Origin of the sequence: Bifidobacterium angulatum DSM 20098 = JCM 7096 (assembly GCF_001025155.1) — a bacterium.
GTDB lineage: Bacteria > Actinomycetota > Actinomycetes > Actinomycetales > Bifidobacteriaceae > Bifidobacterium > Bifidobacterium angulatum.
The window spans coordinates 807,400-922,742 of the sequence record NZ_AP012322.1 but is presented as its reverse complement, the minus strand read 5'-3'; the positions used below and the strand labels follow the sequence as shown (position 1 = coordinate 922,742).

At 58.5% G+C, this 115,343-nt stretch carries 87 protein-coding genes (2 of these 87 only partly in view); 25 read left to right on the top strand and 62 right to left on the bottom strand.

Translation table 11 applies throughout. From position 1 onward, the window contains the following. On the top strand, positions 1-605 hold the 3' portion of the coding sequence (locus tag BBAG_RS03675) for a LysR family transcriptional regulator (RefSeq protein WP_003826233.1). Its footprint begins 319 nt before the window's first position; the window shows 605 of its 924 coding nt (coding positions 320-924); the start codon falls outside the window, past its left edge; it ends in the stop codon at positions 603-605. Between the two features lie 105 nt (positions 606-710). On the opposite strand, the gene pyrE is transcribed toward BBAG_RS03675, so the two are convergent. The 15 genes from pyrE to BBAG_RS03600 form a co-directional block, all read right to left on the bottom strand. After that, the gene (gene pyrE / locus BBAG_RS03670; RefSeq protein WP_033508174.1) at positions 711-1,406 is read right to left on the bottom strand and encodes an orotate phosphoribosyltransferase; all 696 of its coding nucleotides are present in this window, start codon (positions 1,404-1,406) and stop codon (positions 711-713) included. A 106-nt stretch (positions 1,407-1,512) separates the two neighbouring features. Next, positions 1,513-2,466: a dihydroorotate dehydrogenase gene (locus BBAG_RS03665; RefSeq protein ID WP_033508176.1), complete on the bottom strand. Its 954-nt coding sequence runs from the start codon at positions 2,464-2,466 to the stop codon at positions 1,513-1,515. A gap of 2 nt (positions 2,467-2,468) precedes the next feature. Then, positions 2,469-3,293: a dihydroorotate dehydrogenase electron transfer subunit gene (locus tag BBAG_RS03660; protein WP_003826228.1), complete on the bottom strand. Its 825-nt coding sequence runs from the start codon at positions 3,291-3,293 to the stop codon at positions 2,469-2,471. 16 nt (positions 3,294-3,309) lie between these two features. After that, a complete protein-coding gene (gene pyrF / locus BBAG_RS03655; protein ID WP_003826225.1) occupies positions 3,310-4,257 on the bottom strand; it encodes an orotidine-5'-phosphate decarboxylase in 948 nt (315 codons plus the stop codon). A 24-nt stretch (positions 4,258-4,281) separates the two neighbouring features. Next, the gene (locus tag BBAG_RS03650; protein WP_003826223.1) at positions 4,282-5,706 is read right to left on the bottom strand and encodes a dihydroorotase; all 1,425 of its coding nucleotides are present in this window, start codon (positions 5,704-5,706) and stop codon (positions 4,282-4,284) included. Between the two features lie 3 nt (positions 5,707-5,709). Further along, positions 5,710-6,129, bottom strand: a complete 420-nt coding sequence (locus BBAG_RS03645) for an aspartate carbamoyltransferase regulatory subunit (protein ID WP_003826220.1) — start codon at positions 6,127-6,129, stop codon at positions 5,710-5,712. Then, the gene (gene pyrB / locus BBAG_RS03640) at positions 6,129-7,091 is read right to left on the bottom strand and encodes an aspartate carbamoyltransferase (RefSeq protein ID WP_193352299.1); all 963 of its coding nucleotides are present in this window, start codon (positions 7,089-7,091) and stop codon (positions 6,129-6,131) included. Before pyrB ends, BBAG_RS03645 begins: the two co-directional genes overlap by 1 nt. Before the next feature lie 177 nt (positions 7,092-7,268). Continuing rightward, complete coding sequence (locus BBAG_RS03635) at positions 7,269-10,373, bottom strand: bifunctional [glutamine synthetase] adenylyltransferase/[glutamine synthetase]-adenylyl-L-tyrosine phosphorylase (RefSeq protein ID WP_003826217.1); 3,105 nt, start codon at positions 10,371-10,373, stop codon at positions 7,269-7,271. 49 nt (positions 10,374-10,422) lie between these two features. Beyond that, on the bottom strand, positions 10,423-11,268 hold the full coding sequence (metF, locus tag BBAG_RS03630; RefSeq protein ID WP_003826215.1) for a methylenetetrahydrofolate reductase [NAD(P)H]: 846 nt from the start codon (positions 11,266-11,268) through the stop codon (positions 10,423-10,425). 184 nt (positions 11,269-11,452) lie between these two features. After that, on the bottom strand, positions 11,453-13,759 hold the full coding sequence (metE, locus tag BBAG_RS03625; protein WP_003826212.1) for a 5-methyltetrahydropteroyltriglutamate--homocysteine S-methyltransferase: 2,307 nt from the start codon (positions 13,757-13,759) through the stop codon (positions 11,453-11,455). Positions 13,760-13,894: 135 nt separating this feature from the next. Beyond that, on the bottom strand, positions 13,895-14,452 hold the full coding sequence (locus tag BBAG_RS03620) for a SixA phosphatase family protein (RefSeq protein WP_003826211.1): 558 nt from the start codon (positions 14,450-14,452) through the stop codon (positions 13,895-13,897). Between the two features lie 70 nt (positions 14,453-14,522). Further along, positions 14,523-15,557, bottom strand: a complete 1,035-nt coding sequence (locus tag BBAG_RS03615; protein WP_003826210.1) for a tRNA (adenine-N1)-methyltransferase — start codon at positions 15,555-15,557, stop codon at positions 14,523-14,525. Positions 15,558-15,560: 3 nt separating this feature from the next. Then, entirely contained in the window at positions 15,561-16,370 is an 810-nt protein-coding gene (locus BBAG_RS03610) for a transporter substrate-binding domain-containing protein (protein WP_050754773.1), read from the bottom strand. Between the two features lie 85 nt (positions 16,371-16,455). Further along, positions 16,456-17,406 (bottom strand): magnesium transporter CorA family protein, encoded by a 951-nt coding sequence (locus BBAG_RS03605; protein WP_003826207.1) that lies wholly within the window; start codon positions 17,404-17,406, stop codon positions 16,456-16,458. A gap of 168 nt (positions 17,407-17,574) precedes the next feature. Beyond that, positions 17,575-18,753, bottom strand: coding sequence for an Mbeg1-like protein (locus BBAG_RS03600; RefSeq protein WP_047750090.1), 1,179 nt, complete (start codon positions 18,751-18,753; stop codon positions 17,575-17,577). A 72-nt stretch (positions 18,754-18,825) separates the two neighbouring features. On the opposite strand from BBAG_RS03600, the gene BBAG_RS03595 reads away from it, so the two are divergent. After that, the gene (locus tag BBAG_RS03595) at positions 18,826-20,028 is read left to right on the top strand and encodes a class I SAM-dependent methyltransferase (protein ID WP_003826201.1); all 1,203 of its coding nucleotides are present in this window, start codon (positions 18,826-18,828) and stop codon (positions 20,026-20,028) included. Between the two features lie 95 nt (positions 20,029-20,123). Here BBAG_RS03595 and BBAG_RS03590 read toward each other — a convergent pair whose 3' ends face one another. Beyond that, positions 20,124-20,528: a pyridoxamine 5'-phosphate oxidase family protein gene (locus BBAG_RS03590; protein ID WP_003826198.1), complete on the bottom strand. Its 405-nt coding sequence runs from the start codon at positions 20,526-20,528 to the stop codon at positions 20,124-20,126. Positions 20,529-20,804: 276 nt separating this feature from the next. Between BBAG_RS03590 and BBAG_RS03585 the strand changes: the two genes are divergently transcribed. Then, the gene (locus BBAG_RS03585) at positions 20,805-21,842 is read left to right on the top strand and encodes a hypothetical protein (RefSeq protein WP_003826196.1); all 1,038 of its coding nucleotides are present in this window, start codon (positions 20,805-20,807) and stop codon (positions 21,840-21,842) included. An 86-nt stretch (positions 21,843-21,928) separates the two neighbouring features. Here the strand turns inward: BBAG_RS03585 and BBAG_RS03580 are convergent, their stop codons facing one another. From BBAG_RS03580 to BBAG_RS03555, 6 genes are all read right to left on the bottom strand, one after another. After that, positions 21,929-23,251 carry a chloride channel protein gene (locus tag BBAG_RS03580; protein WP_003826195.1) on the bottom strand — a complete coding sequence of 441 codons (1,323 nt, stop codon included), beginning with the start codon at positions 23,249-23,251 and terminating at the stop codon, positions 21,929-21,931. Positions 23,252-23,467: 216 nt separating this feature from the next. Next, entirely contained in the window at positions 23,468-25,741 is a 2,274-nt protein-coding gene (locus BBAG_RS03575) for an alpha-galactosidase (RefSeq protein ID WP_003826194.1), read from the bottom strand. A 193-nt stretch (positions 25,742-25,934) separates the two neighbouring features. Then, the gene (locus BBAG_RS03570) at positions 25,935-27,614 is read right to left on the bottom strand and encodes a peptide ABC transporter substrate-binding protein (RefSeq protein ID WP_003826191.1); all 1,680 of its coding nucleotides are present in this window, start codon (positions 27,612-27,614) and stop codon (positions 25,935-25,937) included. 218 nt (positions 27,615-27,832) lie between these two features. After that, positions 27,833-28,381, bottom strand: a complete 549-nt coding sequence (locus BBAG_RS03565) for an HD domain-containing protein (RefSeq protein WP_003826188.1) — start codon at positions 28,379-28,381, stop codon at positions 27,833-27,835. A gap of 11 nt (positions 28,382-28,392) precedes the next feature. Beyond that, on the bottom strand, positions 28,393-29,847 hold the full coding sequence (locus BBAG_RS03560) for a C1 family peptidase (protein WP_003826187.1): 1,455 nt from the start codon (positions 29,845-29,847) through the stop codon (positions 28,393-28,395). After that, positions 29,840-30,595, bottom strand: coding sequence for a MazG nucleotide pyrophosphohydrolase domain-containing protein (locus BBAG_RS03555; protein WP_003826186.1), 756 nt, complete (start codon positions 30,593-30,595; stop codon positions 29,840-29,842). The genes BBAG_RS03560 and BBAG_RS03555 overlap by 8 nt, the downstream gene beginning before the upstream one ends. A 196-nt stretch (positions 30,596-30,791) precedes the next feature. Between BBAG_RS03555 and BBAG_RS03550 the strand changes: the two genes are divergently transcribed. The 7 genes from BBAG_RS03550 to BBAG_RS03520 all read left to right on the top strand — a co-directional run bounded on the left by BBAG_RS03550 (position 30,792) and on the right by BBAG_RS03520 (position 38,770). Further along, positions 30,792-31,700: a GmrSD restriction endonuclease domain-containing protein gene (locus tag BBAG_RS03550; protein WP_231855909.1), complete on the top strand. Its 909-nt coding sequence runs from the start codon at positions 30,792-30,794 to the stop codon at positions 31,698-31,700. A 189-nt stretch (positions 31,701-31,889) separates the two neighbouring features. Next, positions 31,890-32,648 (top strand): potassium channel family protein, encoded by a 759-nt coding sequence (locus tag BBAG_RS03545; RefSeq protein ID WP_047750086.1) that lies wholly within the window; start codon positions 31,890-31,892, stop codon positions 32,646-32,648. Between the two features lie 4 nt (positions 32,649-32,652). After that, positions 32,653-33,132, top strand: a complete 480-nt coding sequence (locus tag BBAG_RS03540; RefSeq protein ID WP_003826183.1) for a D-aminoacyl-tRNA deacylase — start codon at positions 32,653-32,655, stop codon at positions 33,130-33,132. A 336-nt stretch (positions 33,133-33,468) separates the two neighbouring features. After that, positions 33,469-35,535, top strand: a complete 2,067-nt coding sequence (locus BBAG_RS03535) for a UvrD-helicase domain-containing protein (RefSeq protein WP_152595273.1) — start codon at positions 33,469-33,471, stop codon at positions 35,533-35,535. A gap of 94 nt (positions 35,536-35,629) precedes the next feature. After that, the gene (locus BBAG_RS08720) at positions 35,630-37,534 is read left to right on the top strand and encodes a sigma factor-like helix-turn-helix DNA-binding protein (protein ID WP_033508179.1); all 1,905 of its coding nucleotides are present in this window, start codon (positions 35,630-35,632) and stop codon (positions 37,532-37,534) included. A gap of 130 nt (positions 37,535-37,664) precedes the next feature. Then, the gene (locus BBAG_RS03525) at positions 37,665-38,132 is read left to right on the top strand and encodes a macro domain-containing protein (protein WP_033508181.1); all 468 of its coding nucleotides are present in this window, start codon (positions 37,665-37,667) and stop codon (positions 38,130-38,132) included. 350 nt (positions 38,133-38,482) lie between these two features. After that, the gene (locus BBAG_RS03520; protein WP_003826176.1) at positions 38,483-38,770 is read left to right on the top strand and encodes a VOC family protein; all 288 of its coding nucleotides are present in this window, start codon (positions 38,483-38,485) and stop codon (positions 38,768-38,770) included. A gap of 262 nt (positions 38,771-39,032) precedes the next feature. Here the strand turns inward: BBAG_RS03520 and BBAG_RS03515 are convergent, their stop codons facing one another. Beyond that, positions 39,033-39,230: a hypothetical protein gene (locus BBAG_RS03515; RefSeq protein WP_033508183.1), complete on the bottom strand. Its 198-nt coding sequence runs from the start codon at positions 39,228-39,230 to the stop codon at positions 39,033-39,035. Between the two features lie 219 nt (positions 39,231-39,449). Here BBAG_RS03515 and BBAG_RS03510 point away from each other — a divergent pair, with 219 nt between their 5' ends. Beyond that, entirely contained in the window at positions 39,450-40,439 is a 990-nt protein-coding gene (locus BBAG_RS03510) for a restriction endonuclease (RefSeq protein WP_231855896.1), read from the top strand. A gap of 172 nt (positions 40,440-40,611) precedes the next feature. Here the strand turns inward: BBAG_RS03510 and BBAG_RS03505 are convergent, their stop codons facing one another. From BBAG_RS03505 to BBAG_RS03455, 11 genes are all read right to left on the bottom strand, one after another. Next, positions 40,612-41,769 carry a hypothetical protein gene (locus BBAG_RS03505; RefSeq protein WP_152595274.1) on the bottom strand — a complete coding sequence of 386 codons (1,158 nt, stop codon included), beginning with the start codon at positions 41,767-41,769 and terminating at the stop codon, positions 40,612-40,614. Between the two features lie 14 nt (positions 41,770-41,783). Next, on the bottom strand, positions 41,784-43,991 hold the full coding sequence (gene brxL / locus BBAG_RS03500; RefSeq protein ID WP_003826167.1) for a BREX system Lon protease-like protein BrxL: 2,208 nt from the start codon (positions 43,989-43,991) through the stop codon (positions 41,784-41,786). 42 nt (positions 43,992-44,033) lie between these two features. Continuing rightward, positions 44,034-46,679 (bottom strand): BREX-1 system phosphatase PglZ type A, encoded by a 2,646-nt coding sequence (gene pglZ, locus BBAG_RS03495; protein WP_003826165.1) that lies wholly within the window; start codon positions 46,677-46,679, stop codon positions 44,034-44,036. Further along, complete coding sequence (locus BBAG_RS03490) at positions 46,672-48,204, bottom strand: ATP-binding protein (RefSeq protein WP_003826163.1); 1,533 nt, start codon at positions 48,202-48,204, stop codon at positions 46,672-46,674. The genes pglZ and BBAG_RS03490 overlap by 8 nt, the downstream gene beginning before the upstream one ends. 72 nt (positions 48,205-48,276) lie before the next feature. Beyond that, complete coding sequence (gene pglX, locus BBAG_RS08455; RefSeq protein WP_231855908.1) at positions 48,277-50,016, bottom strand: BREX-1 system adenine-specific DNA-methyltransferase PglX; 1,740 nt, start codon at positions 50,014-50,016, stop codon at positions 48,277-48,279. Beyond that, entirely contained in the window at positions 50,009-52,108 is a 2,100-nt protein-coding gene (locus tag BBAG_RS03480) for an ATP-binding protein (RefSeq protein ID WP_033508187.1), read from the bottom strand. Before BBAG_RS03480 ends, pglX (BBAG_RS08455) begins: the two co-directional genes overlap by 8 nt. Continuing rightward, on the bottom strand, positions 52,105-53,514 hold the full coding sequence (locus BBAG_RS03475) for an SIR2 family protein (protein ID WP_003826157.1): 1,410 nt from the start codon (positions 53,512-53,514) through the stop codon (positions 52,105-52,107). The genes BBAG_RS03480 and BBAG_RS03475 overlap by 4 nt, the downstream gene beginning before the upstream one ends. Beyond that, positions 53,507-55,390 carry a BREX-1 system adenine-specific DNA-methyltransferase PglX gene (pglX, locus tag BBAG_RS03470; protein ID WP_003826155.1) on the bottom strand — a complete coding sequence of 628 codons (1,884 nt, stop codon included), beginning with the start codon at positions 55,388-55,390 and terminating at the stop codon, positions 53,507-53,509. The genes BBAG_RS03475 and pglX (BBAG_RS03470) overlap by 8 nt, the downstream gene beginning before the upstream one ends. Further along, positions 55,387-59,043, bottom strand: coding sequence for a BREX system P-loop protein BrxC (brxC, locus tag BBAG_RS03465; protein ID WP_003826153.1), 3,657 nt, complete (start codon positions 59,041-59,043; stop codon positions 55,387-55,389). The genes pglX (BBAG_RS03470) and brxC overlap by 4 nt, the downstream gene beginning before the upstream one ends. A 91-nt stretch (positions 59,044-59,134) precedes the next feature. Beyond that, the gene (locus tag BBAG_RS03460; protein ID WP_026646063.1) at positions 59,135-59,842 is read right to left on the bottom strand and encodes a DUF1788 domain-containing protein; all 708 of its coding nucleotides are present in this window, start codon (positions 59,840-59,842) and stop codon (positions 59,135-59,137) included. 18 nt (positions 59,843-59,860) lie between these two features. Continuing rightward, entirely contained in the window at positions 59,861-60,556 is a 696-nt protein-coding gene (locus BBAG_RS03455) for a DUF1819 family protein (protein WP_003826149.1), read from the bottom strand. Positions 60,557-60,772: 216 nt separating this feature from the next. Here BBAG_RS03455 and BBAG_RS08560 point away from each other — a divergent pair, with 216 nt between their 5' ends. From BBAG_RS08560 to BBAG_RS03445, 3 genes are all read left to right on the top strand, one after another. After that, a complete protein-coding gene (locus tag BBAG_RS08560; RefSeq protein WP_003826148.1) occupies positions 60,773-60,937 on the top strand; it encodes a hypothetical protein in 165 nt (54 codons plus the stop codon). 141 nt (positions 60,938-61,078) lie between these two features. Further along, entirely contained in the window at positions 61,079-61,525 is a 447-nt protein-coding gene (locus BBAG_RS03450) for a hypothetical protein (RefSeq protein WP_003826145.1), read from the top strand. A gap of 102 nt (positions 61,526-61,627) precedes the next feature. Beyond that, entirely contained in the window at positions 61,628-63,094 is a 1,467-nt protein-coding gene (locus BBAG_RS03445; protein WP_003826143.1) for a hypothetical protein, read from the top strand. A gap of 217 nt (positions 63,095-63,311) precedes the next feature. Here BBAG_RS03445 and BBAG_RS08275 read toward each other — a convergent pair whose 3' ends face one another. The 3 genes from BBAG_RS08275 to BBAG_RS03430 all read right to left on the bottom strand — a co-directional run bounded on the left by BBAG_RS08275 (position 63,312) and on the right by BBAG_RS03430 (position 65,174). Beyond that, positions 63,312-63,704: a HepT-like ribonuclease domain-containing protein gene (locus tag BBAG_RS08275; protein ID WP_003826140.1), complete on the bottom strand. Its 393-nt coding sequence runs from the start codon at positions 63,702-63,704 to the stop codon at positions 63,312-63,314. A gap of 9 nt (positions 63,705-63,713) precedes the next feature. After that, positions 63,714-64,139 carry a nucleotidyltransferase family protein gene (locus BBAG_RS03435; protein ID WP_052941861.1) on the bottom strand — a complete coding sequence of 142 codons (426 nt, stop codon included), beginning with the start codon at positions 64,137-64,139 and terminating at the stop codon, positions 63,714-63,716. Positions 64,140-64,496: 357 nt separating this feature from the next. After that, on the bottom strand, positions 64,497-65,174 hold the full coding sequence (locus tag BBAG_RS03430) for a hypothetical protein (protein WP_003826135.1): 678 nt from the start codon (positions 65,172-65,174) through the stop codon (positions 64,497-64,499). Positions 65,175-65,452: 278 nt separating this feature from the next. On the opposite strand from BBAG_RS03430, the gene BBAG_RS03425 reads away from it, so the two are divergent. Next, positions 65,453-66,187 carry a metallophosphoesterase gene (locus BBAG_RS03425; RefSeq protein ID WP_033508327.1) on the top strand — a complete coding sequence of 245 codons (735 nt, stop codon included), beginning with the start codon at positions 65,453-65,455 and terminating at the stop codon, positions 66,185-66,187. A 227-nt stretch (positions 66,188-66,414) separates the two neighbouring features. Next, positions 66,415-67,161, top strand: a complete 747-nt coding sequence (locus tag BBAG_RS03420; RefSeq protein ID WP_231855895.1) for a YdcF family protein — start codon at positions 66,415-66,417, stop codon at positions 67,159-67,161. Here BBAG_RS03420 and BBAG_RS03415 read toward each other — a convergent pair. From BBAG_RS03415 to BBAG_RS03370, 10 genes are all read right to left on the bottom strand, one after another. Further along, positions 67,158-67,862 carry a GNAT family N-acetyltransferase gene (locus BBAG_RS03415; RefSeq protein WP_003826131.1) on the bottom strand — a complete coding sequence of 235 codons (705 nt, stop codon included), beginning with the start codon at positions 67,860-67,862 and terminating at the stop codon, positions 67,158-67,160. The two genes, BBAG_RS03420 and BBAG_RS03415, sit on opposite strands and share 4 nt — an antisense overlap. Positions 67,863-67,874: 12 nt before the next feature. Continuing rightward, the gene (gene dtd, locus BBAG_RS03410; RefSeq protein WP_003826129.1) at positions 67,875-68,354 is read right to left on the bottom strand and encodes a D-aminoacyl-tRNA deacylase; all 480 of its coding nucleotides are present in this window, start codon (positions 68,352-68,354) and stop codon (positions 67,875-67,877) included. Positions 68,355-68,718: 364 nt separating this feature from the next. Continuing rightward, positions 68,719-70,086, bottom strand: coding sequence for a trigger factor (gene tig / locus BBAG_RS03405; RefSeq protein ID WP_033508191.1), 1,368 nt, complete (start codon positions 70,084-70,086; stop codon positions 68,719-68,721). Positions 70,087-70,140: 54 nt separating this feature from the next. After that, positions 70,141-71,445, bottom strand: a complete 1,305-nt coding sequence (locus tag BBAG_RS03400) for an HRDC domain-containing protein (RefSeq protein WP_161786191.1) — start codon at positions 71,443-71,445, stop codon at positions 70,141-70,143. Beyond that, positions 71,426-72,067 (bottom strand): DUF3000 family protein, encoded by a 642-nt coding sequence (locus BBAG_RS03395; protein ID WP_003826121.1) that lies wholly within the window; start codon positions 72,065-72,067, stop codon positions 71,426-71,428. Before BBAG_RS03395 ends, BBAG_RS03400 begins: the two co-directional genes overlap by 20 nt. A gap of 169 nt (positions 72,068-72,236) precedes the next feature. Further along, positions 72,237-73,118: a pyruvate formate-lyase-activating protein gene (gene pflA / locus BBAG_RS03390; RefSeq protein WP_033508193.1), complete on the bottom strand. Its 882-nt coding sequence runs from the start codon at positions 73,116-73,118 to the stop codon at positions 72,237-72,239. Positions 73,119-73,245: 127 nt separating this feature from the next. Continuing rightward, on the bottom strand, positions 73,246-75,621 hold the full coding sequence (gene pflB / locus BBAG_RS03385) for a formate C-acetyltransferase (RefSeq protein WP_003826118.1): 2,376 nt from the start codon (positions 75,619-75,621) through the stop codon (positions 73,246-73,248). A 258-nt stretch (positions 75,622-75,879) separates the two neighbouring features. After that, the gene (locus BBAG_RS03380) at positions 75,880-76,068 is read right to left on the bottom strand and encodes a hypothetical protein (RefSeq protein ID WP_033508195.1); all 189 of its coding nucleotides are present in this window, start codon (positions 76,066-76,068) and stop codon (positions 75,880-75,882) included. Between the two features lie 14 nt (positions 76,069-76,082). Next, complete coding sequence (locus tag BBAG_RS03375) at positions 76,083-77,780, bottom strand: NAD+ synthase (RefSeq protein ID WP_003826114.1); 1,698 nt, start codon at positions 77,778-77,780, stop codon at positions 76,083-76,085. Between the two features lie 62 nt (positions 77,781-77,842). After that, positions 77,843-78,991, bottom strand: a complete 1,149-nt coding sequence (locus BBAG_RS03370) for a M20 metallopeptidase family protein (RefSeq protein ID WP_003826112.1) — start codon at positions 78,989-78,991, stop codon at positions 77,843-77,845. A 255-nt stretch (positions 78,992-79,246) separates the two neighbouring features. On the opposite strand from BBAG_RS03370, the gene BBAG_RS03365 reads away from it, so the two are divergent. The 4 genes from BBAG_RS03365 (at position 79,247) to BBAG_RS03350 (ending at position 82,737) form a co-directional block, all read left to right on the top strand. Further along, complete coding sequence (locus tag BBAG_RS03365; protein WP_033508197.1) at positions 79,247-80,086, top strand: MetQ/NlpA family ABC transporter substrate-binding protein; 840 nt, start codon at positions 79,247-79,249, stop codon at positions 80,084-80,086. 82 nt (positions 80,087-80,168) lie between these two features. Beyond that, entirely contained in the window at positions 80,169-80,972 is an 804-nt protein-coding gene (locus BBAG_RS03360; RefSeq protein ID WP_003826108.1) for a methionine ABC transporter ATP-binding protein, read from the top strand. Continuing rightward, positions 80,969-81,646: a methionine ABC transporter permease gene (locus tag BBAG_RS03355; protein WP_003826106.1), complete on the top strand. Its 678-nt coding sequence runs from the start codon at positions 80,969-80,971 to the stop codon at positions 81,644-81,646. Before BBAG_RS03360 ends, BBAG_RS03355 begins: the two co-directional genes overlap by 4 nt. Positions 81,647-81,933: 287 nt before the next feature. Further along, on the top strand, positions 81,934-82,737 hold the full coding sequence (locus BBAG_RS03350; protein WP_033508331.1) for a Cof-type HAD-IIB family hydrolase: 804 nt from the start codon (positions 81,934-81,936) through the stop codon (positions 82,735-82,737). A 184-nt stretch (positions 82,738-82,921) separates the two neighbouring features. On the opposite strand, the gene pcp is transcribed toward BBAG_RS03350, so the two are convergent. The 3 genes from pcp to BBAG_RS03335 form a co-directional block, all read right to left on the bottom strand. Next, positions 82,922-83,572, bottom strand: a complete 651-nt coding sequence (gene pcp / locus BBAG_RS03345; protein WP_003826100.1) for a pyroglutamyl-peptidase I — start codon at positions 83,570-83,572, stop codon at positions 82,922-82,924. 78 nt (positions 83,573-83,650) lie between these two features. Further along, positions 83,651-83,944, bottom strand: coding sequence for a 5-oxoproline transporter, DUF979 family subunit (locus tag BBAG_RS03340; RefSeq protein WP_050754771.1), 294 nt, complete (start codon positions 83,942-83,944; stop codon positions 83,651-83,653). 267 nt (positions 83,945-84,211) lie between these two features. Then, a complete protein-coding gene (locus BBAG_RS03335) occupies positions 84,212-85,081 on the bottom strand; it encodes a putative ABC transporter permease (RefSeq protein WP_003826095.1) in 870 nt (289 codons plus the stop codon). A gap of 90 nt (positions 85,082-85,171) precedes the next feature. Here BBAG_RS03335 and BBAG_RS03330 point away from each other — a divergent pair, with 90 nt between their 5' ends. Then, positions 85,172-85,711, top strand: a complete 540-nt coding sequence (locus BBAG_RS03330) for a peptidylprolyl isomerase (protein WP_003826092.1) — start codon at positions 85,172-85,174, stop codon at positions 85,709-85,711. Positions 85,712-85,795: 84 nt separating this feature from the next. Here BBAG_RS03330 and BBAG_RS03325 read toward each other — a convergent pair whose 3' ends face one another. The 3 genes from BBAG_RS03325 to BBAG_RS03315 form a co-directional block, all read right to left on the bottom strand. Then, on the bottom strand, positions 85,796-88,120 hold the full coding sequence (locus BBAG_RS03325; RefSeq protein WP_003826089.1) for a RelA/SpoT family protein: 2,325 nt from the start codon (positions 88,118-88,120) through the stop codon (positions 85,796-85,798). A gap of 99 nt (positions 88,121-88,219) precedes the next feature. After that, positions 88,220-88,705, bottom strand: coding sequence for a dUTP diphosphatase (dut, locus tag BBAG_RS03320; RefSeq protein WP_033508199.1), 486 nt, complete (start codon positions 88,703-88,705; stop codon positions 88,220-88,222). Further along, positions 88,705-88,995 carry a DUF4193 domain-containing protein gene (locus BBAG_RS03315; protein WP_033522956.1) on the bottom strand — a complete coding sequence of 97 codons (291 nt, stop codon included), beginning with the start codon at positions 88,993-88,995 and terminating at the stop codon, positions 88,705-88,707. Before BBAG_RS03315 ends, dut begins: the two co-directional genes overlap by 1 nt. 147 nt (positions 88,996-89,142) lie before the next feature. Between BBAG_RS03315 and sepH the strand changes: the two genes are divergently transcribed. Next, positions 89,143-90,294 carry a septation protein SepH gene (gene sepH, locus BBAG_RS03310; RefSeq protein ID WP_003826079.1) on the top strand — a complete coding sequence of 384 codons (1,152 nt, stop codon included), beginning with the start codon at positions 89,143-89,145 and terminating at the stop codon, positions 90,292-90,294. 105 nt (positions 90,295-90,399) lie between these two features. On the opposite strand, the gene BBAG_RS03305 is transcribed toward sepH, so the two are convergent. From BBAG_RS03305 to BBAG_RS03295, 3 genes are all read right to left on the bottom strand, one after another. Further along, positions 90,400-91,650, bottom strand: a complete 1,251-nt coding sequence (locus tag BBAG_RS03305; protein ID WP_033508201.1) for an alkaline phosphatase family protein — start codon at positions 91,648-91,650, stop codon at positions 90,400-90,402. A 132-nt stretch (positions 91,651-91,782) separates the two neighbouring features. After that, positions 91,783-94,347 (bottom strand): bifunctional lysylphosphatidylglycerol flippase/synthetase MprF, encoded by a 2,565-nt coding sequence (locus BBAG_RS03300; protein ID WP_047750076.1) that lies wholly within the window; start codon positions 94,345-94,347, stop codon positions 91,783-91,785. A 50-nt stretch (positions 94,348-94,397) separates the two neighbouring features. Beyond that, entirely contained in the window at positions 94,398-95,762 is a 1,365-nt protein-coding gene (locus BBAG_RS03295; protein WP_003826073.1) for an alpha/beta hydrolase-fold protein, read from the bottom strand. A gap of 261 nt (positions 95,763-96,023) precedes the next feature. On the opposite strand from BBAG_RS03295, the gene BBAG_RS03290 reads away from it, so the two are divergent. After that, a complete protein-coding gene (locus tag BBAG_RS03290; RefSeq protein ID WP_003826069.1) occupies positions 96,024-98,717 on the top strand; it encodes a DNA gyrase/topoisomerase IV subunit A in 2,694 nt (897 codons plus the stop codon). 87 nt (positions 98,718-98,804) lie between these two features. Here BBAG_RS03290 and BBAG_RS03285 read toward each other — a convergent pair whose 3' ends face one another. The 5 genes from BBAG_RS03285 to BBAG_RS03265 all read right to left on the bottom strand — a co-directional run bounded on the left by BBAG_RS03285 (position 98,805) and on the right by BBAG_RS03265 (position 110,736). Next, positions 98,805-99,776 carry a ribokinase gene (locus BBAG_RS03285; protein WP_047750246.1) on the bottom strand — a complete coding sequence of 324 codons (972 nt, stop codon included), beginning with the start codon at positions 99,774-99,776 and terminating at the stop codon, positions 98,805-98,807. Between the two features lie 218 nt (positions 99,777-99,994). Then, entirely contained in the window at positions 99,995-103,309 is a 3,315-nt protein-coding gene (locus BBAG_RS03280; RefSeq protein ID WP_003826065.1) for an AAA family ATPase, read from the bottom strand. Next, complete coding sequence (locus BBAG_RS03275) at positions 103,306-104,712, bottom strand: metallophosphoesterase family protein (protein WP_050754770.1); 1,407 nt, start codon at positions 104,710-104,712, stop codon at positions 103,306-103,308. The genes BBAG_RS03280 and BBAG_RS03275 overlap by 4 nt, the downstream gene beginning before the upstream one ends. A 49-nt stretch (positions 104,713-104,761) precedes the next feature. Continuing rightward, positions 104,762-109,411: a DEAD/DEAH box helicase gene (locus BBAG_RS03270; protein WP_003826060.1), complete on the bottom strand. Its 4,650-nt coding sequence runs from the start codon at positions 109,409-109,411 to the stop codon at positions 104,762-104,764. Between the two features lie 116 nt (positions 109,412-109,527). Then, entirely contained in the window at positions 109,528-110,736 is a 1,209-nt protein-coding gene (locus tag BBAG_RS03265) for an MFS transporter (protein WP_003826058.1), read from the bottom strand. 406 nt (positions 110,737-111,142) lie between these two features. Between BBAG_RS03265 and BBAG_RS03260 the strand changes: the two genes are divergently transcribed. Both BBAG_RS03260 and BBAG_RS03255 read left to right on the top strand, forming a co-directional pair. Continuing rightward, complete coding sequence (locus BBAG_RS03260) at positions 111,143-111,568, top strand: (deoxy)nucleoside triphosphate pyrophosphohydrolase (protein ID WP_003826053.1); 426 nt, start codon at positions 111,143-111,145, stop codon at positions 111,566-111,568. A 6-nt stretch (positions 111,569-111,574) separates the two neighbouring features. Beyond that, the gene (locus BBAG_RS03255) at positions 111,575-114,742 is read left to right on the top strand and encodes a DEAD/DEAH box helicase (protein WP_003826050.1); all 3,168 of its coding nucleotides are present in this window, start codon (positions 111,575-111,577) and stop codon (positions 114,740-114,742) included. A gap of 23 nt (positions 114,743-114,765) precedes the next feature. Here the strand turns inward: BBAG_RS03255 and BBAG_RS03250 are convergent, their stop codons facing one another. After that, a protein-coding gene (locus tag BBAG_RS03250; RefSeq protein WP_003826048.1) for a DUF3152 domain-containing protein crosses the window boundary here: on the bottom strand, positions 114,766-115,343 show its 3' portion. The gene runs 526 nt beyond the window's last position; only the last 578 of its 1,104 coding nucleotides appear in the window; its start codon lies off the right edge, out of view — the gene reads right to left on this strand; the stop codon is at positions 114,766-114,768.

Here is a 115,343-nt window from a genome sequence, read left to right as displayed (position 1 = left end):
TGGAGATGATCAACTCCATCAAATCGGACGAATACGAGTTCACCATCCGTGAGACCCGCACGCACGACATCATCGATTCCGTCGCCAATATGCGTTCCGACCTGGGTATCATCTACCTGTCGGACTTCAACAAGGACGTGATCGGCAAACTGCTACGCGAGAAGCACCTGGAATTCCACCCGTTGTTCCGCGCGCCACTGCACGTGTTCATCTCGCGCAACAATCCACTCGCCACGAAGAAGCTCATCACCATGAAGGATCTGAAACCGTTCCCCTTCATCCAATACGAGCAGGGCGAGGACGGCAGCTTCTACTTCGCCGAGGAAGCCGTATGGCCGGACTACTCTCCCAAGCAGATCAACGTGACCGACCGTGCCACGATTCTGAACTTCATCATCGGTCTGAACGGCTATACGGTGTGCACCGGCATCGACAACGGCGACCTCAACAACGAGAAGATCGTCACCGTGCCGCTTGATTCCGACGAAACCATGCTGGTCGGCTGGATCACCAACGAACGGGCAAAACTTTCCACCGCAGCGGAGAACTACCTTGAAAAGCTCAAGTCTGTCGTCGCCGATCACGGCTACAAGCTGATCGACTGACAGCCACGCGGGTAATCCGCACGCCAAGCTTCAATTGAGTGGGGCGTCGCATCGGATCCGATGCGACGCCCCACTGTCTTTACCCGCGTGTTTTATGCCATTCGATCAGGCACCATACTGGGCGAGATACGCCTCGGCGGCAGCGGCGATCTGCGGCGTGACATACGGAGCGCCGTCGGCGGTTTCGATATGCTGGCCGGCTTCGAAGATCTCCTTCACATTCGCAATGGCGAACACCGGGAAGCCGAACTCGGCTTCGACGGCCTTGACCGCAGAAGTATCCGAATCCTTGGTCTTCTCCATGCGATCCACACTCAGCACCAGACCCACGACCTCAACATCAGCCTCGGCCTTAAGCTTCGGGATGACCTCACGCACCGCGGTGCCCGCGGTCATCACATCGTCGACGAGCAGCACCTTCATACCATCGGTCAGCTGCGTGCCGACCATCATGCCGCCGTCGCCATGATCCTTCTTCTCCTTGCGATCGAAGGTGTAGCCGATCTCCATGCCATGGCTCGCAGTGAGCGCAATGGCGGTGGAGACGCCCAACGGAATGCCCTTGTAGGCCGGGCCGAACACGGTGTCGATGTCGTTCGGCAGGTTGCCTGCCTCGATCTCGGTGGCGATCTTCTCAGCGTAGAACGCGCCGAGCGTGGCGATCTTCCTGCCGTCGTTGAATGCACCGGCATTGATGAAGTACGGAGACTTACGGCCGGACTTGAGCGTGAACTCGCCGAACTTCAACGCCTTGGATTCCAACAGGAACTGTGTAAAACGAATATCGAGGGATTCAGCCATTGCTTTCCTTTCCCGTTTCTGTATCGAAAACTCAAATATGCCTCGGCATCCGGCGGGAGTCGGCATGCCATATGTATCCGTCTGCCGCCAGATGCCCATCGGACTCTTAGCGCCAGGTCTGCCCGGCGGCGAGCTTGGCAGCAAGCTCCGGACGATCGTCAAGCAGATCGTCAAGCTCGCGCGCCACACGCAGCGGAGCGACCGGATCGAACAGGGCGGCGGCGCCGACCTCGACGGCGTTGGCACCGGCGTACAGGTATTCCAACGCCTTCTCGCCGGTGTCGATGCCGCCGATGCCGATGATCGGCACCTCAGGCAGCGCGGTGCGCACGCGATAAACGGCAGCGATGCCCACAGGCAGCACAGCCGGGCCGGACACGCCGCCGGTACGATTGGCGATGATCGGCTCGCCGGTCTTGATGTTCAGCCTCATGCCCAGCAACGTGTTGATCATGCTCAACGCGTCGGCACCATGTTCGACGGCGGCACGGGCAGGATCGGTGATGTTGGTGACATTCGGGGTGAGCTTGACGATCATCGGCTTGTCAGTCATCGGGCGCAGTTTGTCCATCAGCTTGGACAGAGCGACCGGATCGGTGCCCACGCTCATGCCGCCATGCGTCACATTCGGGCAGCTGACGTTGATCTCCAGCATGTCCGCGTCGCAGTCGGCGAGCTTGGCCACGACCTCGCAGTAATCCTCGTCGCAATGGCCGGCCACATTGGCGATGACGGTCGCACCGATCTTCTTAAGCTTGGGCAGATCATCGACCAGGTAATGGTCGACACCCGGATTCTGCAGACCGACCGCGTTGAGATTGCTGGCAGGGCCTTCAGTGGTACGCGGGCTGGGATTGCCCTCCCACGGCACCGGGGAAACACCCTTGGTACATACCGCGCCGAGCTGGCTGACATCATAGAACCAGCGCACGGCGGCATACTGGAAGGTGCCGGAAGCAGTGCCCACCGGATTCTTCCACGGAACACCGGCCACCTTGGTGGGGTGCTTCCATTCATGGTCCTCATACAGATTGATGTGATTAGTATCGTTTGCGGTCATGATCACTCACCCCATCCCAACTGTTCACGAGAGAAAACCGGGCCATCGGAGCAGACCTTGAGTCTGCCATCCACGGTGTCGATGGTGCACAGCACGCAGGTGCCGTAGCCGCAGCCCATACGCTGCTCCATGCTCAACTGGCAGGCGAGGCCACGCTTGGCGGCCCATGCGGCCACGGCCTTCATCATCGGCAGCGGCCCGCAGGTCAGCAACACGGTATCCATGCCTTCGGCGTGCAGATTGTTGTCGGCTTCGAGCTGATCGAGCAGCGTCACGACATTGCCATGCTCATTGTCGATGCTCAGCAGCGAATCCACGTATGGTGCCACGATCTCGTCCGCGAACTTCTCGTCTCGGTATCCGAACACCGCGGTGGCCTTGGATTCGCCGGCATCATGCAGCTTCTGCGCCGCGCAGATCAGCGGAGGAACACCCAGGCCGCCGGCGACCAGTACGTAATGCGCCTTGTTCTTGATCTGGAATGGTCGCATGCCCAACGGCCCCAGCACGTCGACGTTGTCGCCCACATGCTTGGCTGCCAGGTTCGCGGTGCCCTTGCCGACCACGGCGAAGATGACGCTCACCTCATCGCCGACTACCTCACTTACGCCGAACGGACGCGGCATAAGCATCATTTCGTCGTCGGTGAACAGGTTGACGAACTGCGCCGGTCGCGCATGCTCGGCAATGTATGGATCCTTGAACGCCATACGAACAACACCCGTGGCGAGCTCTTCGATGGCGGTGATGGTAACGGGATGACGTGGCGGGAAATACCCTGCGGCGACGGCCTCATCCACCACTTCATATGTGCGGGTGAACGTCATGTTCTCTCCTCTTCGCTTACAGTACTGCTCTCAGATTATCGCGCATGTCGATCGCCGCGGCCTGCGCGGTCTCACCGACCAGTTCAAGCGCCTCGGAGGCGCTCATCGTCTCGCTGTATTTGCCGCTCTTCCTCCACGCGCCGATAATGCCGCGAGAGGAATTGACGATCGCACCAGAACCGTCCGCGTCGAACATGCCGCGCACATCGGCGGCCGTACCGCCTTGCGCACCATAGCCCGGCACAAGGAAGAAGGTGTGCGGCATGCGTTTACGCAGCGCCTTGCCCTCCTCCGGATGGGTGGCGCCAACCACGGCACCGACACGGGAGTAACCATACTTCCCGATTGTTTCGGCGCCCCAGCTCTCGACCAGGTCCGCCACATGCTCGTAGACCTTCTTGCCGTTGGCAAGATCGAGCATCTGCAATTCGCTGGAGGATGGGTTGGAGGTGCGCACCAGTACGAACAGATCCTTGTCGGTCTGCGCGGCAGCGTCGACGAATGGCGTGATGCCGTCGGTGCCCAGGTATGGGTTGACGGTGACGGCGTCGATATTCCATGGGTCGTGCTCCCCCACGCCGGTGAGCATGCGGGCATAGGCCGCGGCAGTGGATCCAATGTCGCCGCGCTTGACGTCGGCCAGCACATACAGTCCTCGTTCGCGCGCATACTCGCAGGTCATGGCGTACACGTCCACGCCGGCAGGCCCAAGCGCCTCATACATGGCGATCTGTGGTTTGACCGCGGGAACGATGCCGGCGACCGCATCGATGATGGTGCGGTTAAATTCGAAGTAGGCGACGGCCAGCTGAGCGGCCGGCAGTTCATCCTCGTTCTCGACGGATTCGCGAACCTCGTCGGCGAAGGATGCCACCACTTGGGCCGGCACTAGCGCTTCGGTCGGGTCAAGGCCGACGACGCTGGGGTTCTGCGTCGTGTCAATCGCTTCAATAAGGCGATCCATGTTCTTTCCTTTCGCTGGGTCGGCTTACAAACGGCTGAATGCCAAGGATTTGCCGATGATGGTTGCAAGCGGGAGACCGGAGACCCTCCATCCGCCGAATGGCGTGTTGCGGGCAGTGGAGTGGAATCGTTCCGGATCGACCGTCCACGATTTCGCAGTATCAAGCACCACCAGGCCGATTTCCTCGGCATCGCCGATCGTACGCAGATCGAGCACCCGATTGCCTTCGCCGGTACCGTCCTGCTGCGCATCGAGCAATGCGGTGATGTCGGTAGGGGCATGCCCCATCAGCTTCATTGGTTCGGTGCTCATCAGTTCGATCAGACGCTTGTCGGAGATGAAACCACCGTCGACCAGCACCTTGTGGCATACGCCGTACGCGCATTCCAATCCGATGATGCCGTTAGGTGCCTCAAGGAAGCCAAGCCGCTTCTCGTCGAGGGTGTGCGGCGCATGATCGGTGGCCAGCAGATCGACGGTGCCATCGGCGATGGCTTCGATGGTGGCCTTGCGATCCGCTTCGCTGCGCAGTGGAGGGTTCATCTTGGCGAGCGTGCCGTATTTGAGCAGCGCCTCATCGCTCAGGGCAATGTAATGCGGTGCCGTCTCGCAGGTGATGGGCAGTCCTTCGGCCTTGGCCGCGCGAATCGCCTCGAAGGAGATCGCGGTGCTCACATGCTGGAAGTGCACGTGGACGCCGGTTTCGCGCACCTTTTCGATGTCGCGTGCAACGATATTGAGCTCGGTGTCTTCCGGGATGCCGGGCACGCCAAGCTCACGGGACACGGGCCCTTCGTTGACGGCACCGGTATCGTGATGCTCGCAATGCTCGATCAGATACAAGCCTGATTCCTTGGTATTGGCCAGCACCTGGTCGAGAATATCCGGAGTGACTGCCGAACCGTCATCGCTGATGGCGGTGACGGGGTGGGCGAGCTGGCATGCATCCTTGCCCGCAATGTCTTCGCCGGGCATGTAGCGGCGCCACTTGTCCACCTCGGTGGCCTCGTGGCCGGCACGCCCCTTGGAAGCGCATACGCACAGATCATAATTGACCGGCAGCTTGACGCCATGCACGGCTTCGTAATGCTGCAGGTAATCGATCACGCCGGTATAACCGGCCCCCATTACCTCACCGGCACCGGGTGCTTCGGGATCGTCCAACGTCTCGCCGTCCATGGCCGGAACGGTGTTGGGCATGATCAACACGTTCGTGTACCCGCCGGAGGCCGCCGCGGCGCATCCGGAGACCATGGATTCCTTATAGGTCTGGCCCGGATCACGGAAATGCACATGCGGGTCGGCGAATCCCGGCGCAAGGGTCAGCCCGGAGGCATCGACGTCCGCGGCAAGCGGCTTTTCGGTCAGGGCTTCGGGAGAAGCGTCCATAACAAGGTCGATGTGTTCGCCCGTGTCCCAGACGGTGATGTCGTGAAGGGTGATGGCCATGGATCAGAACTTCGCTTCCTCATCACAGTAGTCGCAACGGTATTCCTGACGGTCGGAATGCACCAGGTGGAACATCTGCACGGCGGGCTCAGTGGTGGTCACGCAGCGCGGGTTCACGCACTTGATGATGTTCACCACATGCTCGGGCAGCGTCGGATGCTTCTTCTCGACGATCTTGCCGCCCCGCACAATGCCGACGGTGGCGGTACGGGCCACAAGGCCAAGCACGTCAAGGTCGATGGATTCGGTTTCGTCCTCGATCTTGATGATGTCCTTGGTGCCGTACAGGTGGCTGTCGGTGTTCATGATCAGCGCAAGCTTGGTTTTGGACGGGTCGATCTTCAGGTATTCGAGCACCTTGAGCGCGGTGCCGGCCGGCACGTGATCGATGATGATGCCGTTCTGGATGCTGGTGACTTCCATCAGGCCTGTACCTCCTTGGTTTCCAACGGTTCGTATCCCGGCAGTTCGTCGCCGACCACCGAGCTTTCCAACGCCATGCGCATGAGCATGCCGTTCTTGACCTGCTCGAAATAGGCTGCTCGCGGGTCGTCGTCGACTTCGACGGCGATCTCGTTGACGCGCGGCAGCGGGTGCAGCACGGCCATATCGGGCTTGGCCTTCGTCATCTTGGCCTCGTCGAGAATGTAGGTGTCGCGCAGGCGCAGATAATCATCCTCGTTGAAGAAACGTTCCTTCTGCACACGGGTCATGTACAGCACATCAAGATCGCCGATGACGGAAACAAGGTCCTTGACCTCGGTGTAGGAACAGGACGGCGTCGCGTCGATACGGTCGAGCACGTAGCGCGGGGTCTTGAGCTCGTCGGGGCTGATCAGCACGAAGTTCACGTTGCCGAAGCGGCATAGCGTCTCGATCAGGGAGTGCACGGTGCGCCCGAAGGTCAGATCGCCGCACAGACCGACGGTCAGATTGGTCACACGGCCGAAACGGGACTGCAGGGTGGCCAGATCGGCCAGCGTCTGCGTCGGGTGCATATGGCCGCCGTCGCCGGCGTTGATGACCGGCACGGAGGCGGCGCGGGAAGCCACGAGCGCGGCTCCCTCCTTCGGATGGCGGATGGCGACGACATCCACATAGTTGGAGACTGTTTTCAGGGTGTCGGCGATGGTTTCACCCTTGGTCACGGAGGCAAGCTGCGCCCCAGCGAAGCCGATGACCTTGCCGCCCAGACGGAGCATGGCGGTTTCGAAGCTCAGACGAGTGCGCGTGCTCGGCTCATAAAACAAAGTGGCGAGCACCCTGCCTTCGCAGGTGTGCGCCACTTCCTTACGATGAGAATCAATGTATTGCGCTTTATGAAGCAACTCTCGAATCTGGTTAATGGAAAGATCGTCAAGAGTAATAACGCTTTTACCGACCATCGGCGTTTCGACTGCCGGTTCGAGTTCTGAAGACAACGGCTCACCTTTCATGCAACTTGTGGTTGAAGGTGGCCACTCGAAGTGACCTAGCCAACTATAGGGCGAGCCACTGACCCACGATATTCACCGCGTGTTCACCATACAAGTCAGCTCTTTTCCCAAGTGATCGAAGCGACGTCATTCACGCCCGTAGAACAGCCGTTCCGTCACATCGCGGCTTCTGCGCATCACGGCCAGCAAATCGTTTTCGAAATGCTGCCCACGATTCGCGTCATAGCCAAGGTACACGGCGATGCCGCCCAGCGAATAGATGTCGTCGGGCAGAATATCCGCCTGCGCCGCACGCCCCGACCACAGGTAGTTGCCGTTGCGGGCGGCCGTGCACATGCACCATGCCTTGCGTAGTACGGCGGCGTCGACCGTATCGATGAGGTGAAGCCGTTCCAGCTCATCCAACGCCGGCAACGTGGAATTCACGCGCAGACCCCCATGGGCTGCGGCATGACGCAGCTGCATAAGCTGCACCGTCCATTCGATATCGGACAATCCACCCTTGCCGAGCTTGAGATGGCGTTCACGGCGAACGCCTCGCGGCAGCCGTTCGGCCTCCATACGCGCTTTGAGCTTGCGGATCTCCCCCAGCTCGGTTTCGGTCAGATCGGACTGCGGATAGCGCAGCGGGTCGGCTATGTTATGCAGGAAGTCCTTGGCCAAGCGCTCATCGCCGGCGGCATACCGTGCTCTCAGCAACGCCTGATGCTCCCACGTACTCGCCCAGGACCGGTAGTATTCCTCGCATGATGCGTATGAACGGACCAACGGGCCGTTCTTGCCTTCAGGGCGCAGGTCCATATCCAGTTCGATCTTCGGCTCGATGGTGGTCGGCCCTTGCAGAATCGCACGCATGCTTTCCTGCACCTTACGGGCGAATTCGAATGCGTCGTCATCGGCAACGCCATCCGCAGGACGATAGACGATGATCGCATCGGCATCCGAGCTGAAGTTCACTTCCCCACCGCCGTAGCGACCCATGCCAATCACGCTGATCACCGCAGGCGGCTCGTCAACGCCCCTATCGCTCATGGTATGGCGGATCGACCAGCGAAGAGCCGCATCGATGATCGCGTCATACACATCGGTCATGCCGCGCAGACTGACATCGTCGGCGATGACGCCGCTCATCCACCCCAAACCGATGCGTTCGATCTCATGCCGGCGCATGGCTCGCATGGATGTGGCGAAATCGTTGATGTTCCAAGCATTACGCTCCAGTGATGAGTTGCATTGCACGTCGAGGCTGGCACGACTGCGGCACATCAGCTCGTCATCATCGCCCATCCAGGTAACGGATTCGACCGACTTGTTCAACGCGTCGCCGAGGAAACGCGAATTGGACAGCACGTGGCACAATCGTTGCGCCGCAGACGTGGAGTCGCGCAGAAAGCCCAGATAATCGCTGTCGGAGCCGAAATGCTCTTCGAGCTTACGCCAGTTGAGCAGGCCCATATCCGGGTTCTGCCCCTCGCCAAGCCATTCGAGCACGGCCGGCAGAATGATGCGACTGATCTTCGCCGCGCGGCTGATGCCCGAAGTGAGGGCGGCCACATGGCGCATGGCTGACTGCGGGTCGCCGAATCCAATGGATGAGAAACGCTCCTCCGCGGCCTGTGTGCTCAGCTGCACCTGATCGTCGTCGAGCTGGGCGCTAATCGGCAACATGGGACGATAGTAGATGTCGAGATGCAGGTGACGGACCTCGCGACGGGTCTCGTCATAGCGTTCCACCAGCTCCTCGGGGTGCAGATGGAACGCACGGGCCACACGACGCAGCTCCTGGTTACGGCTCAACTCGTCCACGTTGATGTCACGCTTGCGTTCCAGTCCGCCGATATTGGCCGCCCCCATGTCGGGAAACAGGTGGGTGCGTTTCAACGCCCACATCTGCTGGCGATGCTCCAGCACGCGTTCAAAACGGTAATCGGCGGCAAGCTTCGCCGCCTGCTTGCGCGACACATAACCCCCGTCGGACAATCGGCGCAACGATTCAAGGGTCGATCGTGTGCGCAGGCTCTCATCCGACCTGCCGTGCACCAGCTGCAGCATCTGCACGGTGAACTCCACGTCACGCAGACCGCCCCTGCCCAGCTTGATCTCCCTGTCCTTAAGCGGCGGCGCGATCAGGTTCTCCACACGCTTACGCATCTGCTGACAGTCATAGACGAAGTTATCCCGCTTGGATGCCGACCAGACGAACGGTCTGGTCATATCCATATAAGCCTGCCCGAGAGCCCTGTCGCCGGCCACGGGCCTGGCCTTGAGCAAGGCCTGGAACTCCCAGCTCTCCGCCCACTGCTCGTAATAGCCCTTATGGGATTCGATCGTACGCACCAGCGACCCGTCCTTGCCTTCGGGGCGCAGTCCGCCATCGATCTGCCACAGGGCCGGGGCCGCAACGCCCATGATCACCGACTGGCATACGCGCTGCAGCGTGGTGCCCATCTTGGTGCCGATGCGGATCAGCTCCTGATTTCCGATGGCATCGTCGGCAGGCTCCACGGCATAGATCAGGTCGACGTCGGACACGTAGTTCAGCTCCTGCGCGCCAAGCTTGCCCATGCCGATGATGACGAAGCGCACATGGTCGCTGCCTTCGACCTCATGGCGTGCAATGGCCAATGCCCCTTCCAATGCGCTGTCGGCGAGATCGGAAAGTTCGCGGCTGATGGTGGGTTGGATGATGCAAGGGTCTGGCGCGGTGGCGTCCTGCGCCATGATCGCCGCAAGCTGACGGTAGTAGGTTCCGCGCAACGCCGTGGCGGCATCGGCAAGTTCGAGGCCGGCCACCGGTGCATCCAACTCGTCGGGGTCCGCCCCGATGGCCTGCAGCATGGATGTGCGTCGCTGCGCATGGTTGTACAGATACGTGTTGTCGACGTCGGATGATGCCGCCTGTACGAGATCGGGGTGGAATCGCATGAGCTTGCCCATGGCGTCGGAGACACCGAGCACGGTGATCATGCGTTCGAAGGACTGCCGGTCGGGCATGATGCCGCTCAGCGCCTCGCCGCGACTGGTCGCGGCGTTGACGATGGCGACAAGATTGGTGAGCGCCGTATCGGGGTCGCACGCGTTCGTCAACGAATTGAGCACGGCCTGCAACCGATCCTCCGGTATGCCGTTTGCCTTGAGCTGTTCGAATAGTCGTCGCGAGGCCTCGAGATCCTGCAATCCGGCGCGGATCAGATCCATGGAGGAAGGTTGGAAACGCTCATTCACAGTCATGCCACCAATCTACTCCGCATATCTAACCGGCGGTGACGCCCCGTGCCTTTCAGCTCTGGAACAGTGCGGAGACGTTGTTCCAGATGCGACGGGTGACAGCCGGGTGATTCATCGTATACAGGTGGACGCCGTCCACGCCATGCGCGATCAGATCGGCGACCTGCTGTGACGCGTATGCGATGCCCGCCTCGCGCAATGCTGCAGGCTCATCGCCCCAGCGTTGCAGCATCGCCTCCACCGGTTCGGGCACGCGGGCCTCGCAGGTGGCGCTCATACGGCGCACCGACTTGGCGTTGGTGACGGGCATGATGCCCGCTTCGATGGGAACGTTGATGCCCGCCTCGCGGGCCTTGTCCAGGAAGCGGTAGAAATCGTCGTTGCTGTAGAATAGCTGCGAGATCAGATGCGTGACGCCGGCATCGACCTTGCGCTTCAGGTTGTCGACGTCCTCGTCGATCGTCGCCGCCTGCGGGTGCTTTTCCGGATAGCAGGCGCCGTATATCTTCAGTTGCGGCCTGTTCTCCCGAATATAGGAGACCAGTTCGCTGGCGTATTCGAACACTCCGGCAGGGGTCTGTCCCTCCACGCTATCGCCGCGCAATGCGAGCACGCCGTCCACTTTGGCCACTTCGAACAGGTCAAGAGCCACGTCGGCTGCTTCCTTGTCCAGATACTGGGCCGTCAGATGGGCCACGGCGGGGATGCCGTATTCGCCGCGAATCGTATTCGCGATGCGCGCGGTCGCAGTGCGATCCTTGGATTTGCCGGTGCCGTAGGTAACGGAGATGAATGCCGGAGCCAGCCCCTGCAATCCATCAAGCGTGTCGTAGATGGTGCCGACGGGAGCGTTTCTACGCGGCGGAAACACTTCCAGCGAAAACAGCGGTGCGGTCATTCTTCGTTTCTCCTGTTCACCTTGATATGGCAGAGACTACAGCCTGCTATGCGTGCAGTCGCGCCGCGCATCGGCGACGCATGTCAGTGCATGGTATGGGAATACCGTGGGGCCGCTCCCAGCGTGGGAACGGATGGGAGCAGCCCCACCGATTATGTTCGCCGATGCTGTGCGGTGGCGGCCGTTACTTGGCGAGCTTGGCGCGCACGGTCTTGGCTGCGGCGACGAGGTTCTCGAGGCTCGGCCAGGTCTCGGCGTTGCCGCGGGTCTTCAAACCGCAGTCCGGGTTGATCCACACCTTTTCGACGTCCATCTTCTTCAGAATTTCGTAGATGCGTTCCTCGATCTCCTGCTCGGAGGGGATGCGCGGCGAATGGATGTCGTAGACGCCCGGGCCGGCCTCGGTCTCGAAGTTCGCATCGTGGATGGCGTCGAGCACCACCAGGTCGCCACGGGAGGCTTCGAAGGAGATCACGTCGGCGTCCATGGCGTCGATGTCCTTGATAATGTCGTTGAACTCCGAATAGCACATGTGGGTGTGGATCTGCGTGGTCGGCTTGACCGCGGAATGCACCAGACGGAATGCCGGGATGGCCCAGTCGAGGTACTTCTTGTGCCAGTCGGTCTTCCTCAGGGGCAGCTTCTCGCGCAGGGCGGCCTCGTCGATCTGGATGACCTTGATGCCGGCGGCCTCAAGGTCAAGCACCTCGTCGCGTATGGCCAGGGCGAGCTGCTGGGTCTGCTGCTCGTGGGTGATGTCCTCACGCGGCCAGGACCAGTTGAGAATGGTCACCGGACCGGTGAGCATGCCCTTCATCACATGGCTGGTGCGAGACTGCGCGTAGGCGCTCCACTCCACGGTGATCGGGTTGGCGCGGGACACGTCGCCCCACACGATCGGAGGCTTGACGCAACGCGTGCCGTAGGACTGCACCCAGGCGTTCTTGGTGAACAGGAAGCCGTTGAGGTTCTGGCCGAAGTATTCGACCATGTCGTTGCGTTCGAACTCGCCGTGGACCAGCACGTCAAGGCCGATCTCCTCCTGGTGCTTGATGCAGGCGTCGATCTGGGTCTTCATGAACTCGTCGTACTCGGCCTTGCTGATCTCGCCCTTGCGCAGCTTGGCGCGTTCGGCGCGAATCTCCCTGGTCTGGGGGAAGGATCCGATGGTGGTGGTCGGCAGCAGCGGCAGGCCAAGCGCCTCGCGCTGCTCCTTCTGACGCTCGGCGCGGGCCGGCTGGCGCACGAAATCATCGGCGGTCAGGGCTGCAAGTCGCGCGGCCACGGCCGGATCGGAAGCGACGCGGGTGCCGTCGAACAGCGCCTGGTTGGCCTTGAGCTCGGCGGACGCCTTCTTGGCGTCTTCGTCGGTATCGGCCAGTACGGAGACTTCATGCAGCTCGTCGAGCTTTTCGACGGCGAACGCGAAATGCTTGCGCACATCGTCGGCAAGACCGGTTTCGCCTTCGGTGCTGAACGGCACATGTAGCAGCGAGCTGGCGGTGGATACGGCCACGTTCGGCGTGACCTGCTTCAGCGCATCGATCAGGCCGAGGCTCACGGCGTAGTTGTTGCGCCAGATGTTGCGGCCGTTGATCACGCCGGCGAAGATGGTGGTGTTTTCCGCGACGCCATACTGCTCGACGGCGGCGAGATTCTCCTCGCGGCCTTCGTTAAGGTCGAGGCCGATGCCGTCGAAGCCGAGCAGGTTGACGGTTTCATAGGCGTCGGCGATATGGCCGAAGTAGGTGTTGAGCAGCACCTTGACGGCACCCTTGCGGGCAGGCAGAATCCTGGAGTACAGGGACTTGAACAGGGACAGATCGCCGTCTTCCTTGTCGAGCACCAGATACGGTTCGTCGATCTGGATCCATTCGGCGCCCAGTTGAGCGAACTTGGTGATGACCTCGGCGTACACGGCTGCGACGGCATCGATCAGACCCTGGTCGTATTCAAGCTCCTCGGCCTGCGGATTGCGGGCCAGCTTAAGGAAGGTGTACGGGCCGATGAGCACCGGCTTGGTGGTGATGCCCAGCTCCTTGGCCTCGTTGAACTCGTCGAACGGCTTGGTACCGTTGAGCTTGATCTCAGTGGCCTCATCGATTTCGGGGACCAGGTAGTGGTAGTTGGTGGTGAACCATTTCTTCATCGGCAATGCGGTCACATCGCCCTTGTCGCCCTGGTATCCACGACCCATCGCGAACAGGGTCTCCTCCGGATTGTCGAAGGCGAGACGCTGGTAACGCTGCGGAATCACGTTCAGCAGGATCGCGGTGTCGAGCATCTGATCGTAGTAGCTGAAATCGTTGCTCGCGATCAGGTCGATGCCGGCGGCCTGCTGCAGCTTCCAATGCTTGGCACGCAGCTCCTTGGCAGTGGCCCGCACCTCGTCCAGGCTGGCGTTGCCCTTCCAATACGCTTCGATGATCTTCTTGAGCTCTCGGTTCTGGCCGATACGCGGGAACCCGGATACGGACGTGAGTGCGGACATGAATCCTCCAAATGCCTACTGCGGATACGTCATTGAACCCGTCCACCCTATCAGGATTGACTCAGAACAAGGGTATCAAGACTGCTAGGGTGTCGTTATAGGCATGGCTTATAAGGTCATTGCGCCCGCATTCGTCTATTCAAAGTCGGCGGGCGAGAGCACCGCCAGCAAATCGCCGTCGTGCAACTGCCACTTGTCGAACGGCTTGTTCGAGCCCAGCACCAGCACTCCGGCGGTCTGCACGCCAAGATTCAGCAGGTCGACCCGATCCGCTTGGGATTCCTCGGAGGCAAGCCACTGGCCGCAGATCGATATCGTCGGCTCATGGCCGAGCACCATCATCACGTGCGTCTTGCCCTTGGCGTGGGCGAGCTCGTCGAACACCGACTGCAAGCCGCCGTCGTACAGGCTCTGATGGTAATCCACTTGCGTCTTGTCGCCGAACACTTTCAGCAGCCTGCCGCAGGTCTGCCGGGCACGCAATGCCGCCGAACAGTCGATGATTTCGGGCACAAGCTTCATATCGCGCAACCCCTTGGCCACTTTCTTAGCCTGTTTCAGCCCTTTTGGCGCCAACGGGCGGTCATAGTCGCCGTGCTCTCCCATGGCTTCCGCCTTGGCATGGCGCATGAGCAGCAGCACATGGTCATACTGCTTGGCTTTCTTTGCGGTTTTGCTTATTCGGCTTGCCATCGCGCACCCCTATCGAACGTCATTGTCAGGCCGGCAGCGTTCGGCCGGCCGCCTACACCCATCTTATCGGCTATCGACCGTCAATCTCACCCAATTGGCGGTCAAGGTCGCGCAGTACCTTACGCAGCTTGCGATCGGAGATGTCGCGCAGCTGCAGATCCTCCAGCTGTGCCTCGCGCTCCTGCGGGGTCAGGTCGTCGATGTCGGTGACTGTGTCCTTGGTGGCGCGATCGCGCTTCTTCAACGCCTGGAAGCCCTCCGCCATGGCGCGAGAAACGATCAGGAAGCCGGTGTGCCCGATCATCTGGTGATCCGGCCGGACCGCGAGCCCCTGCGCCTTCCAGCTGCGCTCAAGCGTCTCCTGGATGTCGGGCTCGGTCCATACGCCGGATTCGCGCAACGCTTCGGCAAGTCTGCTCATCTGCGTAGTGGTGGTGACATAACATACGAGCACGCCGCCTGGCGCGATGACACGGTACGCCTGTTCCAGTCGGTTCCACGGGTCAAGCATGTCCAGCATGATGCGGTCGTAGGAATGCTCCTGCAAGGTGGCTGCCACACTGTCGAAATCGCCGACCTGAAGATCCCACCACTGCGGGCGCTCGCCATAGTAGAGCGTGGCGTTCGCTTCGGCTACGCGCGCGAAATCGGCACGCAGCTCGATGGTGGTCAGCGATCCGGTCTCGCCGACGGCGTCCAGCAGATTCACGCTCATGGCTCCGGACCCCGCGCCGGATTCCAGCACACGATGCCCTTTGCGGATATCGCCGAGTTGGATGACCTGCGCGATGTCCTTCGGATACATGATCTGCGCGCCGCGCGGCATGGACAGCACATAATCGGCCAGCCTCGGCCGCATGACCGCATACTGCCATCCTCCGATGGCCCGAGCGGCCTTCCAGGGCTTTGCGGCATCGGTGCGTTCCCGTTTGGCGGTGACGGTGGTGACGACCACGCCTTCGGTCCGCCCGATCACGTCATCATGCACGATCAGACCGTGTTCGGTCTGCGTAACGCCGCCAGGCACCAGCTGTTCGGTGATCTTCTTGCCCTTGCGGTCGCAGAATTGCACCTTCTCCCCCGCTTGCAAAGCTCCACGTCGCATCCCTCACTCCTTCCATCCGGTTTCGGCGCTCATCTGCGCCGCATACTTGTCCAGTGTTCCGTCCGAACGCATATCGGACAGTGCATCCGCCACGTTCTTGGCCAATGTTTTCGACGGTTGCGGCACCGCAATACCATACCGCACGATTCCATATGAGACCTTCGCCGCCGGCACGGCAACGTCGCGGGCCTGCGCTCGCGCCAATCCCGCAAGGACCACGGCATCGCCGGCCACGGCCCGTACCGTGCCTGTCATCAGATCGGTGACGCACTGCGAGTACGATCCCCGCTGATGGATATGTGCCCGAGGCTGTTCGGCTAACAAACGTTCGCTAGCGCCGCTGCCTGCTACCGTGCACACGTTCCAGTCTCGCAGCGCGGCGGTGCCGGTGGCAGCGGAAACGTCCCGCGGTCGCACCAGCACGCTCTGTGGAGTCGTCAGATATGGCCCCGCATACTGCGCGGAATCATCCGACGCGACAATCTGCTTCGTACCGGAATACGATGCGCTGTCGGGCATGGGGACACCGGCCACCACCATATCCACCTCGCCATCGGCAAGACGCTGCAGGCGATTCGCCGGCGACACCTGCTTGAACACGACCTGTTTTTTCGCATATCCCAGTTTCTGCGCAACATAACGGGCCACATCCGCTTCAAGCCCCTCATAGGCGCCCTCATGCCAGAAGCCCAGCCCTTTTTCGTCGGAGGCGACGCCGACGGTAAGCAACGGCCCATTCGGCTGGATGATGGAGGAATCGGCCTGCCCCGCACCGCAGGCAGCCAAACCCGGCAATCCCAACGCCAGAACCATGCATGCCGCCATGGCACGTGTCAAGGCATGATTAACCGATTGCCGTCCGCCAAACCTCTTCGAAGCGCCGATCATCGCCATGGGTCTACCTGAAGTTACGCGAACGGGTCAGGAACCATGTGACCAATGCGGACAGTACGACGGACAGCAGCACGACCAATGCGAATCCCCAGGGCTTGTCGGTGAACGGCATGCCGAGCATACCCTCCTGGAAGTTCATGCCGTACATGGAGAAGATCAGCGTCGGCACGGAAAGCGTGATCGAGATGATGGTGAAAATGCGCATCACATTGTTCATGTTGTTCGACACGATCGACGCGAAGGCGTCGGTCATGTTCGCAAGAACGCCGCTGTAGATGTTGGCCATCTCAATGGCCTGCTTGTTTTCCGTAATGACGTCGTCAAGCAGATCCTCGTCGTCCTGATACTGTTTGATGCGCTGCAGAGTGGTGAGCTTTTCCATCACGATTTCGTTCGATTTGAGCGATGTGGTGAAGTACACCAAGGTCTTGCTCAGTTCCATCAGCATCATGATCTCGCGGTTGTGCATCGAATGGCGCAGCTTGAGTTCGAGCTTGTCGCTCTCGCGGTCGATGATGCGCAGATAACGCAGATACATGGTGGCATTGCGGTACAGGATCTGCAGAATGAACCGCGAGCGCATGAAGGTGTTGAATCCGCGGATCGTGCCTTCCATGAAGGGGTGCAGCACCGGGGTGTCCTGCATGCAGACGGTGACGATGAGGGTTTCGGTGACGATGATCGACAACGGGATGGTTTCATACCAGTCTCGTCCGCCGCGTTCTTCGACGGTGGGGATGTCGACGATGATCATCGTGTAGTCGTCTTCGACGTCCACGCGCGAGCGTTCCTCGTCATCCAGGGGGGCGCGCAGGTCGGCGAGGTCGATGCCGGTTTCGGAGGCGACGGATGCCAGCTCAGCGTCCGTGGGTTCGCTCAGGCATAGCCATGAGCCGCTTTCCGGTTTCTCTACACGCTCCACTTGGCCGTTAATGGTGCTGAACATCCTCAACATCGTTTCTCACCCGCCTCTCCGAATCCTCTGCGGCCGTGCCTATCCTACTTCCTGTGGCCGCCCTTCCTGTAATCGAACCGTGCCAAGTCTAGCCCTATGGGCACGACTTTGGCCGGGCGGTCATGGTACTTGTTCACTTTTCTGTTGCTTTTCGTTCATCGTTGCCGTTCATACCGTCTCGTTTTCCTTCCCGTCTGCCGCCGGCCATTCTTCGAATAGTGATTTTGCCGCCGTGATGGGGAATGCTTTGAGGATGTTGAGGATCAGTGTCTTCGTCGCCTCGTCGGTTTTTCTGGCCGCTTGTGCAATGGTCGGCAGGGCCTCGCCCATATGGTCGGCGAGTTCGGCGAATGACGGGTACCCTGCGGAGGCGATGATGTCGTAGCATTGGTCGACCGCGCAGGCGCGTTCCTGATCGGTGAATTGTTCCATCCATGCGTCCAGGGTGCGGTCGAGCAGGCGTGAGGCGGGGGTGAGTTCGGGTTTGGTGACGAATTCGCCGTTTTCGATGCGCCAGTTCAACCCCATGTGCTGCATGATGCCGGAGACGTTTGTTTCGACGATGGTGTATCGGCTCACGGTGCTCATGAGCATGCCGATGACGGAGGATTCCGGAACGGTTTTCTCCACGCGTGGCTCGATGGCGTGGAAGGCGTGGCTGCGTGTGACCTCGCGCATGAATCCGGGGCCGTCGTGGGAGAATATGCGCGAGATATGGTCGGATTGGGTTTTCATGGCTGTGTACACGGCGAGGTTGCCGCCTTTGGAATGGCCTCCGACTGCGATGCGCACGGGATGCGCGGCGAAGGGGTTCGATGCGCGTTCGTCGACGGATCGGTAGTATTCCACGGCCTGGCTTTGCGATGGGACCGGGCATCGTACGCTCATGTTGAAGTCCTCTTTCCAGCCCACCAGTGAGTTGTCGGTGCCGCGGAACGCCACATACAGCATTGTTCTCGCACTGTCGGCGTCCGGCTGGATGCCGTCGCAGTCCGTAAGGTCGAAAGTGACTGCCGCGAACTGCGTTTCAGTGTGCTCGTCGAATCGTTCCGCGTATTCTCCCACCCGCAGTCCGCGGAATCTGGGGCTTTCGGCTACGGCGACCAGCAGATCGTGCCGGCTGGCATCATATTGGGATCCCGTGCAGAACATTTCCGGGTAGTGTTCGGCCTGAAGCAGTTTCCATATGGGCACGGTGGCTATGCTGCGGGCCGAGCCGAACAATGGCACCGCTGCCGGCATTCTGATATAGGCCAGTTCGGACAGCACCAGCGAATCCACCGCTCCGAACGGCTTGTGGGCGAATGTGCGCATTTCCGTTCGTACGTAATCAACCATGTTTCCCATACCCATACTCTAGTCCCGCGCCTTCGTGCCTGCCGCACCCGATAGGGCGGCGGGTCCTACAATAATGGGGTGATGAATGATGAGACCCGTGCGTTCGTTGCGGCGCACCGTATGGAGAATGTTCGCGATCTGGCGCTGCATGCGAAGCGTGGTGACGCCGTTAATCTGCCTCTGGCGCTCGACCAGATCGCCGGATGGCAGACGGCCCGTACGAAGCTTCCCGACTGGGCGGCATGTGATGGCGTGGTTTACCCTCCGCACCTGTCGATGGAGCAATGCTCCTCGCAGTCCACGGCGCGGTACAAGGCCGGCGTCGCCAAGCGAATCGTCGGTTCCGATGCCGCCGCGAACGGCTTGTTGGTCGATCTGACCGGCGGGTTCGGCGTGGATTTCTCCTATATGGCACGCGTGTTCGGTCATGCGACGTATGTGGAGCGCCAACCTGTTCTGTGTGAGCTCGCCGAGCATAATATGGCCGCATTGGGTGTGGCGCACGCGCGGATCGTGAATGACGAGGCGGAGCATTTCCTTCAGGGAATGGATCAGGCCACACTGGTCTTTCTCGACCCGGCACGGCGTGATGCGCATGGCGCCCGCACCTATGCCATCGCCGATTGCACGCCCGACGTATTGGCGTTGGCGGATGCGCTGCTGGCAAAGGCGCCGCATGTCATGGTCAAGCTCTCCCCCATGCTGGACTGGCATAAGACCGTGGAGGATTTCGCCGGCTTGGTCCACGAGGTGCATATTGTCTGCGCTGGTGACGAATGCAAGGAACTGCTGCTGGTCATCGGCAGGGACCGTTGCACCTCCCCGCACATGTATTGCGTGGATGACGATCGCGTGATCGATTACAAGATCGGTTCAGACGAGAGGACCGGCACGGCAAGTGACGCATATGATCCAGCGGATGCACGGTTCCTGTATGAGCCGAACGCCTCGATCATGAAGGCGGGGTGCTTCGCCCTGATCGAACACAGATTCGGCGTGCACCAGATTGCGCCAAACAGTCACCTGTTCACCAGCATCAAGCCCGTGGCGGGTTTCCCGGGCCGGTCATTCGCCATCGACGCGGTATGCACAATGAACAAACGCGAACTGCGGCATGCGCTCGAAGGCGTAGGCAGGGCGAATATCGCCACCCGTAATTTTCCGATGTCCGTCGCAGCGTTGCGCAACAAACTCAAATTGAAGGACGGCGGCAACGTCTACCTGTTCGCCACCACGTCCTCTTCCGGCACCCATCTGCTGTTCCGCACCAGCAAAACGGCCTAGGCCGTTGCACTCGCTCGACACGCACAGTACGGATAGCAACGTGTGGCCATGCTCGTATACGGTTCGTATGCGGGCATGGCCACACGTCAGAGCTTTCAGTCTTTGCTGATGGTCGTGCCTGCGGTGGCACCCGGAGTCAGATCCTGGATCTCGGTGACTTCAAGCACCGGAATGACGGCCGGCTTCTTCGTTCCCCTGGCTTCGGCCACACGCACCTGCTCCTCGTAAAGCGCGTCGTTATCGTGCAGGGTGACGATGCCACGGAAACGGTACCCCTTGCGTTCCTCCAGATTCGCGAAGGCGATGACCAGCGGCGAACCGTTGCGCAGGTCGCTCATGATCTGCCCGGCGGTGCGTTCGTGATACCCGATGTGGTTGTCATCTATGACGAACGTGGACATTTTCGGCCCCAAATCCACCTGGCCTTGCGGCGAGACGGTGGCGACCCAGCCGAGGTTGTGCTCGATGAATTCCCTCATTTCCGGAGTGATGGTTGCCATGATGCTTCCTTTCGTCGTTGAATCCGCAACTGTGTCAAGCGTATCGTGCTTGGACGTTCGACGCACGGCTCGTCGATGTGACAATGTTCACGTTGCCTCAAATCGTTCGCCGGCACCGTGCTCAGCCTTCGGTAGGAGAACGACAGGCTCTCCTCGTGCTGGGAATGAGATCATCCACGCGTTCTCATTCCACAGTCTCAGGGGGGTTGCAAAGATTGCAAATCCTTCACCATTAGCCCAGTGTCGTTCCAGTGTCTATGGCTATGGTCGGGTACCGTGAAGAAGTTTTTCGAAGGCATATCCATATCCCAGATCATCGCGGGCTCGCTCGCGGCGATCACGTCGTTTTTCCTGGCCGGCAAGATCGGCGTCGCCGGTTCCACCATCGGCGCCGCGGCCAGTTACATCATCTCGACGGTGGCCGGCAAGGTCTACCAGAACGTACTGAAGGCCTCGGGCGAGAAGCTGCAGGCGGCAAGCCCGTTGGGCGGCTCCTCCAGCGAATCGGAAGGCGCTGCGTCCGATCAGTCCAAGCAGGCCGAACAGGCCGAATCCGCTGCCGGCGACCAGACCACCACCACCGCGGATGCCGAAGAGACCACAAGCACTGAAGACACCGCGGACATGAGCTCGCTGGAACAGCCCCGTACCGTTGTCTCCAACGGTGCGCTCTCCCCTGCCGGCAGCGACGGCAAGGTGCAGACCTTCGCGCAGGTTCGTCATCGCAATGTCAAACGCATGGCCATCGTCGTTTCGCTGATCAGCGGTCTGGTCGGCGTGGCGCTCACCGCCGGCGTGGTGCTGCTGTTCACGCAGGGCAAGGGCACCGATACCGTGGTACGTGACATGACCGGCAAATCCTCCGTCGTGGAGACGCCGGACGATGGCGCGGACCAGAACACTCAGGACACCACCACCCCTGGTTCCAACCAGTACGGCACCGACGACCACAAGCCGCGCAACGGTTACGGAACCGACTCCCAGTATGATTCCAAGAATTCCACGGAGCAAAACGGCTCCGGCACGAATTCGAATTCCGGAACCAGCTCGAACAAAGGCACAAACTCCAACTCCGGCAACTCCAACAGCTCCGGCAACTCCACCAATCAGAACGGCAATTCCGGGTCGGGCAACTCCGGCAACTCGGGTTCAGGCAGTTCCAACGGTTCAGGCAGCTCCAACGGTTCGAACGGCTCCGGCAACTCCACGAATTCCGGCGGTACGGGAACCGGCGGCACGGGGTCGAACGGCTCCGGCACCGATTCCAGCAGCGGCACAGGAACCGACTCATCGGGTTCCACCAGTTCCAACTGACCGTCAATCAAGGCCGTCACGTTCACCAATGAGCGTGACGGCCTTTTCCATATATGGGCATGCGCCGTTTCATCGCGGCAAAAAGTCTAATGCTTGCCGCACGGATGCCACGCCGCCAATCTAGGCGACAGCACGGAGCTTACCAAGCCTGCCACGGCCACGGCGCACCCTACGGGAACGAACAGGTTCAACGGCGCATCGGCCAGCTCCATCACCAGGCACATGGCCATCAACGGCGCCTTCTGCGATGCGGCGAGCAGCGCGCACGCGCCGATCAACGCATACACACCCATCGAATGGGTATGAAACACCATCATCCAGCACACGCCCATCGACGCACCCATCGACGCACCCAATGCGATGCCCGGCTGCAATACGCCACCCGACGCACCGGCACGAATGGTAAGCAACGTCACCACCGCCTTGGCCGCGAACGAAAGCAGCAGCAGCGCGACCGCCGACCATTCGGCCACGCTGGAAAAAGCCAATTGGGCCGTAGCGCGCCCATTGCCCATGACCTGCGGTACCCAAATCGCCACCACACCGGTCAGCACGCCGGCCAACGGCAGTGCCCACAGAATCGCCATGCCCGAAGACCGATGACTTTCGGCCCATGACGATCCTCTCCGAAACAGCGAACCGAACAGACCGCACACCAGACCAGCCACCACCGCGAACCCGATCAGATCCGAGGTGAACAGACCGTCCACATGCCCGATGGCATAAAACACATGCGTGCCTTTGACCAGCGACGCCATCCACGAAGCCAACGCCGAACAGCCGAAGGCAAGCGACACGGCCTCCACGCTGATATCGGCCAGCAGAATCTCCGTGGCGAAGAACGTGCCCGCCAACGGCGCGTTGTATACGCCGGCAAGTCCCGCGGCTGCGGTAACGGCCACCAGCGTGCGGGTGTCACGCGGGCCGAGATGAATCCAATATGCGAATCGCTGGCCGAACAACGCACCCAGCTCACGAGGGGCGACCTCACGACCGATCGAAGCGCCGGTGCCGACGATGAAGATCTGCAACAGCACGTGTACGACCGTCTGCCATAACGGCATGCGCTCGCCGTTCACGGCCTTCTTCACGGATGGCACGCGGGCTGTTCGCGTGCGCAGCAGCCACCAGGCGAATGCGGCAATGGACAGACCGACGAACACGGATATCGCCCGTCTCCATGCGGGAACATCGAATGGACCGGGCTGCCCATCGCCTTCGACATACCCCAGGAACGCATGCTCCACCGCATACAGCATCAGGGTGAGCAATCCCGCGGCCACGCCGATAAGCATTCCGATCACCGTTACCGCGATGATAAGCGACGGCAGCCTGCCGAATCTGGGCTCCTGCCGTTTGGCGTCGTCCGCGGCGTTCGCGCCGCATGGTTCCGTCTGCATACCTGCCATGTCTCTCCCATCCGCATGTCGTCGCCGTCTTGCACCGGATTCCCATCGTTCCACTTCACGAGGACGCGTCGGCTGTCTTCATCGCTTGGCTCATCCGCCCACAGCGAACCGCGGGGTATGAAAGCGTACGGCAGAAGAGGGCATGCAAAATCCCTGCCATGATCCATGGGGAGGCGCATGGCAGGGACTTTGCGGAGGCACTGGGCGCGAGAACGATTATTCGGCGGTGAGCACGAACAATCTGGACGAGAAGTCGCTGGCCTTGCCGAGCGGTTCGCTATCGCCCATTTCGCCGTATGAGCCGTCGGAACTGACCATGCCGATACGCATCAGCTCGGCTCCGGTGAATGCTGCGCCGTCGATGGAGGATGCCCCGGTGCAGGAGACCCGGTATTGCGCATTCTCGTCAAGGCCACGCAGATGCAGCCTCATATACCTGCTGTTCGGGGTGAGCAGGATGCGGTAGTCCCCCACGATGGCGGTTTTACGGTCGCGGGAGACCACCATCCATGCGGCCTGCTCGTTGCCATCCGGCGAGACGAGACGGTGGAAGTCGCCTGTATGGATGATCTCGCGGTAGCGTTTGAAGAATTCGATCTGGCTGCGTACCTTGCCGAACTCCTCCTCGCTGAGGGTGTTGAGGTCGAGCTCATAGCCGAAGGTGCCGAACATGGCTACGTTCGCACGGGTCTCGATCGGTGTGATGCGGTTCGCCTGATGGTTGGGCACGACGGATACGTGTGCGCCCATGGCGGACAGTGGGTAGAAGTAGCTGGTGCCATACTGGATTTTGAGGCGTTCGATGGCGTCGGTGTCGTCCGAGCACCAGATCTGCGGCGTGTAGTACAGCATGCCCATGTCGAAGCGGCCGCCGCCCGAGGCGCATCCTTCGATGATGAGATCCGGGAAGCGCTGCAGCAGCCGTTCGAGCAGATCGTAGACGCCCAGAATATAACGATGGTACGCCTCGCCCTGGTGTTCGGCGCCGCGCGTCACATCGTAGCCTTCGGAGACGAACCGGTTCATATCCCATTTGATGTATGCGATGTTCGCCTCGTCGAGCAGTCGGCTCATCTGCCCGTAGATGTTGTCGACCACGTCCTTGTTCGCGAAGTTCAGAAGGAACTCGTTGCGGCCGTGGTTCATATGACGGCCGGGTGTGTGGACCGCCCAGTCCGGGTGCGCACGGTACAGGTCGGAATCCTTGTTCACCATCTCCGGTTCGAACCATAGGCCGAATTTCAGGCCAAGATCGTTGATTCTCTTCGACAGTCCGGCAAGCCCCTGCGGCAGCCTTGCCGGGTTCGGCGTCCAATCGCCAAGACCCGCGGTGTCGTTGTTGCGCGCTCCGAACCAGCCGTCGTCGAGCACGAACAGTTCCACGCCGGCCTGTTTGGCCGTGCGTGCGATGTCGACGAGCTTGTCTTCGTCGAAATCGAAGTAGGTGGCCTCCCAGTTGTTGATCAGGATCGGGCGTTCGCGCCGCTTCCACGCTCCTCGCACGATATTGTCCAGCACCAGGCGGTGGAATGCGCGGCTCATGCCGTCGTAGCCCTCATCCGAATAGGCGATAAGCGCCTCAGGGGTCTGGAAGGTCTCCCCCGGTTCAAGATGCCATGCGAAACCGCGTTCGTTGATGCCGAGCTGCAGGCGTGTGACGTCGTAGGTGTCCACTTCGGCATGCAGGTCGAAGTTGCCGGAGTATTCGAATGCCAGGCCAATGACCTCGCCATGGTCTTCGCTGGCTCCTGGCCTGGCGAATGCCGCGACGGGATTGGCGAAATGCCCGCTGGCGTTGCGCAATGATTCGATCTGCTGCGTGCCGTAATGCAGATGCTGGGTGTGCGGGTGACGTTCCCTGGACCAGGCTCCGGTGAATTCGGTCATGTCGTAGTCGCTGTCGGGCAGGTCGAGGCTCAGGCTCATGGCTCGTTCCACACTCAACGCGTCGGCGCCGTTGTTGCCGATGACGACGCTGCGCGCCACTGCGGGCTTGTCGGCGAACACCGTGTAGTTCAGTGTGACGCTCAGGCCGATGAGTCTGTCGACAAGATCGATGCTTAATGTCGCCGCATCGTCTTCGTTGTCCACGTAGGTGGCCGGCAATCCTTCGAGCTTCGGCTTGCCTTGGCTCACATGGTAGCCGTCGTAGGTCAGGTCGACCATGTCGGATCCGTTGGGTTGGCATACGGCGATGGCCGGCGTGCGGTAGTCGCCGGTGCCGTATTCGGGGTATTCCTGGCGAAGATGCTCAAGCGAATAATGCAGGTCGCCGTCGATGCGGCAGGTCGATGTGGGTCTGTGGGCGAGTTCGATCAGGTAGCCGAAGTCCTCGCGGTCGGGCACGGCTTTGCCGAAGTACAGGCTGAGCAGCGTCCCCTGTTCGTCCGCCTTGATGATGTAACTGATGCGACCGTTGGTCAGATGGAATTGTCGGTTCTGTTCGTTGACGATGATCGCCGCCCCGTGAGCGGTCTGCGTGGCTTGCATGTCTTCTCCTTTGAATGATGCGGCATCTGCTGTGACAACCGTCAATCACATGGTAAACATGCCACCGTCTTTTTTCTAAACGTTTTACTCTTTTTTACCAAACGTCCTATTGCACATACGGCGTACCGCCTCCCCGTCCGATATTCAGATGGGAAAGCGATACGCCGTATGGATTGATCCGACGACCCGCAGATTAGTGCGACTTGGTGATGTTTACATAATCGGGCACGCCCATGTAGTTGAAGTCCGCGTTCACGTGCCTGCCGACGGCAGCCGTGACGTTCTTGTACCACAGCGGAATCACCGGCAGGTCCTTGAGCAGTACCTTCTGCGCCTCCTGGTATGTGGCCACGGCCTTGTCCAGATCGGGCTGCGCAGAGGCCTTGTCGATCAGGGCGTCGAATTCGGCGCTTTTGTAGTCGCCGTTGTTCAGGCCTTTGCCGTCGGCCTGCGAGGAGTCATACCCCTGCACCAGGTAGCCCTCCGGATGCGGGTAGTCGGATTGCAGGCCTGATTTGAATGCGGCCCCCACCTTACGCTCGTTGATGGCGCTGCTCAGCTCCTTGGACGTGGAGAACGGGTATGACTGCGCGTCGATGCCCAGCACGTTCCTGATGGAGTTCACCGTGGCGTCGACCCATTCCTTGTCGGTTGAATCGGCGCCGTAGGCGATGCGGAAGCTACCGCTCCACGGCGAGATGGCATCGGCCCGTTTCCATAGATCGCGCGCCTTGTCCGCGTCGTAGGACAGCACGCCGCTCGTATCGAGCGTTGTACTGTGCCCCTTGATCACGGGCGCAAGAAAATCGGTGGCCGGCGTGACGGTGTTACGGAATATGGCTTTGGCGATGGCGTTGCGGTCGATGGCCTGGCTGATGGCGGCCCGGCGCAGACGCCCCTCCTCACCCTGGAAATGCTCCAGGCTTTGCGGGATGGTGAACGACACGAACGACGGCCCCTGCCTGTTCACCGCCTTGGCGCGGCGCTCCTTGCGATAGCTGCCCAACGCCACCGTGGGGATGCTGTCGAGCACGTCCAGGTTGCCTGCGAGCAGGTCGGAGTAGGCGGCGTTCAGGCTCTGGTAGACGCGGAAGTCGATGCCGTCGTTCTTCGGTTTGCGCGGCCCGTTGTACGAGGGGTCCTTCTCAAGCTCAAGATCCTCGTTCACCGTCCACGACTTCACCTTGTATGGCCCGTTGCCGATCGGCTTCTTGCCGTAGGCCTCCGGGTCCTTGATCGCCTTGGAGCTGATCGGCAGGAACGCAATGTCGCCCACCTTGTAGGGGAATGACGAATCCGGCTGGTTGAGTTCGACCTTCAACGTGCTGTCGTCGACCACATGCAATCCGGACAGCTGGGCGTTCTTGTCGCCGTTCGCGTCCTGCAGCTTGTCGTATCCCTTGATGGTGGCAAGCGTCGAGGCGCCGACCTGCCCGTTGGCGGCGTTCGCTGCGAACGACCACGACTTGGCGTAGGTGGATGCGGTGATCTTCTCGCCGTTGCTGAATTTCAGGTTCGGTTTGAGTGTGATGGTGTATTCGGTGGCGTCGGCGTTGGCGGCGATGCTTTTCGCCTCCACGTATTGCAATTCGCCGGACGTGCTGAAGGTGACCAGTCCGTCGTAGATCAGCGAGGCGATGCGCCAGCCCGCCATGTCGTTCGTATTGCTGGGGATCAGCCCTTTGGTCGGTTCGGTGCTGTTCACGGTGACGATCGAGTTGCGGGAACCGGACGAATCCGCGGCATCGTCGGCGGTGCCGCATCCGGCCACCATGGCCAATGTGCAGCATACCGCCGCGACCGATGCCGCGATGCGACGGGCACGATGCATGATGGCATTGTGGGCGATATCGATGTGAGGCGTGTGCGCCATGACTTGCCGCCTTTCGTTTCCGGACGACCCGGCTGTTCCTGGTAGTGATTATGGATGGTGATTATGACTATTCGATCCCATGGCGTATGCCCATCGCCATTGGCGCGGGCGTTCGTGATGGGCATGCAGGAGTATCGTTGTTTGTACAGAGTAACGGCTTTTGTCTGAAACACGCGGATATCGCTATACGCGAAAGTTTGACGACGCCATCAATTCCATCATGATGCACGGCTAACGCGGCCCTCGACCCCCACAGCAACGGTTTCTCCCGTCCATGCCGCAAGAAGCGCATAGGCCCTGCGGTATTTCGTCACACGTCGGCGGTCGGCCTCGCGTATGACGCGCAGGCGGCCAAGATCCATATTGTCGCGCAGGTCGGCCATCTTGACCTCGCGTGCGGTACGCCCGGCCTGTCTGGTCTGCCGGTCATCGGCATCGCATGCCGCAAGGATGCGGCGGATGTACGCCATGTAGTCTTCGCCGTCGAGCCGTGTATCCAGTTCGACGGCCTGCACCACTGCCGGCGGAAAGCCGAGTTCCAGCAATTCGTCCGCCGTGGTTTCGGTGTCTTCGATCAGGTCATGCAGCCACCCGGCGATTTTCGCCTCGGCCGAAGCGCATCCTGCGGATACCCTGGCCGGATGCCGCCAGTATGGCATGCCGCCCTTGTCCACTTGGCCGGCATGGCGGGAGCGGGCCAATCGCTCGGCCCGTTCCAGCATCGTGCGCGATTCGGCGCCCGCCGCTCCGCCACCCTCAGCAGCCATCGTCAGCACGCCTAACGCGAACGCTTGGTCAGCGGTTCCCAGGGTTCGAGTTCGATCGGCTCGGTAGCGAGCAGCGAGCGCGTGGCCTCGTCAAGGTATTCCTTGCGGATGATGATCTCGGTCACGTAACGGTCGAACCATGCGTCGGATGCGACGTAGTAGCCATCCTCGCCGTTGTCCTTGCCCCAGCTGTTCTCGACCTTCCAACGGTTGGGCTTGCCGTCCTCACCCAGGTTCACGCCGGTCAGGGTCATGGCGTGGTTGCTCGGGCTGTCGCCGTATTCGAGCCCCTGGCCCTTGTCGAAGGTGAACTCGGTGCCGAACAGCTGGTCGACGCGCACGGTGCCGCAGTCGAAGTACCCGGCGCCGCGCAGGGAGAACTGCGTGCAGTCGCAGGCGAACCAGATGGGGTGACCGGCACTGATCTGATCGACGGCCGCCTTCTTGAACACGTTGAGCGGCACGTTCACGAATTCCATATCGCCGGCCTCAGCCACGTTCGCGGTGAACCTGATGCGGTAGCGTTTGCCGTACGGTCGGCTCGCCATCGGCACATTGCACAGCGTGACCAGATCGTTCACGTCGACCGGCACGTATTTTCTGTAGAATTCCATCGGCGTGATGTTATATTCGCGGATCTGCCGGCGCTCGTCCTTGCCGGTTTTCGGCTCGGCGCCCTTGTCCCCCGAATCGCTCTTCGCTCCGTTCGCCGCGTCGGCATCCCGCTTGTCGCTCTTATCACTCTTGTCGTTCTTGTCGTCGTTCGCGCGGGCGAGGAAGTCGAACCGTTCCGGCGGCTCGCCCAACGAGATCGCGCAGATGCGGTACACGGTGGACATGTCGTCGTTCTTGATCGCGCGCAGCTCGTCGAGCGAAGCCCCCGCGGTGTGGCGGGCGCGCAGATCTGCGGCGAATTCGCGCAGCTTGGAGTTCAGATACTGTTTGAATGCGTCGGAATCCTTGGAGTTCGCGGATTCCGGGTATGCGGATTTCGGCACCAGGCCGTACTTGTTCACCAGCGCGGCGAACATCTGCCACCAGCCGCCATCGTCGGCGGGCCCGTAGTTGATCTCCTGGAAGATGCGGCTGTCGGTTGGCTCGTCGAGCGTGGCCAGCACATTCTCCAGGTATGTGTTCGACTTCTCCATCGCATCCCAGAAGAACAGGTAGGTTTCGGAGAATTCGAAATCGTCGAGGTTCCACTGGTGCATCACCTCGTAGCGCAGGGTGTTGAGCGCGGCGAACATCCAGCAGCGCCCGGAGCGGCGCTGGTTCGTGATCGATCCCTGCTTGAGTTCGATCGAGAAGTCCCGGGGCAGCGAGCGCGCTCCTTTGTAATCGGTCGCGGCCGTCAGCACGCCGGATGCGACGGCTGCGTTGGCGGCGACGAGGTTGACTCTGTCGGCGTTGAAATCGTTGGAGTATTGGGCGAGCCGCCGTGGGTCGAGTGCTTTGCCGTCAGTCATTGGGGTGTTCCTTCTCTATGGTTTCGATGGCGTGTTCGATGTCGCGCAGTCGGCATCGCAGGTCGGCTTCGATGTCTACGCCGTTGTGGTGCGCTGCACGGATGGCGGTGATGATGGCGTCCGCGTATTGGTGTTCGCCGGTCGTTTCCGGTTCGAATGCCTGTTCCAGCTGCTCGTGCCGTGCGGATTTGGCTACGCGGGACACGATTTTCGCGGTGCGTGGCAGGGCTCCCTGCGCGTGGGAGATGCCTTCGAGCACGGATGTGCGCTGTTTCTCCTTCTGCTTCATCCGTTCCCATAGTGCGAGCGTGTCCTCGGCGTTTTGCGGGGCGTGGCCGTCTACGTGTTCGTCGTCTGGGGCTGCGAATACGTGCGGGTGTCGGGTGATGAGTTTGTCTACCAGCCGGTTGCAGATTTCGTCGATGTCGAACGGGTCGTTGTCGTCGTGTGCGCAGACCTGCGCCTGGAATATGGATTGCAGCAGTGTGTCGCCGAGTTCCTCGCGCATGTTGGCCCGGTCGTTGGTTTCGACGGCGTCGATGTATTCGTAGGTTTCCTCCAGTAGCGGTTTGAGCAGGGACTTGTTCGTCTGTTCGCCGTCCCAGGGGCATCCGCCAGGCTCATTGAGGATGCGTACGATGGCTTTGACGCGGTCGAGGGCGGATACCGCCTCCACGACCGGCGTAAGCTTCGGGCAGTGTTTGAAGCCTTCCGGTAGTTCGTAATCGTCGTGTGCTGCTTGGGTCATATCTGCCGATTGTGGTCGTATGGGCAGACGCCTTACGGTTTTGGCCGCCCGCCGGGGATGCCGCTACGCCTGCCCGTACTCCTATGATGGCCTGTTGATAGTTTCGACATGGAGAGAAAGTAAGAATCCGATGTTCCGTGAATCGTCACGTTTCCGCCCGTTTGCGGCGGTTGGCGCCATCCTGCTGTCCGTTTGCATGGTTGCCGGTGCGCAGACGGAGTGCGCCGCTGCCGCCGAGGCCACCGACAATACCGGTGCCGGTCAGGCGGCTTCGAGCGTGCTGGGCACCTTGCAGGTGAAGGGCCGTGCGCCGAAGACCGGCTATAAGCGCACACAGTTCGGCCAGGCGTGGGCCGATGTGGACCATAATGGCTGCGATACCCGCAATGATATTCTCAGCCGCGACCTGTCCGGCGTGAAGCACAGGTTCGGCACGCATAGCTGCGTGGTCAAGTCGGGTACGTTGCAGGATCCCTATACCGGCAAGTCGATTACGTTCAAGCGCGGGCAGAAGACCTCCACCGCCGTGCAGATCGATCATGTGGTCGCGTTGAGCGATGCCTGGCAGAAGGGTGCGCAGAAGCTTGCGAAGAGCGTGCGCACCGAGTTGGCGAATGATCCGTATAATCTGCTGGCCGTGCAGGGCAGGGCCAATCAGCAGAAGTCCGACGGTGACGCCGCGACCTGGCTGCCGTCGAATAAAGGCTTCCGTTGCGAATATGTGGCCAGGCAGATCGGCGTGAAGCACAAGTATTCGCTGTGGGTCACCGCGGCGGAGAAGTCCGCGATGGAGCGCGTGCTGGCTTCCTGCCCCGCACAGACCGTTCCTGATTACACAGGCGTGAGGGCCACCAGCGCGCAGCAGTCGCAGCAGAACGATACGCAGACCAGCCAGGAGCAGGCGCAACAGCAGCAGGCCGCCGAGGATGCCGCAGCCGCAGCGGCTCAAGCGCAACAGCAGGCGCAACAGCAAAGCTCCGGTTCCGATGTCTATTACCAGAACTGCACGGCGGCGCGTGAAGCCGGCGCAGCGCCGATCTACCAGGGCCAGCCGGGCTATCGTGCGGCACTTGACCGAGACAAGGACGGCGTCGCCTGCGAGTAGCGGGCATAACCGGCGTCTTGCAGGCCCCGCGCCTTCGAGCCATATGGAATGTTCCCGTCGAATGCTTCCGTATGGCTCGTTATATATCGACGGGATCTTTCCGCACGAGGCCATCCGCACGCCGCATGGACCCGTAACGGCATGGGCGCGTACCGTATGCTGCGGATTACAGCACAGAAAGAAGCATCTATGACACTGAGCAAATGGGAGCGCGTCACCGAATGGCCGATGACGGCATTGGCGCTGGTTTTCGTCTTCGCCTACTCGTGGGAGGTGATCGCGCGAACGCACATACCCTTGTGCGAGAAAACCATCAACGGCATCTGGGTGCTGTTCATCATCGACTATGTGGTCTCCATCTCGCTGGCACGCAACAAGAAAGCCTGGTTCAAGAACAATCTCATCATGCTCATGTCAATCGTGCTGCCGATGTTCCGCCCATTGCGTCTGCTGCGTCTGGTCGCCGTGCTCAACGTGCTCAACCGGACCAGCGGCATGGCGGTACGCGGTCGCATCACCATGTACGCGTGCGGCAGCGCGGTACTGCTCATCTATATCGGTTCACTGGCGATACTCGATGTGGAGCGGCTCGCACCAAACGCCACGATCACTGATTTCGGCAAGGCGCTGTGGTGGTCGTTCGTCACCGTCACCACCGTCGGCTACGGCGACCTCTCCCCCGTGACCTGGCAAGGCAAATGCATTGCGGTCGGCCTGATGATCACCGGCATCGCGCTGATCGGCGTCGTCACGGCCTCGCTGGCCTCGTGGATCGTCGACCGTGTTGACAGCGAGACGACCAAGCGCGCCAAAGAAAGCGACACCGAGATCAAGCAGCTGCAGGACAGTGTCATGCGACTGTCCGAAACCGTCTCGCAGCTGCGCGACGAACTCCATGCGGCACGCCTGCAGACGAATGCCGACGGCACGACGGCCCCAACGAGGTGACGGCATGCGTGTTCTCATGCAACGGGTTCGAGAGGCAGCGGTCTCGGTACTCAACGAACTGAACGGCATCGACCCCACCTTTGAACAGCGGTACATGGGCCCGGGCCTTGTGCTGACCGTCGAAGCCGAGCCGGGCGACGACGAACGGGAGGCGGGCCGTATGGCGCACCGCATCCTTACGATGCGCTGCTTCGACGGGCCGAACGGCCGGCTGTCCGCTTCGATCCAGGATATAGACGGCGAGATCATGTCGATTCCCCAACCCCTGACCGGTGTTGAGCGTCCGGCAACCGGGCGCCCACGGCTGACGAGCCGTGACACGGACGCGGACCATGCGCTCATCATGTGGATCAGGCTGAACGAGGCGCTACGCTCGGGCGGCATTCCGGTATATGAGGGCCGCTATGGGGCGCATATGCAGATCGGCATGGTGGCCGACGGGCCGATGCATCTGACGCTTGCCAGCGACCGACGCGCTCAGTGAGGCGAATCACGGCGCAAGTCACGGCACGAACCACGGCGTGAGCCACGGCTCATGGCGACGCGTGACGCCCCATCCCCCCTGAGGTATGAATCCCAATACCCCCTAATTCGACACAGTTGAGCATAACATCTCAATACGCTCTAGCTGCGGCATCCTTCCGCGACACCATACGGCAGCCGCCGGGATGAGGGACGGCGACCACATGCAACGAGGCACACAAGATCGTACCGGAATCAAGGGGCACCCAGCACCATGCCGCACGCTATGCCGCCGATGCAGATACGCGCAAACCCGCGAAGTATAATTGCCTGCGCACGCAAAACGGAAGGCGCACTCATGGGAATTTGGCAGCTGATACAACAGACCCTGCTTGGCAAAGCCGCAGAACGACCAGTCGCCGCACAATCCCCCGCCCCAGCAGTCCAAACAGGCAAAGCGCCCCAAGCCGGCAAAGCCCGTCCAACGACCCCAGGCCAGCGCTCCCAGAACTCCACCAAGCCGCAGCCACAGCGCTCCGCACAACCCGGCAAGCCAGCCGGCAGGCAAACCCAGACCACGGCACGGCAGTCGCATGGCGGCGATACGCCACTGCCTTCGCTCGATCTTATCGGCCGCCATTACGGAACCACCAAACGAAGCAACTCCCGAAGACTTGAACCTCAGCCGCTCTTGGACGCCGCCACCATCGCGAACGCCAGAAGCACGATCGGCAACGTCGAAAAGAACGAGCTGAGCGACGAACAGATCAGCGCCATCGTGGGCGCGGCACACAACACCCTGGTTCTGGCCGGTGCCGGAACCGGCAAAACCACCACCATCGTGGGGTATATCGCATGGCTGCTGAACACCGGCAAGGCGCAGCCCAATGAGATTCTTGTGCTCTCGTTCACCCGCAAATCCGCCGACGAAATGTCCGCCCGCATTCAGGCGCAGACCGGCGCGGCCATACGCGCCTGCACCTTCCACAGTCTCGGCCTTGAGATCTGCCGGAGCTCCACCATCGCAAACCGGCCGATCATCGACGAGAACGTGGCGAATAAGGCGATCAAAGCCGCCTTCGACCAGCTGCTTACCACGAGCATCCCCTACCGTCTGCTCGCATTCAAGCTGATGCCGAAACATCTCGGCGAGAAGTACGCGGCTGCCGCACGACTTGAGAACTTCCGTCTGCCGGTCAAGGACTACGACTTCAGCCAGTATGCACAGCATCTGGTTGACACGGCCAAAACCATCATCCAGCAGATGCGTTCGAACAACATCAACGTCGACGGCATGCGTGCGCTGAACCGGCGCTACGGCGGCAAGCATACAGGGCGCAACGCGGAGATGCTCGATCTGATCGAACCGCTGTACCGCGCCTACGCCGAATGCTTCCGAGCCAATAACGGCATCGACTTCCCGGGGATGATCGTCGACGCCATCCAATGCGTGAAAACCGGCAAGTACCGTCACGAGTACCGTTATGTGCTGATCGACGAATACCAGGACATGTCGCGGCCGCGGTATGCGCTAATCCGAGCGTTGCGCGAACAGCGGGACTTCTCGCTGTTCTGCGTGGGCGACGATTGGCAGTCGATCTACCGGTTCGCGGGAAGCGACATCGGGCTGATCCTTGATTTCGACAAGCTGTGGGAGCAGTGGGGCGAGACCCGCATGTTCCAGATCACCACCACCAGGCGTTTCCGCACCAGTCTGATCGAAGCCAGCGGCGATTTCGTGATGGCCGATCCCAGCCTGTATGTCAAGCATCTGCACAGCACCAACGAGAAGAAGGACTATTCGCTCAAGGCTCTGGGCGGCAAGACACCGGAGGAACGGTTCACCGTGATCGTGGAGCAGCTGCGCAAGCTGCCGAAAAAGGCGTCCGTGCTGCTGTTGGGGCGATACCGCAGCGATCTCAATCTCATCACCGGGCAGGATCGGGAGGGGCTGTTCCGCTGCGACGGCAATAGCATCACCTTCCTGGAGAAACCGGAAATGACCATCGAATTCATGACCGCGCATAAGTCCAAAGGGCTGCAACGCGACTTCGTGTTCCTGCTATGCTGCTCCGGCGGGCTGAAGGGCTTCCCCAGCACCATTCCCGAGGAGCCGTTGCTGGGGCTGCTGCTGCCCGAGGTGGAACGTTATCCGCACGCGGAGGAGCGCCGCCTGTTCTACGTAGCCATGACCCGCTGCAAGAAAAAGATATTCTTCGTAGTCGATCAAACAAGGCCATCGAGGTTCATCTACGAGTTGCACGACAGGATCTGCCCGAATATCTTCCGTGGCGTCTCGCTGCCCCCGCAATGCCCGATGTGCGGCAGCGCGTTGGCGGAACGTCACACGCGCAACAACCCGAACAGCACGTTCTATGGGTGCACCGGGTACCCATTCTGCACCTATGTGAAGCACACCCGCTAGCGTTGCGCCCTCGGCATCGTTCATTGCGCAGCCACCCCGATGCAAACGTTCGCTATAGCTTGTACTGTGGAGCCACAGAGGAAAAGGGGGACGCTTGGAAAGCACAACGAATCACGGCACACAGCCCAACCCGATGCCGACCGATGCCAGCGACGACATCACACAGACTGGCAACGCACATTCGCCGCGCCACGCATCACCACAGCATGGCGAACGCAAGCAGGCGCGCACGTTCTGCAACGATCTACTGGCCGTCTCGCAATGGATGGCCGAGCACAATAGCGGCGATACGCACCCGTTTCAGTTGCATGCCCCGGAGCACTGCCCACCCAGCGTCGTGCAAGCCATGTCGCAACTGAATACGTTGACATTCCACGACGTGCTCAACTGTGCAGACGGCACGACAGGCACGGCGGGCGACACAGACGCCGCAACCGATGATGCAACCGCAGATAACGAAACAACCGCAAATGACGGCACAGCCGCCGCCAATACCGCCAACGAATTTACACCCATCGAATCCGCGCCGCCTTCGCTCGCCGAATCGCTGACCATGCTGCTGTTCTCGTTCGACGAACGCGAATACGCAATAGCCACCCAGCGCCTAATGGCCGAACAGCCCTCCACACTCGATGAAATCGGTAAGGAATTCAACATCACCCGCGAGCGCGTTCGGCAGATCGAAAAAGCATTGCGCAACGAGATCACCACGCTGTTGGACGGCGAATTCCACCTATCCGAGCGTCTTGCCGCCATGTTCGAAGCCGAGGGGACGATTCTGCGCTATGCCACGGCGGCACGGATCATTCCCGAGCTTGAAAGCACCGTCGAACCCGAAGGATTGGCTATTCTGCCGCTTATCGGCAACCTATGCTCGCCCACGTTCAGCACTTCGGACGGCTGGCTGGCCACACCATCCATCGATGATGCGGTCAAACTGGTGAAGACGGATCTGCCGCAGGCTGCCGACGAGTACGGCGTGGTCGATCTTGCCCCCAGCGCAAGTCATGCGAATGCGGAACAGCGTGAGCGGGAGACCCGGAACTTCACCGATTGGCTCGCCTATTCGGATGTCATGCTGTATAAGAATCACGCGATTCTAGGGCGCACTCAGGGCGATCGCGCTGCCGCGGTGCTGAGCGTTGAGCAGCATCCGCTTACCACGGAGGAGATCGCGGAACGTATCAATGCGGGCAACGCAAGATCATTGGCCAACAGGCTTGCCGTCGATGAGCGCATCATGCGTGTGGACATCGGCACATGGGCGCTGCGCGAATGGGGCTTGGAGGAGTATTCGGGGATTCGTCAGGAGATCCGCGAGCGCATCGAGCGCAATGGCGGTTCGGTGCGGTTGGACGCGTTGGTGGAGGAGCTGAGTTCGCAGTTTTCGATTTCGCCGAACAGTGTGGTGACGTATGCTTCCACGCTGCCGTTCCTCTCCTCTCATGGCGTGGTCACGCTCGCTGACGAGGAGCGTTATGACGTGCCGGATGCAAATCCGTATGATGTGGCGCGCATGTTCCGCATTCCTGGCGGCTGGGCGTTGCGTATTACGGTGAATGCCGAGCATGCGCGTGGCAGCGGCAGCATTCTCCCTCTTGCCATCGCCAATATTCTGCATATGCGGTTCGGCGATACCGTGGAATTGGATTCGCCGCTCGGCGTGCAAAGCGTGTATTGGACGGGCACGAGTGTAGGTCTGGGAACGATTCGCCGGTTTGTGCTCGATGGCATGATCCAGGTTGGCGATGAGGCGTTGCTGGAGTTCATGGATGATGGCTCGTTCACCGTGGAGCTGGTTCGCCCGTTGAACGGCAACGCGCTGCATGATGCGCTGGCATTGGCCGCCTGCCCGCAGACCGCTGACGCGCGGAGGGCATTGGGTTACTTGCAGGATGCGATCGATGCACATGATTGCGTCACGTTCGCCGAGCTCGCCGCGCGGCTTGCCGACCGTGGCGACGCCGATATCGCGGCATTGCTGCGGCGCCTGGCATAACATAATCGGAGCCGCATGAGCGGCGTGCGCTATACGATGGACCGGTTTATGCGCGGACCGCAAGAACACGAGCCGTATGGACACGGGCCGTATGAATCGCACGAAAAGACAACGAGGTAAGGAGAAGGCCATGCCGTTTTCCGTAGTGCATCACGATATCACCGATATGCAGGTGGATGCGATTGCCAACGCCGCGAATACCGATCTGCTGATGGGAAGCGGCGTGTGCGGCGCCATTTTCAGGGCGGCCGGAGCCAGCCGGATGCAGGAGGCATGCGACAGGCTCTCCCCCATCCGAACCGGCGAGGCTGTGATCACACCGGGGTTTGATCTGCCGGCGCGGTATGTGATCCATACCGCGGGGCCGCTCTGGCGTGGCGGAGACCATAATGAGGAGGCGCTGCTTCGTTCCTGCTATCGCAGCTGTCTGGCGATTGCGTCCGTGCACGGCTGCACCAGCATGGCGTTCCCTTTGATTTCGGCGGGCATCTACGGTTACCCGCGGGCCGAGGCGCTTGATGTGGCGGAGGATGAGATCCGCTACTGGCTCAAGGAAAACGATTCGACCATGGACGTGAAGCTTGCGTTATGGCCGTAAGCATGGTGCCTGCCGCGGCATGCACCGCCGTACCAATGTTTCCAGCGGCGCCATTCTCTGCCAGACGGCCAGGGGCTGCCTGCACCGACCCGCCTGCAGCCTGGGATACTCCGCTTGCCGCACCATCCAAGGCAACGGGCGTTGGTTCTACAACCCCACGCTGATCAGCCCATTGCCGAAGCTATCCGCGTTGGATGTGATGGTTTGCATGCATATTCTCCCTTTCTGCGCGGATGTCGGTCACGCATACCGGCAGGAAAGCCCATCATTGACAACGCTGCGCACAGTTGGACCGTGCTCAGGAACCGCTTCACCCCGGCTTTCACTGCTTTCCGCGGCTATTAGCCTTAATGGGCTACGGCAAGGGCCCGACTTTCCCGGGTGTTCAGGCTTTTGTGGCCGAGGATGGTTCCGCCGTGTGGGTGAGCACCGCTGCCGAGGGCGATGCCGTCGCCCCGATTCATGTGGCGTTCCAGGCTGCCGACAATGATGCCGTGAAGGCGTTCTATGAGGCCGGTCTTGCCAATGGCGGCACCGGTAACGGCGAACCCGGCCCGCGCCCGAGCTACGGCCCGACCTATTACGCCGCTTTCGTACACGATCTGGAAGGCAACAACATCGAGGCCATGCTCGTCTGAGTACTGCACGCGATTACGACCGTAGAAGATCCCGTCACACGGAATGCGCTCCCGTATGGCGGGATCTGTCAGATTCCCAGAGAATCGAATATCTCAGCGGCTGTATGAAAACGCGAGTTGCTTTTCGTCAAATATTCATGGACTTCTCGCAAAGTGGAAACCGTATCAGCCGGAACAGCACTCTGTTGAGGAAAATCTAATGAAAATCGAGACTCGCACGTGTCTGAATCGGGACGCCTGTGATTTCTCCTTTAGCCCATGACTACTTGAACAGGTCGAACAGGCTGAACGTAGTCTTCTTGTAGACGGTGTTATACAGCTTGCGCTTGGGGTGCAGCCAGCCCATGCCCTTCTTGCCGTAGCCGGGGATCAACGCACGCTTGACCGCACGAGTGGCGCGGCCCTTCGTACGCGCGGACAGGCTCCTCTTCCAACTGAGTTTCCTCATTCCGTATTTCACGGCGGCCTCTTTTCGGATGACTACCTCACATTGTGCCGCGCCCACAGCAAACCGACAAGTCAGGAACCCATACTTGGCTATGCTCCATCACTCGTCCAGGCACAAGGGGCAAGGATGCGGTGCGGACCACACCCTATCAAAACATGAACATCAGGAGCCTGCAACTGCATCTCAGAACATGCGATACGGTGGAACCAATGGCAGAAAGGCGGTGCGGCTATGAGTACTTGGATGATTCGCGCGGGACACGGTGGGGTGTACGCGGAAGACTGGCTTGACAAGGGGAAGATCGGCATCGGTTGGGATTTTGGAAGCAAGGATATCGCTTCCATGAAACGCGAGCAGATCCGAGCCACATATCTAGCCGAACATCCCAATGAAAGTAAAAACAGAGTGGCTGCCATCGTCGGTCAGGTGTACCGTTTCGCACACGAGATGACACAAGGACAGACCGTCGTCATGTACGATCCGGCGAGTCGTCTTTATCATATTGGCGTCATCACCGGTGATTGCGTTCCCACGCGTGATGAAGACGACCCCGCCTATACCCGTACCGTTCGTTGGGAGACATCCGCATCACGCGATGCGCTCAAGCAATCCTCCAAAAACTCCCTCGGCGGCATCCAGACTATTTTCGCCGTGTCGGACGAGGTCATGAACGACCTCCGATCAGCCACGGGGACTTCGCAGCCGATTCCGGAGGAAGCGGCAGGCGAAGACGCCTCCGACGACAATGAGGACACCCGCGCCGCCACATATGATAATGGCATCGAGCTTATCAAGGACCGCGTGAACCAACTTGACTGGGAGGACATGGAACGCCTCGTGGCAGGACTGCTCAAAGCCATGGGATATTGCGCTCGGATCACGCCGAAAGGGCCGGACGGCGGCCGCGATGTCATAGCATCTCCCGATGCCCTTGGACTGGAATCACCACGTATCGTGGTCGAAGTCAAACACCGCAAGGGTGCCATGGGAGCATCTGCGATCCGTTCCTTCATTGGCGGCCTACGCACGAACGACCACGGACTTTATGTCTCCACCGGAGGTTTCACCAGAGAAGCCCGATACGAGGCGGACCGCTCCAATGTTCCCATGCGTCTGCTCGACCTCGACGGATTCGTCCGCCATTATGTTGATGTGTATGACAAGACCGATGAGGAGACGCGCGACATTCTGCCGCTGACTCGTATTTGGTGGCCTGCGTAGAAAAGGCACAGCCGCCTAATAATACTCATCGTTGCTTATCAAGAAGATGCGACTAGACTCATCGATTTCATTCTTGACTTTCTTATTCATACATAACATCGCACAAAAACTGTGAGTATATGAGTATATGACAGTATTACTTATCAAAGTATCTGCCATCTTCTCAGTACTTCTATTTACTGGACTCTGCTTGGCTTGCTGCTTTTAATAGAGAAGTTATAGCGGACAGATTCTTCTCCGAAAAACCACGACCGGCAATTGCTTCTACAACAGCTGACTCATTTTCGCCAATATCTCCTTTAACGAAGATGCGCTCAGCAATTTCCTTGGTAATTGATTTTTTATCCTCCGTCTCAAGATTTGCTATAAAAGGCTCATACTGACGTAATGTAAGTTCCGTCCTTTTAGCTGATTTTGCTTCTCTCTGATTAAAAGTCCCCCTCCTAAATAAAAAACCAGCAATGGTGAACGACGCGATAGATACCGTCACCCGAAAAACAGAAATGGCTGTTTCTTTATCCTCAACCGCATTGAGAGCAAATCCGACAAGGAAGATTCCCACTACTGAAAAAGCAATGGCAAGAATGTCGTATACGAGTGTTGTAACCGTTTTATTCCTTGCATATTTCCCATATGAATCAGCGATGACCCATCCACTAATACTGCTTGATCTCTTTTGGACTTGCTCAAGTAATATTTCCGCCGAATGATTAATTTCTTTAATATTTTTTAAATAACTTTCAGTGATTTGTTCTATCGATTTCTCAGCATTTTCTTTAGCAGACACAAGAAAATCTTCATATTGTTCACCCATCTCCTTACGCCTTGCATTTGTTGCCTCTTCAATTTCATCGGTTCTTTTTTCCATCACCTCTTTTGTTTCAACAATTTCATTTTTTGTTGATTCCAAGAAGTCATCAAATTCATCTTTTAAAGAATCAATTTTGTCAGCCTGATCGCGAATTTCCTTGATTCTTTTTTCAGCTTCGTCAACATAATGATTGTACGTTGACTGCGCAATATCAACTACTCGTCGTCCATTATGTGCTGGCCAAGAAGAAGCAAGATGCTCAAATGCTTGATTAATATATGATTCAAGACTACTGCTTGAAAGATAATCCCGAATATATCTGAGATCATTATTTAACGTATTTAAAGTAGACTCAGACACATAATAGCAGTTTGTATTTTTTCTTCTCTCGATGTCCTCCAAAAGATACATCAGATAATTCCGCATTCCTGGAGACAAAGAGTTAATATACTCATCTTGTTTAATCTCTGAGACCATATTCCATACTGAACTATTTTCATACGCATTTCTATCTCTCATAGAATCCTCACAGACTATCGTTCAATTCGCCTATACGTGACCTTGCATTCCTTGACGCGGCGGAGCTGCTGATGGCGCAGCAGCGGGTTAAGCCAATCGCCGTCAACGAATTTTTGGAAGATGTCAAGCCCCCGGCCGGGAAGAATCTCCCATCCGGTATCCGAAGTAATGGAACGGTCGTGCAAAGTGTCTCTGAATTCGTAGGTGAGGTTCACGCCCAGCTGTGAGAACGTCGATGCCAATTCGTTCAAACCATTTAACTGCGCTTCCACGAATCCAGGATCATTATGTCCGGTCACCAGATGAACGGCTACATCCTCATCGGATTTTTTGCATCTGAGCAGCATTTCCAAGAACTCGGCCAGATTACGCAGCTGGTACGGCTTACGCACATACGCATCCTCTACAACGATTTTCTTCGCACCAGCCAAATATGGCCCGAACAGTTTGTAATACGTGATTCCACGTTGGTTTTCGACCAATTCCCACTGCTTTCCGTCGGCCTTTGCCGCAAGGCGCTCGACTGGAGTCATCGCAGCTGTTTCTTGCTGCCGCGCTACGGGCAAGGCATTGGCGTTCTCAGAAGCACCAGCTTCTCCCTCGTTACCCTCAATTGCCACGGCATCATCGGCAACAGGCGCTTCCGCCTCGCCCTTATCTTCTGAATTCTCAGCTACACGCCCACGCCAATACAACTGCGGGTAGTCAAGCTCTTCCAAGGTCTGCACGGCGACTACTTCACCGTCGCTCGCACGCTTGTATGTGAACTCGACTTCCTCCATGGTGGAGTCGATGCGGCACAGCTGATCCTTGACACGCTTGCGGCCCTCGATGGCACAACGCAGCAACGGCTCCATCTGTTCAGGAGAAGCATTGCCGCCCGGGTAAATAAGCTTCATCAATCCGGAGAACGTCTTTTTGATACCATCCTTATCTCGCGTGGACAGTGTGGAAGACAGTTCGAAATACTTTTCGAACCGGTCGCTGTAATCGGCATCGCGCAGGTTGTGCAGAATCTCCGCCAGATAGTCGACCACGAATCCGAATCCGCTGGTGAACATCTCGGAACGGATCTGTTCGAACTCCCAACCCGGCAGATAGAAGTGAATACGATCCAGAAATGCCGGATCATGGTATTGCTTCGGCAGTTCCTCGAACAGGTCGGAATTCTTCAGCATGTACGGCACGTTATGCGAGGTGTTGCCTACGAACGCCATGCTCGCCTCGCCTTGGAACGTCTCGACGCCACGGGAGAACGACTTGTTGGCCATGTAGTTCTTCATGATGTCCACCAAGTCCCGGCCGGCCTTCTTGGCCTTGCCTGCGAACTCGTCGAACGCCACCGTATCCCAATAGCCCACAAGCCCCAAGTGTCCGTTGGAATTGTTCACGAACAGTTTGGCCACTGTCACTTCCCCGCCGGATATGAGCATGCCGTGCGGTGAGAATTCCGAGTAGATGTGCGACTTGCCGGTGCCTTTCGGCCCGAGTTCAACCAGATTGTAGTTTCGCTCCACAAACGGCACCATGCGTACCAGATGCAGCAGTTTCGCCCGGTCGGAGAATAGATCGGGATTGAACCCAATGGATTGCATCAGCAGATCGATCCATTCGCTATCGGTGAATTGCGAACGTTGCTGCATGTAGTTTTCGCGATCATCACGCGACATCTGCACAGGCTTGAGCTGTAGCAACTGCCATGGTACTTCGCGCGGGTCGCCGGAATATGCGTAACCGATCTGACACATGCACCAGATGCCCGTCACCAGCAGTTTCGGATAGGCCTTTACAAGGCTTGGATCGACAATGACCTGGCTGATGCCGAGATTGGAGAATGTCGCCTCATACAGGTCGGTCTTCTCGTTAAGGGCCACCTGTACACGGTCGATAATCCTATGGCTCCCTTTCTCGCGGATTTTCGACTGGATAAGATTGGCTTCCTCACGATGCACATAGTTGTTTGCAAGAATGGTACGCACTCGATCCACACCCGACTCGATACTGGCCTGGTCGGTGTTCGTGGCATATGCGCTGAGCAGGAACTCCAGCACATATGAGGGCACCAGCGCATTGCCCTTGACCTTGTTCACCAGATCCTTGCGGACGGTGACTCCGGGGAACAGGTCGGTGGTCTTGACATCCAACGCGCTCAGGGAATTCCCATCCGCGTTGTGTTCAGGACTTTCAATCCAACCGTTCTGGCTCATACCCTGCTCATTCATTGTGTTACCCCTTACGGTCGCTCTCCTCTGTGCTCATCCAATTCAGTCGAAGAATCCGGCATCGTCGGCCACCACGCCCTGTTTGAAGAAGTATCGTGCCTTCTGGTCAAGCATGACCAGCACATTTGACCCATCTGTCTTCTCACGCAGGCGCAGTTCGATATTCGTTCCATTGAATCGTTCCGCGTCACTGGTCAGCATGAGCGTAGCCGTCACATGGCGTTCGCTTTTCTCCTGCCCGAGCAGATCGAAGGCGACCGGTGTCTCATTGGAGATGAGCACATTATTGCCTGCCGTATCGCGCCCCCACAATCCGGCCAATACGGTACGTGCACGGATTTTTCCTCCAACGGGCTCGTTCTGGAAGAATTCCACAGTCAACTGTCTGCTGGAAAGCCTGTCGGTTCGTTGCAGAATAGTGAATTCCACAGCCCTCACATCGTCGGCCGCGGAACGCCCCTTACTGACATGCAGCACAGGAACGACGATTTCCTGCAATGCTGCTCCTCCATGCACATACTTCACACCGGCGCCCTGCATGCGCAAGCGCATGATGGAGTTCGGCACTTGAATGCTTATGCCTTCATTCCGAGGATCGTCCATTCCTATCTGCGCGGCATTGAATGTCACGAACGCACGACCTGGAGCAAGATTGGCCCCGATGGAGAATCGCCGCTTTCTCACCCATACTGCATCACCCTTGGGCTGTTCGCTCAACCATTCTGTACTGTCCAGATCTCGGTCCTGATAGAGGAATCCGTGATCTGCAGTGATGATCATGTTATGAACGTTGCCGCTGGCAAGTTTTTTGACTACTTCGCCCAGTTCCTTGAACGTCTTCTCGCATGCCTCCGCTGTTTCCGATTCCGTTTTCTCCGTATCACCGGTGGCGTCGATATGGTTGTGATACACATATAGCACGTTGCAAGATTTATATAGTTCTTTGATTTCGCTGACTTTCAGCTTTGTCAAATCGTCATATCTAATCGCTTTGCCGCCTACGGCCGAAAGAATGGCGGCGCGCGCTTCGATTCCTTTGGTGCTGCGTCCATCCGCTAGAACATACAAACGGTCTTTGCCATCGAATTCGAGCGAACCGTGCGGCAGCAACGCCGCCATGCCAAGTTGCGTATAGGATGGCAGAACGCTGTATTGCATGTTCAGTTTCGTGCTGAAACGGCTTTCCCTGTCGATGCGTTCGGACAGTTCCTGCGCAACCTCGTAACGTAGCGCATCGGAAATGATCACGGCGATTTTTCTGCCGGACTTCAATACCGGCGCGATTTCACGTTCATAGAAATTGGTTTGTGTGTCCATGTCTATGAACTTCCATTGGCTAAGCGTATCGACTTGTTTTTGCCATGCCTGACCCAAATCCTGCTGATATGCCTCGTAGGCGCTTTGCAGATCATCGTCCACGCTCACCGCATCCGGGTTGGCACGATGCCATGCGAGCACATATTTTCTGTATGCACCATCGGCCTTGTACAGCTTTTCGGCATACAGCTTCATCCCTTGTTCCGGCGAGCTGATGGTGCTAATGAGTCCGCTGCATTCAGTCAACACGGCGCGAAGCCTGCTTGCGGCGGCAATGCACTCGTATTGGTCGGTATATTCTGCATACCAGAGCTTTTGCTTACGCCCGTTGATGATCCGTTGCACCTCGTCATCCGTAATGGATTGCGAGCCCAACCGTTCGAACAGCTTGTTGACGATCATCTCGTCCACGTCGCGGAACAGGTCACGGTCGGCAAGCTCCTCCACACTCATATCGGCGATTCGAGTGGACAGGTGCAGTTCCTCCACGGCATTCTCGGAAAGATTCTGCAACACCGTGCGCATGTCGATGTTTTTATACCAGTCGTCCCAGTCGCGAATAATGTTCGCATAAGCGGAAACGGCGTTCCTGCCATCGGAGAATCCGTTCCATGCCAGCTGGAACAGCCATAGCACGAAGTCTTTCACCGTTGGCTCGTTGCCGGCATCAGTATCCACATCAAAACGATAAATGCGCCGTGTTCCAGTCCAATGGAACATGCTTAATCCCATGCGTTCGATCGCGGTGATACCGGAATCGTCACCCTGCGAATATTGTGTAAGCAGCTCAGCCCAGATGTCTTGCATGCTGTGCCGATCGTCTTTCAGTTGCAGCAACGTGGCGATCATCTTCGCCTGAAAATCGGTGACGTCGTCGTGCACGTTAAGACGTTTTGCGAAGCGCTTGGCGCGTTCTTCGCTGTCGAAGAACTTCGGTACACGCTTCATAACTTCCAACCACTCGTTTCGGGTGTCGGCGGAAGCTCCCGGCAGTGTTTCCGTAAGCGTCACGGCGAGTTTGTCCATGGTGAACGTGGGGCCGTATGCCAGTTCCAAATCCAACAGCCAGTTGTCCTGAACTGCCGGGGCCGGCTCCGTCAGATATACAAGGAATTTTTGATTCGGCTGCTCGTGGAACATGCGGTAGCGCACCGTGAACGGAATGTACCGCCTGTCGTTCTCATCCCCAATTTCCGGAGTGATGAGTTCAACCTCACGCAGTATCTCATCAGTGGTGCGCTCCCCCACCAACGTTTCCACAACATCCGCGTACTGTTTCTTGTCATCACGCCAGAACACGATGCGCCCACGCTCGCCTGGCTGGCTGAAACGTCTGGCGAGCAGTCTTGTTACTTGGCTATTCTCACTCATGCAGTTCCGTCCTTTTCTTCGCTTCAGCGTATCGAGTGGCGCGGGCAGCACCAATTTTCACTGCACTGCCTTCCTCTACCAGACTCTTCAATATTCGTTGAGCCTGCCTTTCCTGCACGCCCAGTATCCGTATGGCGTCAGAGATAGAAATGCTCGCATTCCTACGCAGCGCATCAAGAATACGCTCTTTCTGGGATGGAACCACTGCAATGGCGGCATTCGGAGCAGCACTCGTTTTTGAAGTTGCTCCTTCCACAATCCCGTCATCAGAAAGCGAATCCCGTCGCAATCCCGTCACAATCCCGTCATCAGAAAGCGAATCCCGTCGCAATCCCGTCACAATACCTGTCTCTGAGCCATTGCGATAGATATTGATACGCAGATCCGTATCGCCGCCAAGAAATTCCGGTTCCGGCAATCCGGCATCGCGCATCTCCTGCATCACACGCAGGATGCCGCTCCCCCAGTGCTCGATATAACCCATGTATTCAAAAGCAGAGGCCAATGCCTCATTGCGAATTTTTGAATAGCCCTGCTTCATACGTTCAATGGTCTGTCCCATCGGCAGACGCCCGGGCGAAGTGATCTCCAATCGATTATCGTAAATCGCGATCTGAATGCTTGAATGGTCGATATAGCTGCGATGCACTATCGCGTTGACGATCAGCTCTCGAATGGCATCCGGCGGAATCTCGTACACATCCTGCCGGTACACGCCCTTGAACCGAGCACCCATATGGATGTTACGCAACACATACTGGTAGGACTTTTCGATGAGTTCCTGCGGAGTGCCCGTGAACTCACGCCTGTCCACAAACACGGCTTTAGTGGTTCCCTTGAACACTCCGCATTGTACCACGGACCGGACGGCCGTATTACCAGTCAGAATCGCATAGGCGTTGGTGGGCACCAATTGCCCATCCTGTTCCGCCAGCACACCCCATTGCAGCAACTGTTTCTCCGTAACCGTTTTGACTTTTGCAGGGTCTTCGGCATTATCCTTCGCGGTTTTCGTCAGACTTGCGCACAATGCTTCAACGTCTTCTTCCGCTACGGACAATCCAAGGCATTGCACTTGGTCGAAGCTCCGGCTGCTGCCTTCGATGGTCAGCTCCCGAATTGTGGGCTGATCGGCTTGACGCGTGGTGCCAGCTACGCGAACGAATGTTCCTTGCTCCTGGCCGAGCGACTTGATATGGTACGGACGCTGCAAGCCGGGAGCGATCTCGGCCACAATAACCGTCTTGCCGTTCACATCATGCATGGTGATGTCGGGAATAATCAGTGGCTCGCAGCTATTGACGATGGCGTCCGAAATGGAGTCCATTACCGTGAACACCTTGTCTTCGGCAATGCCAACCACGCGAAGCGTTTGGTCTTCGACGCCGAATACCAAGCATCCGCCTTGTCCATTGGCAAACGCCACCGCGGTTTTGGTGTAGTTGATGCTCCTGGAGGGAGGCGTGAGCTTGTATTCCACATTCTTGGATTCGCCACGCAACAGGGTTTTCAAGTCATACGGCATCGTCGTCTTTCCTCCTTTTCTCCAGAGTACGGCATGCTTCGAACATCTGTTCGAGACATGCCGCTGCGTTTATCACGATTCCAGTGGATGGACGGGCCAAGTCCAGGTGGAGACTTCTTTGCGCTTTCGCTCGATGGAGGGAATGACGCGAAGGGCTTTGCCCATGCGCAGGTAGTTCACCAGCACGCCGTCGTCCAGATCCATTTCCAGGTTGCGGGTAGCTAGTGGGTACAGGGTCTGGTCCTCATAATCCTTGCACTCAAGAACAGCCTTACGGAGTTTGGCGGCCTGCTTCTGGTCCGCGGCACGATCCGAATGTTCCAAGCTATCGGCGATGTCGGAGATTTTGTTGGCATAGTCGCGCAGATAGTTGAGTACCACGTTTGTAGTTTTCGGTGTATACCGGTGCAGGTACACCAGCGCCTTGAAGGTTCCCTTGTTGCTGGTTTGACTAGAGTATTGCCAGTAGATCGGTCGATTCGAATACATCTTCACATGGTCGTTGTAGAAGTCGTTCACGAAATACTTGCGAATGCTTTTACCCAGCACCTGTTCGATGTAGGCGATGTTCGCAGCCAGATTCTCCTTGCCGAACGCCACGGTGAGGAACCTGCGGAACCGTGTCACGATATCATCTTCGAAGCAGTCCGTCTCCGTGACAGGAATGACATTGTCCGCGTCCGGTCCGAATGACGGGTTCGGAATCTGTGCATGGTAGTCATCAAGTGTTTCACCCTGCGAAGCGAGAATCAAACCAGGCTTATCGAGCGAATACCTGCCGAACATGCAGCCCACCGCATACGAAATGAGCTCCTTAACCACATCTTGCGCGAATTTCTCGTTGCGCACTTCCGGAGTATCCTTCGGATATGCGAACGCGACGTTACGCTTCAACGACACGCGTTCCAACGGCACGTCACATGGCGCATCATCACGCACGCCATATGCGTCCGCCACAGCTATGTTGTTATCAATCTCAAGCTGCTGTTGTTCCGAAGCAATCATTGCCCAATACGAGCGAACATTCTTAACAAGCTCTTCTATAACGCCAGATGAAAAGTCTGTCTGTTCCTCATCAAACAATATCGGCTTACTGAAATTCCATGAAATTTCTTGAGTGTTCCAATCATCTTTAGCATTCTGAATCAAATTATCAACTTTTAAAGTCCAATTTCCCGGAAGAAGATTGGCAATCGGCAACTTCGCAACTTGTCCAACTTCAAAATGCAGAGTTGGAGCCATTGCAGCCAACAGCTGACCTGTTACCGAAGCATTGCAAATTGCAATAAGCCTGTCTCTATCCAGTTCATCTTTAGGGAAAAGACAATCACCAACATGGCTGAAAATGAAACCTTCCGGATAATACCGGAATGAAGGAGTCCCAGAAGACACATTGGACCACGATACTGAGGACTGAAAATAGAACTGTGGATTCCTAATAACTGATTTTGGCTTGAAATCATACAATTCTTGACCAGCATTTTCCCAATTAATCACATAATCTTGGTTTCCATACCATTTACGATATTCGCCACCTTTGTTATAGGGAAACCATTTATCGCAAGCCGAAGTTTTTCTGTCCTTTGCGTTATCAGACGTGAGCTTCAATTTGGATTGCGAAACTTCCCACCATTCACGTACGAATCGAGCATTATCTCCCGTTTGAAGACCTACTTTTGGCTCTGCAATTTCCTCGAGTGCTTTGTTCTTAGCAAAAGTATCTAGCATGGGTTTGCTGAGCCAGTAGACAATTGACGAACCAGGGATTTGTGCGAATTCCTGAGCAGAAACATGAAAGATAGCATTAGGCATGGCCACTGTCATCTCCTCCAACAGAACTATTTACTTGCTGCCAATCGTCAGCTACAGCCTTCCAATTCACAGACCTTGATTCTTTACCAGTCCAGACTTCCCAAAAATCGGGATCCGAAGACTTCGGCTGCTGATTTTCAGGCAACTTGTTCATCTCCACAAGCACTGGCAACTCAGAAGCCCAGCCCATCAGTATGGCCTGTCGCGCAGGTAGAACGGGAAGGTCTTTCATAAGTCCATGCATGTTATCGGGAACAAGGCGATGAACTAGTTCCTGATCTTTATCGTTGCTGATACGATGAAGCAGAAAACTGTTGCATTGGGAAAGTACCGTCGGAGATAACTCGCTTGGCCTCTGCGAGGAAAGCACAAGGCCAAGTCCAAATTTTCGCCCTTCACGTGCAATTTTCTCAAAAATTTCAGTACAAAGACGTGAAGCAGATTGATCATCTGAGTCTTGTGAATATCGCTTAATGAACGTATGCGCCTCTTCCATAACCAGTACAGTCGGAAGAACCTTGCCATCATTTAACTTGCGATATCGTTGAAGTGCCTCTAACGTCATTCGGGCAATAACAGCAGTAACAATTTGTATCATCTCTGCCGGAACAAGCGAAAGATCGATTACACAAATTGGACCATTGGCACCTTGATCAGCACCAATATAATTAGCCAACCAGTCATCAAGCGTAATCTGAACATCATCACCAGAAACTGCTTTTAACTTACTATCTGCAAGCAACGTTCGTATTCTCATCAGCATGGTTTCAACATAATCTGAAGTATTCATCATTTCGGATGTAGCCTCGATGCTTCTCAATAGCTGGTCGCCAGTAAAAGGACGAGGAACATCGGCACTTAATGGCAAAACATCTTGATCACTGCCACCAAAAAAATGATGCGCATTTTTTAATAGCAAAAGCAGCTCGTCGATTTCTTGCCTTTTAAAATCTACTGGCGCAAATTTTTGGTTTCTCGCTTGCACAAGACTGTCAATATAATCACGAATACATGACAGCGCCTTTTTCTCCTCTTTAGTAAATGAGTCATCATCGACAAGACTATCCCGCCAATTTTGAATTTTATTCAAAAACCCTTTAATGTGCCCATAGTTGTTATCCCACGGTGTTCCTGTACGTTTTATGATTTGCATACTACTAACCAGCGTACGCAAAAAACTCCTCATGCCCGCACTAGGTGCATAATCTTCTTTTAAAGCACCGTCTCGAACAGACCTTAAAGATTGCACTAGCATCGGCTTTTGAGCACGGCCACTCGCTTTGACAAAAGTAGCCCACTCCTCTGCATTCCAAAACCAGAAAGGAACTTTAAGCTGCTGACGAACCTCATCGCCCTCTACAGCAAAAATTCGAGTCCCACCAATATCATGAAATGTATTGGAATATTCACCATTAGGATCCAAAATGATGAATCGCGCATTTGGAAGGTTACTATCCGAATCTTCCCGCTGTTTTTTTGCTTCCTCAAGAGACCAACGAATCAATCCTGCTACGGAGCAAGATTTGCCACTACCCGTGTTACCCAATACAGCAAGATGACGGCCAAATAGTCTATTGGGATCCACCCTTACCTCGGCATTGGCCGCAAGAGGACTATGCCCAATCAGAACATACCGGTTCTCACCAGATTCAACAATCGCCCGCAATTGCGCTTGCGTAGGAATGAGAACAGAATCTCCCACCGTAGGATATCCCTCAACTCCACGATGAAACTCATAACTGGTTGTAGATTTTGCTATCTCATCACTCAGAGACAGCACACCCATGGGAGTTAAGCTCATCTTACGAAGAGGATAAGGTAAATCGATTAAGCCAAAATCTTTTAGTCCCTGTCTCTTGGGATATTGGGACCGTTCAATGGTAATCCATACGACTTGAGCTACTAAGTAGCCTCCATCACAGGGAATTAGAACATACCCATTGACACGGGGAAATGTTCTTGGTTCACCCGTGTTCAGTGCCACTTGATCAGGTGCTTCGATATCCAGTTGGGCGCGAATCTCATCAGGTGATACAAAATCGATTGTGCCGACTCTCAATGAGTCAGCATATGCCAAGGGCGAAAGACTCATAGCTTATTTTCCCTCCCCTCCGTGACGGCCTTTTTCTCTGATTTATCACTCTGGCTGCTCGAATCATCTGCTCCCCCCATACGTTGCCTCAGAAGTTCAGACATACGGAACGTCGTTTTATCGATAGCCGGTTTAGGCAAATAGTACGTAGACAACGTTGAGAAATCGGCCAAAGCCGGTCCTATCATTAAACTTGTTTGCGCAGACCTGCCCCATTCCTTAAAGGTCTTCATTATTCTCCCTAAGCGGTCATCATAAGAAATAATGACAAGATGCGTTGAGGGAATCGTCAACATATCCTTAATTACTCTATTGATATGATCATCACCAAAACTGTACCCATACGTCACCAAAGTACTATTGGGACGACAAATAGCAGCAGCAAAGTCGCGGAATAAATCGACATAAGGATAACCCGCTGTTTCAATATCTTTAGCAGCGTTCGGATAAACCATCAGCTTGTATGCCGCCGATTCGCTGAAACCCGCCACATCAAAGAATGGTTCAACGCTTTTTGCTCCGAACGGTATTCCAATTCGACGTATACCGTCCACAGTCTGAACCCAATCAACGGATCCGTGAAGTTTAGTATACCGTGCCACACCCTCCAGATAACGAGGCTCTCCACGCATTCCTGGCGGATTATAATGCATGTCCAAGTTCAAACGTGAAGAACGGAAAATCGGAGAAATACTCCCCACGAACCGATCCAACAGATGCATACCTGCAAGTTCTGCACCTATCTCAATTACGCGATCATAGTTCGTGGTAAAAATATTGACACGATCTCTTGTCCCTGTTCTGCTTGCAAAACTCATTAGGAAAGTTACAAGGGCATTAAAGGCTTCTTCGCGCTTATTTTGATCGGCCTCAGCAATTGCCGTTTCTCCGGCAAGCACAGAATTCGCAAAATGCATCAAAACCGTCTTCAACCTATTTTGCAGAGTTGAAGCTTCTTCTCCCCTGTTGAGAATTTCTAATCCACGAATCAATTCATTTGCAACGCGAATCTGATCTTCAATATTGGCACCATCCCTACCTGCCGCCTTAGCACTAGACAATGCAGCAGTATTAATTTCTTTATTAAATTTTGGAAACTTAACAGTATTCATTCCAGCACCGGTTTTACTCGTTGCCATTAGCGATACAGCCGTGCTGAGTCCTGAACCGGCCAGCAAACTAAGATGCTCGGACTGGAATAATGCTGTCAGCCACGGCTCAATACGTTCACGCAATGTCCTTGTGTTGAAGTTAGCAACATTTTGCAACCAGTTTGGCTGGAATGTTCCGTCATAAAGTTCGAACTCAGCACTTTTGTTTGTGTCTTGGTCATTTATTCTCTTAAAACAAACTGGCTCTCTGTCGTCACGGACCTTAAGGATGTTTTCCGGGGTAAAATCACTCATTTTGATTACCACTTTCCTGAAGAGCAGCAGTTCTGAGCATACGCTCTTTCTCTTTCTCGGATTCGCCATTCACGAGTTGAATGAACGTGCCGAGATAATGGGAGACAAACGAATTTAACAATACAAATGCCGTCGTGGATACTACTTCTCCACCAATGCTACCAAATGCTCTTGTTCCAAGATGAGCCATAGTAGTTATAGTGCACTTTTGGAGAATATCCCTTCTTAACGCTTCAAACGAGGAAAGAAACATCCACGATTGCATCGTAATCATGCCTAACATCGCGTTATGCCGCAGGAATTGCCGGTTACGCATGATGAATACGGCGAAGAGGTCAGCCTTACCATCCTCATAATGGTCCTGTACGAACTGTTTGAGCTCGCCGCTCATGTTCTTTGCGCCCATGTATGGCGGGTTCGCCACCACTGCCGCGTATTTGCAGGCAAGATACCTTGTTTGAGCGAAAACCTCCTCCGCATGTTCACGCAGAAGCGGGTCGAACAGCGTGCCAATGTCATCAGCATTTTTCTGCGCTGACGCCGCCAATTCAACAAGCTCCTGCGGCGGCTGAATCAACGAACCATACACGTCCGCCTTCGCATAGGTGTTCCATACCATGGAATCCAGATTCACCTGGTATAGGTCATTCAGCTCGGCGACGTCGTCTTCCTTGAACGTAATCGGCGCAATGCGCTGAATATTCGGCTCCACCTGCTTCTTGAAGAATCTACGGGAACGGGAGCGTGCCTTCATGGTCAGAGCGAAGGCGGCAAGGCTTGCGGCTCGCTCGTCGATTTCCATGCCGTACAGGTTGTGTTTGAGAATCAGGCTGGGAATATCGCTCGGCGCATACCCCTCCTCCTCGTAGATCTCATACAGCAGGTCGAACGCGTAGGTAAGCATGTGGCCGGAACCGCATGCAGGATCGCATACGGTCAGGTCTTCCGGAGTCCGGATTGCGAGAATATCCTCGTTCCCGACGGAATCATTCTCTGAAGGCCAGATGTAATAATCCCAGTTTTTGTGCAGCTGGCTATCCGGATGCGACTGCATCCACAACCTGCCCACGGTGTTCTGCACGAGGTAGCGCACGATCCAATCCGGCGTGAACAGCTGGGTGGCGGCGGGAATCTCATTGGCTCCGGCTTTGTGGTTCTTCTTGAACCCGTCCATCACCTCGTTCTTGCGTTCCGAAATGTAGTACTGGTACAGCCAGCCGATGATCTCCACATTGCCGGACGGATCGTCAACACCGCAATCCTCCGGGGTCATGACCTCCACCGCATTCCTCAACACGGAACCCTCGGCGAGCAGATCGGCTGGCATGAGCAGTTCATCCACTCTGCCGGCCTCCTTGCCGACGTTTTCGAACATGAACGGCAGGTTACGATTCCAGAACCGGCATTCGGATTGCAGCAGCAGACCATACGCGCGGCCCTGCGGATCATCCGCCAGAATGGAACCACTCAGCAATCCTTCAATGCGCTCTTTGGCCTTATCATTCACCCGCAACGAGAACACCCTGCTGTCATACTCGCCTCGTTTCGCCGCTGCAAGCACTTCCGGCAGACCATTCGTGCTGGTCAAACCGACTGGAGAGACCACCGGCGTGCCGGTGAACCCGTGCACATCCATGTAACGGAACGCGATGATGCGGTTGAACCATCGGTACGCATAACGTTCCACCACATGCTTGCGGCCCTGCTCACTTCCACCGGCACGCTCGATCTCACGCTGCAGAAAATCGAACGCACGCGGGTCGTCAACCTGGGCGTCGGAATTCGGCACCAATGCGGCGTCAAGCCGGGCCCTCACCGCGTTCATGAGCTGTCGGCGCGCATCCGTTGCGAAGGCTTGCAGTTTCGACGTGTTCATAGCAGGATCTTCTTTCCATTCTCAATGGCGGCGATAAGCTCACGGCGGTAAGCATCAAGGAAGTCATCCACATCATCCTTGGTTTCCAAGGCGTCCTTGGTATGCGGCCTGCTGATGGTGGCGAACGACACGGCCACGCGCGGGGTTTCCTTTTGTTGCGATTCAGGAATGTTCACATCCATCGGCGTAGTAGATGGAGTCTGCGCCTCATCTGCGAGTGCGGTCTTCGGCCTCGGCGCGGAGGCTGCTAGCGTGTTGATGAGTTGTGGGTAGGTGCGTTCGCTCAGTTCGTGTACGCTTTCGCGCATTTTGTAGATGAACGGTATGCGCTGCATGCGTTCCGCCACTTGGTCCAGTTCTGTCTCGACCTTGGTTTGCGCGGCTTGTGTTGCGTGCTGATATTCGGTGGAATCGTGGATTCTGGTGCGAATATCTTCCACGTCGTTAAGCGCGTTGGCGCGTTCGGTTTGGATGGTTGCGTCTGTTGCCTCACGCAGATCGTCAATGGCAGTCTTGAATTTATTAGTTTTGCGGAAGATGTTCGGGTCGTTTGCCAGCTGTTCCGCGGATTGGTACAGGTTTGCTGCCGTAGTACCAGATACATAGTCGATGTTCGGCTTGTTGTTTTTCAGCCATTCCAATCCGTCTGCAAGAATCCTGGATTGGGAGCCGTTGAGGAAAGCGACAATCGGGTCGATTACGTCTTCTTTAAACTCGAGCAGTTCCTCGGAACCGTTTTCGGTTTCTTGTGCGGTGAAATCGCCAAGCAGCCAGTCCTCACCCATTCCGGAGGCATAGTTGATTTTCTCAATGGCCTTGTCGAGCTGCTGCACAAAGCCGAATCGGGCATTGCGCACGCGCAGCTGGGTCAAACTCTCCGCTTCCCGCTTAAGTCGCGTGGTAACGGCCTCCGCCAGATCAATCGCATTCGATGGCAGGTCCGCGGCGGTGAGCCCAAGGAAATCCCTGGCGAAGTCACGCAGCTGTGAAACTTTTCTCGTGTCGAATACGCGTGGCAGATCCACTCGGATGGAATCCTGCTTCTTCGTTTCCCTAAGCAAACGGGCGGCCTCGCTGCGCTGCACCGGCTTGCCATCCAGCGTCAGCGTGATTCTGTCGGAACCATACAGGTGGCCGATGCATGCGAGCGTGGCGGCGTACGGCCAACCATAGGGAACGCTGCCGTAGGCATCAAGAAGGCTCTTGACGGTGGCGAATATGCCTTTGCCTTTGTCACGACTGACCGCGGCGAACACATCATCGGCGGGAACGTCGAGCTTGTCCTGCACTGCGTTCATGCCGTCAAGCATGCCAGGCTGGTGCTGCGAAGCGTTCATGATGATACGGGCGAGATCCGTTTCCTCATATCGTTGCCCGCCGAGCAGGGAGAAGTTCGTGTAATACCGGCCGATAAGCGTTCCAAGACCTTCCGCCATACGGGCCTGCACCTCGGTGGATTTCACTTCCACGGTTCCGCCGTTATAGTCGAACTCGCCATTGGCTGCGGCTTTGACGATGCGGGTACGCAGCTCCGTGTAAAGCCTTTCATTGGCGACGCTCTTACGGGAGATGATCTGCTGGCGCACTTCTGACTGGCTGTTCTTGTCGGTGCGCATGAGGTATGTGTAGGTTTTCACGTACATGCGCAGATCATCGAACAGTGTTCTGTCGGACATATCCAACAGCAAAGTGATGGTGTCGCGCATACCCATGCCCATGCGAATGGCATCGGCACGGTCCTGCGCATTGGTCGATGTGACCACGTTCAACCAGATGGGCTGTTGCGCGGACTGTTGCACCCCATCGATGCGCAAACCATAGCGGAACTGGGCACGCTGTTCGCCGTATGCCACGGTCATCTTGCCGAGCACGTCACTGACCAGGATCTTCTTCAGCTCATCGATTTCCTTGCTGGAGTCGATGTCCGTGCTTTTGATCTCCTGCTCGATATCCTGCTCTTCGTTGGTCAGGTAATTGTAGGTATCTCCCACACGCTGCACATACGTGTCTTTTTCCAACTCTCCCAGAACATACTTGATGTTCCGTTCCAGTTCCATCACGTCCATGTCGAACTGGTCGGTCAGCAGAATGCGCAGGTTATGCGGTGTGGTGGGGAATCCGTCGACATGCTTGACCAGCAGCAGCACCTTCAGCAGGCGCACGCCCAGCTCCTTTATATCGGAGCCGAGTCTCTTTTCGGCTTGGTTGATGCGGAAGTTCGAGGTTGATTGGATGGCGTCGGCAATACCGTCATATAGTTTGTCGAACGGCATCAGGGCCCCGACCATCTCATTCTGGCTGGACCGCAGCGTGCTGCTGATGGTGGAAAGCATGGACCGTTCACCCACGGACGCATGACGCCCGGAGAACATGTTGTACCGGCTCATTTCCCGCAGCACGTTCTGGAACAGCTCGAACTCATAGTTCACAAACGGATACGATGCGATGAAATCGTCCTTGCTGTATGCCTTGTTATTACTGAATTTCGAAGTCTCACGAGTGAATTCGAACATGGTGCGCAGGTTCGCGTTCTGCTCATCCCACAGCTCGTTCATCACCGACTCATATTCCGGTTTCTTGGTCAGCAAGCGCTTCTGAATGACCTCCACCACGTCGGCGCTGTTAAGCTTCAGCTTGATGGAGAATCTGCCCTGGATCTTCGAAAAGTCATAGCTTTGCTGCTTGGTCCGATCACCGACGATGGTATCCATGTCTTCCTGAGAGGTGACCACTACCCACGCACGCCCGTTGGTCTTAACGGCAAGATCCTCGGCAATAGATTGCAGGGACAGCATGAGCTCCCTGTTCTCACCGATAAACTGGCCAACCTCGTCCACGAGGAACAGGATGCGGCGGTTCGGTTCCTGATGGGACAGCCATGCGTTCACGTCGTCTGCGAAATCGCCGACCGTCATCGTATACGTATCCTCATAGCGCTGGATGATGCTATCCTGCTCCGGCTTGCCCGTCACCGCGGCATAGGCTTCGCAGATCTCATCATCCCATAGCACGGCCTCACCACGGCCTTCGCTCCATGGTTTGCCAGCCACCTGCTCGAACTCTTGTTTGAAATCCTCGAAATAACCATTGCTCGCCAAATCGCGTTCGAATTTCGCAACGTATGGATTCTTGCCGTAGAAACCACGCGCCTCATCGAATACGCGGACAAAAGCGTACAGCAGCATGTCGGAGGCATTGGATTTATCCGCCTTCTGATCGATGTTGAATAGAATCGACGTGGCTGGTATCGTCAAAGCCTTTTCAAGCTGGCCTGCAAGCATCTGGTCATCCTGTGCTTCGGCCTTGCCCATGAAGGCATGAACAATCTGTTCGCGACTCATGGTCGGCTTATTGCCCTTGTCAACGAGTTCAGCCGGGACCTCGCCCAGAATATGCGACAGCATCTTCAACAGGTGCGATTTACCAGAACCGAAGAAACCGGAGATCCATGCACCGTTCTGTTCGTGGTTCGACGGGTCGTTGTATGCGTCAAGGAATTTGGCCAGATTGCGGCAAATCTCCTCCGTAAGCACATACTCGTTGACCTCATCGTCAAGGTTCTTCTCATCATTGGCCTTGATCACACCATTGATATTGCGGTCAATGTCTTTGCTGAACAACTCCTTGAAGCTGATAGCGCTTTCCCCGTTCATCTGCGTTCCCTTCTTCTTTGAACGAATACTTCGCAAGCGTTACTCGCATTCCACCTAAATCGGCAAAACAACCCTTAGGCCGTCATTCCTGTCATTCCTCCAGTCGCACACTCATCTCACGCAGATTTTGCGCACGATAATAATTATCCCCAGGCAAACAGTTGAACAGCGACATGACCGATCCTGAAGTAGCGCTTCTTGTGAACGTACCCGGATAAAACAGCACCAATGGGCGATCATCAATGCGCCCTTGCAACGCGTTAAGCAGTGTATGCGCACGAATATACGGGTAGACCTTGCCGATTCCCGTAATGAATACGATATTGGCTCCGCCCTCGCTCTTGGCCTGCTCGTAATGATCACGAATGGTATCAGGCAACTGAGCCGTATCCGCGCCCAACACGTTATCGAGCAGTCCTAAAAACTTATCCGTATGCGCATCCGACGAGACTTTTCTGTGGCGTTTTGCCTCCCTGTTAAGCACACGATCCAGAATGCCGCGATTACCAAGAATCTCCAGAACAACATCGAATAAATCCAGAGTGAGCACCTGCGGAGCATAATCGCCATCATATTTCGGCGTCATCGTCTGCAGCTGACTCACCAATTGCCTGATATGTTCGGCGACCTCAAGCTCCTGCCTAGGCGGATAGTCATAAATGTAATAAGGCTGCTCACCGGCCAATCCACTATTGGTCCGGAATGAACGGGACTCCATAATCTCGCGCAAATGAGCGAAATCAGCATCAATGTCACGGTGCTCATCGGCAGCTTCAACGCCTGCGATGAAATCGGTCATGCTATCCCCCATTCGTACTCACAAGGATGATTCACGCATCGGGAAAAACCCGAACGAATCTGGTCTCTTCATAAGGATATCCGCCAAAGAGGGACTGGGTAGGAAGGAAACCACCGTGTCGGAATTTTTATCGAACAGATGGGCCTCAACCATGGCCTTGAACAGATTGGACCGGAGTTTCTTCGCCGTTCCCTCGCTTATGGTTTCCAGCTCAGGATGCCATGTAGCTTTGTCCGCAATGAAGCGAGCATAATCCTCGAAATCAAGATGCAGGTTCCCTACAAGATAATGTTTTTTGAGCACTTCACCAGCAAATTCCCCAACGATTGCGTAATAACGGCATATCGCGATCCACATAAGTGCCTCGCGGTCGGATGTGGAGGAATCCGGGCCTGCCAAATATGCAAGCTCCCCAACCGTGAGCGCACTGAGCCGCCTAGCAGTTTCCGCCACAACGCGCCTGTTTGCGGAATCCGTGCGAATCGCAAGAACGTTTTCCTCGATGGCCTGTTGGCGAATCGCGGCAATGGACTTGCCCACCTCGGTTTGGGAAGAACACTCAGCGTCGCCGCCGCCTGCATGATTCAGATGATTCAGATGATTCAGATACATTTCCGCAAGCGCCCGGCCCTGCGAGGCAAGAAGTCCGCCGACAGTGAAGGAAAGCCGGTACCGCTCCCCCTGCGTCGCTTCCGCACCGTACGAGCCCGCCATGCATATTCCTCCCTTTGCTAAGACATCAACGTTAAGACACAAGAATATTTCAGAATATTCCTAGGTCTGGAATAATCACGACATCCAAGTCATGCCTGCAACCCCTCACCGCATCATTTTGAAACCTCTTCCGATATTCACTGTTCAGCATTCTGGCAACAAGTAATATAGGTAGTGCACAAACTTAGAACGAGCTGAAGTCGAAGGAGACACACCATGTTCAGTAAGGTCCGAAAAACAAGAAGTGATTGCACTGTTGATACCTATGAAAAGAAGCATGATCTTCCAACTGGCACCATTCGAAACACAGACGGAAGAAAGGCCCGCAAGGACAAAAAGCTTGCGACACTCCGCAAAGAAACCGGGAAGGATTTCCGCTGAAAATCTGCTTCTGGAGACGAGGCATCCCCCGAAAGACGTCCCAGGTAGAAGACACGCAATGATGTTTTCAGACAACATCTGATCCGCCTTTTCTGAACTACACTGTTCCTAGAAGAGTTTCCGTGTTGAAAGGGGTAACCGATGACGCGCAAAGGTGGGTTTCTGAAGGGGATCGTCACATCGGCGGCGACCTATGCTGTCAAAACGGCGGTCGATATCGCGGTCAACCCGGAGAACATGCAGAAGGTGGCGCAGCTTGTCAGCGAGCAACAGGTAGGCAGCAAACTCAAGCAGGCCGCCACGAACATGCATCTGCCTGCCGCCCTTAGCCCATCAGCAAGAGTCGCCAAGCAACTTGACACCATCGAGGAGACACTGGAGCAATATGCCGACCGATTTCCCGTAAACGCACCAGTCGAACGATGGAAAAGCACCCTGCAAAGCCTTCGTCTTATGGACACCATGAACAGATCCACAACCGGCAGCGAGCATAAGATCCGCTTGGAAAAGCTCCAGGCACAAACCGAGGCCCTGTTCAACGAGATCTTCCAGTCCCTTGACTCGGGCGATGCCCAGATCGAAGACTGACCACTTCCCCACCGCTTGCATACCTGTTCCCCGCCACTCCCAAGCGCATCAACGCACTTACCGGTCGTATACTGCTACCAGGTGGATTTGAAGGGAATAACCATGATCGACGACGATTCCAACGAACTCATCCCATTCGAAGGCGGAGACAGTGATGCCGATGCCAACACCGGGAACAACAATCCAGACGACACGCAAAGCGTCACCATCATCCAAGATGAACAAGGCATCGTCTTCCTCGGCGACGCCGGTACCATAGATCTCTGGCTCAAGGATGAGGGCTTCGATTCCAAAGCATTCACAGCCAAAGCCGTGCAGACCATCTCATCGGCCAGCAAAGGCGCACAGGCAGCCGGCAATGCCATGGCCGAAAGCGGGCGATGGGTAAAACTCACCAAGGAATCGGCTGAGCTGGTCGTCAAATACGGCAAGAACTGTAAGAAGGGACCGTTCCAAGCCGGTGTTGTACGGCAACCGAACGGGCGCATCATCAAACATCTGCAATTCACCCAGCCTGGGCAGCTCAACCCCGCTTTACTCACCGGCATCAGCGGCGTCATGGCACAGATGGCTCTGGAACAGGCCGTCTCCGAAATCACCGATTATCTGAAGGAAATCGATGCGAAGCTCGATGATCTGCTACGCGATCAGAAGGATCAGACCGTCAGCAAGCTCGCCGGGATATCCCACATGATTGACGAAACCATGCTCATCTACCAGCAGGTCGGGTCGATCAGCGAGACCACATGGTCCAAGATGTCAGGCTGCCCGCAAGACATCGCCACCATCCAAGCGTATGCGATCGCCAAAATCAAGGGCCTCACCGAGAAGGTGGAACGCGAGCAGGATCCCAAGCAGGTTCGCCCGCTGACCCAGCAGATTCGTCAGGAGATCCACCAGTGGTTGGGCATGCTCGCATCCGCAGTCAGGATGCAGGATCAGGTCTCCTGCATCGAGCTCGCGCGCGTATGCCAAGAGGAGCCTGAACAGCTCGAAGCATACAAGAAGGGCATCGTGCTTGCCAGGAACAAGCGTCTTGCGGAAATCGAGCAGTCACTCAACGCATTGGGCAGGCAACTGGAAACGAAGGCTGGAATCGTAGGTGGGAAGGTGCTGCTGAACCCATACAGTTCACCTCATGCCATTGCCAACATCGAAAGCATCACCAGCAATCTCAATGCATTCGCCAACACATTGCAACTTGAGCACATTCATCTGCATGTCGAAGACGGTCCCACCTGGATCGAAGCCGCGGGCAAGGCCGTAGACGACACCGGCAAGGCCTTGCAGAATGCCAGGCAGCAGACCGCACACGCCGTCCAAGACGTCGGCAATGCGATAGCGAATGGCGCTCAGAGCACCGGTGCCGCCGTTGCCAAGGGAATGCAGGACGCCGGAAACCAGGCCGCGCACATCGCGCAGGATGCGGGCGACGCCATCGCAAAAGGTGCTCAGGACGCAGGCGCCGGGATAGCCGACGGAGTGCAGCAGCTTGGCAAAGGAATAGCAGACGGATTGAAACAGCTCCCGGAGATCAAACTGCCCAAGTTCGGGTGGGGCAAGAAATAAACCAAGACCCGCGCTATGGTCTGAGGGGGTGCGTTCGGTTTAGGATATATGCTCCCGGCTCACTTTTTAACGTTCTGTATGCCCCCTCAGCCAGCAACCCGTATGCCCAAGCTTCCACGCGAAACATATCCCTGAGAATATCCTCAGACAACTTGTGATTAGCCTCAGATGAGAATAATCTACCCAAAGCTAGCGCGTTATAAGCAGAGCCCTCCTCTCAGATCCGCGGCACATCGAAAGGATTCCTCTTTGTGAGCTGTATCTGCGCCTGTTGTTCCACATATGGTTGTAGAACCGCCAACACCTCCGGTACTTCATGGGTTACGGCATAGTACAGGCGATCAAAATCAAGTCCGTCGTAATCATGGGCGATCCAGTCGCGCATGCCACTCACCCCACACCATGGAACGCCGGATTCCGATTCACGAAATTCTTTCGAGAGCTTCTTGACATGCTCCCCCGCTCTGGCAATCGCCATAGCCACGGCATTCTGCTTTTCGTCATTGTCTGCAAATTCTTCTGCGCTCAATGGCCCGAGGAATCGTTGCGCATCGGTAAGCGCACGAACTATCGCGACAATATGCAAGGCGTCTTTCTCCAGCGCGTTCATGGCATGCCCCTAAACAATACGGAACATCGGCTGGGACGTTATGGAATTGACGAACAGCACTCGCTGTATCTCGGCCAACCGATCCTGCAATTCAGTGGTGATGTATTGCTTTTTCACTAAATCGATCTGACGTCCGAAAGTAGACGCGAGATCGTCGCGCAAATCCCATTCATCGATCATCGAATCGGCCGTGTCATCAAACTGGTAGATGAAATCGATATCCGAATCCGCACGCCCCTCGCCGCGGGCCATGGAACCGAACAGGTACAGTTCATTGACATGATGCCGCAGCGCGATAGGACGAGCAATCTCCGCTATCTGCTGAGGCGTGGTGTCCCGCGAAATCGCGTCAAGCGCATCCTGATAACGCCGGGTAAAAGCCTGTGTCGGATTCCCCTTCACCGCACGAGACAGCACAGGAGCGGTCACGCCCATGGATTCCGCCACGCTTTTCTGTGAGAAACCTAATCGCTTGCGCTTTTCGTTAAGCTCATGTATTGTTCCCATACCGATATATTAGCCTACAAGCTAATTACCGTCTAGAGCGTCAAACAGGGACGAACTTTATCCGTAATAATCCTCATCGCAAGTTATTGGCAAAGACCGGGGCTTCTCGCTCACTTTCGAACCCATCTGATGAACATGCACCTGATTGGCGCCCCCAGATATTCGTTAAAGGATACGACAAAACATACGCGGTGTATCAGCTGTGGAAACATCAGTTTTTTGTTTTTCACGGAACTCCTCTGATTAACCTCCATCAGTACGCATGCCCCGCAATGCTTCATCCCCTCACAGCCCCACATGCGCCGCATGATCGCGGACCGTGCTCTCCTCATCCAAGCTGACAGGCAGGAAGCCACTCGAATCATCAATAAAGTCACAAATCAGCTGCCACTGGCGACGGCTGATACCGATACGCTCGTCCGGTCTCACCATAAGCACCGGTGCCGCAGGTTCCAGCGATTCAATCTGCATCTTCGCCGAGAAACAGCATTCCTCGTCATCAATCCAGACAATCGGCAACGGCTCCTGCTGTCGCCGTTCGAACCGGACACGTGACATAATCTCCGCGAGCTTGCCGGTCCATCTCCGCTCGTTAGTGACCGGGTCGTACCAGACAACAGTCCGTTCAATTCCCGGATCCCAACCAAGCATGGGGTCAAGCACCCTTGAACAATACGGTTGCCATGTGGTCAGCCAGTTCAATTCAACGCTGCCGGAAAGGGCCAGGTCATGCATCATGCCGGCAAGCTCGCGCGACCAGTGCACACGGAAGCGCCCATGCCCCGTACGCACCTGCTCATTGCCCGTCAGGGGAAACGCACGCTCGGAATCGTACAGTTCCTTACGTGGGTCACCTTCCTTCAGCCATTGCGTATGGCCGACCCCTCCCCGCCGAAGCACCTTATCATCGGGGAACGCGTTCAGCACACCGTCGAAATCCGTGTAAATCACCGCTCGAACCATCGCACCTCCCGGTAAGCCCCAATCTGCCTCGTCATGTAATTATTCACTACTATCTACCGGACAAATCAAGCCGGCCCATTTTCGCTAGCTGCTTTATTTGTGGCACTCGAACGCCGAAACCCGAAGTATGAGCGTTGGAATTCCAACGCTCATACTCGCCATAATCGCCAAACAATGCCACAAACAAGCCAACAAGTGTTTTGGGGAGGGCTATTCGCGTAATGTTGCGCTCTATCATTGATAAAGGCATCCAGCAATCGCATACCGTAAGGAATCACATGCGCTATTTCACTTCGGACACGCATTTCGGCCACCCTCTGGTCACCGCACTGCGCGGATTCCTGAACAATGGCAGGCTCCGCGCCGAATACCGTGATGTCTGGCAGGCGCAGGGACGTGCCGCCGCTCACGCGTGGATCAAACAATATGTGCGCGACAATCAGACGTCGTTCAAAGCGATCTGCGACATCGCACGCCATGAGAACACCATCATCGGCAACATCAACGAGCTCGTCGGGCGCGACGACGAGCTCTGGATTCTCGGCGACCTCTCCTACCGCTGCACCGTCGAACACACGCTCGACTGCCTGCGCCGCATCAACTGCCGTCATCTGCATCTAATCATCGGCAACCACGACCGCAACTTCCGTCTCCGGTCCAATGACGCGCTATACGAGAACGTGTTCGAGACCATCGACGACTACCGTGAAATCGACATGGAGCTTCCCGTCCTTGACGGCTCCGGCAAGATAACGGCGGCGACCGCGCATCAAAGCATCGCCATGAGCCACTTTCCCAGACTCTCGGCATTGGCCGAAGAACACGGCAACTGGCCGGAAAACTGGAACAAGTTCGCCGATGTGGCACTGACCACCGAAGGTTGGCTGCTCTATGGTCATACGCACCAGGACGTTCCCGACGGCACCGATCCACTCAGCGTGAATGTGGGGCTTGATGCGTGGGGTTTCAAGCCCGTCAGCGAACAGCAGATCCTTGAATGGTTTGTTGCATAGCCCATTTTCGTTACTTGGCTTGTTTGTGGCACTCGAATGCCGAAACCCGAAGTATGAGCGTTGGAATTCCAACGCTCATACTCGCCGTAATCGTCAAACAGTGCCACAAGCAAGCCAACAAGCGTTTTGGGGGAAGGCTATTTGCGAAGAACCAGAGCCGGTATGCCCGGTCAGTATCGGCCCCCAACCGCATCCCGGTAGAATAAGGCGACATGAAGGGAGCGAATATGGGTAAACGAGTGGCACTGGGGATCTGCATGGTGGCGGCACTGGCGAGCACAGCCTACGGCGTGCATGTGTGGACAGCGCACTCGGGCACGAGTTTTTGGATGATGTGGATTGTCATCGCGTGCGTATTCGTGGCTGCCGGCCTTGCAGTATGGTTCGGCTGGTGGAAGGCACTGCCGAAAGTGGTGCGCCGGGTATGCGCCGTGGTGCTTTGCACGGGTCTTATCTGTTTTGGTGCGGTCGAAGGTTGGGTAATCAGTGGCATGCGCGCCGCTGGTGAACCGGGATTGGATTATGTGATCGTACTTGGCGCGCAGGTGCATAAGACCCGTCCGAGCCTGGTGTTGCAGTATCGGCTTGATAAGGCCATCGACTATCTTGAGTCCAACCCGAACACCATATGCATTGTGTCCGGTGGCAAGGGCGCGAACGAGCCGTTCCCCGAGGCGCAGGGCATGGCCGAATACCTGGAACGGCATGGCATCGCTGCATCGCGCATCATCAGGGAGTCCAAGTCGAAAGACACCAGGCAGAATATCGCCAACAGCCGCAGGCTCATGACGAAGCGCAATGCGAGCATCGGCATCATCACCAGCGATTTCCATGTGGCGCGCGCCATGCAGATCGCACGCGACCAGGGGCTGGCAAACGCACAGGGCATCGCCTCCGGTTCGCCTGGCGACATGCTGGTGAACAATATGCTGCGCGAGTTCTTCGCCGAACTGAAATATCTGGTGAAACGCTAGGATTCGACGATCCTCGTTTCCGCCAGCTCTGTATCATCCACATGCCCCTCGTATAGGAAACAGTTCAGCGTTTCACCGGGCGCGAGGGAAAGCGTTTCAGCAGCCATGCGTTCCAGTCCCTTATGCTCATAAAACCCGTAGTCGCAGGTGGTGTCGGTGAAGAGGAAATATTCGCTGACACCGATCGCCTGGAACCAGTCGAGCATATGGGCGAACAGCCGACCGCCGACACCATGCCCTTTGGCTTCGGGCGAAACGAGGAACAACGCGATTTCAGCCTGGTAGGTTTTGCCCACGGTGCGTGTGAGCGTCCGATCGGCGTGCAGTATGCCCAGCTGTTCGCACAGCCCGTTTCTGCCTGCCCCACTTGCCAGCATGGGCAATGCCAAGCGTGCCTGCCTCAGGCGGTGCCGCAGCACTTGCGCACGCGTCACGTTCATGGGAATGGATCCGAGTATCACGCCAAGCACCCGCCCGTTTTGTTCGGCTACTGCGGCATGCGTGGCTCGCGCCAGGCAGTCGTGCGCGTCGATGGCGGCAAGACGCCATGCCACGCTGTGACGACGTGCACGATCAGCCGGCTCATGGCCGCCAGTATCCCCATCCGTCTGATCCGCATACCATGTTTGGCGAATCAGTTCCACCAATGCGGGGTAGTCGGCTCGTCTGAGCCGGCGAATATGAACCTCATCGGCCTGCATATCCTGCAGTCCTCACTTCATAAGCTCGTCGGTGTCCATCACGATGGTGACGGGCCCGTCGTTGGCGATATCCACGCGCATATGCGCACCAAAACGCCCTTCCTTCACGTCCAGACCTTCGGCACGCAGCGCGTCGTTGAACCGCAGCCACACCTGCTTGGCATGGTCGGGGGCGCCTGCCTTGACGAAGCTTGGACGATTGCCCTTGCGCACGTCGGCGAACAGCGTGAACTGCGAAATGGACAGAATCGAACCGCCGACACTGCCGATAGACAGGTTCATCTTGCCGTTCTCATCCTCGAACACGCGCAGGTTGGCGATCTTATGCACGAGCCACGCAATCTGCTCGTCGCCGTCCGTATCACTCACCCCAACAAGCAGTACATACCCCTGGCCTATGGTTTGCGGCTCGAATGTCAGATCCCGCTTCCCCGTCTCTTCATCAAGCACATCCACCGAACCGTGACTCACCCGCTGCAATACGATTCTCATTCGTTCTCCTTCGCCTAGCCGAACGCTTATATCCTACGCGCCGGGCCTCATACCATTTCGGCGCACCGCGAACCGCAAATCATGGTCGCAGTGCGCTGTGGCATGCCCCATGGTACCCGAACCGATATTGGCAATGGTCTGAATTTCCCGTGTCATTGCAACCTTGCAATCCATAAGATGACATCTTCGTTGACGCTTGCCATCATAGTCCGCAATGTTTGGCATGTTGCGAACGGTTGCGACACGAAACACACGTGGAATACGGCAAAGGGCTGGGACCTCGTATTAAGATCCCAGCCCTTGACGCTAGACAACCGTCAGACCAACAGGCCTACACGGTACACCGGCACAAGCCGTTAACGGCTCACTCGCCGTCCTTGGCGCTCAGCTCGTCGGCCACGGCTGCAGCGGCGGAAGCGGCCTCGACGGACTCCTCTTCCTCTTCTTCAGCGGCGTTGCCCAGGAAGTCGGACAGGTCGACGACTTCGCCGTCGGCGGTGAACTTCACTGCGCGCATACCGGCAAGCAGACCCTTGGAACGGGCGACTTCCTGCACGGCGGAGCCAAGCTGGCCGTTACGCATGATGGCCTGGATGAAGGCGTTCGGATCCATGCCGTACTGCTGGGCGATGGAAGCGAGGAAGTTGAACACGTCGGCCTGAGAGACCTGCACGTCCAGCTTCTCAGCCAGAGCATCGAGCACCATCTGGTCGCGCAGTTCCTTCTCGACGGCTTCCTCGGCCTCGGCCTTCTGCTCCTTGGTGGCCTTCTTCGGATCGGCGGTCACGTTCTTGAGCTGCTGCTCAATCATGTTGGCCTTCACACCCTTCGGCACCGGAATCTCCAGGCCCTCTTCGAGCTTGGCGATGAAGGCGTCGCGAGCCTCAGTGGCCTGGCGACCCTTGGCGTCCTGAGCGGCGGCCTTGCGGATGTCGGCCTTGAGCTCGTCCAGGGTGTCGAACTCGGAGGCTTCCTGAGCGAACTCGTCGTCGAGCTCCGGCAGCTCCTCAGCCTTGACGGAGTTGACCTTGACCTTGATCTGAGCCTTCTGGCCCTCGTGCTCGCCCGCTTCCAAGGTGCCTTCGAAGGTGGTCTCCTCGCCGGCGGACAGGCCGTCAAGAGCCTCATCCAGGCCGTCAAGCATGGTGTTGGAGCCGAGCTCGTAGCTCACGCCTTCCTGGGAGTCGACGGATTCGCCGTCGATCTCGGCGTTCAGGTCGATGTTGGCGAAGTCGCCCTTGGCGGCCGGGCGATCGACGCTCACCAGGGTGCCGAAGCGCTGACGCAGAGCCTCAAGGCGCTTGTCGACGTCCTCGTCCTTGATTTCCGGAGCGGCGATGGCGATCTCCATGCCTTCAGTCTCCGGCAGGTCGAACTCAGGGCGACGCTCGACGGTGGCGGTGAACTTCAGCTTCTTCTCATCCTTGGCGGATTCCGGGATGTCGACGACATCGAACTCCGGCTCGGCCATCGGGCGGATCTTCTTCTCTTCCAGGGCCTTGGAGTACAGCTCCGGAACGGCGCCGTTGACAGCCTCGCCAGCGACGGCACCAAAGCCGAAACGCTGCTCGACGAGCTTGCCGGGAACATGGCCCTTACGGAAACCGGGGATGTTCACTTCCTTGGCGATGTTCTTACGGGCTTCATCCAGATACGGGTCGAACTCTTCCTGGTCGACGGTAACGGTGAGCTTCACCTTGGTGGGTTCGAGGTTACGAACGCTGATCTTCACGCTAAACGCTCCTGCAAAGTCGTGTTTGTTCTTTTTTGCCGTTAGGCACAACTCTCATACTATAGCGTGGCTTAAGGACGCTGCGATAAGCCGCACCTGCCAGTCGCGCGCGCCCTGCCTGGTAAGGAACTCGGCAACGTCACGCCGTTCCGGATTATCCGTCCAGCATAGATTCTTGAGAATCTGCGGTTTGAGAAGCACGTCGGCGGGAGTTGACGTGTCTTCGGCGATCTGGTTCAAGGCGCGTCTGGCCTTTTTCAGGGTCTCCGCGCGTTTCGGGTGGCGCGTGGACCATACGCGCATCGATTTGGGCGCATTCGCTTCGGCACCGTCCTTGTCGGGCGATGACGGCATCACAGGCAGTTCGGATTCCGGCAAGGCGAGCGCCTCCTGAATCTCGTGTTTCCATACGGACGGCTTGATCGCACGTTGAATCGGCGCATACCGTTCGAACATCTTGTCCTGCTCGCTGCCGGTCTGAATACGTACACGCTCGTTCAACGAGCGAATGGCACGGAATTCCCGGGCGTTATGCGGCTTCTTCAACGCCGCCTCGATAATCGCCTGGTCGGATAGCAGCAGCGTCGGCGCGATGTCGTGCTGGCTGGCGAGCTCATCCCTCTTGGTCCAGAGCGCTCGTGCCACGGCAAGCGCCCTGCGGTCGCCTTTGAGCATGGTGATACGCGAGATCCGCAGCCAGGGCACGGGGTGTACATGGCGGGGTTTGCCCGATGTGCCTTCGGCGAGGATATGGCGGAACTCCTCCTCGGCCCATTCCTCCTTGCCGCTGGCCTTCAGATCGGCCCGCATCTTACGCTCCAATTCGATGAGCAGTTCCACATCCAATGCCGCATAGTTGCGCCAGTCACGCGGCAGCGGCCTGTACGACCAGTCGGCTGCAGAATGCTCTTTGGCGAGCGTGATGCCCAGATACCGTTCGGTGACGGCCGCCAGGCCGAAACGGCTCAGCCCGAGCATGCGCGCCGCCATTTCGGTGTCGAACAGGCGTTGCGGTGTCATGCCGATTTGCGCAAAGCCCGGAAGGTCCATCATGGCGTCGTGAATAATCCACGTCGCATCGCCCACCGCACGGTTGAACCTGCCCCAATCGGCTCCGGCGGCAGTCAACGCGATCGGGTCGAACAGGAAGATTCCCACCCCCTCGCGTTTGAACTGCACCAGCCAATCCTCATGCCCATAGCGGAATCCCGAAGCCCGTTCGGCGTCGGCCGCCAAGGACCCAGATGCCGCGGCAAGCTCATCGCATGCGTCGTTGAACCCTTCTACGGTGTCGATCACATCGGGCACTCCCCCGCGTGGTTCGGACTGCAACCGTGGCTCATGCATAATTTCGCTCAACGCGTGATTCTCCTTCACCGCGAACGGTGGATTTTAGAAATTCGGCCCATGTCTCCACACAGGCACCGGGGTCGAATCCGCATGCGGGTGGGATCGCCGGCGTGTAGGAGACACGTATCTCACAGCCTGCAAACGTATCAGCACCCTGCGAACCAAACGCCGTGTTCTGCGTGATGCTCACCGTGCCGCCGACGCTGTCCGGCACCACATCGCCCAGATACTCGCACATATCCTCCCAATACAGGGATGGTGCAAGACCGTCGTTTTCGCTGGATTCGAGGGGCAGCTGCGCAAAGCACACGCATCGCCACCTGCTGTTCCATTCCTCGTAGAACCTTCGGCCGTACAACAGCATGATCCAGCCATTTGCCTGCTGACGGTGACGATGGGAATACGCGTCGCTGGCCTCGATGCCAAGCGCGACGCCGATGCCGTAATCGGCCAGAGTGGAGGGAACGGGGATTTCTCGATAATGGACGCCGGGCACAGTGCGCATGGCGCGGACGGATTCCACAGCGCGCCAGACCTCATCCGGCACGCCTTGTGGGCGAGGCGGCAGATGCGCTTGCGAATCCTGAGCCCGCGGAGCGATCCCCTCAGGAAAAGAGAAAATCTCGGCCATGCTTCTAGGCTACGTGCCGGAACGCCGTTCGGCGCGGATTGACGCGCGGTCGCATTGTTTTTTGTCGTGACGCGACCGGCAAAAGGCGGTAGTTGCACGCCGTTCGCGCCAGCGCCTACCGCTATGCGGCTGGCGGCGCGAACGGCTCCCGGCGAACCGGGCAAAACGATTAGTATACGACGAAGCCGTGCGCCTTGAACTGGTCGGCCACACGCTTGCGCATGGCCTCGTTCGGCCCCTTCTGGTTCTCCAGCGGGTAGTCGATGCGCAGCTCATGCCATTTCGGCCGGCCAAGCTGATGGAACGGCAGCACGTCGATATGCTCCACCGCGTCTCCGAAGCTCTCGCAGATCCTTGCCACGTTCTCGACGTTCTCCTCGCTGGAGGTGAGCCCCGGAACCAGCACGAAACGCACCCAGATCTTCTTGCCGGCCTTGGCCAGACGCTGTCCGAAGTCGATGGTCGGCTGCAGTACGCCGCCTGTCACCTTGTGGTAGGTCTCCTCGTCACCGGATTTGACATCCAGCAGACACAGATCGATATCGTCAAGCATCTCGTCCGTGTAATTCGTGTTCAGAAAGCCGGAGGTATCGAGGCAGGTATGCACGCCCATCTGCTTGGCCGCATGGAATACGCGAGAGACGAATGCCGGCTGCATCATCGACTCGCCGCCGGAGAACGTGATGCCACCGCCGGTCGCCTTGAACAGGTCGGCGTAACGGTCGATCTTCTTGATCATCGCCTCCAAATACACCGGCTTGCCGTCACGCATCTTCCACGTGTCGGGATTCTGGCAGTATTGGCATCGCAGCGGGCAGCCGCTCATGAACACCGTCATGCGTGTGCCCGGACCGTCCACGGACGTGTTGATGTCCCATGAGTGCACGAAGCCGATGTCACCGGTCTTCAACGCATGCAGCCTGTCCCTTCTATCGAGGCCGATCGGCGATTCGAATCCGGAAAGGCCTCCCATCAGGGTTTGGGACGCATATTCCTTCGATTCGCGAAGCATATGACGTGTGGTACTGCGGAATTGCGAGGTTTCGGTCATCGTTGCGCTCCTTGGTCATCCTTGGATGGGTTTGTACGTATCACAAGCAGAGGGGCGGAACTCATCCAGCTCCGCCCCTCGCTATCGCCGCTGAGCGGCGTCATCGGCTATTATGCCAGCCAACGAATCAGTCGACCACTGCACCCTGGTGGAAGGTACGGCTGATCACGTCGAGCTGCTGCTCCTTGGTGAGCTTGACGAAGTTCACCGCGTAGCCGGAGACGCGCACGGTCAGGTGCGGGTACTTCTCCGGATGCTCGACGGCATCCTCAAGCTGCTCCTTGCGCAGCACGTTGATGTTGGCGTGGTACAGGCCATGGCCGTTGCCGGCGTCCAGAATGCCCACGAGGTTGGTGATACGCTCACCCTCGTCGCGACCCAGACCGTCAGGGGTGATGGTGTTGGTCAGCGAGATGCCGTCAAGGGCGTCGTTGTAGTCGATCTTGCCGACCGAGAACATGGACGGCAGCATGCCGTGGGAGTCCATGCCGTTCTCCGGGTTGGCGCCCGGAGCATACGGGGTGCCCTTCTTGTGGCCGGACGGGAAGGCGCCGGTGGCCTTGCCGTATTCCACGTTGGAGGTGATGGTCAGGATGGACTGGGTCGGAACGGCGCCACGGTAGACGGGCAGGCGCTTGACCTGGCCCATCACGGTGGAGACAACCCACTTGGCGATGTCGTCGGCACGATCGTCGTCATTGCCGTAAACCGGGAACTCGCCTTCGGTGCGGTAGCCGACGATCAGATCGTCGTCCGCGCCTTCGACGTATTCGTTCTCGTGGCCCGGAGTGGTCTTGGCGTCCTTGTTGTAGATCGGGTAGACCTTGGCGTACTTGCATGCGGACAGGGAGTCGGCCGCGATGGACAGGCCGGACATGCCGCAGCCGAGGGTGCGGTAGACCTCCTTGTCGTGCAGAGCCATCTCGATGGACTCGTATGCGTACTTATCGTGCATGTAATGGATGATGTTCAGCGCCATCACGTAGGTCTCGGACAGCCATTCGAGAGCCTTCTCGTAGTTGGCCTTGACCTTCTCATAGTCCAGGGTGCCGTCGGCTTCCGGCTTGATCGGATCGATCACGCCCTTGTCGATGACCTGCATGCCGGTCATCTCGTCGCGGCCGCCGTTGATGGCGTACAGCAGCGCCTTGGCGGAGTTCACACGAGCGGCGAAGAACTGCATCTGCTTGCCCACGCGCATCGGGGACACGCAGCAGGCGATGGCGGCATCGTCGCCCCAGTGTCCACGAATCTCCTTATCGGATTCGTACTGGATGGCAGAGGTGTCGATGGAGATCCTGGCGCAGAAGCGCTTGTAGGCTTCCGGCAGCTTCGGATCCCAGAAGATGGTGATGTTCGGTTCCGGGCCGGGTCCAAGATGCTCAAGGGTCAGGGTGTTGAGCAGGCGGAACGAGGTCTTGGTGACCAGGGTACGGCCGTCGTCGCCGAAACCGGCGTCGGACCAGGTCGCCCAGTACGGATCGCCGGAGAAGATGGCGTCGTAGTCCTTGGTACGCAGGAAGCGCACGATGCGCAGCTTCATGACCAGGTTGTCGATAAGCTCCTGAGCGCCTTCCTCAGTGAGCTTGCCGGCCTTCATATCACGCTCGATGTAGATGTCGAAGAAGTCGGAGACACGGCCGAACGACATAGCGGCACCGTCCTGGCTCTTGACGGAGGCGAGGTAGCCCATGTAGGTCCACTGCACGGCCTCCTGGGCGGTCTGCGCCGGGCGGGACAGATCCAGGCCATACTCGTTGCCGAGGTTGATGAGCTGCTTGAGGGCCTTGATCTGCTCGTCATGCTCTTCGCGGAAGCGGATCCAGTGCTCGATCTCCGGCTCGGTGAAGTCGTTGCGGTACGGGACGGAGTCCTTGTCGCGCTGCTTGAACTTGATCAGGGCGTTGACGCCGTACAGGGCCACACGACGGTAGTCACCGATGATACGGCCACGGCCGTAGGCATCCGGCAGGCCGGTGAGGATCTTGTTGTGACGAGCGACCTTGATTTGCTTGGTGTACACGCCGAAGACGCCGTCATTGTGGGTCTTGCGGTACTTGGTGAAGATCTTCTTGATCTGCGGATCGGGCTCCTTGCCCGCCTCGCGGATGGCCTGCTCGACCATACGCCAGCCACCGTTCGGCATCATGGCACGCTTGCAGGGAACGTCGGTCTGCAGGCCGACGATCACATTGTCGACCTCGGGGGAATCGATGTAGCCGGCCGGGAAGGCGTCGATGCCCGCAGGGGTGTGGGTGTCCACATCGTACACACGCTGCTTGCGTTCGACGGCCAGATAGTTGTCGTCCAGATACTTCCACAGATGCTTGGTCTTCTCGGTAGCGTTGGCGAGGAACGATTCGTCGCCTTCGTACGGGGTGTAGTTCTTCTGGATGAAGTCGCGGACATCGATGTCCGACTGCCAGTTGCCACCCGTGAAGCCATCCCACGCCGTTGCGTTCAGTTCTTCCTGGGTAGGTGCAGATGCTTCGACTGTTACCATATCCACTCCTTGGTGTTGCTTAGAGGCGGCACTCCTGTATGCCGCGCCACTCCACTAGTGTAGTGGCTTGCCGAGGATGAACCCCTGAGAAACGAAGTGAGCTATCTCACATTTCGTTTCTTGATGGCAGGGTTGGTCTCTCCCCCAGGCCGCCGCAGCACCCGCGAATAGCAACGTGCGGGAATCCGGTTTCGCCCGGTCCCCGCACGTTACAGGTGATGTTCGATATATGGGATGCCGTTTCCCGCAGTCGGCGTATCAGTCGGCACCGCCGGACCAGTTGCGATCCTGCTCCTCCCAACGACGATTGCGCTCATGCACGATCTTCCACGCGTTCATGGCGTCCTCACGGCTTTCGTAAGGCCCCATGCGCCTGTCGATCGGAGAGAGCGGGCCGAGCTCGGGCTCGCCGGTGACCATGTTGAAATACCACTTCTTGTCACTCATGTGTTGCTCCTGCATTACTCCCTGAACGCGCTGGTGATGGGAAGCCTACGGTCTCGCCCGAAGGCCAACGCGGTCACCTTCGGGCCAAGCGGATATTGGCGGCGCTTCCATTCGGCGCGATCCACCAGTCGCATCACCGTGTCCACGGTCGCCTCGTCGAACCCGTCGGCAAGCAGATCGGCACGCCCATGCGCCTTCTCGATGTACGCGGCAAGCACCTTATCGAGCAACGCGTATTCAGGCAGCGAATCCGAATCCTTCTGCCCGGGGCGCAACTCCGCGGAAGGAGCCTTCTCGATCGAGTTGACAGGGATCATCACGCCGTTCTTCAGGGGAACACCGGCACCGCCCTGTTCATTGCCCACGATCTTCAGACCACCGATGCCCATGCCTTCGGCCGCGGCCCTATTACGCCAGCGGGACAGCTCCCATACACGGGTCTTGAGCAGATCCTTGATCGGCGCATAGCCGCCCACGGCATCGCCGTAGATGGTGGAATAGCCGCACGCCAGCTCGGATTTGTTGCCGGTGGCGACTGCCAGCAGACCTTTCGAGTTGGAATACGCCATGACGATCACGCCGCGGATGCGGGCCTGCAGATTCTCGGCGGCAACCCCATCGAGATGCAGTTGATGCTGATAGGCGGTGAATAGCGGCTCGATGGGCTGGATGTCGTAATGCGCACCAAGGTTCTCCGCCAGATCGGCGGCATCGTCCTTGGAGCCATCAGATGAATACATGCTCGGCATGGAGATGCCATGCACGTTGCCGCCGCCGCAGGCGTCCGCCGCCATGGCCGCCACCAGTGCTGAGTCGATGCCACCGGACAGGCCGAGCGTCACACCGGTGAAATGGTTCTTGGCCATGTAGTCCTTCAGGCCGAGCACGCAAGCGGTGTACACTTCCTCGTCCGGATCGAGCTTGTCCACGATGGTGCTCGCAAGCTGCTTGTCCGCAGCCGTATTGAGGTTGATGTACGACAGATTCTCCATGAACATCGGCGAACGCTCCAGCAGCGTGCCGTCGGCATCGACCACGAAGCTGCCACCGTCGAAGACGAGATCGTCCTGGCCTCCCACCTGGTTGACGTAGATCAGCGGCGCGCCGACCTCGGCCGCACGGCGCTGCGCCAAGGCGAGACGGGTGTCGGTCTTGCCTTCTTCATATGGCGAGCCGTTGATGGTCAGCAGCACGTCGATGCCGCGTTCCGCAAGCTCCGCGACAGGACCGCCGTCCTGCCAGATGTCCTCGCAGATCGCAACGCCGACGTTGACGCCGTCGATGTCGAGCACCACGGACTTGTTGCCCGGGGTGAAGATACGGAACTCGTCGAACACACCGTAGTTCGGCAGGAAATGCTTGTCGTAACCGGCCCACACCACGCCGTCATGCAATACGACGAGACGGTTGAGGGGTTTGCCGTGTTCACGGTCGGTGCCGACGGTGCCGACGACCACAAACAGATCGCCCAACCCGTCCGCCTCGAGCTCGGTGGCGAGCCAATTGGCCTTGTTCCATGCGGCGGTGCGGAATGTAGCGCGCAGGGCAAGATCCTCGATGGGATAGCCGGTGAGCGTCATCTCGGGGAACGCCACCACCCTTGCATGGTTGGAGGCGGCGATGCGTGCGTACTGAAGCACCTTGTCGGCGTTGCCGTCAAGGTCTCCTACGCAGGTGTCAATCTGTGCGAGTGCGAAGCGAATATCAGTCATGCTTGTAAGTCTACGTCTACCTCATCTGATTGGGCGCTGCGATTACGCGATGTGACGAAACTTCAGGCAAGTTCCTCGAGCAGGCGCAGCGCAGCGTTGACATAGAATTCCACGCCGGCCTGCAACGCCTCGTCGAAGCCGACGAACTGCGGGCTGTGCCAGTCATGGTGATCAGGCGTGCCGTTCGAGCCGATGAACGCGAACACCGGGCGGGTCACCTTGGCGAATTCGGAGAAGTCCTCGCCCGCCATGGACGGGTGGATCGGTTGGAGATCGGCATAATCGGGCACATCTGCGGCCACCGCCTTGGCCAAATCCGGGTCGGAGACCATCGGATCCTGGAAGTCGTCCCAGTCGACGTCGGCGGTGATGCCGTAGCCCGCCGCGATGGATTCGACCTGCTGGCGGAACCGACGTTCGGCGAGTTGGCCGTCCTCCTTGTAGAAGTATCGCACCGTGCCCATGAATCCGGCTTCGGCAGGCACCACATTCCACACGTCGCCGCCATGCACCTCGGTGATAGAAAGCACCAGCGGGTGAAACGGGCTGGCGTTGCGGCTCACGATGGTCTGCAAACTCAGAATCATGGAGGCGAGCGCCTCCAGCGGGCCGGTGCCCATATGCGGGTAGCCGGCGTGGGTGCCTTCGGCGTGCAGGCTCACATGGAATTCGACGCATCCGGCCATCATCGGCTCCACGCCGACGGCGATCTGGCCGGGGGCATAGTCGGGGTTGTTGTGGGTGCCGATGATGGCGTCCACGTCGTCGACGGCACCGGATGCGATCACATGGCTCGCGCCGCGCCCGGTTTCCTCGGCGGGCTGGAACAGGATCTTGATCGACCCGGCGATACGGTCGCGATGATCGGCCAGCCAGAACGCCGCGCCGAGCAGGAAGCTCATATGCAGGTCGTGCCCGCAGCCATGCATCACGCCGTCGTTCACGGAGCTGAATTCCAATCCGGTGTTCTCCTGGATGGGCAGGCCGTCGATGTCGGCTCGCAGGGCGATGCGCGGGCCGGGCTTGGTTCCCTCGATCAGGCCGACAAGGCCGGTCTGCAGCGGGGTGTCGAGCACTTCGATGCCGTGGGCGCGCAGCTGGTCGGCAAGATAGGCCGTGGTGGAGGTCTCCTTGAAGCTGCGTTCGGGGTGCTCGTGTAGGTAATGGCGGATCGCGATGAGTTCTGGGGTGATTTCGATATGTTCGCTCATGCCTGAACATTGTAGGCGCGGCAGACGTTGTTCCAGCCGCGTTTCCCCGCATTGGGCCTATACGCATATCGGATAGCCGGCTATGGAGCATGGAGGCTATGCCCATCCATGCTGCGAAACTTGCACAGGTCATAAGTAATTCCGATAAGCCCACGCCGTGTCATCGCAGAGCCTCCGCCTATATTGGAGTCCTGTTGGATCGCGTCTGAGAGAACGCGACATGGTATTTGCATTGGAATGAGAGAGGAACTCAATATGCGCAACAAGAAGATCATCGGCGCCCTGCTCGCCGTCACCGCCATCGCATCGTTCGGCCTGTCGGGCTGCGGCAGCTCCAATGGGGCGGCCTCCAAGGAAAACGACAAGACCATCACCGTGGCCGCCTCCCCCACCCCGCACGCGGAGATCCTGAACAAGGCCGTCAAGCCGCTCGTCGAAAAGGACGGCTACAAGCTGGTAGTCAAGGAGTTCACCGACTACGTGCAGCCGAACACCGCCACCGAGGAGGGCGAGGTCGACGCCAACTACTTCCAGCACAAGCCGTATCTCGACAACTTCAACAAGGAGAAGGGCACCCATCTGGCGTCCGTTGCCGGCATCCACTTCGAACCGTTCGGCCTCTACCCGGGCAAGACCAAGACGCTTGACGCGCTTGCCGACGGCGCTACCGTGGCCGTGCCGAACGATGCCACCAACGAGGCCCGCGCACTGCTGCTGCTGCAGGATGCCGGTCTGATCGAGTTGAAGAACCCGAAGGACATCAACGCCACCACAAAGGACATCACCTCCAATCCGAAGAACCTGAAGTTCAAGGAGCTTGAGGCCGCCGTCGTACCGACCGTCATCAAGGATGTCGACATCGCGGCATTGAACGGCAACTACGCCATCCAGGCGGGCTTCGACCCGACCAAGGACACGCTGGCCACCGAAAAGGCCGGTGGTCTGGCGGCCAAGACCTACCAGAACATCCTGGTGGTCAAGGAAGGCAACGAGAATACCAACAAGACCAAGGAGCTTAAGAAGGCCCTGAAGTCCAGCGAGGTTCGCGACTACATCACCAAGAACTACAAGGGCGCCGTGGTTCCGGTCTTCTGATCCGCATGCCCGGCAATATCTGAATTCAATGCCGCAGGATACCATGTCCTGCGGCATTCCTGTATAACGACAAGGGACACATATGATTCACATCGAGCATCTGCATAAGAGCTATGGCAGCGGTGCCGAAGCGCACGAGGTGCTGCACGACATCAACCTGAGCATCGACTCGGGTGAGGTCTTCGGCATTCTGGGCTCTTCCGGCGCTGGAAAATCCACGCTGGTACGCTGCATCAACCTGCTGGAACGCCCCACTTCCGGCAACGTGCTGATCGACGGCAAGGACATCACCGGAACCACCGGCAAGGCGCTGGCCGAAGTCCGGTCCAACATCGGCATGATCTTCCAGAACTTCAGCCTGTTCCAACAGCGCACCATACTGCGCAACGTCACGTTCCCGCTGGAACTGAACCATACGCCGAAGGCCAAGCGGGAGGAACGCGCCAGGTATCTGCTTGATCTGGTCGGCCTGGGCGATTTCGCCGACCGCTACCCCAGCCAGCTGTCCGGCGGCCAGCAGCAGCGCGTCGCCATCGCCCGCGCATTGGCGAACAATCCTTCCATCATGCTGTGCGACGAGGCTACCAGCGCCCTCGATTCCACCACCACCGCGCAGATTCTCGATCTGTTGCGCCGCATCAACCGCGAGCTTAACGTCACACTGGTCATCATCACGCACTCGCTGTCCGTGGCACGCAATATCTGCGATCGTGTCGCCATGATCGACGGCGGTCGCATCGTGGAAATGGGAGACACCGAACAGCTGTTCGCCAACCCGCAAAGCGATATTCTCAAAACGCTTATCGCGGACGCCGCAATCGAAAACCACCGCCACCATGACGACGCAACCGAAACCACAGCTACAGAAAAGGAGCAGCAGGCATGAATGCCCTTACACAGTTTTTTGCCGAATACAGCGATCTGCTTATCGAAGGCGTGCGCGACACCATCGTCATGACCGCCGTGGCAACGCTGCTCGCATATGTGATCGGCCTGCCGATCGGCGTACTGCTCATCACCTCCGCTAAAAAAGGCATTCGTCCGAACGCTCCGCTGAACACCGTGCTCGGATGGATCGTCAATATCGTCAGGTCGGTGCCGTTCATCATTCTGCTGGTCGCCCTGATCCCGCTCACCCGTCTCATCGTCGGCACCTCGCTTGGCGTGCCCGGCGCAATCGTGCCGTTGGTCATCACCGCCGCGCCATTTGTGGCGCGCGTGGTCGAACAGTCGCTTGCCGAAGTCGACGGAAGCCTGGTCGAAGCCGCGCAGAGCTTCGGCGCCAGCAACACGCAGATCGTGTTCAAGGTGCTGTTGTTCGAAAGCCTGCCTTCGCTGATCCGCGGTGCCGCGTTGACGTTCATCACCCTGTTCGGGTTCTCCGCCATGGCCGGTACGGTCGGCGCGGGCGGCCTGGGCGATATCGCCATCCGTTACGGCTACCAGCGCTACCAGTACGATGTGATGCTTGCCGCGGTGATTCTGTGCGTGGTGCTGGTGCAAATCGCGCAGACCATCGGCGACGTGGTGGCCAACCATATCGACCACCATGAGCGCTGAGCAGCTGCCGAAAGCACATTCGTCGCTCCCTGCAGCATCGCACCTCTTGCAAAGCCGTGTGACGTATACCGAACGTATATTCGGTACGCATCACACGGCTTGATTCGTTCATAGAGCCGGCAGCCGCCCATGCCACACAGAATCGACGCGATTGCTCCCGGCTACGCGCTCGATGTGGACGATTGTACGGTACCCGCGGCCGGAAACGCCATCAGCCCGGTGATGCCGCAGCCGCCCACCCGTACAATGAGGTATGGCATAAGCATTCGATCGTGAAAGGCGAGTTCATGACTTCGACCGACATTAAGGCCGCTTTCTTCGACATCGATGGCACACTGACCAGCTTTACAACACATGTTGTTCCAGAATCGACCATCGAGGCATTGCGTCTGCTGCGCGACGGCGGCGTGAAACTGTTCATCTGCTCGGGGCGAGCGCCGGGCATTATGAATATCGTGCTCGATACCATCCCGGTGAAGTTCGACGGCATCGTCGGGCTTAACGGCCAGTACTGCGCCGACGACAACGGATTCCTCGACAAGCGTCCCCTTGCCGAAGCGGACGTCACCGTCATTCTCGACTGGCTGACCGCACACCCGGACGTGGTCTCGGATTTCTGCGAATCCGATTACGTCTATTTCAACCATTCCAACGAGATTCTGGACGCCACCTGGCGAAGCCTGGGCAAAACCGCGCCCAAGGTCTACTTCGCCGATCCGCACGAACGCACGAAAACGCATGAGACGTTCCAGATCAGCCCATACATCGACGAGAAAACGGAAGCCGAACTCGTTGGCATGTGCCCCAACGTGCGTGGCGTGCGCTGGCACCCAGACTTCGTGGACCTGATTGCGGGCGACGGCGGCAAGGCGAAGGGCATCGAACGATTCCTGGAACATTACGGTTGGGATCGCAGCCAGACGATCTCCTTCGGCGACGGCGGCAACGACGTGGACATGCTGGAATACACGGGTATCGGCGTGGCCATGGGCAACGCGACCGAGGCGCCCAAGAGCGTGGCCGATTATGTGACCGACGATGTGGACCATGATGGCATCATGAACGCGCTCAAGCATTTCGGCATACTCTGACGGCGCTATGGCCCCGATGGCACATGCCACCGGGAGAGCACACGATATACGAAAAAACGGTGTCGGGTCTGCGGGCTTCCCTAATCGCCCAGCAGACCCGGCACCGTTTTTCGATCAACATACGACCACCCTACCCGCCGCAGCATGCACCGCACTTGCAGCGGGGTTCGGCATGGCCTTTCTCCTAATGGGTTTCCCCCATTGCGATCGCCGTAGCCGAATCCTCGTTCTTCACGGCGGCTTCGATCGCATATTCCAACGCCTTGGCCATATCGTGCAACGGCATGCACGGCGTGCCATTGGGTTTGCCAACCACCTGCTGCGGCGCGAACGGCACATGAATGAATCCGCCACGAATGCCGGGAAAACGCCGATCCAACAGGTAGAGCATGTTGTACATCACGCTGTTGCACACGTAGGTGCCGGCCGTATACGACACGAACGCCGGCAGATTGTGGGCACGCACGTTACCGACCATGGCCTTGACGGGAACCGTGGCGAAATAGGCGGTGTCGCCATCCGTACGCAGCGGGGTGCCAAGCGGCTGCTCGCCGTCATTATCGGGAATGCGCGCCTCGGCAAGATTGATGGCCACCTGTTCCACGGTGAGCGTACTGCGGCCACCCGCCTGCCCAACACTGATGACGATGTCGGGATGTTCGCGTTCCAACGCCTGTTCGATGGCGACAGCGCTGCGCGTGAACGCGGTGGAAATCTCCTGTTTGACGATCCTGGCGCCCGCGATCTCGCCGGGCAGCAGCTTCACCGCCTCATACGCCGGATTGACGGTCTCGCCGCCGAAAGGGTCGAATCCTGTTACCAATACCGTTGCCATATTTGTCTCCTTAAAACATTGAGGTGTGGTTGATTGTTTGAGTGTGATTGCCGTCGATGCGCTTGGCTGCCGCGCCGGTCAACTTGCGATGAGCATGTACACGATCTGCACGCTGATCATGACCAGCGCCGGAAGTATCTGATTCTTGATCACGCCCATGCGATCCTTCATCTCAAGCAACGCGACCGGTACGATGTTGAAGTTCGCGGCCATCGGCGTAAGCAACGTACCGCAGTAGCCGCAGGTGAGCGCCAGCACGCCCACGACCGCGGGATTGGCTCCGAAGGCGAGCACGAACGGGGCGCCGATGCCGCCTACCAGGGCGGTGACGATTGCGGCTGCGAAGATGATGAGAATTGCATCAAGCTTCAACGCAAAATCGACAATTACAATTAATATGCCTAATAACACTAGGTAGTCCAATAGCCCGATTCCTTTCTGCGAATATGAGAAAACGATTGCGACTCGACAAAAACAGCCGAGGTGACGATTGGAGCTGAGGGATGCCGCCAACTTTACATGGTTCGCCAACGCCGAACGCCGCAAACCGTCAAAATATCGCTCTACGCGCTATTGCACTCCCCATACGCGGCAAACATCGCAGTCTCTGCCGCCGCATGGCGGCAGCCGATAGAACCGTTAACGTTCCAGCAGCTTGTGGATACGGTCGGTCAACTCACGACGCGCCGACGAACGCAGGGAGGGGAACGCCCGAAGCAGACGAATCTGCTGGCGGCTCAGCGCACGGCGCACATGTTCCCTGGTAAGCCTATCCAACGCCGCGACCTCGCCCTTGCGCCCAACCGCCCGAATATCAAGAATCGTATCGTCGATGCGGTCGCGGGCCTGGTCAAGACGATCCCGCGCGGAACGCTGCGCCTGCACGAGACGCTGTTCCATACGCACATTCGCCTCGGCCATATCGCTATTCGCCTTGTCGATCGCCTCCAAACGACCAGCCTTGACATCCTCGCCAAGCCGCGCGAGCCTATTGTCCATATCGGCCATGCCCATGGTGCTGATCAGCCAATCGACGAAAGCCACAGCCAGTAGGCCCCAAGCCGCAATGTGCAGCCAAGGCTGCGGCATGGCGGCAGTGAGATGCGCGAGCCAGGGTTGCACAACCAGCTTGATCAGCGTGGCTCCAGCACCGAACGCCAGAAAGCCGTTCAGATAGACACGGCCATTGATGTTGAACGGCTTATCGGTGTAATCCCAAAGCCGAATGCGGAACAGACGCTCATATTGCCATGACACCACGTATTCCAAAGTGCAGGCGATAACACCACTGCCCAGAAACAAGGCCACCGGATTGGTCACATCATGCAGCAGCAGAATGACCAGCAGCGCGCCGTTGCCGTAAATCGGGCAGATCGGGCCATTCAACGCCCCTCGATCCACCCACTTGTGTTTCAGCACCAGATTAAGCCCGGTCTCCCATACCCAGCCGATGCACGAGTAGCACATCCACCACAGCACCACCTGTTCCGCAAGATTCAGCAAATCCATGCGCCCATCCTACGCCTACACCTGCGCCTTGCAGCCCGGCACACAGGAATCCAGCCCGCCCGGTCTCAAGCCCATGAGACACTTAGGACCATGACTACCATCATCATGCGCACCTCCGAAGGTGATATCAGAATCAACCTGTTCGACGACAAGGCCCCGAACACCGTGGCCAACTTCCTCGGCCTCGCCACCGGCGAAAAGCAGTGGATCGACCCGATGAGCGGCCAGCCTTCCAACGAGCCGTTCTACAACGGCCTGACCTTCCACCGCATCATCAAGGACTTCATGATTCAGGGCGGTTGCCCGCTGGGCACCGGCACCGGCGGCCCCGGCTACGAGTTCGACGACGAAATCGACCCGAGCCTGAAGTTCGACCACCCGTACCTGCTGGCCATGGCAAACGCCGGCCTGCGTCGCGGCCGCGACGGCCAGATCCACGGCACCAACGGCTCCCAGTTCTTCATCACCACCGTGCCGACCCCGTGGCTCGACGGCCACCACACCATCTTCGGCGAGGTCGCCGATGACGAGTCCAAGGCCGTGGTCGACAAGCTCGAAGCCGTCTCCACCGACCGCATGGACCGCCCGACCGAACCGGTGGGCATCGTCTCCGTCGAAGTGGTGAAGTGATTCGCACCGCCTGATCGAAGGCATATGACCATATGGAAAAGCGACCCTCAATAGGGTCGCTTTTCCATATGCGGCAACATGTCGCTACTTCATCTTGCGTAGCCGCGGCTCGGCGGACTCCTTGGCACCGGTGAGACGGTACACGTCGAACACGCCTTCGATCTTGCGCACGGCGGCGAGCAGCGTGTTCAGATGTTGCGGGTCAGCCATTTCGAAGCTGAACTGGCTGGTGGCTACACGGTCGGAACCGGTGGAGATCGAACCGGAGATGATGTTCACGCCATGATCCGAAAGCACACGGGTCACGTCGGACAGCAGGTTGCGCCTGTCAAGCGCCTCCACCTGGATCTTGACCATGAACACGCCCTGCGTGCTGGTCCATTCGACTTCGACCACGCGTTCCGGCTGGCGATTCTTCAAATCAATCATGTTCTGGCAGTCGGCGCGATGCACGGAAACGCCCTGGTTGCGCGTGATGAATCCGACGATCTTATCCCCCGGCACCGGCATGCAGCAACGGGCGAGCTTGATCCACACGTCGCCCACGCCCTTGACGGACACACCGCTGGAGCCCGTGCGCTTGACGCGGCTTTCGACCGGCTTGAGCGGCAACACCTCCTGCTCGATCTCCTCGTCGACTTCGTCGGCTCCCGCATCCTTGACCAGATGGGAGATGACGTTCTGCGTGGAGATCTGACCGTCGCCGATGGCCGCGAATAGACCATCCGCGTTCGGGAAGTTGAGTTCGTCGGCAACACCGACCAGCGCCTCCGTGGTGAGCAGCGCGTTAATCGGCAGGTTGCGCTTGCGCATGGCGCGTGTCAGCTCGTCGCGCCCCTCCTCGATGGCTTCGGAACGACGTTCCTTGCTGAACCACTGGCGGATCTTGTTACGTGCCTTCGGGCTCTTGGCGAAGCTCAGCCAATCGCGCGACGGGCCGGTGGTGTCGGACTTCGAGGTCAGAATCTCGACCGTGTCGCCGTTCTCAAGCTTGGTGTCGAGCGGCACCAGACGTCCGTTAACGCGGGCACCCATGGTACGGTGGCCCACTTCGGTGTGCACGGCGTACGCGAAATCGACCGGCGTGGCCTGCGCAGGCAGGGAGACAATCTTGCCCTTCGGCGTGAACACATACACTTCGGCCGAACCGAGATCCTCCTTAAGGGAGCCGAGGAACTCGTTGGAATCCGGCGTTTCGCTGGTCCAATCGGCCAGCTGCTGTATCCACTTGAGGTTATCCGCCTCGCTGATGTCCTGGCTTTCGCCGCGTTTGCGGTCGGAGCTGTCCGGGGAGCTCAACGCACGACCCGCCTGGCCGTTCTCCTTGTACTTCCAATGGGCGGCGATGCCGAATTCGGCGCGCCTGTGCATATCCCACGTACGGATCTGAATCTCCACCGGCTTGCCGCCAGGACCCACCACCGTGGTGTGCAGGCTCTGGTACATGTTGAGCTTCGGCATGGCGATGTAATCCTTGAAACGCCCCGGAACCGGGCTCCAACGCGCATGCACGGCACCCAACGCCGCATAGCAGTCCTGGATCGAATCGACGATGATGCGCACGCCCACCAAATCGTAGATGTTGGCGAAATCATGCCCGCGCACGATCATCTTCTGATAGATGGAGAAGTAGTCCTTCGGGCGTCCCGTCACGTACGCCTTGATGTTCTGCTCGTCCAGATCCTCGTTGATCTCGGCGAGGATCTGCTTGAGATACACGTCGCGCTGCCCTGCACGGCGGGCGACCAACACCACGATCTCGTTGTAGATCTTCGGATAGATGGTTTTGAAGCTCAGTTCCTCAAGCTCGGTCTTGATGGCGTTCATGCCGAGACGATTGGCCAGTGGCGCGTACACATCGAGCGTCTCGTGCGCTTTCCTGACCGCGCCGGACGTCTTCACGTAACGCCAAGTGCGTGCGTTGTGCACGCGGTCGGCGAGCTTGACAACAAGCACGCGCACGTCACGACTCATGGCCACGACCATTTTGCGGATGGTTTCGGCCTGTGCGGAATCGCCGTATTCCATCTTGGAAAGCTTGGTCACGCCGTCCACCAAGCCGGTGACGGTGTCGCCGAATTCGGCGCGGCATTCGTCAAGCGTGTAATCGGTGTCTTCGACGGTGTCGTGCAGCAGGCCGGCGGCGACCACGCGCGGCCCCATGCCCAGATCGGCGAGGATCTGCGCGACCGCGAGCGGATGAATGATGTACGGTTCGCCGGATTTGCGCCGTTGCGAGGAGTGTTGGATGACGGCACGCTTATAGGCGCGTTCGAGGATCGTCATATCCTCGCCTGGATGATGCATCATGCATGCCTGCATGATGGGCAGCAACGGGTTTACGGGGTCGGAGCTGACCTCGCAGCCCAGTTTTCTCGCGGAATCGAACTCCATGTCGTCGTCTTCCATACTTGCCTCTCCAACGCTTGCAGTATTACACGCGAACGTCTCCACGTTATCACCGCTTGCCCGCTGACCCGCTTTCGACGCGGCGGGTAAGCCGATGCGTCATGCTTTGATTCCGGTGGACCCGAAGCCTCGTTCCGCACGATCCGACCCCGGCAGCGTTTCAGCCGGAATGAATCTGGCTTCCACGTAGCGCTGGATGACCAGCTGCGCGATACGGTCGCCGATTTCGAAATGCGCGGTGTGCTCCGGATCGAGGTTGATCAGCGGCACCTTGATCTCGCCACGGTACCCGGCATCAATGGTTCCCGGGGCGTTGAGCACCGTGATGCCCTGCTTGACGGCCAGACCGCTGCGGGGATGTACCAGCGCCACGTACCCCGCCGGCAGCGCGATGGCGACGCCGGTGGGTACCAGTCTGCGTTCGAACGGTTTCAGGTCGAATGACTCGGCGGCTCTCAGGTCGGCACCGGCATCCCCGGCATGTGCGTAGTGCAACTGCACCAGTTCCGCCGGTTGACCTCCGTTCACGGCCTTGATGAGAACCTCAGTGTTCTCCGGCTCGTTGTAGGTTTCGTCGAACGACATCAGGCGGCGCATTCCTTGCAGACGGGACCATCCTCGGTGGTGTGGTCCAGCTGGCTGCGATGCTTTACCAGGAAGCATTCGGAGCAGATGAACTCGTCGCCCTGCATCGGGATCACCGTTACGGAGGAGTCCTCGTTGCTCAGATCGGCACCGGGCAGCTCGTAATCCTCGGCAATGGCGTTCTCGTCGTCATCAAGATCGCTCGCGGAGTTCTGCGAGCTCTTGCCCAACGCCTGCAGCGACTCCTCATCCTCGTCCTTATTGCGGGGGAAATCGTAATCCTGAGCCATCACATTTCCTTTCTTCGGTCCAAGCGACACACACTCAGTGTCGGGTCTACTCCCGTAGAGGATACACGAAAAGAAATGCTCGTAAAGTTCGACACGTGGGGCATACTTAAAAGAAGTGCATAAGTTTTAGCGGAAAGTGGTGTGCGCATGGCTGATAATTCGCCTAGGGGCGCCCGTCTGGACCATGTCTCCGACGCAGGTGACCTGGTATTCGTCGCGGGCGGCGAGAAGTTCCTCGTCACGGTGGACGAAAAACTGGAACGAGCCATCCTCGAAGCCAAGCAGATTCGCTTGGAAGCGTTGGGGCAACAGCAGCCCAAGACCCACGACACGCTGCCGATTTCGAAGATCCAGCAGTTGATTCGTGCCGGTTTCACCCCTTCGGAGGTGGCCGAACAATACAACCTCAACGAGGCTTTGGTCCGAAGGTTCTCCTCCTCGGTGCAGACCGAAAAACAGTATGCCATCGAACAGTTCAAACGTGTTCCGGCACCGAAGGAAAGCCGTGCGCACACGGTGGAGGATCTGATCACACTCGCCATCAGCGAGTCGCATATCGAACGCGACACGCTTGCATGGAGCGCGACACGCCGCGGGCATGAACCGTGGCATATCTTCGCCGATTTCATGATCTCCGGCGAACAGCTGCGCGCCGAGTGGACGTGGAACATGCACGACAATTCCGTGGTGAACCTCAACGACATCGCGAAGCGGATCATGGAGGAGCATCGCATCGTCGACCGCTCCCCCAATATCATCTTCGACGAGACGGTTCCGTTGGAGGACATGGCGTCCGCGCATACGGAGGACTCGGATTCCCCCTCGCCGACGATTCCGCTGATCACCGAACGTGTGAACGGCACGCAACGTCTTGCGGTGGACACTGTGGCGCACACCGCGCAAACCGCCGAAGCCATGGCGAACGAGAGCAGCGAATCGAACGACGACGGTGCCGGGAACGCCGTCGAACAGGGCGACTCACCCGAAGGCAACACCGAGAATGACGCAACCGACGACGACACGGGCGCAGCCGACGGCGACAACGGCCAGAACGGTCAGGACAGCCAGAGCGACCAGAGCGGGAACGCGAATGAAGCGCAGACCGGTGACGCATCCGAACAGCACGAAGGCGGCCAGAATGTGCCTGAGACCCGCAGCATCACGTCAGAGCAGGCGATCGCCGCACAGGACACGATGGATACGGATGAAACGCCACGCGTAGCCAAAACAGTACGCGCGAAACGCCGTTCAGGCCGTTCTGCGGTGCCCAGCTGGGATGAGATCCTCTTCGGCGATTGACGATAGGCGGGGAACGCCCCAAGCCCCTGTGCGAACGCTCCGGTGAATTCCTCACCGGAGCGTTCGCATGTTTGCCGGCCCGTCAGTGCCGCCGTAACGGCACGATCAGGCCACGTCCACGATGCAGGGGATATCCATCTCCATCATGGTCTGCGATCCATGCACGCTGGGCAGGCGCGTGGCCTTATCCGCCTGGGTGCGTGAATCGACGATCGTGACCTCGTCGACCGCCTGCACGATCACATCGCCGAGCATCGGTTCCACACGCTCGCTCACCGTGCCGAACAATCCGTCGGTCATCGCCTGGGCCTTGGTACGGACCAGCGCCCTATCCTCCAGGAAATCACGCCACCTTTCTGCCACAGCCTCCGGATCGTCATCCGCATATAGCATCACCGCACGCGGCTCGCCGCCCACGAAACGGACCCCCTGCTGCAATACCGGCTCGCATGCAATGTCGATACGCTTGGACGGATCGGCGTTCACCATGCCATGGTCGGCGGTGATCACGATCAGCGTGCCCTTCGGGGCCTCCCTGGCGAGCAACGCCAGCTGAGCATCGATATGTTCAAACGCGGCGATCCACTTGTCGCTATCCCAGCCGCTGCTGTGGCCGACCTTGTCCGCATCGCGGATGTACAGATACGACAATCCCGGCTTACGTGCGGCTTCGGCGGCCGCCCTGACCCGTTCGCGCGGTGTGACGTTGGCAATGTACTTGCTACCGCGCAACGCGGCCTCGCTCAGCGGCGACCCTTTGAACTTCGCCAGACCCGAACTTGTGACGCGCACGCCTTGCGCGGTCAATGCCTCGAAGATGGTGTCCTGGCGCTGCAGGTCATGCGGGTCGATGATGGGCACAACCGGACCGTTCGTTCTCGGCGCGAGCGGATCCTTGAATTGGATGAGCTGGATGAGCCTATCCCGCGCAGGCGCGAGCTGCGTGTACCCGGCCATGGCCGTCAGCCCCGGGCAGGTGCCCGTGCCGAACGTACCCATGGCCGCCGTGGTTGTGCTGGGCGCGCAAGTGGAGATCGGGCGACGGTTCGCCTCATCCTTCATCAACGAACGCAGATACGGCGCATGCCCGATGCGGTCGGTGAGATTCCAGAAGCCAAGCCCATCCACCAGCACCACGATGGCGGAGCGCACGTCGGGGAACCCCAACGCATACTGCAGGTTCTTCGGGTCATCGTGCACCGCCGTGGGCACGGGATGCCCGATGGCACTGGACAGGGCAGGCAGGATGGAAGACAGGTGCAACGCTCCTCCGCGTTCCCCCTCCTGCGGCAGATGATCACCATACGTCGCTGTGGGCACCAGCCCCAGCAGTTCTTTTCTTTCCGGCATTTCCATGATGTCCCCATCGTAAACCTCACCCCCCAACCGGCAATCCGTTACCGGACCGGCTGAGGGGTGAACAATCGATTCATATCAAGGACTCCGGGCCACTACGTTTCCACGCCCGGCTCCGGAACCCTCATGGCGTCACTTGCGACCGTTGCCGATGGTCTTCATCATACCTACGGCCTGCTTCACGGTGACGGTCGGCACGTAGGCGCGCACCACCGCCAGACCGATCTGCGCAAGCTTCGCCGAATCGCGGTAACACACGTACACGGGTTCCTCGGCGGGCTGGAACTTACGCTTGAAGTTGAACAGCGAACGGAAGCCGTACGCCGGTTCCATAAGGTTGGCGACCAGCTGCAGGCCATGCTGCAGGATGACCATGCCCTCGCTGGTGTTGCCGTTCTCGTCGATGTTGTCGCGCTCCGGGTTCATGCCGGCGAGCGGCGCGGCGGACAGGCTCATGAATTCGACGGCGTTCTGCGGATCGGCTTCGCCTTCATCGTGCAGACGCTGGGCCATGCGGGCGATGAGGAACTCCATGATGCCGTTCGGACTGTCGGTGCGGTGACGCATGAAGTCCAACGTCCAACCGATCAGACGGCCATCGCGCCAGGTCGGCATCCAGCTGGTGACGCCGAGTACGCGGCCGTTCTCGTCGATGGCGTACAGCAGCTTGACGCGCGGATCGCGCAACTCCTCCACACCGCCGAGGGTGAACTTCATTTCGGGCAGCGCCTTGCCGGATGTCCATTCGTCAGAGATGTCCTCGATCTGCTCGCGCACATCGAACGGCGCGTCGGCGAAGCTGGAATACACGTCGGTGATGCCCTCGCGCTTGGCCTTGTTGATGGCCGTGCGGATGTCCTGCCACTTCTTGCCGGTGGTCTTCCAGCTGCGCGGGTCGACGACCATCTCGCCGCCGACCTCGATGGAATGCCAGCCGAGCTTGAGGAGGAAGTCACGCTGTTCGCGGTGCACGCTGTAGAACACGGGGGTGAGCGACTGCATGGCACAGTAGGAGGAGAACTCCTTCAGGTCGTTCTCCCATTCGGCGGGGTCTCCGAACGGGCCGGTATAGGTCAGCGCAATGCCGTTGACGGTACGGTATGCCACGGCGGAACGCTTGGACGGCGACAGCCAGTACTGGTTGCCTTCCCACGTGGCCATGAAGCTCATGGATTCGCCGCCAAGCTCGACCAGACGACCGGTACGTTCGCGGACGGCTTCGTTCTCTTGAGTGGCGTCCTTCATCCAACGCAGCATCACGACGAGCACGACCAGCCAGAACACCAGGCCGACACCCTGGAACACCACGGATGCGAGCAGGGTCTTGGGCCCGAAGCTCAGACCGGAGAAGTGCAGGAAGCCGATGGGCAGGAAGCGGCCCGGCAGTTCGGCAAGCAGACTTTCCATGGTGACCGCTGGCTTGAAGGAGTTCGGGCTGGCCATGCCGTAGATGAGGAACAGCCCGGCGCAAGCGAGGAACGCGATGACCATGGCACACAAACCGTGCGCCAGACGATGCCAGCCGACGGCGATGTTGAATTGGCTCATCGACATGATCATCGCGACGGCGAACAACAACGACGGCAGCGCAGTGACGATGCAGGCGAACATCGCGCCGTGACGAACCAACGCGGAGAAGCCGCCGTCGGAGAACGTCAGCGGGATGAACAGGTAGTAGACCACCGCGACGAACACCTGCAGGATGTCGACGACCACGGTGCCGATCGCCGCGAAGCGACGGCCACGGTACACGCCCCAGGCGAGCACCAGCATCACCGCGGTGGGCAAAAGGGAGCGCAGCACACCTCCGGGCATGAAGACGCGCAGCAGATCGAGCTGAAGGAAGCAGCCCTGTTTGGTGTTATTGGCCAGGCAGTCGGCGAGCATGACATTATCGACGGAATCGGGACTCATGAGCAAGCCGAGCGTGCTCAACGGGCCGGCATGGTTGGGCGAGGTGATCGCGGTAAGCGGCCCCAAGGCCATGATGGCCGAGATCGCGCCGAAGATTCGACGACTTTCCAATACGGGGACGAACTGCCACGGGCGCATGCCGCCGGAGGCTTCGGCTTTGTTCTTGGACGGGAAGGACTTGCGCTTGGGTGCTCCGGCACACACGCGACCGATGATCTGTCCGATCAACGCGGCGGCGAGCACGCAATAGTCACCGGGGTTGCCACCATACAACAGCATCACCAGAATGGCGATGTAACCAAGCAGTCTGATACGACGGCGCATCAGAGTATCGCTGTAGGCGCTGGCCGCCATGAGTGCACCGATGACCAGTACCACCGGGCTGAGCGTGAACTGCTGGCGGGTGATGAATCCGACATCCTGATAGGCCAGGCCGATGCCGTAACACAGGCCGATGCCGACGACCAGACCGCCGAGGGCGCTCACCAGCGCCACCACGACGGTACGCACAACGCCCATACGCGATTCGGCGACGGCCAGCACGAAGATGATCAGCAACGCGCAGCCGAACATTTGCAGCACGCCTCGGGTCAGAATCAGCGAAACCAGCAGCTTGCCGATGTTGAAGTCGGCGATGGTGGTGTTGAGGTAACGCAACGGCAACCTGTGACCGAAACATGCCAGAATGACCCACAGGACGATGTTGATCGCCACGAACACCGCCGTGGTGATGGTGGCGAAATTATGGTTCTTGTTCCATTGCTTGGCATCGCCCCACAGCATGGTCCAAGGTGTTGACGGCCTTGGTTTCTTCACTTCCTTGGTTTCACCGCTCACGGCAGCACCTCCAATGATTCATATTCGTTGATGGCTTTCGTCATTTTGCCCAGTCCGCTCATGTCGGCGAACCAGTCGATGGTCGGCTTGAGCACCGCCTGCACCGCATGCCAGTCATGGGCGCTGTCAGGCACCTTGATTTTGGTGACCGTCATGCCTGCTTGAATGCCGGCCTTCGCGTTTGTTTCCAGATTGGTGAGCGATTGGTGGTCGAGAGCGCCGGATCCGAGGATCATGACCTGATCGCTGGGCGCATGCTCCTTGATGGCGTTTGCCGGGATCTGCGCCTCATAGGCGGCCTTGTTGCCATTGAAATACTCGGAGACCATATGTTCGATGCTGCCGCTGGTCGGTTGCAGTTCGCCACCGACCGCCATGATCAGCGAGTACTGTTCCGCATGGCGCGGCCCCAGCTGCGTGGCGCAGGTTCCACCTTGTGAGAAGCCGCCGATGGCCCACCGCTGGTCGGATACGGGCAGATTCTTCTTCGCCCAGTCGACCACGTCCTTGGTCAGGTAGGTTTCCGCCTTGCCTTGCGACGTGTCGGCACACAGGCTGTTGTTGGAGTTCGACCCGTTCTGGTCCGGGGAGATGACGATCGGTGCCAATCCGTCATGTTTGGAAGCGTATTTGTCAAGCATGCCCTTGATATGGCTGGCTTGGAAGAAACGCCCCGGACTACCCGGCTGCCCAGCCATGAGTTCCATCACCGGCAACTCCGGCGGCTCGGCGCTCAACGCCGCCGGCGGCAGGTAGACCATGGCGTCACGGACCTTGAAACCGGATTTCGCGGCGGGAATGGACGCGTCGTAGATGCGCCCCTCCTTCGGGGTCGTGGGCATCTTGCCCTCGGCGGCAAGCTTCTTCCACTCCTTGACGCTCATCGTGCTCTTACGCAGTTTGGCCGACGACAATCTCGAATACCCCGTATAGCCGAACAGGCTGCCGATGGTTGGGAACTCCTCATAGATCGCGTCCACGTGAATGCAGGTGGCGAACAGCGCCACCACGACAGCCACGGAGGCGAGTGCACGCTTCCAGCGGCGCAGAAACACGATTCCGCAGATCAGCAGCACCATCATCGCACAACCGATCGCCACGGCGCGAATCACCTTGGCTCCCATTTCGACGCCGAACACCACGAACACGTCGGAGCACAACCAGGTCAGCAGGTATCCGATCGCACCGCCGGCCACCGTGGCAATCAACGTGATGATGACCCGTTTACGTTCTCCCTCCTTAATAAGGAACGCAAGAACCGCAATCATCCCTGCTATGGTGAGTATCCAGAACATCCATGGCAACGCACCGCTGACCAGCGAGCATTCCATAACGGGTTTCAGCCAAGGTTGATTGAGCATTGCTTCTCTTTCCTTTCATGATGGCCATATACACCGTAACCAACTACGTACGAAACAACGCCCCGCGGCTTGGCATGAAATCCGCAGCATCATCCCGCGGCATCACGTTTTTCGATTGTATGCCGCATGACAACGGTATCCATCGTTCTGTCGAATGATATCCGGCGTCATCGAACGATATGCGGACGATATACAGGCGGCAAACCGCGGCGGCGGTGAAGACGCTAAAATGGAGCGAGTTTGCAAAATCCAAGGAGTCCCATGGCATCACATCGTAAGGCAGCCGCGCCGGTATACGATCCGCGCACAGTGAAAGAGAACATCGTCGAGACGCCGTTGAACGAGGAGATGAGCAAATCATTCCTCGAATACGCGTACTCCGTGATCTACGCCCGCGCACTCCCCGATGCCCGCGATGGCATGAAGCCCGTACAGCGGCGCATCGTCTACCAGATGGGCCAGATGAACCTGAACCCGGACCGTCCGTACATGAAGTCGGCGCGCGTAGTGGGCGAGGTGATGGGCAAGCTCCACCCGCACGGCGATTCAGCCATCTACGAAGCCATGGTCCGACTGGCACAGCCGTTCGCCATGAGATTGCCGCTCGTGGACGGTCACGGCAATTTCGGCTCGCTGGACGACGGACCGGCGGCATCCCGTTACACCGAAGCCCGACTCGCCCCCGCGGCGCTCGGCATGAACGCCGATATCGACGAGGACACCGTCGACTTCACACCAAACTACGACAACAAGCTCAAAGAACCCACCGTACTTCCAGCCGCCATCCCGAACCTGCTGGTCAACGGCGGCTCCGGCATCGCCGTGGGCATGGCCACGAACCTCGCCACGCATAATCTCGGCGAGGTCGTGAACGCCGCGAAGTATCTGATGGCGCACCCGGACGCCACGCTTGAGGAGCTGATGCGCTACGTGCCCGGCCCGGATTGGCCGACCGGCGGCATGATCATCGGACGCGACGGCATCCGCGAGGCATACGCTTCCGGACGCGGCACGCTTTCCACTCGCGCCACCACGCATATCGAACATGTGACCGCACGCAAACAAGCCATCGTGGTGACCGAACTGCCCTACATGGTGGGCCCGGAAAAGGTGCTTGAACGCATCTCCGAAGGCGTGAAGAATCATAAGCTCGAAGGCATTTCCGGCGCGATCGACCTGAGCGACCGCCATAACGGCACCCGTTTGGTGATCGAGCTGAAAACCGGGTTCGACCCGCACGCCGTGCTCGTGCAGCTACTCAAGCACACCCCGTTGCAGGATAATTTCGCCATGAACAACGTGGCGTTGGTCAATGGGCGCCCGCACACCATGGGGCTTAAGGAGATGCTTCAGGTATGGATCGACCACCGACGTGTAGTGATCAGGCGCCGCAGCGAATTCCGCCGAACGAAGGCACTGGAGCGACTGCATCTGGTCGAGGGGCTGTTGCTGGCGCTGATCGACATCGATGAGGTGATCCAAGTCATCCGCTCCTCCGAAAACGCGGATGCCGCCAAAACACGGTTGATGGCCGTATTCGACCTGGACGACATCCAGGCGCAGTATATTCTCGACCTGCGTCTGCGCAGACTGACCAAGATGAGCCGCATCGAGCTGGAATCCGAACGCGATGATCTGCACAAGCGCATCGAGGAACTCGAGCGCATCCTGGCGTCCGACAAGGCGCTCGACCGGGTCGTGGTCGATGAGATGGACGGGGCCGTGGCCGAATACGGAACGCCGCGCCGCACCGTGCTGCTGGACGCCGACGCCGAAGGCAACCTCACCCCGGTTGTGGCCGAAGGCATGACCGGCGTCTCCGCTTCGGCACTCGAAGCCGTCAAATCCGCCAACACAGTGTCATCCGCCGCTGCGGATGTGGCGGCGGCGAAGAAGGCCGGCGAGCAAAGCATGGCTTTGGAAATCGAAGACAAGCCCTGCACGGTGATGATGAGCGCCACCGGACTGATCGCACGGGCCACGCCGGAAGCACTGAGCATGTTCCGGTCACGTTCCGTTTCCGGTGAACGTGCCACCGACGACCAGATCGTCTCCATCTTCCGCACCACCACACGCGCCACCTATGCGCTGATCACATCGGCCGGACGGCTGGTGCTCGCGCAGGTGGCCGATCTGCCGGTCGTACCCGCTACGAACACACTCAGTCTGAGCAGCGGAGTGAAGGCGGATGAGCTGATCGGGCAGACGGAAAGCACCGACCCGATCCGCGGCGAGCATGTCGTCACCGCAATCGCCATGGAGCCTGTTTCGAAAAAGCATTCCGATGACGCGACGGATAGCGACACGACCGAGCCGCAGGCATTGCCGCCATTGGCCATCGGTACGCGCGCGGGCGTGGTGAAACGCTGGAACCGCGAAGCCCCGACCACCATGGATTCCTGGTCGGTAATCGACCTGAAGGATGGCGATGAGATCGTATTCGCCGCAATCGCCCGCGACGAGGATCGACTGGTGTTCATCTCCACGGATTCCTCACTACTGACCTTCGAGGCGAAGAATGTACGCCCGCAGGGCCGCACGGCCGGAGGCATGGCAGGCATCAAGCTTGCGGAAGGCTGCAAGGTTGCCGCATTCAATGTAGTCGCAGCCGACAAGGTCGCCTGGACCTATGAGGAAGGCGATAACGGACTGACTTCGGCGTCCGGCGCCGTGGTGCTTACCGTGGCCGGCGATTCCGACGCGCTGCCGGGAACCGAAAACGGCGCAGCCAAGGTGACCCCGTTCGAAATGTACCCGACCAAGGGGCGTGCCACCGGCGGTGTACGCTCGCAGCGATTCCTCAAAGGGCAGAACACGCTGATCTTCGCCTGGGTGGGCGATTACCCGGTGCATGCCTCCACCGAGACAAGTTCGCCGGTGGAGCTGCCTGAACCGGACATGCGCCGCGACGGCTCGGGAACCGAGCTGGACTCCCCCATCTCCTTCGCAGGGTAGTCGCACGCCGTCTGCGTGCCTGAACGACAAGCGGGGTCTTCCACCTTCCGATGGGAGACCCCGCTTGTCTGTATGGGAACGAATCGGCTACTTGCCGTCACTGAAGTAGTTGATCACTTCGGTCGCGGAGCCGTACGCGGACTGCGCGCCCAGCTTGGTGGCCGCATATGCGGAGACATAGGAGCCCATCTGCGCGGACTGCAGCAGCGTATAGCCAGCCGCCAATCCGGCGAGCACGGTTCCCATGAAGGAATCAATGCAGCCGGTGGCATCCACGGACTTGACCTGCACCGCAGACACACGATGCCAGTTGCCGTTCTCAATCACAATCGAACCGGAAGCGCCGAGCGTGACCACCACGCGGTCGAAACCGTAATCCTCGAAACGGGACACCGCGTCGAACCAATCGATGGTGGAGACGTCTTCATCCGGCATGCCCAGCAACTGGGCCACCTCATGCTGGCTGACCAGCAGAATATCCACGGCTTCGATAAGCTCATGGGGCAATTCGTCGATGAACGGCGAATCGTTGAGCAGCACCGTGACACCGGCCTCATGGCCGGTCTGCGCCGCCGCGATGACCGTGGCCAAAGGGCTTTCCAGGCACAGGCCCAGCACCTTGGCCTCGGAGATCACATCCTGATGCGACTGCACGTACCCCGCACTGACCTTCGCGTTCGAACCCGGCGAATACACGATGGTGTTCTTGCCTTCCGGATCCACGGTGATGATGGTGGTACCGCTCACACCTTCCTCATGCAGGATTTCGGCGGTGTCGACACCGGCCTCATCCAACTTACGCAGCAGGAAGTTCGCGTTATCGTCTTCGCCCACGGCACCCAACATGCACACCTGTGCGCCGAGACGCGCCGCCGCGGACGCCTGATTGGAGCCCTTGCCGCCAGGCAGGATCTTGAGGCTGCCGCCGCTGACCGTCTCACCCGGTGCCGGCAAGTGCTTCGCCGCAACCGTGTAATCAGCGTTCATGGAGCCGACGACAACGATGGATCCTCGTGCGCCTTCCAGTGAACGTAATCGTTCCCGAATGGCCACGGGCATCTGTTCGCGCTCTTCACTCTCTTCAAGCATGCGCTTCAGCATAGTAGCCTACCCGCCCAAACGCCATTTTTCTCACATCAGAACACACGAAAATCGTGTTGGCATAAGGCTCAAAACACTGCTATCGCAACGGCTCGTCACTTATTTTGATGAATGAACCAACAATCCGTGAGACCATGGCACAGCACGTTTCGAGCCTTACCGACCGACGATATCCGTCAGATCGTCACCGAAAGACGGCTTTCGGCGTTCTCGCTCACGCGTTCCACCGTGATCCGTTCCGCAATCTGCCCTTTCAAGCGCCCCACATGGGAGATGATGCCGATGTCACGACCGCGGGCAATGCCTCGCAGCACATCCATCACATCGTCCAGGAACTCATCGGACAACGTGCCGAACCCCTCATCGATGAACAGCGTATCCATCGAGACCCCGCCGTTCTCGGCTTGGATGACATCGGCAAGCGCCAACGCTAACGCCAACGAGACGAAGAAGGTTTCACCGCCGGACAACGTGCTGGGCTCGGTGGCGATGTCGGTACGCCTGTCGAGCACCTCGATGGGCAGACCCGTTTTGCCTCCGGCCCGCCCTTCATGATCGCCAAGACGCAACTCGTAGATTCCTCCACGGATGTCTTTGAGCAGCTCGTTGGCACGGTCGAGCACGTCGCGGAAACGTTCGGTGACGGCATAGGTGATGAGCGACACCTTGTGCGCCGCAGGCGAATTTCTATCCCCCATGGCAAGCAGGGCCATGGTACGGATCGGCGCATAGGAGACCATGGCCTGCCGCCAGTCGGACGCCATAACGCGCAACTGGCTCGCATAGCGCCGACGTTCGGCGTCAAGCGTTGCCGCGGTGCTCTGCAAGCGCATGGCCTCGTCACGCCGCAGTCTGGACGCTTCCAACGCTTCGGCAGTGCGCTCGATGCTGTATTGGCCGCCGATGGCCTTCCAGGCATGCCGTTGCCGTGTCAGCTCGTCGTCGGCACGTTCCAGTTCGCCCTGCGCCGCGGCATGATTCCGCTTATAGGAGTCGATGCGCTGTTTGAGCTGTTGTATGCTTCGTTCGTCAAGTGCGGCATGGCATGCTGCGTCAAGGTCCGCGAATGCGCTCGATGCGAGCTTTTCCCGTAATGCGCGCGCGATGGTGCCGCGTTGCTGGTTCAGCGTCTCGTTATGCGCCGTAAGTTCGGTGATGCGCGTTTCGATGGCATTGCGTTCCTTGAGCTTCTGCTCGATCTGCTGCGCACGCCGCTCCTGGCGCTGTGCTTCGGCAAGGCGCCGCTCGGCCCGCTCGCGTTCCTGTTCCACGCTTTGCGCTGTAATGCCCTCCGCTCTTTCGGCGGCCTGCTCCAACGCCTGTCGGGCCGCTGCGCATTGCGCCTGCACCGCCACGCAATCCTGCTTGGCCCGGTCCAATTCGTTCTTGAACGCACGACGTTGTTCCCTGCTGCGTTTGAGCTTCCCGTATTCATCACGTAACGGTTCGAGCTTCTGCAATGCGCGCTTCGCTTCGGCGAGCCGATTTTCGGCTTCCAAAACGTCGCATCCACCGCTGGCTTCATGCTCCGCTTCGATGTTCTGCCCGAGTTCGGCTAATGCAATGCGTGCTTCGCCCAGTTCGCCCGCACGTCGTTCCGCCTGCACCTTCAACGCGTCGATGCCGGCTTTGGTGGGAGTCTGTTCGGGCTGCTGCGCGGGATGCGGATGCTCTCTGCTGCCGCACACCGGGCATGGCTCGCCGTCATGCAACTCCTGAACGTACCGGACGGCACCTGCGGCATACAGCTGCCGCTGCGCCCGCTCATACGCCGCAACGGCATCCTCGTGGGAACGTTCCAATGCCTTGACCGTGGCTTCGGCCCTGTCTCGTTCTGGCAGCAGCGTCTCGTGGCGTTGCGCATGCTCCAATAGTTCACGTGCGCGATTGACGGTTTCGGTAAGCTGCCCTTGTGCCCCAAGCCTGGTGGCGATCTCGTCCAGTTGCTGTTCGAGCCGGCTTTCCTCGGGGAATTGGCCGATTGCCCGCTGTGCGTGTTCCAGCTTGCCTTGGCATTGTCGCCAGGCTGTTTCCGCCTTCTGCAACGCATGCTGCGCCTGCTGCATCTGGCCGACCAGTTTGCCATGGGTTTGCGCGATTTCCATCTCACGTTCGGCCGCCTGAGCGACACCGGCGGCCTGCAACGCCTGAGCATGATCGCGATTGAGGCTGTCAAGGCTCTCGTATTGGTCCAGTTCCGCCTGTAGCCGTTCGCGATCCCGCACATTGCTTGCGATCAGCTCGTCCTGCCGTTTGCGATCCCGGGCGAGATCCATGATGGGGTTTGCCTGCATGGCCTGCTCCACACGTTGCTCATCACGCTTGTTCTCCTGTTCGAGAACGTTCAGCTCTTCCATCCGCACCTGCGCGGACCGCAGATCCCCTTGCGCCTTGCGCACCGCGTTGGCGGTATCGTTTCGCCGTTGGGATTCCCGCCATGCACTGTCCGCTTCGGCAAACTGCGTTTCGGCCTTTGTGACCAACGTCTGCGCGTCGCTTCGCACGGATTCCAGCGTGCCATCGAGTCGTGCCACGATCTGATCGGCGCTGTAGGCTGGCTCGTCGATGTCGCCGGCCTCGTTCAAACCCCACCGGGCATCATCGCCGAACGGCATGGCCTCCGGTTGCGCGGCATCCGAAGCCGCCGTAAGGTCGCTCGAACCGCCATCGATGTCACGATACGCGTTCAACGCCTCACGGATACGCCCAGCATTCGCCTGATTGTCGCGGATCGCGGCGGCAAGGTCATGCCGCTGTTCGTCGACACGCCTGCCGTACTGCTGCCGCATGACGTTCAGCTGGTTTTGAATGTCCTCATATTCCTGCGCGCAGAACAGATCCTTGACCAGTTCGGTCCGCTGTTCCGGTCTCATCCGCAGAAACTCGGCGAACTGGCCTTGCGCAAGCATGATGGTTTTGGAGAACTGGCTACGGTTCAATCCCAACAACCCCGTCACCTCGACGGACACTTCGCTCACCTTGGAGGTGATGGCCTCGGCACGCGCCGGCATGTCGAAGAACGCATAGTATCGTTCCGCTTCCCGGCCGTTTTCGGCGTTTTGCGGCACTTCGTCTATCAGCGAACGAAACTCCGCCTCATAGTCACCGGCGATTCGCATCATGTTCGCCTTGGACTTTTCGCTGGTGAAACCTTCACTACGAGCCTTCGCACGCGGGTATTCCGGGGAACGATACACCTTGTAGTAGTGGCCGCCCTCCTCGAAGATCAGATCCACATATGTCTTCTCCTCTGTGCCATCAAGGAAACGGGAACGCAACCGCTGCTTGTCTCCGGCACCGTTGCGTCCCTCGGTGTTGCCGGAGATGTTGCCATACAACGCAAAGGTGATGCAGTCGAGAATCGTGGTCTTACCGGCGCCCGTCTCGCCGTCGATCAGGAACATGTGCGATCGCGTCAACGCCGCGAAATCGATCGAGAATTCGCCCTTATACGGCCCTACGCCCTGAAATTTCAATCCGATCAGCTTCATCGACCGTTCTCCTTATCCGCATGCTTGACGTTGGCATCCTTGCTCTTCCCTGCCGATCCGGCATGTTCGGCACCGTTGGAACGCACCGCCTCCACGGCTGTTCTCAGCACCTCACGCTCATCGTCACGAACCTCACGCCCCAGTGAATAACGCACGAAACCGGCCAGCACATCCATCTCGTCGACCGCCGAGCGCATGTCGGCCATCACATGGGCGGGAGCCGACGATCGCCTGTCGTATACGGGGTTCTTCTCCAGCGCATGCGCGTATCTCGCATCTATTTTCTGGTAGAGCCCGTGTGGGTATTCCTGCAGATGGACGGTGATGGACACCCAGTCGTCGCCGTACGCATCGGCCAACGGGCCGAGCACTTTGTCCAGATCGCCTTCGATTTGGGCGAATGCCGGTTCGCCGGATGCCACGTCAACAACACGAACATCGCCAAGCGCATTGCCCCCCGTTTTCGGCGCGCTGGCGGCATCCACATCAAGCAACACCACGCTTTTACCGTTTCCCTCGACCGGCGGCGTACGGCTTTCGGAAAACGAATAGGCCAGCAGCGAACCGCTGTAGCGTGCCTGAGGGGTGCGTGACTGGTGGAATATCGATTCATCGGAATCGGATTGGGCGATGGTGACGCTCTGCGGCCTGTGCAAATGCCCCAGGGCAAGATAGTCGAGCCCGCTGTTCGAGAACAATGCCGCGGGAACGCTGTCCACACCGCCCACGCTGATATTGCGTTCCGAATCGCAAGATTGGGCACCGGAAACGAAGGCATGCGCCATGAGTATCGCGGCCAGCGCAGGCCTCCTGCGACGGCGTTCGGCCAGATCGTTGACAATCAGTTGCATAGCCGCCTTCATCACGCCCTCGTGCGACCGGGCGATGCGAGCATGCCCGTCTTCGTCGCGTTCCTGCTCCCCATACGCGCCCAATGCGCCGCCGCGCTCATCAAGCATGCTCTGCAGCACCGGCCGCGACAGGTCGGGATCGAGATATGGCAGCGCATACACAGCCAGTTGTTCGCCGCCTATGCCGATCAGCACAGGCTCGTCGATAGTCTCGATATCGCAGCGCATATGCACGTTCGGCCGCATCAGCGCGGCACCAGTGCCCAGACGATCCGCCGAATCGTGATTGCCTGGCGTGAAGATGATCTCCAACGGGTGACCGTTGACCTCCATTCGACCAAGCATGGCGAATATATCGTTGAACAGGCGCACCGCTTCGGTTGAAGGACGTGGCGAGTCGTAGACGTCGCCCGCCACGCATAGCACGTCCACATGCTCGCTGTCGATGAGATTCGCCAGCCATTGCAGCGCCTTGCGCTGGTATTCAAGCAGGTCGACGCCTTTGAACCGTCGACCGATATGCCAATCGGACGTATGCAGTACCCGTATCATTCGTTTCCTTCGTTTTTCGTCTGTATACCATGCCATGGTTGCCGTCCGCTCAGCCATACAGCCGCATGCCTTGCGGACAGGGGGTGAACCCGCCTATGTGGAGTAACCGGACAAAATCGTTCCGTCGGGTCAGTGGCATGCCGTTCATCTCGTGGAAGGTTATGCTCCCGCTCGGCTGCCTGCGCAGCATGTTGCCCAGTTCGCTGCAGGCATGCCTCAGCAATGCCTCGTCTTCGGTGAAGGTCTGGATGCGATGCGAGCGCGGCATGGCGAACAGTACCGGCGATCCGTGTGCCAATACCGTGACGCATCCTGCACGGCGCGCAGGCTTGACGGCATGACCAGGACCGGAACGCGGCGCCGCCATCCCATCCGTTTTGCCACGGTCTTCTGGCTGATTCGATTGCGGCCATGCGATCGCCGCGCCCGATAGATTGGCCGGGTCGGTCGCGTCCAGCGCCACACATGAACCGTCGTCCCATGCGTGGGAGCGCAAGGCGTCCACAGTGCCCGTATCGGCGAATTGTGCGGCGCCGAATCCTTCGACGAACATGCCGCGCGCTACCATTCCGTGCTCTTCCATACGCTTCAGCACCGGGTATATTGCGGAGAAGCCTCCGGCAACGGGCTGGACTTCAAGCAGTGGCGCCGCTACAACGCCATACCTGTCCAGCAATGATTCGACCAGTGCGATGGCGTGGCGTTCAGGACCGTCCGGACCATGGGCGGCGTTTTCGTCACCGTATGCATTGCGTGGCGTTCCGATCAGCGACCACAGGCCGGTCATGCATGCCGGGGTCGAACCGTACGCCCGCGTGTGTGCCAGTGTGCGCGCCCGCCTTCGCGGGGAAGCCGCCGAGGATAGTCGTGCCCCTTGTATCAGAGCCCGTACCGGCGCGAATGAGCTGTTCGTAACCTCACCCTGCCATACCAGAAGCCATAATGCTTGTTCGAAGCGATGCTCATCCCATACGGGAGGCAGCAATTCACCAGTGATGCCATCCACCTCTTCTGGAGCATGACGCTGCCAGAGCGCTTTGACGGCGGCGGCCAGCTGCCGCGCGTGGAATGCGCCTCCACCGCCAAGCACCATGCGAATCGCCTGTATCACGGTGGGAGGCTCGTTTTCGGATACATCCGCTTCATTGGTGGAGTCGAAGGATTCGGTGGCCTCAGGCGTATTCTTCCTGGCATCCGCATGCACAGTCAGGCTACCGTCCGTTAGCCCTGCCAGCAGTGGCGAATCCTGCGGGTAGAACGCGATTCGTCCGGTCTCCAGGGCGTCGCCGGCACCGGATTTGCCGCCCACCCACACAACATCGCCGCTGGCCAGCAATTCGTCAAGCAACTGCGGCTGATACCCGTTCACCCGTGCAGGGAAAACCGCGGATTCCCAGACCGACGCATTCAGATACACGCCTTCCAGCTGTTCGATCACGCGCATGAGCCCCTCTGCGCCGTAGTGATGTTCGCCGCCGACCGACCCCACACCTTGCCGGGCAAGCAGAAACGACTGGTATTCGCGTTGCCCGACCGGTTTGACGGCCTTACGAGCCTTAGCCAATGACAACGTACGAATACGGCGGAACACTTCGCGATGCAGCCATTGATACGCCTGCCCCGCTCGCCCAGTATCGGATTCGTCTTCCCCGCCGTGCTCGGCTTGGGTGAAATGGCCTCGCAGCACTTCCCCCTTGGCGTACATATCGTTAAGCATCCTCACACCTTGCTCCGCGTCAAGCCCCAGATCCGCAATCATGCGGTCGGCGGTGAACGGACCATGTGTTTTGGCGTAGCGCGCCACCCTTCCAGGCACATCGTCTTCCGGCAGATCGTTCCAGAACGTTCTGCCGGCAAGTTCCCCCTCCACCTGTGCGATCACCTCGCCGTCGAGCAGCGACGGCATATTCGCATCGCCAAGCAGCCGTTCCAATACCTCCGGGTCCATGGACAGCAGACGGCTGCTGCGTTCCGCCTGCGGAACATCGTACTGATACATGACGGAACCGACGAACCCGAACAACAGGTCTTCCGCGAACGGCGACGGGACTTGCGTAATCGTTTCGCTTATGGCTATCGCGCCGGCATTCAGTCCGTCCATGACCTTGCGTAACGCCGGCAGATCGTAGACGTCCTGCAGACATTCGCGTGCGGTTTCCAGCAGCAGCGGGAAATTCCTTTGGGTTCGCGCCGCGTTGAGCAGCTGAGCCGCCCGCAGCCGCTGCTGCCATAACGGCACGCGCCTGCCGGGGCTTGTTCTGGGCAGGAACAGCGACCGTGCCGCGCATTCGCGGAATCGCGCCATATACAGTACCGTCTCGCCGATCTGGGTCTCGATAATGTGCTGCAGCTCGTCCACGTCGAAAAGCAGCAACTGGCGCATCGGCAGTTCGCCGTACCCGTCCGGCATCCGCATGACGATACCGTCGTCGGTGGCATACGCCTGGCAGTCGAAACCGTGTCTCTGCCGAATTCGCGCGGCAATGGCCATGGCCCATGGCGCATGCACCCTTTTGCCATATGGCGCATGGATGATGATCCGCCAATCCTCGCTTTCGTCCTTGCATCGTTCGACAACCACATGCTTGTCGCCGGGAACAGTACCCGTGGCGTGTACCTGGTCGGCGATGATGGCCGCCATATTCCCGATGGCGTTATCGTCGAGCCCGTCATGGCGCAGGCGCTCAACGATGTCGACGGCGAAATCCGGACCGTCGCCACGTTCATGGCACCCGGCAGTCCCACCAGTATGATTGCGCAGCCCCTGCGCCAGACTAGTGAGGAATCTGCCCTGAGCAAGGCCGAAACCGTAGTCACGACCGTCGCCTTCCCCATGCCAGAACGGCAGGCGCGCGGTGCGGCCGGGTGCGGGGACGACCACCACACGGTCACGTGTGATCTCCTGAATCTGCCAGGATGAGGTGCCCAAGGTGATCACGTCGCCGACGCGCGACTCGTACACCATCTCCTCGTCCAATTCGCCCACTTTGCGCGGACCCGTACCGGACTCGCCTTCGGGAAGCACCACCGTGTACATGCCGCGGTCGGGGATGGTGCCGCCGCTGGTCACCGCAAGACGCTGCGCCCCTGGCCGAGCCGAGATGAGACCGGCTTCCTCGTTGTACTGCAACGGCGGGCGGAATGCGGAGAACTCCTCGCTGTTGTACGCGCCGGTCATCATGCCCATCACCGAGTCGAACATGTCCCTGTCCAGATCACGGAAGGGCGCGGCCCTGCGCACTTGCGCATACCATTCGTCCGGGTCGAGATCGTCCATCGCGGCGGCCGCCACGGTTTGCTGGGCCAGCACATCCAGCGGGTTGCCGGGAATGTGCAGCGGCTCAAGATCGCCCGCCGTCATGCTTTTGACACTGGCCGCGACGCCGATGATCTGCCTGCGGGTGACCGGGTAGAACAGGGCGTGCGATACCCCGCCGACCTTATGATCGGCACGCCCCACCCGCTGCAGGCCGGACGAAACCGACAACGGCGGCGCGATCTGGATCACCAGATCGACCGAACCCATATCGATGCCTAGCTCCAGGCTGGACGTGGCGACAACACAACGCAGACGCCCCTGCTTCAAATCCTCTTCGATCTGCTTGCGCCTGTCTTTGGAAACGGAACCGTGGTGGGCCATGGCGATGACGTCGCCGCCCTCATGTGCTCCCACGAGCATGGTGGTCGAGCCGACGACGGAATCGTAATGCCTGGCGAATCCTTCACGGCCTTCGGGCGAATCCGGTTCGAGATGCCGCGAGGCCCGCAGCTCCGCATACAGGTCGTTAAGCCGTGCGGTGAGTTTTTCCGCAAGACCACGGGAATTCACGAACACCAGTGTGGTGGTGTGCTCAAGCACCTCGTCCAGCACGCTACGCTCGATGGACGGCCATACCGAACCTCCCGTAGCACTGGTGTCGAGCATGTTCGTTAGCGGCTCAACGACTTTCAGCTCCATATTCGGCCGCACACCAGGGTCGACGACGTGCACGGACCGCTCACCGCCAAGAAAACGCGCCGCTTCACCGACAGGATTGACTGTGGCGGACAATCCTATGCGTTGCGCCGGGCGGTCGGTCAGCCTGTCCAAGCGTTCCAGACTCACAGCGAGATGCGCACCGCGCTTGGTGCCGGCCAAGGCATGTACCTCGTCCACGATCACGGTGGTGACGGTGGATAGGATTCGCCGCGCTTTGGAGGTAAGCAGCAGGAACAACGATTCCGGAGTGGTCACGAGAATATCCGGCGGATGATTGACGATTCTACGGCGTTCCTGCGGCGTGGTGTCGCCGCTTCTGATGGCCACGGCGATTTCCGGCACCTCGCCATGCAATTTGGCGTATCGTTGCCGAATGCCGTCAAGCGGTGTCTCAAGATTCTTCGCAACATCCACGCCCAATGCCTTCAACGGCGAAATGTACAGCACGGTGACGCCGTGAACACTTGCGCCGGCTCTCCCTGCTTTGCCCCCATCGGGATTCCTTTCGGACGACCGCACTGCCTTGGCCGCCATCAACTGGTCGATCGCCGACAGGAACGCGCACAGGGTCTTTCCAGAACCGGTAGGCGCGACGACAAGCGTATTCTGCCCCGAACCGATGACCGGCCATGCCTGATTCTGCGCTTCGGTGGGTGTGCCGAACGCATCGGCGAACCATGCTGCGACGGGCTCCGAAAACAGATTCAGACATTCGTACATATGTTCGATTATGGCATTACGTTCAGATATCGCCGGAACCGTTACGCATACAACAATGCCCACGGTTTCACCGTGGGCATGTCATACAGTGCAACGCCGCTAAACGACGGGAATCGTCAGGCACTTAACGCGCTGCCGCACTTGCGACGCAACGACTCATGCATGATCACCATGACCGCCAGGCAGGCCAGCAGGAACCACGGGAACAATGCGACGCTGATGTTCTGCGCCAGCAGGCCGAACAGCGGCGGCATCAGCATGGAACCAGTGTAGGCGAACGCCATCTGCATGCCGACGATGGCCTGCGACTTGTCCTCGCCGAAATAGTCCGGCGTGGAGTGGATGACGCACGGGTAGATGGGCGCGCAGCCGAGCCCTACCAGCATAAGCCCGGCGATGGTGCCGGCATGTGCGGGAAGCGGGACGAACAGTACGATCAGACCGAGGAACATGACGCTCTGGCCGATACGAATCATGATCGGATCACCGAAGCGCATGGTCAAAAAGCCGCTGAGCACACGCCCTGCGGTAATGCCGATGCCGAAGAAACCGGCCCACATGGCCGCCGTGGTCTTGTCAATGCCGTTACCGAGCACCATGTAGCTGCTGGCCCAGAGCATGGCGGTCTGTTCGGCGGCGCAATAGCAGAAGAACATCATCAGGATCTCCTTGGCGCCGCGAATGCGCAGAACCCCACGGATGCCCAGTGGCTTTCGTGCAGCGGGAACGGATTCGGCGGATTCGCCGGATTGTCCGCTATGCTCGGCAACAGTGGCTTTGCGCTGCTTCCATAACGGCAGGCTGGCGATAAGCAGTGCGGTGAGCACAATCTGAATGATGGAGATGTATCGGTATCCCCAACCCCAGCCTTGACCATGACCGAGCGCATACCCCATAACATACGGGCCGGTGAGCATACCCAGGCCCCACATGGCGTGCAGCCAGCTCATATGCTTGCTCTCATAGTGGATGGCGACATAGTTGTTCAGGGCCGCGTCCACACCGCCGGCACCCAGACCATAGGGAATGGCGAAGGCCATGAGCACCCAGTAGTTCGGCGCGATGGAGAAGCCTGCGAGCGCGGCGGCGGTAAGGCCCACGGAGACCGCAGTGACCTTGCCCGTACCGAAACGGAGGGTCATGCGGTCGGAGAGCAACGCGGAGACGATGGTGCCCGCGGAGATGACCATGGAAATGCCGCCCGCCCACGACAGCGGCGCACCGAGGTCCTGGCTCATGGATGGCCATGCGGCCCCCAGCATCGCGTCAGGTAATCCCAAGCTGATGAATGCGACATAGATGACCGCAAGCAGCAGACTTGCCATGCGTTCTCCCATCCTTTCCCAAGCAAATCAAACCGACTTATTATATCGGGGCGTCTGCCCTGGAGTAGAGACCGAACCGATCGTGGATCGATCGTGGATCGTAGGCATGCCCTCCCTCCAAACACCTCACCAATGGATCAGTATGGTTCCCATCCCATCAACCGACAATCACGAAAGGGACCGCCATGGAGGAAATCATTATGAAAGTAGACGCCTCGATCCTGTTCAGAATGGACAACGGGCTGAATACGGCTGTATATCGATGACAGCACCGATTGCATTGCACTTGCACAGGCGAATCTTCAACGCATGTTCGGCTGACATGCCTTACCGGCATGGTGGTTCGGCTTACGCCGTCGATGGTTGTATCCTGGTCCTGATTTCGACTCGTGGAAGGGGCACAGGCATGAACGACGTTGCGCACACGCCAAGGAAAGTCATCAATGTCGTCGGGGCGGCAATCGTCCGCAATGGGAAGGTGCTCTGCGCCAGGCGTGGCGAAGGCAGGTCCTTGGCCGGGTATTGGGAGTTCCCCGGCGGCAAGATCGAAGCGCATGAAACCGCACGCGAGGCGTTGCATCGTGAGATCGAAGAGGAGCTGCTCTGTGAGGTCGAGGTTGCCGACGAGGTGTGCACGTCCTCCTATGACTATGATTTCGGAACCGTCATACTCACCACGTTCGTCTGTCATCTCATCAGCGGCACGCCGCGATTGACGGAACACCGCGAGATCCGGTGGGCCCTTCCCGCCGATATGCCCGGGCTGGACTGGGCGCCGGCCGACCGGGATGCCGTTCGGCGCATCGCCACCATGGATCTTGCAAGGAAGTAAGCTCCCATGCAATTCGAAACCACGCATTCGGATACCGAACTCGCCCCCTCCGATTCCCTGCTTGAGGATGTAACCTCCGGTCTCATCCATGGCAATGCCGACGCCCCGGGCACGTTCTCTCCGAAACTTATCTCGAACCAGCTTCATGACACCATGGGAACAGCGTTGAGCAACGAGCTGCAATACAGCGATTCCTTTGATATGTCCGTCGCTTTCGTCAGTTCCGAAGCGTTGAAATCGCTGTTCCAACCATTTCTGGATCATTGCCAGCATGGCGGCGCCAGCAGGCTGATCACCTCCACCAAAAACATGTGGAACGAGCCCAAAGCGTTCTGGGAACTTCTTCGCATCAAGAACGAAGCGCATGTCGACGTGCGGATCTGGGAAGGCCATGATCAGAATCCCCACAACAGGGCGTTCCATCCAAAGGGCTATATCTTCGCCCGTCACATGAAGGACGGCAAACCCTATTTCAACGTGTACGTCGGCAGTTCGAATCTGACTCCCCCGGCTCTGGTGTCGCAACGGGAATGGAACCTGAAGGTGTCGTCTTCCGGAGACGGCACGCTGATCGATCAGTTCCGCAACGAGATCGCCTCCCAGGTCGATGAGTCGATTCCGCTCACCGAGGATTGGATCAAGCACTACGAGGAGGATTTCAAGAAGTACGCGCCTGCACGCAAGCAGATTCTGCAGTCCATCGCCAAGCAGACCATCGAGCCCAATCGCATGCAACGTGAGGCATTGGCGAATCTGCGCAGGCTTCGAGCCGAAGGCGAGCATCGCGCAATCGTCATCTCCGCCACCGGCACCGGCAAGACCTATCTTTCGGCGTTCGATGTCAAGCAGTTCCATCCGAAACGGATGCTGTACATCGCACATCGCGAGGAGATCCTCATCAAGGCGCGAGAATCCTATCGCAAGGTGCTTGGATGCGACGAGTCTGAACTCGGCGTTCTTTCAGGCAACAGCAAGCAGGGCGACCGCAAATACGTGTTCGCCATGGTGAATACGCTATCCAATCCCGAGACACTGGCTTCGTTCGGCAAGGAGCATTTCGACTACATTCTCATCGACGAGGCCCACCACGTTTCCGCCGCAAGCTACCGTCGGATCATCGACTATTTCACACCGGATTTCATGCTTGGCATGACCGCGACACCGGAACGTACCGATGGCGTGAACATCTTCGAAATGTTCGGTTATAACGTCGCCTATGAGATCAGGCTCCAGCAGGCGTTGGACGAGGATATGCTCTGCCCGTTCCACTACTATGGCATCGCCGAATATCTGGGGGCGGTGGATAACGACCAAGCTTCCGAAGGCATTCTGTTGGACAATGGCCTGAATTCCGGGAACAGGGATCAGCTGACCTATGAGATCGGCCAGCTTACCAATGCCAAACGAGTCGACTACATCATCGATCAGCTCCGCAAGTACACGCCTTACCGTCAGGATCTGACCGGACTGGTGTTCTGCAGCCGGCAGGATGAGGCCGAACGGCTGTCGGCGTTGTTCAACGAACGCTACTACGAGTACAAGGAGCGCCATTACCGGACCCGCGCCATTACCGGCAAGAATTCGGATGAGGAACGCAGGCAGGCCGTCAAGGATCTTGAGGAGAACAGACTCGACTACATCTTCACCGTCGACCTGTTCAATGAGGGCGTGGACGTTCCGGCGATCAACCAGATCGTCATGCTACGCAACACCAAGTCCAGCATCGTGTTCACCCAACAGCTTGGTCGAGGCCTGCGCAAGTTCGCCTATAAGGACAGCGTCACTGTCATCGATTTCATCGGCAACTACGCCAATAACTTCCTTATTCCCGTCGCGCTGTATGGCAGAAAGGGCAATCCTCATAAGAACATCGCATCCCGTACCAGTATCGGGTTAAGTTCCATCAGCTTCGACCGTATCTCACGGGAACGTATTCTCAAGGCCCTCGACACAGCCGACTGGTCCAATATGAAACGGCTTTCCGAAGAATACCGGCAGATTCGTTTCCAGATCGGGTGCATACCCATGCTTACCGATGTATATGCCCATGACCCCTCGCTGCCCGGCATGCTTGCATTGCGCCGCAGCAGCGGCAAAGGGCAGAAAGGCAAAGGCGGCAGCATCCTCACCGCCTCGTATCTGGAATTCGTGCGGGCCTGCGAGCGCAGTCTGGCCGGCAAACGGAACGCCGATTCGCAATCCTTCGCCAATATGCTTGAACCGACGTCCCCTGTCGAAGACGGGATACTGAAGATGGCCACGGAACTGCTGCTCCCCGGCGTCCGTCCGCATGAGCTGGTGATTTTGGATAGACTCTGCCGCTTTGGCAACGAGCGCTTGGGAGACACGCTTCCTTGGAGACCAGTATCGGCCATGCCGGCTTCTGCACTCAGACAGGCGATCCGCGACGATTTCGCCGCAGCCGACGATTCCGACGCGCAATGGGAATCCGCGCTGAAGGTATTGGACTACTCCTATTTCACTCAGCAGGACACGAAGCGATTCGGCGACGTTCCGTTGATTGCCCGAAGCGCCAACGGCGATATTTCATTAAGCGAGCCGTTCGTAGGTCTGCTGCAGGGCAACAGCACGTTCCGTCTGTTCTTCGCCGATACGCTGCGAACCGGACTGCTCAACTGCCGGGACCTGTTCCGCGATGTGAAGGATCAGCGGCTGGATTTCGAGCATGGTTTTGTATATGGGCATCGGTACACGCTGACCGACATCGAACGGCTGTGCGGATGGATGAAGGAAGTCAACGGCCAGAACGTCGGCGGATACTTATGCCATACGGCAACCGGCACCATGCCCATTCTCGTCAAATACGAGGCAAGCCAGTACGAGGACCGGTTCCTCAACACGCAGGAGATGGACTGGTATAGCAAGAACAATCGTCTCTTGAATTCCCCGGAATTCAAATGGTTGCAAAAGGATGCCGACACCACGCATTGGGATGAGACGCATTTCGTGCCGCTGTTCGTTATGCGCAAGCAGGAGGAGGCCGATAAGAAATACTATTATCTCGGCCATGTCGCTTCGATCTCGAACATGCGCGCAGTGCAGAAGCCCGGGGCCAGTGGCGACGATACCGTCAATGTGGTGCTCTCGACCTTACGGCTGCATAAGCCGCTGGACCCTGAGTTCTACAAGTACTTGACAGGCCGGATCGAATAGTCCCAGCTGTGCAGGGCGCCCCCTCAGCTTCTCCACAGTTCGTCATCGAGCGGCCACTCGTTCACCGTGCAGCCGTCCAGATGCATGGACTGTTCCTGCATCAGCGGCGCGGGCTTGCCTGCACCGGCACAGGTGGTCTCATTATCGATATGCCCTAGAGCATGGCCGACCTCGTGGTTGATCACCATGGTGCGGTAGCGTGCGAGATTGCCGCCGGCTTCCATCCAGTTGCCGATGCCGCCGTTCCACCGGTCGAGGTTGATGATGACGTTATCCCCCACACGGCAGCTGTATTCGGCGCTGCATCCGGAGTCGAACGTCTGCATGTATTTCGCTTCGGAAAGCACCACAGTGAAGTTGCATGCGTCGCCGTCGCCTTTGACAAAGGTGGCTCCGGCACGCGGCCAGCCGCGCGGATCGTTGAGCACGCGGTACACGGTGTTGGCGAAACCGTCCAAAGCGCCCACATTGCCTTTGCCGGCAATGCAGTAGGTGTATTGCGTAACGGGTTTGCCGCTGTTGTGCGCCGTTTCGTCCGCTTTGGCCTTGATCGTCGCGGACTCTTCATCGCTGATCGAGGCGGCGAGCGCTTCGACCTGCC

What these genes read in the sequence shown, in the direction of transcription:
- BBAG_RS03555 (WP_003826186.1), bottom strand. Translation starts at nt 30,595, where the DNA reads ATGACCCAAGCAGCACACGACGATTACGAACTACCGGAAGGCTTCAAA.
- BBAG_RS03650 (WP_003826223.1), bottom strand. Translation starts at nt 5,706, where the DNA reads ATGGCCATCACCCTTCACGACATCACCGTCTGGGACACGGGCGAACAC.
- BBAG_RS03265 (WP_003826058.1), bottom strand. Translation starts at nt 110,736, where the DNA reads ATGGCAAGTCTGCTGCTTGCGGTCATCTATGTCGCATTCATCAGCTTG.
- BBAG_RS03260 (WP_003826053.1), top strand. Translation starts at nt 111,143, where the DNA reads ATGAACGACGTTGCGCACACGCCAAGGAAAGTCATCAATGTCGTCGGG.
- BBAG_RS03325 (WP_003826089.1), bottom strand. Translation starts at nt 88,120, where the DNA reads ATGGAAGACGACGACATGGAGTTCGATTCCGCGAGAAAACTGGGCTGC.
- BBAG_RS03645 (WP_003826220.1), bottom strand. Translation starts at nt 6,129, where the DNA reads ATGGAAGTCACCAGCATCCAGAACGGCATCATCATCGATCACGTGCCG.
- BBAG_RS03475 (WP_003826157.1), bottom strand. Translation starts at nt 53,514, where the DNA reads ATGAGTGATTTTACCCCGGAAAACATCCTTAAGGTCCGTGACGACAGA.
- BBAG_RS03430 (WP_003826135.1), bottom strand. Translation starts at nt 65,174, where the DNA reads ATGGTTCGAGCGGTGATTTACACGGATTTCGACGGTGTGCTGAACGCG.
- BBAG_RS03315 (WP_033522956.1), bottom strand. Translation starts at nt 88,995, where the DNA reads ATGGCTCAGGATTACGATTTCCCCCGCAATAAGGACGAGGATGAGGAG.
- BBAG_RS03375 (WP_003826114.1), bottom strand. Translation starts at nt 77,780, where the DNA reads ATGACTGATATTCGCTTCGCACTCGCACAGATTGACACCTGCGTAGGA.
- BBAG_RS03525 (WP_033508181.1), top strand. Translation starts at nt 37,665, where the DNA reads ATGCCGTTTTCCGTAGTGCATCACGATATCACCGATATGCAGGTGGAT.
- pflA (WP_033508193.1), bottom strand. Translation starts at nt 73,118, where the DNA reads ATGACCGAAACCTCGCAATTCCGCAGTACCACACGTCATATGCTTCGC.
- metE (WP_003826212.1), bottom strand. Translation starts at nt 13,759, where the DNA reads ATGTCCGCACTCACGTCCGTATCCGGGTTCCCGCGTATCGGCCAGAAC.
- sepH (WP_003826079.1), top strand. Translation starts at nt 89,143, where the DNA reads ATGGCTGATAATTCGCCTAGGGGCGCCCGTCTGGACCATGTCTCCGAC.
- BBAG_RS03255 (WP_003826050.1), top strand. Translation starts at nt 111,575, where the DNA reads ATGCAATTCGAAACCACGCATTCGGATACCGAACTCGCCCCCTCCGAT.
- BBAG_RS03590 (WP_003826198.1), bottom strand. Translation starts at nt 20,528, where the DNA reads ATGGCAACCATCACTCCGGAAATGAGGGAATTCATCGAGCACAACCTC.
- pyrB (WP_193352299.1), bottom strand. Translation starts at nt 7,091, where the DNA reads ATGGTCGGTAAAAGCGTTATTACTCTTGACGATCTTTCCATTAACCAG.
- BBAG_RS03600 (WP_047750090.1), bottom strand. Translation starts at nt 18,753, where the DNA reads ATGGGAAACATGGTTGATTACGTACGAACGGAAATGCGCACATTCGCC.
- BBAG_RS03350 (WP_033508331.1), top strand. Translation starts at nt 81,934, where the DNA reads ATGACTTCGACCGACATTAAGGCCGCTTTCTTCGACATCGATGGCACA.
- BBAG_RS03365 (WP_033508197.1), top strand. Translation starts at nt 79,247, where the DNA reads ATGCGCAACAAGAAGATCATCGGCGCCCTGCTCGCCGTCACCGCCATC.
- pyrF (WP_003826225.1), bottom strand. Translation starts at nt 4,257, where the DNA reads ATGGATCGCCTTATTGAAGCGATTGACACGACGCAGAACCCCAGCGTC.
- BBAG_RS03520 (WP_003826176.1), top strand. Translation starts at nt 38,483, where the DNA reads ATGGGCTACGGCAAGGGCCCGACTTTCCCGGGTGTTCAGGCTTTTGTG.
- BBAG_RS03420 (WP_231855895.1), top strand. Translation starts at nt 66,415, where the DNA reads ATGGGTAAACGAGTGGCACTGGGGATCTGCATGGTGGCGGCACTGGCG.
- BBAG_RS03460 (WP_026646063.1), bottom strand. Translation starts at nt 59,842, where the DNA reads ATGACCGATTTCATCGCAGGCGTTGAAGCTGCCGATGAGCACCGTGAC.
- pglX (WP_231855908.1), bottom strand. Translation starts at nt 50,016, where the DNA reads ATGCCTAATGCTATCTTTCATGTTTCTGCTCAGGAATTCGCACAAATC.
- BBAG_RS03505 (WP_152595274.1), bottom strand. Translation starts at nt 41,769, where the DNA reads ATGAGAGATAGAAATGCGTATGAAAATAGTTCAGTATGGAATATGGTC.
- BBAG_RS03435 (WP_052941861.1), bottom strand. Translation starts at nt 64,139, where the DNA reads ATGGGCGTGACCGCTCCTGTGCTGTCTCGTGCGGTGAAGGGGAATCCG.
- BBAG_RS03480 (WP_033508187.1), bottom strand. Translation starts at nt 52,108, where the DNA reads ATGAGTCTTTCGCCCTTGGCATATGCTGACTCATTGAGAGTCGGCACA.
- pcp (WP_003826100.1), bottom strand. Translation starts at nt 83,572, where the DNA reads ATGGCAACGGTATTGGTAACAGGATTCGACCCTTTCGGCGGCGAGACC.
- BBAG_RS03275 (WP_050754770.1), bottom strand. Translation starts at nt 104,712, where the DNA reads ATGATACGGGTACTGCATACGTCCGATTGGCATATCGGTCGACGGTTC.
- BBAG_RS03575 (WP_003826194.1), bottom strand. Translation starts at nt 25,741, where the DNA reads ATGCAAGCCACGCAGACCGCTCACGGGGCGGCGATCATCGTCAACGAA.
- BBAG_RS03395 (WP_003826121.1), bottom strand. Translation starts at nt 72,067, where the DNA reads ATGGCCGAGATTTTCTCTTTTCCTGAGGGGATCGCTCCGCGGGCTCAG.
- BBAG_RS03335 (WP_003826095.1), bottom strand. Translation starts at nt 85,081, where the DNA reads ATGGATTTGCTGAATCTTGCGGAACAGGTGGTGCTGTGGTGGATGTGC.
- BBAG_RS03560 (WP_003826187.1), bottom strand. Translation starts at nt 29,847, where the DNA reads ATGACTGACGGCAAAGCACTCGACCCACGGCGGCTCGCCCAATACTCC.
- pyrE (WP_033508174.1), bottom strand. Translation starts at nt 1,406, where the DNA reads ATGGCTGAATCCCTCGATATTCGTTTTACACAGTTCCTGTTGGAATCC.
- BBAG_RS03355 (WP_003826106.1), top strand. Translation starts at nt 80,969, where the DNA reads ATGAATGCCCTTACACAGTTTTTTGCCGAATACAGCGATCTGCTTATC.
- BBAG_RS08275 (WP_003826140.1), bottom strand. Translation starts at nt 63,704, where the DNA reads ATGAACGCGCTGGAGAAAGACGCCTTGCATATTGTCGCGATAGTTCGT.
- BBAG_RS03380 (WP_033508195.1), bottom strand. Translation starts at nt 76,068, where the DNA reads ATGAGTGACAAGAAGTGGTATTTCAACATGGTCACCGGCGAGCCCGAG.
- BBAG_RS03570 (WP_003826191.1), bottom strand. Translation starts at nt 27,614, where the DNA reads ATGGCGCACACGCCTCACATCGATATCGCCCACAATGCCATCATGCAT.
- BBAG_RS03280 (WP_003826065.1), bottom strand. Translation starts at nt 103,309, where the DNA reads ATGAAGCTGATCGGATTGAAATTTCAGGGCGTAGGGCCGTATAAGGGC.
- brxC (WP_003826153.1), bottom strand. Translation starts at nt 59,043, where the DNA reads ATGAACGGGGAAAGCGCTATCAGCTTCAAGGAGTTGTTCAGCAAAGAC.
- BBAG_RS03610 (WP_050754773.1), bottom strand. Translation starts at nt 16,370, where the DNA reads ATGGTTCTGGCGTTGGGATTGCCGGGTTTGGCTGCCTGCGGTGCGGGG.
- BBAG_RS03540 (WP_003826183.1), top strand. Translation starts at nt 32,653, where the DNA reads ATGCGTGTTCTCATGCAACGGGTTCGAGAGGCAGCGGTCTCGGTACTC.
- pglZ (WP_003826165.1), bottom strand. Translation starts at nt 46,679, where the DNA reads ATGAGTGAGAATAGCCAAGTAACAAGACTGCTCGCCAGACGTTTCAGC.
- BBAG_RS03450 (WP_003826145.1), top strand. Translation starts at nt 61,079, where the DNA reads ATGACGCGCAAAGGTGGGTTTCTGAAGGGGATCGTCACATCGGCGGCG.
- metF (WP_003826215.1), bottom strand. Translation starts at nt 11,268, where the DNA reads ATGACCGCACCGCTGTTTTCGCTGGAAGTGTTTCCGCCGCGTAGAAAC.
- BBAG_RS03565 (WP_003826188.1), bottom strand. Translation starts at nt 28,381, where the DNA reads ATGGCTGCTGAGGGTGGCGGAGCGGCGGGCGCCGAATCGCGCACGATG.
- BBAG_RS03545 (WP_047750086.1), top strand. Translation starts at nt 31,890, where the DNA reads ATGACACTGAGCAAATGGGAGCGCGTCACCGAATGGCCGATGACGGCA.
- BBAG_RS03635 (WP_003826217.1), bottom strand. Translation starts at nt 10,373, where the DNA reads ATGACTGTGAATGAGCGTTTCCAACCTTCCTCCATGGATCTGATCCGC.
- BBAG_RS03370 (WP_003826112.1), bottom strand. Translation starts at nt 78,991, where the DNA reads ATGAGCGAACATATCGAAATCACCCCAGAACTCATCGCGATCCGCCAT.
- BBAG_RS03290 (WP_003826069.1), top strand. Translation starts at nt 96,024, where the DNA reads ATGGCATCACATCGTAAGGCAGCCGCGCCGGTATACGATCCGCGCACA.
- BBAG_RS03425 (WP_033508327.1), top strand. Translation starts at nt 65,453, where the DNA reads ATGCGCTATTTCACTTCGGACACGCATTTCGGCCACCCTCTGGTCACC.
- pflB (WP_003826118.1), bottom strand. Translation starts at nt 75,621, where the DNA reads ATGGTAACAGTCGAAGCATCTGCACCTACCCAGGAAGAACTGAACGCA.
- BBAG_RS03665 (WP_033508176.1), bottom strand. Translation starts at nt 2,466, where the DNA reads ATGACCGCAAACGATACTAATCACATCAATCTGTATGAGGACCATGAA.
- BBAG_RS03595 (WP_003826201.1), top strand. Translation starts at nt 18,826, where the DNA reads ATGAATGATGAGACCCGTGCGTTCGTTGCGGCGCACCGTATGGAGAAT.
- dut (WP_033508199.1), bottom strand. Translation starts at nt 88,705, where the DNA reads ATGTCGTTCGACGAAACCTACAACGAGCCGGAGAACACTGAGGTTCTC.
- BBAG_RS03660 (WP_003826228.1), bottom strand. Translation starts at nt 3,293, where the DNA reads ATGACGTTCACCCGCACATATGAAGTGGTGGATGAGGCCGTCGCCGCA.
- BBAG_RS03550 (WP_231855909.1), top strand. Translation starts at nt 30,792, where the DNA reads ATGGTTGCCGGTGCGCAGACGGAGTGCGCCGCTGCCGCCGAGGCCACC.
- BBAG_RS03605 (WP_003826207.1), bottom strand. Translation starts at nt 17,406, where the DNA reads ATGTTGAGGATGTTCAGCACCATTAACGGCCAAGTGGAGCGTGTAGAG.
- BBAG_RS03445 (WP_003826143.1), top strand. Translation starts at nt 61,628, where the DNA reads ATGATCGACGACGATTCCAACGAACTCATCCCATTCGAAGGCGGAGAC.
- BBAG_RS03360 (WP_003826108.1), top strand. Translation starts at nt 80,169, where the DNA reads ATGATTCACATCGAGCATCTGCATAAGAGCTATGGCAGCGGTGCCGAA.
- BBAG_RS03510 (WP_231855896.1), top strand. Translation starts at nt 39,450, where the DNA reads ATGAGTACTTGGATGATTCGCGCGGGACACGGTGGGGTGTACGCGGAA.
- BBAG_RS08560 (WP_003826148.1), top strand. Translation starts at nt 60,773, where the DNA reads ATGTTCAGTAAGGTCCGAAAAACAAGAAGTGATTGCACTGTTGATACC.
- dtd (WP_003826129.1), bottom strand. Translation starts at nt 68,354, where the DNA reads ATGAGAATCGTATTGCAGCGGGTGAGTCACGGTTCGGTGGATGTGCTT.
- BBAG_RS03295 (WP_003826073.1), bottom strand. Translation starts at nt 95,762, where the DNA reads ATGCTCAATCAACCTTGGCTGAAACCCGTTATGGAATGCTCGCTGGTC.
- BBAG_RS03415 (WP_003826131.1), bottom strand. Translation starts at nt 67,862, where the DNA reads ATGCAGGCCGATGAGGTTCATATTCGCCGGCTCAGACGAGCCGACTAC.
- BBAG_RS03615 (WP_003826210.1), bottom strand. Translation starts at nt 15,557, where the DNA reads ATGCGACGTGGAGCTTTGCAAGCGGGGGAGAAGGTGCAATTCTGCGAC.
- BBAG_RS03535 (WP_152595273.1), top strand. Translation starts at nt 33,469, where the DNA reads ATGGGAATTTGGCAGCTGATACAACAGACCCTGCTTGGCAAAGCCGCA.
- BBAG_RS03490 (WP_003826163.1), bottom strand. Translation starts at nt 48,204, where the DNA reads ATGCCGTATGACTTGAAAACCCTGTTGCGTGGCGAATCCAAGAATGTG.
- BBAG_RS03305 (WP_033508201.1), bottom strand. Translation starts at nt 91,650, where the DNA reads ATGGAAATGCCGGAAAGAAAAGAACTGCTGGGGCTGGTGCCCACAGCG.
- BBAG_RS03330 (WP_003826092.1), top strand. Translation starts at nt 85,172, where the DNA reads ATGACTACCATCATCATGCGCACCTCCGAAGGTGATATCAGAATCAAC.
- BBAG_RS03285 (WP_047750246.1), bottom strand. Translation starts at nt 99,776, where the DNA reads ATGCCCGTGGCCATTCGGGAACGATTACGTTCACTGGAAGGCGCACGA.
- pglX (WP_003826155.1), bottom strand. Translation starts at nt 55,390, where the DNA reads ATGAACACGTCGAAACTGCAAGCCTTCGCAACGGATGCGCGCCGACAG.
- BBAG_RS03300 (WP_047750076.1), bottom strand. Translation starts at nt 94,347, where the DNA reads ATGCTGTGGGGCGATGCCAAGCAATGGAACAAGAACCATAATTTCGCC.
- BBAG_RS03580 (WP_003826195.1), bottom strand. Translation starts at nt 23,251, where the DNA reads ATGGCAGGTATGCAGACGGAACCATGCGGCGCGAACGCCGCGGACGAC.
- BBAG_RS03455 (WP_003826149.1), bottom strand. Translation starts at nt 60,556, where the DNA reads ATGGCGGGCTCGTACGGTGCGGAAGCGACGCAGGGGGAGCGGTACCGG.
- BBAG_RS03270 (WP_003826060.1), bottom strand. Translation starts at nt 109,411, where the DNA reads ATGTACGAATGTCTGAATCTGTTTTCGGAGCCCGTCGCAGCATGGTTC.
- brxL (WP_003826167.1), bottom strand. Translation starts at nt 43,991, where the DNA reads ATGAATGAGCAGGGTATGAGCCAGAACGGTTGGATTGAAAGTCCTGAA.
- BBAG_RS03620 (WP_003826211.1), bottom strand. Translation starts at nt 14,452, where the DNA reads ATGGCAAGCCGAATAAGCAAAACCGCAAAGAAAGCCAAGCAGTATGAC.